Annotated in this window: 72 protein-coding genes and 2 pseudogenes; 34 read left to right on the top strand and 40 right to left on the bottom strand. The window is 61.1% G+C overall.

The genetic code is table 11. The features are described from left to right. From FCU66_RS19100 to FCU66_RS19045, 12 genes and pseudogenes are all read right to left on the bottom strand, one after another. Positions 1-1,091 (bottom strand): annotated as a pseudogene (locus tag FCU66_RS19100) (hypothetical protein); the annotation flags it as partial. A 199-nt stretch (positions 1,092-1,290) separates the two neighbouring features. Next, positions 1,291-3,834, bottom strand: coding sequence for a hypothetical protein (locus FCU66_RS19095; RefSeq protein ID WP_181956563.1), 2,544 nt, complete (start codon positions 3,832-3,834; stop codon positions 1,291-1,293). Positions 3,835-4,283: 449 nt separating this feature from the next. Further along, on the bottom strand, positions 4,284-5,789 hold the full coding sequence (locus FCU66_RS19090; protein ID WP_246093952.1) for a lipopolysaccharide biosynthesis protein: 1,506 nt from the start codon (positions 5,787-5,789) through the stop codon (positions 4,284-4,286). A gap of 230 nt (positions 5,790-6,019) precedes the next feature. Then, entirely contained in the window at positions 6,020-6,895 is an 876-nt protein-coding gene (locus tag FCU66_RS19085; protein ID WP_136621170.1) for a sulfotransferase family protein, read from the bottom strand. Between the two features lie 66 nt (positions 6,896-6,961). After that, positions 6,962-8,281 (bottom strand): HlyD family type I secretion periplasmic adaptor subunit, encoded by a 1,320-nt coding sequence (locus FCU66_RS19080; protein ID WP_136621169.1) that lies wholly within the window; start codon positions 8,279-8,281, stop codon positions 6,962-6,964. A 13-nt stretch (positions 8,282-8,294) separates the two neighbouring features. Beyond that, positions 8,295-10,487, bottom strand: coding sequence for a type I secretion system permease/ATPase (locus tag FCU66_RS19075; RefSeq protein WP_246093951.1), 2,193 nt, complete (start codon positions 10,485-10,487; stop codon positions 8,295-8,297). Between the two features lie 83 nt (positions 10,488-10,570). Next, on the bottom strand, positions 10,571-11,938 hold the full coding sequence (locus FCU66_RS19070; RefSeq protein WP_246093950.1) for a polysaccharide biosynthesis/export family protein: 1,368 nt from the start codon (positions 11,936-11,938) through the stop codon (positions 10,571-10,573). Positions 11,939-12,074: 136 nt separating this feature from the next. Next, positions 12,075-13,295 (bottom strand): glycosyltransferase, encoded by a 1,221-nt coding sequence (locus FCU66_RS19065; protein ID WP_136621168.1) that lies wholly within the window; start codon positions 13,293-13,295, stop codon positions 12,075-12,077. A 69-nt stretch (positions 13,296-13,364) separates the two neighbouring features. Then, positions 13,365-13,808 carry a GFA family protein gene (locus FCU66_RS19060; RefSeq protein WP_136621167.1) on the bottom strand — a complete coding sequence of 148 codons (444 nt, stop codon included), beginning with the start codon at positions 13,806-13,808 and terminating at the stop codon, positions 13,365-13,367. Between the two features lie 261 nt (positions 13,809-14,069). Then, positions 14,070-15,701, bottom strand: coding sequence for a nucleoside/nucleotide kinase family protein (locus FCU66_RS19055; protein ID WP_136621166.1), 1,632 nt, complete (start codon positions 15,699-15,701; stop codon positions 14,070-14,072). A gap of 373 nt (positions 15,702-16,074) precedes the next feature. Further along, positions 16,075-16,638: a transcription termination/antitermination protein NusG gene (gene nusG, locus FCU66_RS19050; RefSeq protein WP_136621165.1), complete on the bottom strand. Its 564-nt coding sequence runs from the start codon at positions 16,636-16,638 to the stop codon at positions 16,075-16,077. Positions 16,639-16,653: 15 nt separating this feature from the next. Then, positions 16,654-18,750: a GumC family protein gene (locus FCU66_RS19045; RefSeq protein ID WP_136621164.1), complete on the bottom strand. Its 2,097-nt coding sequence runs from the start codon at positions 18,748-18,750 to the stop codon at positions 16,654-16,656. 431 nt (positions 18,751-19,181) lie between these two features. On the opposite strand from FCU66_RS19045, the gene FCU66_RS19040 reads away from it, so the two are divergent. Together FCU66_RS19040 and FCU66_RS19035 are read left to right on the top strand one after the other, a co-directional pair. Beyond that, positions 19,182-19,760 carry a hypothetical protein gene (locus FCU66_RS19040; RefSeq protein WP_136621163.1) on the top strand — a complete coding sequence of 193 codons (579 nt, stop codon included), beginning with the start codon at positions 19,182-19,184 and terminating at the stop codon, positions 19,758-19,760. Between the two features lie 429 nt (positions 19,761-20,189). Then, a complete protein-coding gene (locus FCU66_RS19035; protein ID WP_136621162.1) occupies positions 20,190-20,897 on the top strand; it encodes a Crp/Fnr family transcriptional regulator in 708 nt (235 codons plus the stop codon). 519 nt (positions 20,898-21,416) lie between these two features. Here FCU66_RS19035 and FCU66_RS41970 read toward each other — a convergent pair. Next, positions 21,417-21,547 (bottom strand): annotated as a pseudogene (locus FCU66_RS41970) (CsbD family protein); the annotation flags it as partial. Positions 21,548-22,759: 1,212 nt separating this feature from the next. Between FCU66_RS41970 and FCU66_RS19025 the strand changes: the two are divergent. Together FCU66_RS19025 and FCU66_RS19020 are read left to right on the top strand one after the other, a co-directional pair. After that, complete coding sequence (locus FCU66_RS19025) at positions 22,760-24,517, top strand: type I secretion system permease/ATPase (RefSeq protein WP_168992107.1); 1,758 nt, start codon at positions 22,760-22,762, stop codon at positions 24,515-24,517. After that, on the top strand, positions 24,514-25,860 hold the full coding sequence (locus tag FCU66_RS19020) for an HlyD family type I secretion periplasmic adaptor subunit (protein ID WP_136621160.1): 1,347 nt from the start codon (positions 24,514-24,516) through the stop codon (positions 25,858-25,860). The genes FCU66_RS19025 and FCU66_RS19020 overlap by 4 nt, the downstream gene beginning before the upstream one ends. Positions 25,861-25,931: 71 nt before the next feature. Here the strand turns inward: FCU66_RS19020 and FCU66_RS19015 are convergent, their stop codons facing one another. Next, positions 25,932-26,843: an MFS transporter gene (locus FCU66_RS19015; RefSeq protein ID WP_168992106.1), complete on the bottom strand. Its 912-nt coding sequence runs from the start codon at positions 26,841-26,843 to the stop codon at positions 25,932-25,934. 94 nt (positions 26,844-26,937) lie between these two features. Beyond that, on the bottom strand, positions 26,938-27,189 hold the full coding sequence (locus FCU66_RS19010) for an SDR family oxidoreductase (protein ID WP_246093948.1): 252 nt from the start codon (positions 27,187-27,189) through the stop codon (positions 26,938-26,940). A 56-nt stretch (positions 27,190-27,245) separates the two neighbouring features. Here FCU66_RS19010 and FCU66_RS42815 point away from each other — a divergent pair, with 56 nt between their 5' ends. Continuing rightward, entirely contained in the window at positions 27,246-27,989 is a 744-nt protein-coding gene (locus tag FCU66_RS42815) for a peptidase dimerization domain-containing protein (protein ID WP_136621158.1), read from the top strand. On the opposite strand, the gene FCU66_RS19000 is transcribed toward FCU66_RS42815, so the two are convergent. Next, positions 27,915-28,352, bottom strand: a complete 438-nt coding sequence (locus FCU66_RS19000; protein ID WP_109670139.1) for an Lrp/AsnC family transcriptional regulator — start codon at positions 28,350-28,352, stop codon at positions 27,915-27,917. The two genes, FCU66_RS42815 and FCU66_RS19000, sit on opposite strands and share 75 nt — an antisense overlap. Positions 28,353-28,484: 132 nt before the next feature. Here FCU66_RS19000 and rocF point away from each other — a divergent pair, with 132 nt between their 5' ends. Together rocF and FCU66_RS18990 are read left to right on the top strand one after the other, a co-directional pair. Then, positions 28,485-29,405 carry an arginase gene (gene rocF, locus FCU66_RS18995; protein ID WP_136621157.1) on the top strand — a complete coding sequence of 307 codons (921 nt, stop codon included), beginning with the start codon at positions 28,485-28,487 and terminating at the stop codon, positions 29,403-29,405. A gap of 3 nt (positions 29,406-29,408) precedes the next feature. After that, the gene (locus FCU66_RS18990; protein WP_136621156.1) at positions 29,409-30,455 is read left to right on the top strand and encodes an ornithine cyclodeaminase; all 1,047 of its coding nucleotides are present in this window, start codon (positions 29,409-29,411) and stop codon (positions 30,453-30,455) included. A 243-nt stretch (positions 30,456-30,698) separates the two neighbouring features. Here FCU66_RS18990 and FCU66_RS18980 read toward each other — a convergent pair whose 3' ends face one another. Next, the gene (locus FCU66_RS18980) at positions 30,699-32,096 is read right to left on the bottom strand and encodes an aminotransferase-like domain-containing protein (protein WP_136621155.1); all 1,398 of its coding nucleotides are present in this window, start codon (positions 32,094-32,096) and stop codon (positions 30,699-30,701) included. A 118-nt stretch (positions 32,097-32,214) separates the two neighbouring features. Here FCU66_RS18980 and FCU66_RS18975 point away from each other — a divergent pair, with 118 nt between their 5' ends. From FCU66_RS18975 to FCU66_RS18930, 10 genes are all read left to right on the top strand, one after another. Next, positions 32,215-33,534, top strand: a complete 1,320-nt coding sequence (locus tag FCU66_RS18975) for a hydroxymethylglutaryl-CoA reductase, degradative (protein WP_136621154.1) — start codon at positions 32,215-32,217, stop codon at positions 33,532-33,534. 17 nt (positions 33,535-33,551) lie between these two features. Then, positions 33,552-34,901, top strand: coding sequence for a CaiB/BaiF CoA transferase family protein (locus tag FCU66_RS18970; RefSeq protein WP_136621153.1), 1,350 nt, complete (start codon positions 33,552-33,554; stop codon positions 34,899-34,901). Then, the gene (locus FCU66_RS18965; protein ID WP_136621152.1) at positions 34,902-35,654 is read left to right on the top strand and encodes an enoyl-CoA hydratase/isomerase family protein; all 753 of its coding nucleotides are present in this window, start codon (positions 34,902-34,904) and stop codon (positions 35,652-35,654) included. Further along, positions 35,651-36,679: an ABC transporter permease gene (locus FCU66_RS18960; protein WP_136621151.1), complete on the top strand. Its 1,029-nt coding sequence runs from the start codon at positions 35,651-35,653 to the stop codon at positions 36,677-36,679. Before FCU66_RS18965 ends, FCU66_RS18960 begins: the two co-directional genes overlap by 4 nt. Before the next feature lie 32 nt (positions 36,680-36,711). Then, positions 36,712-37,716, top strand: coding sequence for a sugar ABC transporter substrate-binding protein (locus tag FCU66_RS18955; protein WP_136621150.1), 1,005 nt, complete (start codon positions 36,712-36,714; stop codon positions 37,714-37,716). 68 nt (positions 37,717-37,784) lie between these two features. Further along, positions 37,785-39,899: an ABC transporter permease gene (locus FCU66_RS18950; RefSeq protein WP_136621149.1), complete on the top strand. Its 2,115-nt coding sequence runs from the start codon at positions 37,785-37,787 to the stop codon at positions 39,897-39,899. Next, positions 39,896-41,038, top strand: a complete 1,143-nt coding sequence (locus tag FCU66_RS18945; RefSeq protein WP_136621148.1) for an NHL repeat-containing protein — start codon at positions 39,896-39,898, stop codon at positions 41,036-41,038. The genes FCU66_RS18950 and FCU66_RS18945 overlap by 4 nt, the downstream gene beginning before the upstream one ends. Beyond that, entirely contained in the window at positions 41,035-42,537 is a 1,503-nt protein-coding gene (locus FCU66_RS18940; protein ID WP_136621147.1) for a sugar ABC transporter ATP-binding protein, read from the top strand. Before FCU66_RS18945 ends, FCU66_RS18940 begins: the two co-directional genes overlap by 4 nt. Further along, positions 42,537-43,430: a hydroxymethylglutaryl-CoA lyase gene (locus FCU66_RS18935; protein ID WP_136621146.1), complete on the top strand. Its 894-nt coding sequence runs from the start codon at positions 42,537-42,539 to the stop codon at positions 43,428-43,430. The genes FCU66_RS18940 and FCU66_RS18935 overlap by 1 nt, the downstream gene beginning before the upstream one ends. After that, complete coding sequence (locus tag FCU66_RS18930; RefSeq protein ID WP_136621145.1) at positions 43,420-43,575, top strand: IS3 family transposase; 156 nt, start codon at positions 43,420-43,422, stop codon at positions 43,573-43,575. Before FCU66_RS18935 ends, FCU66_RS18930 begins: the two co-directional genes overlap by 11 nt. Before the next feature lie 57 nt (positions 43,576-43,632). On the opposite strand, the gene FCU66_RS18925 is transcribed toward FCU66_RS18930, so the two are convergent. After that, on the bottom strand, positions 43,633-44,325 hold the full coding sequence (locus FCU66_RS18925; protein ID WP_136621144.1) for an alpha/beta hydrolase: 693 nt from the start codon (positions 44,323-44,325) through the stop codon (positions 43,633-43,635). Between the two features lie 570 nt (positions 44,326-44,895). On the opposite strand from FCU66_RS18925, the gene FCU66_RS18920 reads away from it, so the two are divergent. The 8 genes from FCU66_RS18920 to FCU66_RS18885 all read left to right on the top strand — a co-directional run bounded on the left by FCU66_RS18920 (position 44,896) and on the right by FCU66_RS18885 (position 53,950). Then, the gene (locus tag FCU66_RS18920) at positions 44,896-46,086 is read left to right on the top strand and encodes an aminotransferase class V-fold PLP-dependent enzyme (protein WP_136621143.1); all 1,191 of its coding nucleotides are present in this window, start codon (positions 44,896-44,898) and stop codon (positions 46,084-46,086) included. A 19-nt stretch (positions 46,087-46,105) separates the two neighbouring features. Then, positions 46,106-47,056 carry an HpcH/HpaI aldolase/citrate lyase family protein gene (locus FCU66_RS18915; protein ID WP_136621142.1) on the top strand — a complete coding sequence of 317 codons (951 nt, stop codon included), beginning with the start codon at positions 46,106-46,108 and terminating at the stop codon, positions 47,054-47,056. A gap of 8 nt (positions 47,057-47,064) precedes the next feature. After that, positions 47,065-48,249 (top strand): malate--CoA ligase subunit beta, encoded by a 1,185-nt coding sequence (locus FCU66_RS18910; protein WP_136621141.1) that lies wholly within the window; start codon positions 47,065-47,067, stop codon positions 48,247-48,249. 11 nt (positions 48,250-48,260) lie between these two features. Then, positions 48,261-49,160, top strand: a complete 900-nt coding sequence (sucD, locus tag FCU66_RS18905; protein WP_136621140.1) for a succinate--CoA ligase subunit alpha — start codon at positions 48,261-48,263, stop codon at positions 49,158-49,160. A 39-nt stretch (positions 49,161-49,199) separates the two neighbouring features. Then, entirely contained in the window at positions 49,200-50,171 is a 972-nt protein-coding gene (locus FCU66_RS18900; protein WP_136621139.1) for a 2-hydroxyacid dehydrogenase, read from the top strand. Next, a complete protein-coding gene (locus FCU66_RS41190; protein ID WP_168992105.1) occupies positions 50,168-50,305 on the top strand; it encodes a hypothetical protein in 138 nt (45 codons plus the stop codon). Before FCU66_RS18900 ends, FCU66_RS41190 begins: the two co-directional genes overlap by 4 nt. After that, positions 50,302-53,013 carry a phosphoenolpyruvate carboxylase gene (locus FCU66_RS18895; protein ID WP_246093946.1) on the top strand — a complete coding sequence of 904 codons (2,712 nt, stop codon included), beginning with the start codon at positions 50,302-50,304 and terminating at the stop codon, positions 53,011-53,013. Before FCU66_RS41190 ends, FCU66_RS18895 begins: the two co-directional genes overlap by 4 nt. A gap of 292 nt (positions 53,014-53,305) precedes the next feature. Continuing rightward, positions 53,306-53,950: a response regulator transcription factor gene (locus FCU66_RS18885; protein ID WP_136621138.1), complete on the top strand. Its 645-nt coding sequence runs from the start codon at positions 53,306-53,308 to the stop codon at positions 53,948-53,950. 55 nt (positions 53,951-54,005) lie between these two features. Here the strand turns inward: FCU66_RS18885 and panD are convergent, their stop codons facing one another. The 10 genes from panD to FCU66_RS18835 all read right to left on the bottom strand — a co-directional run bounded on the left by panD (position 54,006) and on the right by FCU66_RS18835 (position 64,026). After that, positions 54,006-54,458 (bottom strand): aspartate 1-decarboxylase, encoded by a 453-nt coding sequence (gene panD / locus FCU66_RS18880; RefSeq protein ID WP_136621137.1) that lies wholly within the window; start codon positions 54,456-54,458, stop codon positions 54,006-54,008. A 58-nt stretch (positions 54,459-54,516) separates the two neighbouring features. Then, positions 54,517-55,500: a beta-ketoacyl-ACP synthase III gene (locus tag FCU66_RS18875; protein WP_136621136.1), complete on the bottom strand. Its 984-nt coding sequence runs from the start codon at positions 55,498-55,500 to the stop codon at positions 54,517-54,519. Beyond that, on the bottom strand, positions 55,497-56,762 hold the full coding sequence (locus FCU66_RS18870) for an adenosylmethionine--8-amino-7-oxononanoate transaminase (RefSeq protein ID WP_136621174.1): 1,266 nt from the start codon (positions 56,760-56,762) through the stop codon (positions 55,497-55,499). The genes FCU66_RS18875 and FCU66_RS18870 overlap by 4 nt, the downstream gene beginning before the upstream one ends. After that, positions 56,759-57,397 carry a dethiobiotin synthase gene (gene bioD, locus FCU66_RS18865; protein ID WP_136621135.1) on the bottom strand — a complete coding sequence of 213 codons (639 nt, stop codon included), beginning with the start codon at positions 57,395-57,397 and terminating at the stop codon, positions 56,759-56,761. The genes FCU66_RS18870 and bioD overlap by 4 nt, the downstream gene beginning before the upstream one ends. Continuing rightward, positions 57,394-58,533 carry an 8-amino-7-oxononanoate synthase gene (locus FCU66_RS18860; RefSeq protein ID WP_136621134.1) on the bottom strand — a complete coding sequence of 380 codons (1,140 nt, stop codon included), beginning with the start codon at positions 58,531-58,533 and terminating at the stop codon, positions 57,394-57,396. Before FCU66_RS18860 ends, bioD begins: the two co-directional genes overlap by 4 nt. Continuing rightward, positions 58,530-59,531, bottom strand: coding sequence for a biotin synthase BioB (gene bioB / locus FCU66_RS18855; protein WP_136621133.1), 1,002 nt, complete (start codon positions 59,529-59,531; stop codon positions 58,530-58,532). The genes FCU66_RS18860 and bioB overlap by 4 nt, the downstream gene beginning before the upstream one ends. 97 nt (positions 59,532-59,628) lie before the next feature. Beyond that, entirely contained in the window at positions 59,629-60,483 is an 855-nt protein-coding gene (gene nadC, locus FCU66_RS18850; RefSeq protein ID WP_136621132.1) for a carboxylating nicotinate-nucleotide diphosphorylase, read from the bottom strand. Then, complete coding sequence (locus FCU66_RS18845) at positions 60,483-62,024, bottom strand: L-aspartate oxidase (protein WP_136621131.1); 1,542 nt, start codon at positions 62,022-62,024, stop codon at positions 60,483-60,485. The genes nadC and FCU66_RS18845 overlap by 1 nt, the downstream gene beginning before the upstream one ends. Continuing rightward, positions 62,021-62,995: a quinolinate synthase NadA gene (gene nadA, locus FCU66_RS18840; protein WP_136621130.1), complete on the bottom strand. Its 975-nt coding sequence runs from the start codon at positions 62,993-62,995 to the stop codon at positions 62,021-62,023. The genes FCU66_RS18845 and nadA overlap by 4 nt, the downstream gene beginning before the upstream one ends. A 65-nt stretch (positions 62,996-63,060) precedes the next feature. Then, positions 63,061-64,026 carry an NUDIX hydrolase gene (locus tag FCU66_RS18835; RefSeq protein ID WP_136621129.1) on the bottom strand — a complete coding sequence of 322 codons (966 nt, stop codon included), beginning with the start codon at positions 64,024-64,026 and terminating at the stop codon, positions 63,061-63,063. A 622-nt stretch (positions 64,027-64,648) separates the two neighbouring features. On the opposite strand from FCU66_RS18835, the gene FCU66_RS18830 reads away from it, so the two are divergent. Further along, positions 64,649-65,227, top strand: a complete 579-nt coding sequence (locus FCU66_RS18830; RefSeq protein WP_136621128.1) for an NADPH-dependent FMN reductase — start codon at positions 64,649-64,651, stop codon at positions 65,225-65,227. 38 nt (positions 65,228-65,265) lie between these two features. Then, positions 65,266-65,460: a hypothetical protein gene (locus FCU66_RS18825; protein WP_136621127.1), complete on the top strand. Its 195-nt coding sequence runs from the start codon at positions 65,266-65,268 to the stop codon at positions 65,458-65,460. A 35-nt stretch (positions 65,461-65,495) separates the two neighbouring features. Here the strand turns inward: FCU66_RS18825 and FCU66_RS41960 are convergent, their stop codons facing one another. From FCU66_RS41960 to FCU66_RS18800, 6 genes are all read right to left on the bottom strand, one after another. Beyond that, complete coding sequence (locus FCU66_RS41960) at positions 65,496-65,753, bottom strand: hypothetical protein (RefSeq protein ID WP_246093945.1); 258 nt, start codon at positions 65,751-65,753, stop codon at positions 65,496-65,498. Between the two features lie 41 nt (positions 65,754-65,794). Further along, complete coding sequence (locus FCU66_RS41955) at positions 65,795-66,133, bottom strand: hypothetical protein (protein ID WP_246093944.1); 339 nt, start codon at positions 66,131-66,133, stop codon at positions 65,795-65,797. Between the two features lie 47 nt (positions 66,134-66,180). Further along, complete coding sequence (gene cls / locus FCU66_RS18815; protein ID WP_246093943.1) at positions 66,181-67,659, bottom strand: cardiolipin synthase; 1,479 nt, start codon at positions 67,657-67,659, stop codon at positions 66,181-66,183. A 105-nt stretch (positions 67,660-67,764) separates the two neighbouring features. Continuing rightward, entirely contained in the window at positions 67,765-69,048 is a 1,284-nt protein-coding gene (locus tag FCU66_RS18810) for an NAD(P)/FAD-dependent oxidoreductase (RefSeq protein WP_136621126.1), read from the bottom strand. A 51-nt stretch (positions 69,049-69,099) separates the two neighbouring features. Next, positions 69,100-69,906 carry a family 1 encapsulin nanocompartment shell protein gene (locus FCU66_RS18805; RefSeq protein WP_136621125.1) on the bottom strand — a complete coding sequence of 269 codons (807 nt, stop codon included), beginning with the start codon at positions 69,904-69,906 and terminating at the stop codon, positions 69,100-69,102. Further along, entirely contained in the window at positions 69,899-70,954 is a 1,056-nt protein-coding gene (locus FCU66_RS18800; RefSeq protein WP_136621172.1) for a Dyp-type peroxidase, read from the bottom strand. The genes FCU66_RS18805 and FCU66_RS18800 overlap by 8 nt, the downstream gene beginning before the upstream one ends. A gap of 508 nt (positions 70,955-71,462) precedes the next feature. Here FCU66_RS18800 and FCU66_RS18790 point away from each other — a divergent pair. Beyond that, the gene (locus FCU66_RS18790; RefSeq protein ID WP_136621123.1) at positions 71,463-72,809 is read left to right on the top strand and encodes an NAD(P)/FAD-dependent oxidoreductase; all 1,347 of its coding nucleotides are present in this window, start codon (positions 71,463-71,465) and stop codon (positions 72,807-72,809) included. A 52-nt stretch (positions 72,810-72,861) separates the two neighbouring features. On the opposite strand, the gene FCU66_RS18785 is transcribed toward FCU66_RS18790, so the two are convergent. The 6 genes from FCU66_RS18785 to FCU66_RS18760 form a co-directional block, all read right to left on the bottom strand. Next, positions 72,862-74,133, bottom strand: coding sequence for a D-tagatose-bisphosphate aldolase, class II, non-catalytic subunit (locus FCU66_RS18785; protein ID WP_136621171.1), 1,272 nt, complete (start codon positions 74,131-74,133; stop codon positions 72,862-72,864). After that, positions 74,133-75,119, bottom strand: a complete 987-nt coding sequence (locus tag FCU66_RS18780) for a tagatose kinase (RefSeq protein WP_136621122.1) — start codon at positions 75,117-75,119, stop codon at positions 74,133-74,135. Before FCU66_RS18780 ends, FCU66_RS18785 begins: the two co-directional genes overlap by 1 nt. 155 nt (positions 75,120-75,274) lie before the next feature. Continuing rightward, positions 75,275-75,904, bottom strand: a complete 630-nt coding sequence (locus tag FCU66_RS18775; RefSeq protein WP_136621121.1) for an HAD family hydrolase — start codon at positions 75,902-75,904, stop codon at positions 75,275-75,277. Next, positions 75,904-77,424, bottom strand: a complete 1,521-nt coding sequence (locus FCU66_RS18770; RefSeq protein ID WP_136625431.1) for an FGGY-family carbohydrate kinase — start codon at positions 77,422-77,424, stop codon at positions 75,904-75,906. Before FCU66_RS18770 ends, FCU66_RS18775 begins: the two co-directional genes overlap by 1 nt. Positions 77,425-77,585: 161 nt before the next feature. Continuing rightward, complete coding sequence (locus FCU66_RS18765) at positions 77,586-78,386, bottom strand: BtpA/SgcQ family protein (protein ID WP_136622781.1); 801 nt, start codon at positions 78,384-78,386, stop codon at positions 77,586-77,588. Between the two features lie 38 nt (positions 78,387-78,424). Continuing rightward, on the bottom strand, positions 78,425-79,285 hold the full coding sequence (locus FCU66_RS18760; RefSeq protein ID WP_136622780.1) for a DeoR/GlpR family DNA-binding transcription regulator: 861 nt from the start codon (positions 79,283-79,285) through the stop codon (positions 78,425-78,427). Positions 79,286-79,451: 166 nt separating this feature from the next. Here FCU66_RS18760 and FCU66_RS18755 point away from each other — a divergent pair, with 166 nt between their 5' ends. From FCU66_RS18755 to FCU66_RS18730, 6 genes are all read left to right on the top strand, one after another. After that, positions 79,452-80,252, top strand: a complete 801-nt coding sequence (locus FCU66_RS18755) for an SDR family NAD(P)-dependent oxidoreductase (protein WP_136622779.1) — start codon at positions 79,452-79,454, stop codon at positions 80,250-80,252. Between the two features lie 172 nt (positions 80,253-80,424). Further along, positions 80,425-81,600, top strand: a complete 1,176-nt coding sequence (locus FCU66_RS18750) for an ABC transporter ATP-binding protein (protein ID WP_136622778.1) — start codon at positions 80,425-80,427, stop codon at positions 81,598-81,600. Then, positions 81,597-82,427 carry a carbohydrate ABC transporter permease gene (locus tag FCU66_RS18745; RefSeq protein WP_136622777.1) on the top strand — a complete coding sequence of 277 codons (831 nt, stop codon included), beginning with the start codon at positions 81,597-81,599 and terminating at the stop codon, positions 82,425-82,427. The genes FCU66_RS18750 and FCU66_RS18745 overlap by 4 nt, the downstream gene beginning before the upstream one ends. A gap of 95 nt (positions 82,428-82,522) precedes the next feature. Further along, positions 82,523-83,818 carry an extracellular solute-binding protein gene (locus FCU66_RS18740; RefSeq protein ID WP_136622776.1) on the top strand — a complete coding sequence of 432 codons (1,296 nt, stop codon included), beginning with the start codon at positions 82,523-82,525 and terminating at the stop codon, positions 83,816-83,818. 32 nt (positions 83,819-83,850) lie between these two features. Next, a complete protein-coding gene (locus tag FCU66_RS18735) occupies positions 83,851-84,828 on the top strand; it encodes a carbohydrate ABC transporter permease (protein ID WP_246093942.1) in 978 nt (325 codons plus the stop codon). A gap of 105 nt (positions 84,829-84,933) precedes the next feature. After that, on the top strand, positions 84,934-85,467 hold the full coding sequence (locus tag FCU66_RS18730) for a hypothetical protein (protein WP_136622775.1): 534 nt from the start codon (positions 84,934-84,936) through the stop codon (positions 85,465-85,467). Positions 85,468-85,531: the final 64 nt, after the last annotated feature.

The raw sequence follows: 85,531 nt of genomic DNA, 5'->3' as shown, positions 1-85,531 counted from the left end.
TGGTTGGCGGTGGAGTCGGCGTCGGGCGGTGCGTTGAAGGCTACTGGATTGCCGGGTCCTGGCAGCAGATATTCGATATGCAGCAGTGGCGCGGTGGCCGGGTTGAACTCGTACGAGTCGGCCGTGCGCGTGCCGGTGCCGGTGACCAGGAACGCCATATCGTTGAGCGCGGCCCAGCCCGAGCGGTTGACGATCTCCTGCACGACCGCCGAGAGGTCCGGCGTGCGCTGGGCCAGGCCATGCTCGCCCACAATGGCCCACGGGTCAGGCGTCCAGGCCGTGGAGGCTGTCGTCCTCGGAAGCGCGGACACGTTGAAGCTGACGGCCGTAAAAGGGCTGGCGTCGTCAACATTATCGCCTTGAATGAGCAGCGACGCCGCGCCGGTCTTCACCTCATTGGCCTGGAACTGGATATAGGCGTTGGTGATGATGGCGCCCTTCGGAAGGTCGATGCTGGTGAAGCGGATGCCGACCGTCTGGCGGGTGCTGCCGTCATAGCCCAGTTCCAGATCGCTGATGTTGGTTCCGATCGTACCGGAGCCTTTCTCCTCGACATCGTCGCCGGCGGACGCCACCCTCGTTTCGAAGATCGGGTCGATTGCATTCAGGGCGGCGAGGCTGCTGGTGGTGATAGCGCCCGTCGAGACCGTGCCGGTGTCAGCGATGGGGGTAGAGGCGGTGAAGGTGACGCCGCTGCCGGCATGGCCCGTTCCCGCAAACTGCCCGAGGCCGGTGTCTCTCGTCGCCACGGTGTCGAGAAAGGTGCTATCCGGATGGATGCCAAGCCCGGCTGCCGCGTCCGCCAGCCCGATCAGCTCGCCACCGGTTGCCGTGATCGGGACGGCGCTTTGACTGTCACTGTGTTTGCCGGTTTCGACGGCGAGGCTGACGCCATCCGATGCCCCGGAAGCCTGCGGCACGCCGTCATCGCCATGCAGGTGCTCCGCAATCTTCGGACCGCCGGTTGCGAACGCCGTGACCGAGCCGTCATCGAGCGGTTGAAGGCCTTTGAGGAGGGGCGTCGAACCGAGCTCCGTCGCGAGCAGTCCGATTGCATTGCCGCTGTCTGGAAGCCGATGTGGTTTGGACATGGCAGAACTCCTTTGCCGTAGTTTTCCGCACCTGGGCCTCGCTAGGCCCTGATATGGGCGGCAGGGCCAGGTCCGGTCCGCGGCGATCGAGGACGCCAGCGGTTAGAGGCGTATGGGGAGGCGATGTGCTTGCTGGGCATCCGGCAGGCTGCAGTGAACTGGACCACGGCAGGACCTTGAAGCAACGCGCCCTGCCGGATCAGGCGAGCAGCCAACCATTCAAATGGAATTCATAGATCTTGCCGTCGTTCTCGGTCGGATTCGGGTCGTTGTCCACGCCGCGATCGACGATGTAGAGGCTCATCTGGTGGCTTGGATCGTCGCTGCTCGGCGCCAGCGCCAATCCCGCCGGCTTTTGCGCATTCGCTGCGGAGATATCGAGCGTGCCCAGCAACCCACCTGTCGGTGTCACCATTGCCACTGAGTTGCGCGATTGAAGGATGTAAAGGAGGTCGTGGACCGCGTCGTAGGCAATGCTCTCGTCCGAAGGGATTCCGAGCGCCTGCGCGGAAAAACTCGTCACGATATCATCGCCACCCGTGCTCGGGACGCCGTCAAATCTGCCGTTGGGACCCGGTGCGACGGTGTAAATCGTCTGGGTTGAGCCATCCGCGACATACAAGACTCGATGGTTCGGGTCATAGGCGACGCTCTCCGGATCCGAACTGCCGAACGCGGATGTCTTGAATGAGGTCACTTTGTCGTCGGATGTGTTGTAAAGCCCGTCTCGCCCGGGGTTGAGCTCGTACACGCTCTTCGGGGCAGTGTCGTCCGCGAAGAAGAGATGGTGGTTAGCAGGATTATAAGCCACCCCGGCCGGCTCATCGGAGAACTTGACGGTCGTGAGCGTGCCCGCAAGGGTGCCGTTCAAATTCATCTGGTAGAGATTCTTGCCAGTAAAAAGCGCAGGTATCTCCTCGACTTCGCTGTCGGCAACCAGCAACGTGCCGAGGTGAGAGATATAGACGATATCAGTCGGGTCGGGACTCGGCGGCGACCACTGCGAAGTCAGGATGGTGTGTGACAAGGTCACCGATGTGGGCAGCAGCTGGCTACCATCGGTGACAGCAACGCTGAAGGCATGAGTATCGATGCTGCCGTCTGACGACTTCGCGGTCACGGTGAAGGCGACCGACGTCTCGGTCTGGGCATTGAGCGTGCCGGTGCCCGAGCGTGTGATGACGCCGGTGCTGGCGTTGATGGCAAAGCGCGGGTCGTCGATGCTGTAGGTGATCGTCGATCCGGCATCGGGATCCCTGGCCGAGGCGGTGATCCCGATCGCCGTGCCGGCGGCGGCGTTCTGTGTAATCTGGTTGACCGCGGTGTTGGCATCCGGCGGGGTGTTGAACGCAACGGGCTCCGGGCTGTTGAGCACGGCGAGGGTGAAGGCGTGGTTGACGGTGCTGCCGTCGGAGGAGGTTGCCGTCACCGTCAAATTGATCGATGTCTGGGTCTCGAAGTCGAGCGTGCCGGTGGCCGAGCGCGTGATGACGCCGGTGCTGGCGTTGATGGCAAAGCGCGGGTCGTCGATTCTGTAGGTGATCGTCGATCCGGCATCGGGATCCCTGGCCGAGGCTGTGATCCCGGTGGCTGCCCCCGCCGCCGCAAGCTCGGCGATCTGGTTGACGGCGGTGTTGGCATCCGGCGGGGTGTTGAACGCGACCGGCTCAGGACTGTTGAGCACGGCGAGGGTGAAGGCCCGGTTGGCGGTGCTGCCGTCGGAGGAGGTTGCCGTCACCGTCAGGTTGATCGATGTCTGGGTCTCGAAGTCGAGCGTCCCGGTGGCCGAGCGCGTGATGACGCCGCTGCTGGCGTTGATGGCGAAGCGCGTGTCGTTGAGGCTGTAGGTGACGGTCGAGCCGGCGTCGGGATCGGTGGCCGAGGCGGTGATGCCGACGGCCGTGCCAGCCGCCGCAAGCTCGGCGATCTGGTTGGCGGTGGAGTCGGCGTCGGGCGGTGCGTTGAAGGCTACTGGATTGCCGGGTCCTGGCAGCAGATATTCGATATGCAGCAGTGGCGCGGTGGCCGGGTTAAACTCGTACGAGTCGGCCGTGCGCGTGCCAGTGCCGGTGACCAGGAACGCCATATCGTTGAGCGCGGCCCAGCCCGAGCGGTTGACGATCTCCTGCACGACCGCCGAGAGGTCCGGCGTGCGCTGGGCCAGGCCATGCTCGCCCACCGTGGTCCACGGGTCCGGCGTCCAGGCCGTGGAGGCTGTCGTCCTCGGAAGCGCGGACACGTTGAAGCTGACGGCCGTAAAAGGGCTGGCGTCGTCAACATTATCGCCTTGAATGAGCAGCGACGCCGCGCCGGTCTTCACCTCATTGGCCTGGAACTGGATATAGGCGTTGGTGATGATGGCGCCCTTCGGAAGGTCGATGCTGGTGAAGCGGATGCCGACCGTCTGGCGGGTGCTGCCGTCATAGCCCAGTTCCAGATCGTCGACATTGCCCGATATCGTACCGGAGCCCTTCTCCTCGACATCGTCGCCGGCGGACGCCACCCTCGTTTCGAAGATGGGGTCGATCGCACTTAAGCTGGCGGCGAGGAAGCTGCTGGTGGTTTCGGTAGCGCCCGTCGAGACTGTGCTGGTGTCAGCGATGAGGGTAGGAGCGGCGAAGGTGACGCTTCTGTCCGCATGATGCCCGAAGCCGGAGGCATTTGCCGTCACGCTGTCGAGAAAACTGCTGTCCAGATGAATGCCAAGCCCGGCTGCCGTCTCGGCGAGGCCGGTGAGTTTCAATCCGCCATCGCTTCCCCATGTCGGGGCGATGCCGTGCGCGGAGATGAGATCGAGCTTGCTCGCGGCCGGATCCAGGCCGGGAGTGTGGCTGCCCTTGCCGGTTTCGGCAGCGAGACCGTCGCTAAGATCGGAGGGCTCGCGAGCTGTCTCGTTGCCGCTCGCCCCTACGATTGGCGCGGTCCCATTGTCGATGTTCAGCCAGTCGCCCTTGATGCCGGGGTCGATGCCGAACTCCGTCATCAAGAGTTTCGCGTCACTCCAGCGAAGCTCAGTTAGTTTAGCCACGTCGAATCTCCTTTAGGCATTTCCCTCGACCAAGACCGGAATCTCGGCGTGCCCGACAGGGCGTCAGTTTCCGACCCCAGATCGAACACGGCGCCGCGCGTGAAAGCCGTGACACGAAGGCCATGGCCCGCCGGTCGGGCACAAGGGTCGACTTCTATCGCTGATCAGTCTGTTGCCTTCTTCAGTCTGGGCCAGGCGGGCGCTACGGCCGCGAGCAGACGCAGCAGTGATAGGCCGTCCCGTCCAAGGAACAGCGACGGCAGGATCCAGCACAGCAGCAAGCCCCCGGCGGATGCCAGCAATGCTGTTTCGATGAGCAGGAGAAGAGGAGATAGCTGGAACTCGCGCAGCCATTCCACGAGTGCCCAGACGCCGGTCCCGACAACGCCGGCGAGCGCGAGGCCAGGCAGGTGCGCCACGAAGAAGTCCGCCCACGTCATCCCGGTCACCCGGAGGCTCAACTGTGCCATGAGGAAGAAGTTGATCCCGAAGGCCGCGCCGACGCCGAACGCCACGCCTTCTATGCCCCAGCGTTGCCCTATGAGGGATCCGGCGAAGACGCCGATGGTGAAAACGGCCTGGCGCCAGGCGCGAGCGTAGACCGTGCCGGTAGCGCGCGAGACGGAATCGCTAAGCTTGTAGCTCGTGCGGAACAGCATGCTGAACGCCAGGATCTGCAGCGGGACGACAACGCCTACCCACCCCCGTCCCAGAATGACCACAACCAACTCGGGCGCGACGATCGCCACGACCACACTGGCTGGCAGAACGAGCAGAGCGCAACCCGCGACCGCGCTGCGATAGGCACGGGCAAGCCGCGCGGGCTGCTCCTGGACCAGTGCCATGGTCGGGAACAGCACGCGATCGAGAACCTGACCGACGATGACCGCGGGCGTCGTCATGAGCTGTGACGACAGGCCGTACAGGCCGAGCGCATCGGCGCCGAGCCAGCGGCCCACGACAAGCCTGTCCGCCTGGGTGGCGAGATAATTGCACACCCGCGCAATGGTGAAGCCACTCCCGAAATAGAGCAGTTCGACGATGGCGCGCCGCTCCAGCAATGGCCGCATCGGATGCCGCTGGCCCGCGAGCAGCACGATCATGCGGATGAATTGCTGGATCAGGAGCGCGCCGACAAGCGCCCAAATGCCGAAGCCGAGCCAAGCCAGAACCGGACCGGCAACGACGTAGCCGGTAGCGAAGGCGCAGGCATCGACGAGCGCCAGCCAGCGGAATCGCAGCGCGCGCTGGGCCGCGGCCAATGCCACCATGGACGCCCCTTGGAAAAGGAACACGAAGCAGATGGCACGAACGACGGGAGCCAGATCGGCGAGCCGAAGGAGGCCGGCAATTGCCGGTGCCATCGCCCAGACCAACGCGGACACAAACAGGCCGAGGAGGCACGACAAGGTGAACCCGACCCGAATATGCCGCTCTTCCAGCACAGGTCGTTGGACGATCGCGGGGGTAATGCCAAGTCCCTGGAAGATCGCCGAAAACTTGATGACGATCAGCGCTGCGGAGTAAAGACCGAACTCATTGGGCGATAGCAGCCGGGCCAGGATGAGAAGAGCGACAAGCTCCGCGACCGCGAGGGCACCCATGGACAGAGCCGTCCAGAACATGCCCACGACACTTTGTTTTGCCAACCCGCGCCCGTTGTTGCTCACGCCTCTCTCCACTCCTCGGCCGACCCAAACAGGCGGCCATTGCGTTTTCCTGGATCCGCCGAGCTACACAACGGACTTGGGGATTTGATTGCCCTCGGGCCCGATTCGCACAGGGACGAACGATCCATGATGCTGGGCGAAGCACCCGCGCCTGCCCGCCGTCACGATCGCACCGGTCATGAAGGAGGCGTCGGCTGCGGTGCCGCCCGCCCGCGCCCAGCGCGCCTTGGCTACTGAAGGGGCGAAGGGATTTCGTAGCGATAGAACTCCATCTCATCCCGGATCTCCGGTATGATCGCCGTCAGATCCTTCCTTTCGAGGCGGAGCCACTTCTGCTGGCGGCCGGGGTCGATCATCTCCTTGGCCGTGCGAGCGATATCGTCGGTGCAGTTCAGTCCGCAATGTTCATAGATGCGCCGCAAGACAAACTCGGGATCCTGTATCAAATCTTCATAGCGAAAAGACAGCACGCGGCCGTTGCCCAGCCTGGCGAGATCTTCTCGAGCCTTTCGATTGCCACGCGCCCACTGGCGCGCGATCACCGTCAACTTTTCTTGCTCCTTCAAATCCCGATCTATGCCCTTGTAACGCGGCCCATAGATCGATGTATATTTTTTCCCCAATAGCCTTTTTGTGACTATCTGTCTTATGAGGTCGTTTGCGTAATAAGGAATCTGCGTGACGGGAGTGAGTTTCAAGAGCCGTATCAGGCCCTTCATAGACTTTGCCCGCTGCCATTTAAGCTCCATCGAGCTTATGTACGAGAATGGATTCCTCGTAATATACAGAAATATGGCCTCCGGAAAAATTTCGTGGACAAACGGAACGCGCAAGACATTGGCAGGCGTGTTTTCCATGATTTGTCGGTCGCCGTGCCGCGACTGGTATTCAAGGAACCGGCCACGAATGTAACGAGCGACCTTTTCGGTGGCATCGGTTTCGCCAAATTCGTCATGACGCCGCGCCGGATCGGCGTATAACCACAATGTTTTCGGTTCGTACCAGGTAACGATGTCGGGGTGCAGCCCGATCAATTTTTGCGCAATTGTTGTGCCCGACCGATAGTTGCCGATCAGAAAAATCGGAGGTTTCAGCCCTGTTGCCATCTGACGAGTCTCCGTTGCCAAGGTGAGAAGATTGCGCCGAGCCGCACGACAAGCTGCGCCGCGCGGCTATTGGTCCCTGAACGCGCGCATCATCTGGTCCGTCAAAGGCTTCATCAGGTAGGAGAGCACCTTGCGGTCGCCAGTGCGTATGAATGCTTCCACCGGCATGCCGGGAAGGAGCGAGACAGGGCCGAGTTTCTTCGAATCCTTCGGGTCGGGTGTGATGCGGACCACGTAGTAGACTTCGTTGGTGTGCTGATCGCGCGTTACGTCGGCCGCGATCATGGACACCACACCTTCTGTTTCGGGCGTCGTGCGGACGTTGAAGGCGGTGAAGCGAAGAAGCGCGCGCTGGCCGATCAAGAGCTGATCGATGTCCTGCGGAGCGGCCTTCACCTCGACCGTGAGAGTGTCGGTGTCGGGCACGATCAGCATGATCGGCTCCCCCGCGCTGATCACGCCGCCCACGGTATGGACTGAAGATTGATGGACCGTGCCGCTGGCGGGAGCGCGAATATCGATGCGTGACAGCTGGTCCTCGGCGGTGACGTTTCGCTCCTCGAACTCGGCAATCTTGGCCTCAACCTCGCGCAGTTCGCTTCCGGTCTCGCTGGAGAACTCCTTGTCCAGCTGCAGGATCTGCAGCTCGACTTCGGCGATTGCTCCCTTTGCCTGCGCCATGCTCGACACAAGTTGCGCCCGCTCGCCCTCGATGCGTGCTGCCTCGCGTTCATATTCGGTCAGCTTCGACTTGAGGGTGAGCTTCATCTTGACAAGGCTGCGGATGTCGACGAGTTCGTCTTGGATCAGCTCGATCTCCTTCGTCTTTGCCGATTCCTGGGCCGCATAGCCTTCGATCTGTTTCCCGAGCTGTTCGATGCGTTCGCGCAAGCGTGCCTTGTTGCCAGACACCTCGGTTCGACGAAGCTCGAAGAGCCGTTGTTCGCTGGCCACCGTGGCGGCAATCTCAGGGTCGTTCATTCGCGCCACGAGCATTGGGGCAAGCGTCATTCGCTCAACGCCGTCACGCTCGGCTTCGAGCCGGGACTTTCGCGCATAGAGCTCATCCAGGTTCTTTGTCACGTAAGCCAAACTGGCACGCGGAATGGTGTCGCTGAGCTGGACCAAGATATCTCCGGCCCGCACACGGTCGCCATCGCGCACGAAGATCTTGCCGACCACGCCGCCGGTCGGGTGTTGCACTTTCTTTTCGCTGGTCTCGACGACCACCGCGCCATGCGAAATCACTGCTCCCGAAATGTCCACCGTCCCGGCCCAGACTCCCATTCCGCCGACGAGCAATGCGACGACGGTCGTCCCGCCCAGCAGGTTACGGCGAATGGATCGCCGGTTGGAAAGCGATCGGCTCAAAATCGCAGCCGTCATGTGTCCGTTTCCATCAATTCGGCAGTTGGGGTGAACTTGAAACAGGCTGGAGGCTCTCGGGCATGACCTGTGGCATCGGAAAGAGCTTGGACAGAACGCACTGTCTCGTGCCGAACATGTGCATCTGCCCACCTTTCATCATCAGCAGGAAATCCACAGTGGTGAGAATGTTCGGGCGGTGGGCCACGATCGCCACAATGCCGCCGCGCGCCTTGATTGCGAGGATGGCCTCGGCAAGCGCCATTTCGCCTTCGATGTCGAGATTGGAGTTGGGCTCGTCGAGGACGACCAGGAACGGGTCGCGATAGAGCGCGCGTGCCAGCGCAACCCGCTGACGCTGCCCGGCTGAAAGCGCGGTTCCACCCTCGCCGATCTGCGTCTCGTAGCCATTGGGAAGACCGATGATCAGCTCATGGACACCGGCAGCGCGGGCGGCGGCAACGATGGCATGCGGGTCCGATCCAGGTTCGAAGCGGGCGATGTTGGCTGCAACCGTTCCTGCGAACAGTTCGACGTCCTGCGGAAGGTAACCTATGAAGCGGCCAAGGCGCTCCGACGACCACTGATCGAGCGCGGCGCCATCCAGCTTGATGCGGCCAGCCATCGGTCGCCATGCGCCGACCAGCCCCCGAACGAGGCTCGATTTGCCGGAACCGCTTGATCCGATGATGCCGAGCACCGAGCCGGCGTCCAGGCTGAAGTCCACGCCTTGCACGATGATCCGTTGCACGCCAGGAGCGCCGATCGCGATGCACTCCACCGTCAGATTCGAACTGGGCACCGGAAGTGCCATCGGCTGAGCGTCCTGCGGCAATCGGGCGAGCACCTTGCTCAGCCTGCTCCAGCTTTGGCGCGCGGCCACGAAGTTGCGCCAATGGGCGATGGCAAGATCAACAGGTGCAAGCGCACGGCCCGCAAGGATGGAGCCGGCGATAATGACCCCGGACGTCGCCTCGCCCTGGATCACCAGCCAGGCGCCCATACCCAGCATTGCCGACTGGAGCATCAGTCGAAAGGCGCGGGCGAAGCTGCCGAAGCCTCCGACTAGATCGCTGACACGCTGCTGTTGCGTAAGATATTCGCGGCTCGCTTCCCGCCAATGGTCGTGCAGGCGCTTGCCCATGCCCATTGCCGCAAGGACCTCAGCGTTGCGGCGACTGGCCTCGGCGAAGCTGTTGCGCCGCAAACCTGTCAGAACCGCGGCGCCCATCGGTTTGCGCGTAAAGACCTCGGTCGCGGCCGTCAGCGTCACCAACACGATCGCGCCGCAAATGGCGGTGATCCCGAGGGTCGGATGAAGGCTCCAGATGATCGCCAGATAAAAGGGCAGCCACGGAAAGTCGAAGAGCGTGCTGGGCCCGGGGCTCGAGAGAAATGTGCGGATGTTGTCGAGATCGCGCTGCGGCTGCAGCCCGTCGCCCTGCTGGCCGATGTACAAGGGCAGCCTTGACACGGCGGTGAACACGCGTCCCCCGACCGTTTCGTCCAGTTCAGCGCCGATCCGGGTCATGATGCGGCCGCGCACGAGATCGATGACCGCCTGCCCGACAAACAGAACGCCGGCCAATATCGCCATGGCCACCAGAGTCGGAACGCTGCGGCTTGGCAGTACGCGATCATAAACCTGCAACATGAACATCGCGCCGGTCAGCATGAGGATGTTGCTCACGCCGCTAAAAGCCGCGACGCCCGCAAATGCTGCCTTGCAGGAGCGCAACGCATAGGCCAGTTCCGAACCCGGCGGTGGCTGGATGTCCCTTACCGAGGGTTTGGCGCGGGCGTTCGCGAACGCGCTTGGCAAGCCGCCCCTTCGCCTTGCCTTGCGGGCGGCTAGTATGAGCAACAAGCCCAGGGTTGCGATCCCCAGCCAAACCGGAAGAGCGTCCGGGCCGGCCAGCAAGACCAGCGGATCGGAAAAATAGCGCCAGTCGGCCACGAGATCGGTCCACGGCCGCGTCGGCCAGTTCTGCCCCAGATCAACGAGGCGCGACAGAAATGCAACTCCCGCAAGCACAAGAGCGAGGAGGAGCAGGATTGCACCTGGAATGCGCGATCGGACGATGGCACGGCGGCGCGGGGCGCGAAGTAACGTCTTGCGGCGCGCCGTTGCACTGAGCAGGGTTTGCCGTCTCTGCTCCGTCTCGACATGGGAATTCGCCCGGCGGAGGCGGCCCCCCACGACTGTCAATGCTGCCCTAAGGATCATAGTCAAGGTTCCGAAGATGAAAGCGTTGCGAGACCGCGGGCCTGAAGCAAAACCGTGCTCGAGTAAGCGGGCATGTGTTCGTGCTATTGGCCGAGAATACTCGGCTGGAGGGCCGAGCCTTCCGCCTTTGGGGCCGCCATTGTTCCGGAAGTGTCGGGTGCGTAGAACCCTTTGTTGGCCACAATCGAAACCTCGATGACATCGCCAGCCCTGACTTCCGTATTTTCATCGGCGACGATGTCGTGGGCGACTTTCTGGTCACGCCTGAAAATCGAAATCTTCACAGAGCCTTGCAAGTCGTCGAAGGTCCTCTGCTCGCCATATGTGAAGATAAAGAGAAGCTTGTCGGCAACGTACCTTATCTGACTTTGAATTTTCCCCAGTTCGACCTGCGTATCCTGGGTCTGCGAGATCAAGTCCATCTCATAACCCTGCTTCTTTTTTCTCAGCTCACTCTCCGAATTCAGCATCGCCTGCTGCGCTTGTTCCTGCTGCAGCTCGGTCTGAGCAAGTTCGGCGCGATAGCTGGTATGGGCTCTCTCCGCCGTCATGACAGTCGAGTTGGTTATCAGACCTTTTTCCCGCAGTGATCGGGCAGATTGCAGTTCCTCGAGTTGAATGTTCGCGGTCTTTTCCCGTTCTTTTCGCGCGGCGGCGACCATATCTGCTTCCTTCCGGGCCTGATCCAATGAGACATCGAGGTAGGAAATGTCGTCCCGATACGCGGCAAGCCGGGCGTCCAACTGCGCTTGTTCGGACGCGACGATCTCGGCAATCAAGTGTCCGCCAAACTCGACTGGCGGATCCGGCGGAGCAACGAAGGACTTATCCTGTCGGCTTTCGGCCTGGAGCCGGGCGAGCCGGACCTTCAAACGATATTCTTCGATCGCCAGACCTGCGCGCGCGCTGCGGAGATCAGCTATTTGCAGGGCCGGCTCCGTGTTTCCCGCGGCGGTAGCCCGGAAGCCGCCTGCTATGGCGAGTGCATGGCGAACAGTAATTCCGGGTTGAAACGGGTACGATCCGGGATGAGCCACCGTTCCGGAAATAAAGAATGGCCGGTACTGGCCGATCTCCACTTTCACGAAGGGCTCGAGGATGAGCTTCTGCTGCTGAAATGCACGCTGAATGGCCTGCGAAAGGGCAACGCTGGTGAGGCCGCGCGCTTGGATATCACCCAACATGGGAAGTGATATCGAGCCTCGATCATCGACCACGACTTCCAGCGGATAGGATACCTCGCCAATCACGGATACCCGCAGGGTGTCACCGGTGTCGAATGTATATCCATCCGCGCGGGATGCATCCGCGGTGAGCAGAACAAAGGCAATGGCAAGGCCACCGATCAATGCGAGCACGCGGCCAGCCGCGGGTTCGTATCCGAGAAATAGTCGTCGGCCCCAATTCTTCATTCGCAAAGGCTTGGAAAGAAATTGCTGATCGGCACGCATACACATCGTCGGTACTCCGGTTGTCTTGCCTGCCGTCAGCTCCAATCGCCATTTGTCGGAGCGTGACAGCAGGGTATTCGTTCAGTTCGAGAAGTAAGCCTTGGAAATTCGTGCTCCTTCGAAGCAGCAAAAGGGATCAAAATCCGTGCAGCCCTGAGGTTTGCTTTACGAGGCGGTCGCGAATTCGTGCGTCGTTTGGCCTTGCGGCCGAAAGGGCTGACTCCAGGACGGATTGATAAATCAGCTCGACCCTGTCGCACATGGAATCCAGTCCCCAGGATGAAAGGTCGGTGAGTTTCGCACTGTCAGCCAGTCGAGCGCGGCAGTGCTCATTTTGGAGAAGATCGGCGACCGCCGCCGCTGCGGCGCCCACGTCGTCCGCTGGCGTTACAATTCCATTCACGCCATGCTTCACAACCTCTTCCACTCCCGGCAAGTGCGAGACCACACTGGCTCGACCACCCGCCAGATACTGCATCATGACCCGAGGCAATCCTTCTCGCATCGACGTCAGCACACATACATCCGCCAGGCTGATCAGTCGTTCAGGCTCGCAATGGTAGCCGATCATACGAACGTTGTTTGCGAACGGGGATCGTTCAATGGCCGATTCAACGGCGGATCGCGCTGGCCCTTCACCGGCCAGCAGCAGTCGCACGTTCGGAATTCGGTCGACGACTTGCCCGAATGATTCAATGAACTCGACATGGCGTTTTCTCGGTTCCAGTGCAGCCAGCATCAGGACCACCGGTGGCTTTGGCTCTCCGACAGCCGTCCCCAGGAGCAGATGCGGTTCTTGCGGCCATTGCGCGTTCGCGAAGCGTGCCAGATCGAAGCCGGAGTGAACGACATGGTGCTGATCGGGACTGCCCAGATGATTGGCGATGCAAATGTCGCGCATAGCCTGGCTGACATCGATGAAAGCGCGTGTGAACTTCGCGGCCAGGCGTTCGGCACCCAGAAATATCAGCCTCCGCGCGTTGCCCACATGGACGAAAGGCAAAATGTGCACGCCATGTATGATGCAAGGGATATTGGCTTCCTTGGCGGCAAGGCGGCCGACGATGCCGGCTTTGCTTTGATGTGTGTGCACGATGTCAGGCCGCCAATCGCGCATAAGGCGAGTGAGTTGCCCGAACGCAGAAATGTCACGGGATGGTGAAATCGAATTGATGAGTTTTTCCAGGGTCACTACCCGAACGGCTTGGGCAACGGACGCCCGCAAACTCGGGTCGTACTCCTCGCCGTGAACCAAAAGCACGTCGTGGCCGTGCCGCGCCTGAGCTAGACAGCAGGCCAATGTGTTCTCTTCGGAACCTGCCCGAAGCAGTCTGGTGAGCACATGAACGATCTTCATTTGCTTATACCTCAGGGGACATGAAATCCGGGGCGCATCCGGGTGAAAGGGCGAGCGCAAAATCAAATTTCACGCGACCGCATCGACGTCCGACAGCGACCTCGGCGCCGGCACTTCTGCGCTGTTCGCCGCTGGCCGGTCGCGCTCGAACTGTTCGGTGCCGGGCAAGGCATGCAGCCAGGTTTCGCGTCTTGAGGTCCACAATTCATATTCGGGTACGAGGTCGGTCGGCGCGACGTCGAGGCTGCCGATCATCACCTCAGCCTCGTTGTCGTCGACCCAGGCGACGCGGCCGCCGCAGGTCCGGCAGAAGCTGCGCGTGCCATAGGAGCTGACGAGGCCCGTCTTCTCGAAGGCCTCGCGCGGCCAGATGGCAAAGGCCGAATAGGCCGAGCCGCCGGCCTTGCGGCAATCCTTACAATGGCAAAGACCAATGCGGAGCGGCGGACCGCGGACCGAGAACTGCACGCCGCCGCACAGGCAACTGCCGGTCCTGCGTATGGTGTCGGACATGGCAACCTCCCTCAATGCTTGGCGCTGCGGGCCGGGTGGAACAGGTGCTCTTCCGAGACTGAGCCATATTGGCTCGTTCGAGTCGGAGCCCCATGCCGATGCCGGGATGAGACAGCCTCTAGCGGCGAGCCGCCATCGAGCGCGAGCGTTCGGCGGCCTTTCCCCCTGGCAGGGAACACCTGTCGATTCGCGATGGCGGAAGGCCGTGCGTCAGGGTCTGTTGGGGATGGATCCCTGGCCGATGAGCCGCCCGCTCTGCCTCTACAAATTCAGCCAGATATGCCTAAAAAGTTCCCGCCCGACCGCCTCTATGCCGGCGCTCGCGTCAATGGTTTGGATGTTCTTGTCCTTGGCTCGCAGTTCCGCCATCAGCGATAGCCGCGCATCGAACGCTTCCTTCTTGATTTCTCCCGGCTTTCGCTGCTCGGAGACGGCAAAATCTGAAACCAGGTGCAAAGTGAGGTGTGGCCGGCATTCTGCCATCTTCTGATAGAGGCTCTGCTCCAGCCGGGCGAGAGCTGACAAGCCTGGGATGCTGAACAGGTGTGGTGGGATGGTTGGCCCGTCCAGATATCCCCTGCCGAGCGCTTGCGGCCACCTGTCGCAAATGACGATCAGGCCGCGCGTCGCCCATCGATGTGCACGTTTCACGACAGCGTATCGCTCAAACGCGATCAAAACTGCCCACAATGCCAACGCCGCAGCAGCAACTCCTCCCTTCGACCAATTTCGGCTAGTGGAATTGTTGCCACCTTGCTGGGCCAAGGACATCAGGCGGCGTCTATAGGGAAAAACCAGACTCTGTAACGCCTTGCGAAGCCACCACCCATTGCCGTCGCCGGTTCCGACATATGCTTGCGCACACCCAAATTTCCATCGAAATATCTGTGTCAGCCGATCAGCCTGAGTGCTCTTCCCCATGCCATCAGGACCTACGAGCGCCACCACAAATCCACCAGCCGAAGGCCGTCTCTTTGGTGGAAACCCGCCGGGCATCCAGCGGTGAAGGCACCTCAAGGCGAGATAGGAGGTCTTGCGGACCAGATGGACGACGGCATCGGCTACTCCGTAACGTCCCGTGTAACCACACATTTCCCGGATCGAACGCCGCAGCCTGGAAAGATCTCCACGGTGGGCAACCAACCTGTCGGTGCTTTGCAGGAACCTGCAGGTCGCGATTCTCCCGCCGCCAAGCGTGTATTCCACGACGTGCAAGCCTTGCTCGCCTGACGGAAATGGCAGGCGTGCAAATTGGTCCTTCCAACCGTCCCCGATACTGATCCATTGTCTCCAAGGCAGTGCCCAGGCCCGAAAGGCGAAGCGAGCAATTGCTATCCGAATCTCGTCTTCGGGAGAGACGACCGGGATCGATACGCCGTCCACGCAAATCGACTCCCATCGTGTAATCGCCGCATGATCGAATACCGGATAGCGCTTGCGAAACTCCCAGCCGACCCGGACCCCGATATGCATGTCGAGATGGAGATAGCGGCCATGCGAAAAGTCGGGCAGGAACCAGTCCTCTCGGCCGGCGCAGACATTGTCGTAGCAAGACAGGCTCACGCTGCGACAGCCGTGCAGCTTGCTCACGATCGAGCAGAAGGCTGGGTAGTCGTGTTTGTCCAGAAGGACATCCAGATCGTCTCGGCCCGCAAGTCCATATTGCAGGGATGCGAGATCCTGAATTATTCCGTACTTCAGACCGCTCTCATTGAATGCTCGAAACAATTCTGTGGCGATCGGCAGGGACGGCACCGTCTCGAGGGGCAGGAAGGGGGCGCTTCCGTCGGTTTGTGTAAGACCTGCATCTGCTTTGCTGCCCGACGGGCTTGTGCCAACCACCCTGGCTGGCGCTGGAACACTCGCCCCCGGCGTCAACGTTTCGGTCAGCATGCTTGCCTTGGCCTCTGGAGCCCAGCGACGATACTGTTGCGGCTGCAGGCCATCCCGAGACGCTCCAAGGTCCGCGGGACGGTGGCTTCCGGGTTTGGATTTCCGTGAAGGTTGCAAGGGGTTTCCCCAGTTGATCGCGTCGAGAGTCAATCGCTCATCGTCGCCGGAAAGTCGTCGAATTGGCGCCATATCCATCCATTGGCGGCTGACTGGTGGGACGTGCATCCAATGTCAATGCCGGCCTGAAGGCTGGGATGTCGGCTTTTGCAAGCTGCCGCATCGAGGGTGAATTGGGTGCCAATTCGTCCCTCCTTGCCCGATGGTCTCGGCATCTTCCGCGCAAAATTGTTAGGTGAAAACTAACGTATAGACTTCAAGAAATTGCTGAAAGTTTATCCCGGTCGATCGTAATTGGAATCGACCGGTTCATAATATCGAGGAGAATTCTGACTGCTCCAGCACTTCCGACATGATCAAGAACGCCAAGCTGGTCCAAGAACGGTCCGTCTATGATCCTAACTCTTTGGCCTGGCCTCAATAGAATGTCGGGGTGCAAAATACCGTCGTCATCGGTTGCTGAGATTAAAGACTCAATCACACCATATGGCGCCGGTGTCGGCATTCCTTTGCTCATGACGAGTTTCCGGACGCCGACGGTCGAGTTGATGGGGTACCAGCTCTGCTGATGAACAGCCAGCGAGACGAACAGATAGCAGTCGAAATACGCACTGGAGACGGTTCTGACAATGCGAGCGTGGCGAACGGTTCGTCTTCGCTTGGGCAGATAGGTTTGGAAGTTTTGCGACAACAGGTGCCTCTCCGCCAAGCTCTCGGAATGTTGGTGCGTCTGGACCACGCACCAACGCGCGGAATCCCCGTCGTGAATTTTTCCTACCGGCTCTTGAGAGCGACTATGAGATAAGTCAGCGTGCAGCATGGCGAAATATTTTCTCTAGTTGAGATAGTAACTGTCAGAAACACTACTTTCCAAGGACGTGTAGCGGCCATATTTTGGCAGCTTTGGTTCGTCCACCATTGTCAGGGCGATGCCGGCAATCTTGGACCGGCCGCCAAGATGGCGAATTCCTTCGGCAACGGCCTCGCGCGAGGTTTCACGCCACTTCACGACAAAGAGAACTTTGTCGACATACCTCGCTAGGATCGAGGCATCGGCCGCAGGTCCAACAGGTGGTGCGTCAATGATCACCGTGTCGAATCTCCCGCGAAGCTCGTCGAGGACCGAGCGCATTCGCGCGGAAGCAAGAAGGGCAGGCGGGTTCCGGGTCCTTGCGCCGGCAGGGAGGAGGGAAATCCCCGAGCGTTCGTCCCGATGAATTGCGTTTGCAGCCCTCATCGGTAAAGTCAGAACGTCGACCAACCCGACCTTATCCGCCATGCCGAAGAAAGCCGTGGCAGCAGAAAGCCGCAAGTCCGCATCGACGACCAGAACCCGTTCGCCGTCGGCCGCGGCGGAGCAAGCCAGGCTCAATACCAGGGTTGTCTTTCCTTCGCCGGGCATCGCCGATGTCACCAGTATGAGGCGCGGCGAACGGATCAGGTCCGGTGTTGCCTCGATACCCAGGCGGAGCCGCCGCACGGCTTCGCTATACCTGGAGAGTGGTCTGCGTTCGAGATAGGCCACAGGTTGGGCTTGGGACTGGGCGTCTCTCGACCAGCCCGGCATTCTTGGCATGGACGCAAGAACCGGAACGGCCAGCTCGTCCTCTATCTGCTTCTTTGCCATGAAGCCGGAAGCGAAAAGTTCACGAAGAACGGCGCCGGCGCCCCCGACGAAGATGCCGAGGACAAGTCCCAGGGCAGCAAAAAGAGGCCTGTTCGGGAAGCTTGGCGAGACCGGAACACTGGCATTGGTGATCACCCGTACGCCGCTGTTGAGGAGGGTGGACTTCTCCTCGGTGAGCTTCGCGCGTGACAGGAAGGTCTCGAAGAGTTCCTTGTTCGCGGCGGCGATCCTCTCCAGGTCGCGCAACTGGACGCCAACCTGACCTTCGATTTCGGACCGGTTGGATACCGAGTCCATGGCCCGAGCGAGAGAGGCTTCCCTGGCTTCGGCGGCGTCCACTTCATTCTTCAGATTGCCGGTGAGACGCTGGACTTCAGCGGCGATCTGTCCCTCGATGTCGCGGCGCTCGGCCTGAGCCGTCATGACATCCGGATGCCGTTCGCCATACTTCAATTTAAGATCGGCTTCCCGCCGACTGACCAGAGACAACTGAGCCCGAAGGGCGCTGACCACAACGGATTGCAACGCGCCAGGCATCGACTGGATGTCGCCTCCACTAGCCTGCAACTTGTCAACTTGTTGGTATTGTGCCCGTTTCTCCGACAATTCGGCGCGCGCGTTGATTAACGCGATATTCAATTCGGACAGCTGCTGGTCAGTCAAGCTGCCCGCGGCCGTCGCCAACAAGTTGTGATCGATACGAAACTTCTGGACAACTTGTTCAGAACGACTGAGTTCTGCCCGCAGATACGCGGCGCGATCGCTGAGCCATGTGGAGGCCTTCTGGACTCCTTCGTAACGGGATTTGACTCGATCAGCGAGATACGCTTGGGCAATCGCATTTGCCAGCGATGCTGCTTTCGCAGGGTCGTACATGCTTGTATCGATTTGAATGACGTTCCCAAGCCCGACGCGCGAAACTCCCAGCGAGCCCTGGAGCCATGCCAACGCTGCCGGCCCGATCTCAGGGTCTTCCGTCAGCTTTTCGCTGTCAACCACCTGCTGAAGAAGTGAAGCGGATCTCAGGACTGCGATCTGGCTTTCGATAAATGTTGGATTGTCGGCAAAGTCAGAATTGGAATAATCTTGCGGAGTCATATAGTCGATCGGGGCATCCAGCAATATTTGTGCAACGCCCGTGTACGATGGAGGAATTACATAGGCGGCACTAACAAATAAACAGAAGGTAATCGCTGCAATGCTGAACACCAACTTCCATCGACGGAGGAAGAAATCAAGGATCTCCCTGACGTCGAGCGGTAGAAACTCTCGGTTTATGAGCGGATTGTCAGTTGGACTTGCCATTTCCGAATCCTTGCGATCAGCAGCACAACTCACCCCCTCCAGCGTTGGCTGGTTGGCTGAATGGCTTCAAAATAGTTCGGCCAGTTAGCTGTCAAGCGCGCTCAACCGCATGAAATGTAAGGGTTCGCCCCCTGCCATCCGGCAAGTCCCAATCGCTTTGTTCCGCCCAACCGACCGATCCCGTCACCGGTCAGCCGGAAACATAACAGCTTCGCGGACATCGTCGCCATTACCATTATTGAGTAGTAAATCGGCTAAAGGTCGATCTGGTCTACCCGACAAGCCTTTCAGACCTTAGGACATTCGCCGGGAAATCTGTCGCTCTTCCGGGAGGTCTAGAACGCCACCACCGACCACGATCAGGCGCGCAGGGAGAACCTACGCTCCCAGGCGCCGAGCAAGCGGCCGGCCTCGTCCAGCCTGAGGTTGATATGGATACTTATAGTGACGTTGTTCCGGGGCTTGTAGCTTGGGCGGTCAGCAGACCGTTGTCCATTCTGATGCTGTCTGCAACCTGGCCGTTGATGCTTCTTCTGAATAAGGGCCGGTTGCTGGTCTACGGGACCCTTGCCTTTTTTATTGGAGCCGGGGCCTTGATTGTATTCGGCATCGAAAGTCCCGCAGGAGCAGCCGTTGTCGTTTTGGCCTACAGTTTGCTGGTTTCAGTTGCCTTGCTTTCCGCCTGGAAGCGACTTGCCCAAATCGAAAACCGCCTTGCATCGGTCATATCGGCACTCGACGACCTGGAGGTGGCCGAAGAAAGATGGCAGACTTACAACGCCAAACGTGCCCTGCGACGCCGGAAGTCGGCAGCCAAGCCAATGGAGCAAATCGTTTCGACCGGCGCAACGCAGGGTCTCGAAAGAGATACCCAGGTGATCGCCGGCCCGCCTTGGCAAGAATTGCAGGCTCCCGATCCGCGAGTGGGATTGGCTATTCCGGCTTCAGCTCGACCCGCGGTACCCGACGGACTTCCAGAAAAGCGTCAAGCAGGGCTGCTATCAAGTTGAGCGGTTCTGTTTCGCGAGGGCTTTAATCGGCTGAAGCGACCGCAAAGTAGCGGTGACGTTCGCTGGGCGCGGCCTAGAAAAGATGTTCGAAGGCGAGCGATCGGTGGCTGCCGGAAGTCCCAGGGCAAGTAGCTGAGGCCATTCCGGTAGCTAGAGCCGGCTTCGATCGAGATGACCAGCGCTGGTCGACTTTCATCCCAATGGTTCACACACTCGCTGCGAGCGGGACGAAAGTGCGCGATCCCCCTGGAAGTCGTTTTGTGCCAGGGCGCCACGACGGATCCACCCAAAAGTGGTAAGGCTGACCCAACAGTGGTAGGCTGCAACGCCATTTGGCTGAAAGGACAGCTGGAACTTTTTGTCCAGTTGATGGTTTGCAGCTTCAGGTTGATCGAAGGGGCGATCATGGGTGGGGCTTTTTAGGACAAAATGGACTTATCAAAACAGGCTTTTGGGCTAGCGAGGGGACCTACGCTTGCTGACGCGAGTTGGGAAAAGGGATTCTCTGTACTGCCCGGGGCTGTGCGCCGCCTTTATCCAGCGAACACGACGATTGCACGCGAGCATCAGGCCAGATCCCTTATCCTGGTAGTGACTGCGGGATGGGCCGCATTCGCCAAGACATTGCCGAACGGCTCGCGTGTCATCGTCGATTTTGCGCTTCCTCGCGAAATTGCCTTGATTGAGTTCAGCGGAGAAGGGGGCGAGACGGTAACGGCTCTTTCCGATGTGACTGCGATCGAGTTGATCGGTCCTGTCCATACTTGTTTATCGCGCTATCCGCAGGCCATTTGCGAGACTATCCTGCTGGCTGAGGCAAGGCGGTACTCCAGGGTTGCGGAACATCTGGCAGGAGTCAGTAGAAGGGATCCTGTGGAACGCACGGCTCATTTTCTTCTTGAACTGGCCTGCCGCGCACATCGATCAGCAACGACCTATCCGGACCGCTTTGAATGTCCGCTGACGCAGGCTGAGCTGGCCGACGCGTTGGGGCTTTCAGCTGTGCATGTAAGTCGCGTGTTGAAGGATTTGCGAGAAAGCGGGTTGGCTTCATTCCGCAATGGTGTGGTCGAGTTGCATGACCATGCGGGACTTATCAAAACAGCCGGATTTGATCCGTCTTACATTTCGAATTGATCTCAAGCGTAGTGCTGGTCTCCGCCCCGCAACTGGATCGATCCTCTGGGTGGTCAACGCCACCCTCTCGCGCTTTTTCCGGTCGGTAACGCACCGAGCCGTAAGCGCTACCCAGAGCGTAAGGGAAATGGCCGGTGCGGGTGGGTAACCCTCCGGGGGACGTGAGGACCGCACCGGCCACTACGGCGGGCTTGGGGTTACGCACCCGCATTTGTCAATTTACTGGCACATTAGCAACCGCGCAATTAAGCCTATCGGTGGTGCCCGGTATAGGGGAGTGCTGATATCGGGATAGTTCGGCCGCCATCCGCCTTGACGAGCTTTCTTTTCGAGAACAATTTTGTCATGTCCAATCCGGTGAGATGGTCCGCGCCGATCGGCAGGCGCGAGCGACCGACCAATCCACGCTTCCCGATCAGCGGCAGCAACTGCTGCCCTTTACTGCGGGCACCTGGGAAGTCCGGACCAGAACCGGACTTTCAAACGCAATTGGTCCGAACGCACGGTCGGAATACTGTCCTACCAGCCTTGCCGACCATACCAGTCGTCAACGTCCTTCCGCACCTTCTCGATACCTTAGGGGCCTGGATTTTGCCTTCGAGCTGATCGCGCTTGCCGGCGATGCGGTCGAGGTCATCATCAGTAAGCTTGCACGGGGGAAAACGACCCGCTTCGCCGGCTCCTTCTTGACTTAACCAGCCTTGCTGCCAGACCACTTTGCCTTTGCCAGCGCCGGTTCGTGGCGGCTTTTGCGAGCCGGAGCTTTTCGGAACCAGATCGTCTGGTGCTGCTCGCCGCCTAGTTCTTTTGCGTTGTGAGCTCATCCAAGTAGTGGAATGGACTGAACGCCATATGAGCTTGTAGCGTTCTCTTTTGGGCGCGCAGGCTGGGGAGCCGTATGATACCCCTACAAATCAAAGAGTTGTTGGAAATTGACGCGTACCGGCGAACCATCAGGACGCTCGACCACGCCTATGACGTCGACCTGGCAAATGCTTGCACGCCCGCGGAGCGGGAAAAGGCTGAGTACCGACATTATTGGGAAACGTTCCTATACTATGAACAGATTGCGGAGATAAAAACGCGGCGACTGCTCCGGAAGGCGGATCGTCTCAATATCCGGATTAGCAACGAGGGCGACAACAGCCCAATGTGGCGAAGATCGTCCCAGCTTAACAGCTGGATCCTGACGCCACTTGGTTATTCTGAAGTCCAAAATATGATCCGCCAAGAATGTAAAAACCGCCGAGAGCACGCCACCACCTGGGCTAGCGTGATCGTCGGCCCACTCACCCGGCTAGTGTCTGTTTGGCTGGTTGCACGCGGGCAGTAAGCTGCACAGCGCACGGCTCTTAAGCCAACTTGCGCATCCAGCGTGAAGGCGCATGTCGCTGCCCGGTACGTGGCGCGCCTGTGGCCGAACCAAGCTCGCCCAGACATCGTCAACGATAAGGAGTTTGGGATGGTACAGGGTGGGCTGAAATTCGAATATCCGAACGCCGGCTTGGAGCAATGCGCCCTAGAAGTAGCGCGAGCTCAGTCAGCCCGGCAAGGAGGCAAAGGCGTCGCGGGCGAGTGCGGGAGCAGCTCCAGGGAGGACGGTTGGGATCCTCAAGACCCTAGCGTCATTGTCTCCGTGGCACCGACGTGATCGCAGCTCCTCTACGGGTGCTATCGCGACGTGATGCTCATGCTTTGTGATCTTCAGCAGAGTCGCAAGGGCTTCACCATGATGTGAGGCCTCAGCTGCGCTGGCTGTCTTCACCATGGCTATCAAAAGATGCGCAACCGATAGCATGACAACTCCGCATGATATATAAAACTTGTCTAATATGATCGCTTGTCCGAGGGGCAAGTTCGGGATGCCCAGTTATTCGAACAGAACGGTGCTATCGAGAAGCGTGGTCGAAATGGGCCTCTTCTCCGCGGTGATGAACACCCTGGTGTTAATTCTGCCCCTCTACATGCTGCAGGTATATGATCGGGTTTTGCCTGCAGCCAATCTGGACACTCTCACCTACCTGACCTTACTTGCGCTTTCGTCGCTCTTGCTCTTCGGAGTGCTCGAAGTCGTTCGGGGGATATATGCGAGCCGGCTCGCCGCGCGGCTCGATGTTGCGTTGGGTGGATCGTCTTTTCTCGCCGCAATGAGCGGCCCCCGCGCTGGGCTCGGCGATGTCCAGGCCTTGCGCGACTTGGCCACCCTGCGGGGGTTCATCGCTTCGCGAACCATTTTCTTTCTCTTCGACCTTCCTTTCGGGCCGATCTTCGTGGGCCTCCTCTATTTCATCCACCCATTGCTCTTCCTTGTAACGGTCGTCGGAGCGGTTCTCATGGTGTCCATCGCCGTGCTGAATCAGGTCGCGAGTTCGAGGCCCGGCAAGGAGGCGGCGGAGAATCTCAATGCCTCAATGAATTCGGCGCAGGCCTTCGCGCGAAACTTCGAAACGGTCCGTGCACTCGGCATGGTGTCCAACGCGATAGAGTTCTGGGGTGCCCGTTTTTCCGCCTCGCTGCACGCCTCGGATGGGCTCGCTCGCATCAACGCATTCTATGGCGGTGTGTCTCGCACCACGCGATCGGTACTGCAAATCGCGATACTAGGCGTCGGCGCTTATCTGGTTCTGCACAACGAGATGACCGCCGGGATGATATTTGCGTCCTCGATGATTTCCGCGCGCGCTTTGCAACCTCTTGATCAAATCGTTGGAAGTTGGCGGCAGATCACCGACGCCAATCTTGCATGGAAGAGGCTTTCGGCTTCCCGATCCGGATCGGGCGAGCAGGAAAACATAGCATTGCCGGCCCCTGAGGGAGCGTTGAGCGCGGATCAGATAGTTTATCATCTTCCTGGATCGGCCGACGGCGCGCTGCCGCTCATAAAGCGGGTGACCTTCGAGGTCCCCGCTGGAGAAACCGTCGCCATCGTCGGCCCAAGCCAGGCCGGAAAATCGACGCTGGCGCGGCTTATCGTCGGTGCCATTCAACCCCATTCTGGCGCGATCCGCATCGATGGCGGCGATATTCGAAACTGGAATCCCGAGCAGCTCGGCCATCATATTGGCTACCTTCCGCAGGATGTCGAACTCTTCCCAGGAACAATCGCCCAGAACATTTCGCGCTTTGAGCCCGATGCAGCCGACGAAAAGTTAGTCCGGGCGGCCCAGCAGGCGCAGGTGCATGAGCTCATCCTGGGGCAGAGGAACGGATACTCGACTGTGATCGGCCCCGCTGGCGTTCGTCTCTCAGGCGGGGAGCGTCAACGCATTGGCCTTGCGCGCGCCTTTTACGGCGATCCCAAGATCCTGGTGCTCGACGAGCCCAATGCAAATCTTGACACCTATGGCGAAGCCGCGCTCGAGCGTGCGATCATCCAGGCACGTTTACGAAAAACAACCGTGCTTGTCATCACCCACCGACCTTCCCTCGCAGCCAAATGCGATCGCATCCTCATGCTGCGAAATGGTCAAGTCGAGATCTACGGTTCGACCAAGGACGTGCTCAACAAACTTGCCGAGCGACAGGGCCAAGCCACATCGCCCGCAACCTCCCAGTCACGTGACAACGTAGGAGTGGTGCCTTTCCCGTCACCGACACGCGTGGAGATAGGTCGCCAATGACGGCTCCTAGCCAAACCATCCAGACGGGCGCCAAGACGTATCGCTGGCAACGCGACGTCGATACACGCACCGATCGGATCACGCTGGCGGGGTATGGAAGCGTGGCCGTTTTCTTGCTCGGCTTCGGATTCTGGGCAGCCACTGCACCGATTGCAGGAGCAACGATCGCGCCAGGGGTGGTAGCAGCAGCAGGGCAAAATGTCATGATCCAGCACCTCGAAGGAGGCGTGGTCAACAGCATCAAGGTCCGGGAGGGCGACAGGGTCTCAAGAGGCCAGGCCCTGATCGTGCTCGATCCGACGGTGGCGCAGTCCCAGCTCAACCGCGTTCTCAAGCAATGGGTTGCCCAAAAAGCTGACATTGCGCGGCTTGAGGCAGAGCGGGACGGCCTTGAGAAAATTGTCTTGTCCGGCGATCTCGGAGCCTATTCAGACGCTTCTGAATACAGCGATGTCTTCGGAGAGCAAAATAAGGAATTTCAGGCTCGGCTGGCGCGCTATGCCGCAGAACAGGGGATTCTGAAGCAAAGGGTAACGGCCCTCCAGGACGCGATTGTCGGGCTAAGGGCTCAAAAGAAGGCAGCGGAAAATCAAATCGCGATCGTCAGCGGGGAGACGGAGCGAAAAAAAGACCTGCTGGAAAAAGGACTCACAAATCGTTCAGAATACACCGATCTTCTGCGCAGCACCGCCGAGTTGGTAGGCCAGGCAGGGTCTCTGGAAGCGCAGATCGCTAGCTCGGCGACGCAGACTGTGGAAGCGCGTCAGCAGATTGAACGACTTACAACCAGCCGGGTCGAGGATGCCGTTACGGAATTGAACAAAGCACAGGCGCAGGTCGCGGATCTCGAGGAACAAATCAACGCTGGTCGATCGGTTCTGGACCGGACGACCATCCGGGCGCCGGTGGACGGCATCATCGTTAGATCGCTCTACAATTCCCAAGGCAGCGTCATCCGTGCTGGGGAGGTGGTAATGGAGCTTCTGCCGACCACGAACGAGTTCATTGTCGAGGCCAGGATAAAGCCCGAAGATATCGACTCAATCCGGGTGGGGCAGGACGCAAATATGATGTTCACGGCGCTCAACGCGCGTACGACGCCGAAAGTGCCCGGAAAGGTGTTCTACATTTCGGCGGACCGGCTGATCACACCCAGCACGGGACTGCCTTACTTCACCGTACGGCTTAAAATGGCCGACAAGTTACCGCCGCAGATCAAGCCCGAGCAGATCTATCCAGGCATGCCGGTCGAAACATTCATCTCAACCGGCGAGCGAACGTTTCTGGCTTATCTGACCAAGCCCCTGGTGGATTCGTTCCAGCGCGCCTTCCGGGAGAGGTAGGCCGGGCTGCTTCTCCTGGATATCGCAAGTTTCAGATGTGAAGCGGACGCCGGGCCAATCCGGCGCACGCTTCACGTTGGAGCTCTGTTGCCTTCTCCGTCAGACGAAGTGGAAGTCATCCGCTGGATTATATGCAACCACGGTCCGGCCAGTGCCGTCGTCGGTGAAGCTGTCGGCATCGTAAGCGCCGAGCAGGTTCCGAGGACGCCGAACGTGATTGCGAAAAGCGAGAGCGCAGTGCCGTTGACCAGGGCGTTGGGCGAACCGACAAGGTCGCGGGCGACCTGCCCGCCGAGCGACAGGATCAGCACGCCATGTGCGTAGGCCGTCGTCACCGCGATCGACGCAAGTGCGAACGCCGGCCGCAAACCGGATGGCAGCGACGGAAGCTGCGGACGCCAGCGGCTAGCGGCGTGACCGCTAACGTGACGAGGCAGGAACCAGGTCGCGGTAAACAGCAGGGCGATGAGAGCGAACAGGACCCAGAAGCTGAGATGGGTGGGCCACGGCGCGTATTGCGTCAACCCGCCGCCCAGCAACAGAGCCGCGGCCAAGCCAAAGGCCTGGGCGGCGGCTGTGATGGATGCTGCCCGCTTCGCCTGTCCCTCGGCACTAAATTCCAGTACCGCTGCCGTCGAAGGTCCGGCGGTCAGACCGACGCCAACGCCCATGAAGGCACGACCAGCGAAGAGCCAAAGCACGCTGGGCGCGACCGCGAACAAGAACACACCGGCGAGCGAAGCACCAAGTCCCAGCAGCATCGTCGTCCGGCGGCCGATATGGTCGGAGATGTCCCCGAAGAGGATAAGGATAGTGACGACGACAACGGGATAGATGGCGAATATGCCCGTCGTCACCGTATGGGTGAGGCGCCATTCCTCGGCATAGAGTTGATAGGCCATGGCCGGTGCGGCGCTGGTCCAAAGCGTATGGGCGACCACGCCCGCCGACACCCAGAAGCTCGCCTGTCGCCCAAGCGTCAAACGTCCGGACCGCCTTACGGGACGATTTGGTGACCTATCTCTTTGGACGACTGACCTCGACATCGGGTTCGCTCCTGGCGCTGGCCGAGAGACCTCAGAGCTTCGAGCCGCCATCGACCCGGACGGTATCGCCGGTGATCCAGCGCGCGTCGTCGGAGGCGAGGAAGGCAACGACACCGCCGATATCGTCCGGCTGGGCAAGACGCTTCAGCGACTGGATACCGAGCGCGTATGCCTGCCCTGCGTCCGTCTTGGCAAAGTTCGACATGTCGGTTGCAACGATGCCCGGCGCCACGGCGTTGACGCGGATGCCGCGCTCACCGAGCGCAGCGGCGAAGTACTTCACCAGTGTGGTCGATCACGCCCTTGGTTGCCGCATAGGCTGAAAGCGTCCCGACGGCGGTGTGGGCTCCCAGCAAGGGCGGCTTCGGCTATCGTTTCGACATTACCGGCAAGGCGGCGCATTCCGGTGTCAATTTCACTGAAGGCGCCAGCGCCATTGCCGAGCTGGCCCACAAGATCAACGCGCTGCATGCACTCACCAATGTCGAGGACGGCATGACGCTCAATGTCGGCCTTGTCGGCGGCGGCGTATCGGTCAACACGGTTGCGCCAATGGCCAGCGGCGAAGTGGATGTGCGGTTCGTCACCAACGCCCAGCGTGACGCTTTGATAGAGGCGATCGATGCCATCATGGCAACTTCGTCCGTATCGGGGACCAGCACGAAAGCCGTTCGCGACAGCGACTTCTTCCCACTCGTTCCGACACCGCAAAGCGAGGAATTGACCAGCCGTTATCGCAAGGACTATCGGCCTCGATATTGCTGGCGAGTTCACCGGTGGCTGTGCCGATTCCGGCTTTGCCGCAAGTGCCGGCGCGCCGACGATTTGCGGCGTCGGCCCGGTCGGCGGCAAGCCACATACGGAGGAAGAGTATATCGAAATCGCCACCCTTGCGCAGCGGGCACGGGTAGCGGCGCTTACCATTTGCGCCATGGCGCAATAGCGAAGGCCGCTTCCATCGACGCAGCGCCGAGGCAGACCCGCCGACCTCAATCCACGCAGCCGTGCCTAAAGACGAGCTTTTGTGCTGCGCGGCGTGGCCAGCAGCAGGCTCGTCTCGCTGCCCGTGATGCCGGGCACTAGGCGAATCCGGCGCAACACCGCATCGAACTCGGTGAGGGTTGCCGTGTTGAGCTCGACCACCAGATCCCAGCGGCCATTGGTCGTATGAATCGTAGCGACTTCCGCAAAGCCACCAAGGGCGCGGATCACCCGATCGGCGGCATGGCCTTCGATCTCGATCATCATGATGCCCCTGACAGCCGAGCTGATCGCTTCGGCGCGCAAGATGACCGTATAGCCGATGATCTCGCCGGACTGTTCAAGCCGCTCCATTCGCGAGCGTGCCGTGGCGCGCGACACGCCAAGATCCGCCGCCAGGTCGGAGATGCTCCGCCGCGCGCTGTGGCGCAGGAGCGTGATGAGTTTCTGGTCGAGAGAATCCACAATTGTCCAATATGGCAGCCTGATATCTCAAAACGATAACTCTTACTGCTGGTTTTGCCAATCAGCTCTATTCATTCTGCCGGCAGCATACGGTTCAACACCTCCTAGGCCTCATAGAAGGAGAGTGCTTGCATGAACTGCAACATATTGGGTGCGCCGGTGCAGGACGGCGCTGGCCGAATGGGCTGCGAAATGGGACCGAGCGCTTTGCGGACGGCGGGGCTGGTCGGCGCCCTCAGGGACCTTGGCCATGCGGTTGCTGATCTTGGCACCGTCGCGCCGACGCCGGTGCGCCCGATCGCCCATGGCAATTTGGCGCTGAAGGCGCTGCCGGAGATTTCAGCGTGGACAGCGGGCATCGCGGATGCAGCCTATGCCGCCAGCGCGGACGCCATGTCGATCTTTCTCGGCGGAGATCACTCCATCTCCGCTGGAACCCTGTCGGGACTGGCCCGTCGCGCGGCGCAGACCGGCAGGCCGCTATTCGTGCTGTGGCTCGACGCGCATCCCGATTTTCACACGCTCGACACCACCGCCAGCGGCAATTTGCATGGCGTGCCGCTTGCCTATGCCAGCGGCCAGCCGGGCTTCCACGGCTATTTTCCGGATTTGCCGGAGCGGATAGACCCGACCCGCATCTGCACATTGGGTATTCGCAGCGTCGATCCGGCCGAGCGGCAGGCGCTGCGCGCCGCGGGCGTCACCGTGCACGATATGCGCGCCATCGACGAACATGGCATCGCGCCGCTTCTGGGTGCCTTTCTGGACCGGGTGACGGTCGAGAATGGCCTGCTGCATGTCAGTCTCGATGTCGACTTCCTCGATCCGTCGATCGCTCCCGCGGTTGGCACGACCGTTCCGGGTGGAGCAACGTTTCGCGAAGCGCATCTGGTCATGGAGATGCTTTCGGACAGCGGCCTGGTCAGCAGTCTCGATCTGGTCGAACTCAACCCCTTTCTCGACGAGCGCGGCCGCACCGCCACACTCATGGTCGACCTGACGGCAAGCCTGATGGGCCGCCGTATCATGGACCGGCCGACCAGGAGCTTTTGATCGATGAACGCCAAGCTGAATATCGTTCCCTTCGTCAGCGTCGACCACATGATGAAGCTGGTGCTTGCCATCGGCGTCGATCGCTTCCTCACCGATCTCGCAGCCTATATCGAGGACGACTTCCGTCGCTGGGCACTGTTCGACAAGACCCCGCGCGTTGCCTCGCACAGCATTGACGGCGTGATCGAACTGATGCCGACGAGCGATGGTCGCCTCTATGGCTTCAAATACGTCAACGGTCATCCCAAGAACACGCGCGACGGCCGCCAGACCGTGACCGCCTTCGGCGTCCTGGCTGATGTCGGCAACGGCTATCCGATGCTGCTTTCCGAAATGACCATCCTGACCGCCCTACGCACGGCTGCCACTTCGGCGGTGGCCGCGAAATACCTTGCGCCGAAGTGTGCGGACAGCATGGCCATCATTGGCAATGGCGCCCAGTCGGAATTCCAGGCCCTCGCCTTCAAGGCGCTGCTCGGCGTCAATCGGCTGCGCCTCTACGACATCGATCCGGCGGCCACGCGCAAATGCGCGGATAATCTGGCGGGACTGGGGTTCGACATCACGTCCTGTGCTTCCGCGCATGCCGCCGTAGAGGGAGTGCATATCATCACCACGGTTACCGCCGACAAACAGTATGCGACGATCCTCACCGACAACATGGTGGGCAGCGGCGTCCACATCAACGCGGTCGGCGGCGACTGCCCGGGCAAGACGGAACTCCATCGTGACATCCTGCTGCGTTCGCAGATATTTGTCGAATACACTCCGCAGACACGCATCGAGGGTGAAATCCAGCAGCTCGATCCGGATCATCCCGTCGTCGAATTGTGGGAGGTGATGGCTGGAACGGCGGAGGGGCGCAGCGACAACCAGGCAGTGACGCTGTTCGATTCCGTTGGCTTCGCCACGGAGGATTTCTCCGCTCTGCGCTACGTGCGCGACCAACTCGCCAATACCGGCCTTTACGAGGAACTGGACCTCCTTGCCGATCCCGATGAGCCGCGTGACCTCTTTGGGATGCTTTTGCGCTCGGCAAAGCAACACTGAAACTGCTGTGCGGGCTGCCGCGCGTCGGCCACGCGATTTCTTTCGGCACTTCCAACAACAAGCTGAAGATGGTCGACTACAGCGGCGCGAACCGTCTGGGATTTTATCCGCAGGACTGCGCGGAGCCCTTCCGCGCGGCGGTCGAGGCGAGAACGTTCCGGATCCCAAGGCGCCATCGGTTCATTCGTAGCGGCACCAGTGTCATGTGGGCGCGCCGGGTACCTGTGGTGCTGGTGCCCGCAACTAGGAGAGTTTTCGCAGCAGAAAGTCGAAAAACCTTTCGTCATCCGCCCGTGACACATTTATGCGGATCCCGGCGGCCATTGGACTCTGTTTGTCGATGCAAAAGACGCTTCCAGGCGCTATGAAAATGCTCTCCTTGGCGCCCAGTCGGGCGAGTTCTATGTCGTCGATACCTTTGGGCAACATGAGATAGAGGTAGTAGCCGCCGCCGTTGCCGGCGAAGATCGAATGGCCATTTCGGCTGAGGGCCGAATGCACGCGAGTTGCTGCTGTCTCGATGCGTTGCGCGAGGCGCTTGAGGTGGCGATCATAGTGGCCTTCGGACGTCAGGCGGTGAAGGAGCCGTTCGACGTGACCGGAACTGTTCACTGTTGTCAGCATCTTCAGTTCCGCAAGCGCGGCGACTTTGTCAGCGCGGCCTGCGATATGGCCTGACCTCAGGCTGGCGGACAGGGTCTTCGAAAATGTGCCGATCGAAATCACGTGGTTGAGTTGGTCGAGCGTCGCAAGCCGATTGGGTGGAACCAGCGAGAGATCCGCAAAAGGGTCGTCCTCGATGATGGTGACGTTGTGCTTCGCCGCAACGGTGAGAATAGAGTGCGCGACAGACAGACTGATGGAACCGCCGGTTGGATTATGGCCAATTGACTGCGTGAAGAACAGTTTTGGCCGCTCCGCCGAAACCTTCTCCGCAAAGTCTTCGATATCTGGTCCGTCAGGCAGGCGCCGGACGCCAATAACCCGGACCTGCGCCAGTTTGAGCTTGGCGAAGAGAGGGTAATATCCGGGCTCATCAACGAGTACGACGTCGCCAGGTGCGAGGAACGCCCGAACGACAAGATCGAGCGCATGATTGGCACCGAACGTGAGCAGGATTTCCTTTTCAGTCGCTTGAATGTGTTGGTTTACCAGGCGTCGCGCAATCTGCTGCCGCAGAGGCGGAAAGCCCCAGGCGGACCCGTAAGCGTCCGCTCCCGGGGAAGGGCCACGACCGAACAACCCAAGATGACGCCTTATCTCGGACTCCTCGGTCCATGCCGGGGGCGGGCGGCCGTCACCAACTCGAATCTCGAAACTCTCCTCCAACTGAGCATTGAGAAGCGAAGCGATGTCGACGGCTTCCGATACGTGCTTTGGCCTCGTTCCGTTCGTTTGTGCAGTCTTGCTGACCGTGAATCCGGACCGTGCCTTCGGCGTCACATGACCGGATGCCGCCAATCTGTCGTAAGCTTCGACAATGGTGTTCTTCGACACGCCGTATTCGCGGGCTGCGTTCCTGATCGAAGGGAGCTTGCTTCCCGGCGCCCGGTTGCCCGCTGCAATATCCTGGACCAGCCGCGCTGCGACATTCTCCGCAAGAGTTTCACCGGATTTGCCGCTTGGATTTGTCGCCCTCAACGTCGCCTCCTATGGGTACAGATTCAGACAAATTCTTTGATCTGTACCTTTCGTGAGATGGTAACAATGATCATTCTTGTTTCAAGAAGAAAAATTACACATCGCGTGGGAGGCGCCTGTGACCGACACAGAAAACGGCGGAACGCGTCCCGCCATAAATTCGCGTATCGAGAACCTGCGTAATCTTTCACCAGCTGAGAGACTTGGCCGGGTGGGCGATGTCGTGTCGCTGACCGATGCAGAGCGCAAGGCCTTCGCTCCTGGCGGTCTGCCCATTATGCTTGCCGATGGCATGATAGAGAACGTGATCGGCACGTTCGAACTTCCGATCGGCGTGGCCACCAATTTTACGATCAACGGCCGAGACTACCTGATCCCGATGGCCGTCGAAGAGCCATCTGTTGTGGCAGCGGCGTCGTACATGGCCAGGCTTGCCCGCAAGAGTGGTGGCTTCTTCACCTCGAGCACCGGACCGATCATGCGGGCACAGGTGCAAGTTCTTGAAGTGCGCGACCCGCACGGCGCGCGGGCCCGCATCCTGAGGGAACGAGAGGCGATCATTGCTGCTGCAAATGTCAAGGACAAGGTCCTGATATCGCTTGGCGGAGGGTGCCGCGATGTCGAAGTCCACGTCTTTGATCAGACGGCTGCCGGCCCCATGGTTGTCGTTCACCTGATCGTCGATGTGCGTGACGCCATGGGCGCAAACACGGTCAATACAATGGCCGAAGCCGTAGCGCCGATGATCGAAGCGATAACCGGCGGCGTCGTGCGACTTCGCATTCTGTCCAACTTTGCCGATCTGCGCATCGCCCGCGCGATGGTTACAGTCGCCCCCGAGACGCTGCAGACCGAAGAGTACAAGGGTGATCGTATCGCCCGCGGCATTGTCGAAGCATGTGCCCTTGCCATCGTCGACCCCTACCGCGCCGCCACCCACAACAAGGGCATCATGAACGGTATCGATCCGATCGTGGTGGCCACTGGCAACGATTGGCGGGCCATAGAAGCGGGCGCGCATGTGTGGGCTTCGCGCTCAGGCCGCTACACTTCGTTGTCGACATGGGAAATCGATGCCAGGGGCCATCTTGTCGGTACTCTGGAAATGCCCATGGCTCTGGGCCTTGTGGGTGGTGCGACAAAGACCCATCCGGCAGCCCGTGCCGCCCTCAAGATCCTCGGCGTTGAGAGTGCCCAGGAACTTGCCGAGGTGGCGGTGGCAGTTGGGCTTTCGCAGAACATGGGGGCATTGCGTGCATTGGCCACCGAGGGCATCCAGCGAGGCCATATGGCGCTGCACGCGCGCAACATCGCAATTGTGGCCGGCGCAACCGGTGACGAGATCGACAGGGTAGCGTCGACGCTGTCTGCGAACCATGACGTGCGCGTCGATCGCGCCAAGGATGTACTTGAGCTGATCAGGGCGGAAAAGGTCTGAGATCATGCGGTACCGTGATGCTGAAAAATTACTTGCTGTCGGTCGGCGATGCGGCGGCCGGCAATGTTCATTGCGCGATCCAAAAATCCGGGCAGATATCTCCCAGGCTTGTTTTCCGGGAGAATGACGTGACCGAAACACTTCAAAATGACGCGATTCCAACACGGACGGGCCCCCTGAGCGGGTTGACTGTCCTCGACATCACACGTGTCGTCGCCGGCCCGTTCTGCTCGATGTTGCTGGCTGACCTTGGTGCGACCGTGATCAAGGTGGAGCATCCGGACGAACCGGACTACGCGCGTAGCTTCCCGCCTTTCGTCGGCGAAGAGGGAGAGGAACTCAGCGCATTTTTCTCGCAGTTCAACCGCAACAAGCTCGGAATTACGATCAATCTCAAATCCGCTGAAGGCAAGGTGCTTCTGAAAAAGCTCGTACGCCGGGCCGATGTGCTGGTCGAGAATTTTCGACCGGGAACCATGGACAAGCTGGGTCTCGGCTACGAAGTCCTCAAAGCCGAAAACCCCAAGCTGATCTATACCGCGATCAGCGGCTATGGTCGCAGCGGCCCAAACGCATCAAAGCCTGCCTATGACAACACCGGGCAGGCTTCAGGTGGGTTGTGGTCGATGAACGGCTATGCGGACAGGCCACCGGTTCGCGTGGGCACCATCATCGGCGACCTCGCGGCGTCCTTGTATGCTGCTATCGGCACTCTCGCCGCCCTGCGCGAGGCGGAAAAAAGCGGCCTCGGACAGGTGGTTGACGTCTCACAGCAGGACTCTGTGCTTACGCTGACGGAAAATGCCGTTGTTCGCTACACGGCAAAGAACGAGATCGCGTCACCACTCGGTAATGAACATCCCTTCGTGCGACCCTACGGCCAGTTTCCCTGCAAGGACGGCTACGTGTTCTTCGGAGGCTACACGGACAAGTTCTGGGCAATTACCTGCACTCTCTTCGGCGAGCCCGACAAGGCGTCCGACCCTACGATCGACACGATGGAGAAGCGCTTCGATCCGATAGTGGCGGAGACAAAGGTCAATCCGCTGCTTAACCGCTGGTTCAGCCGCTACACCAAGGCCGAACTGGAGGAAATTGCGGGCGACAAGATCCCGCTGAGCGCTATCAAGACCATTGCGGAAGTCGTCGAGGATCCGCACATCGCCGCGCGGAACATGATCGTCAAAGTTCCGATTGCCGGCAAACTTATCGGCATGTTTGGGCTGCCGATAAAGCTTTCGGGAGCGGTTGAGGCCGCTCCCCAATCGGCGCCCGCGCCAGGAGAGCACAATGAACTGATCCTTGGGAAATTGGCAGGCCTTTCTCCAGAGGAGCTGCATGCGCTCAAGGCCGGGGGAGCGATCTAGATGGGGATTGATCTTACCCAAGACGGTTACGTTGCCACTGTCCGGATCAATCGACCCGAGAAGCTCAATGCGCTGACCTTGGCCATGTATGAGGATCTGGGCCGCGCCTTCAAGGCCGCCAAGGATGATGATGCCATTCGGGCAGTCGTCCTGGCGGGCAGCGGCGAGCGCGCCTTTTGCGTCGGGGCCGACCTGAAGGAATCCATTCCGGCGCTTGCCGCGGATACTTTCGACATTTCCGCCTGGGACCCGGCCCATATCAAGTTCCCCGGGTTCTTCAAGCCGATCATAAGCGCGATCCGGGGCATGTGCTTTGGCGGTGGCTTCGAGATCATGCTCGCGACCGATATCCGGATTGTGTCGCATGACGCCATTTTCCAGCTGCCCGAAGCGACGCTCGGTTTTGTGCCTGCCGGCGGGACGCTGGTGCGTCTGGTCAGGCAGATCGGTTACGCCCATGCGATGGAGATCATGTTGACCGCGCGGCGTTTTACGGCGGCCGAGATGCTCGCCAAAGGCGTGGTCAATCAGGCGGTGGATAGCCAGGACGTCGAGCGTGTCGCTCTTGAAACAGCGCACCAGATTGCAAGCCTGAGCCCAACCGCCGTCCAGACGATCAAGGAAGCAGCACTCACATTGCAGGATCTGCCGCTGACAGAGGCGTTCCGCCAAGAAGCGATACTGGGACAGCGGACTTTCAGGAGCGACGATGCCAAGCGTGGCCTTGCTGCTTTCGCCGGAAAGGGGAAATGACCGTGTCAAGCACCCCTCAAAACCTGGCATCGAATGCCGCGCGCAAAGGCGTCCACCATCGCATCGGCGTGACGCAGGAGCTGATCGTGTTCCTCGTCTCGATCGCTCTCTTCGCCTATTTCTCGATCACGCTCGACAACTTTCTCAGCCGGGACAACATCCTAAATCTGATCCGAAATGTCGCCATGCTCGGGATGCTGAGCCTCGGCATGGCTGTCGTCGTGATCGGCCGCGGTGTGGATCTTTCGCTGGTCGCGGTGATGGCCGTGTCGTTGACGTTCTCGATTGTTCTCGCCAACCAGGGCTACGCCTTTTCAACGGCTTTGGTGCTCGGCCTTGCCTTCGTCATCGTCGTCGCGATCGTCATGGGCTTTCTGATTGCCTATGTCGAAATCCCCGCGATCTTCGCAACGCTTGCTGTTTCGGCGATCGTTTACGGACTGGGGCGCGGCGTGATCGCCACGCTCGATGTCAACAATGTGCCAGACAATCTGAACTGGTTCCTGTTTCTGGGGCGCGGTAGCTTTCTAGGCATCCCGATCCCGATCTGGCTTTTCGCAATGTGCGCCACCGCTCTCTATTTCTTTCTTCGCAGGACAGGATTCGGACGGTTCATCTACGCTATCGGCGACAACATCTCGACCGCACGGATCACGGGTATTCCCGTCAGGCCGGTCATCATTCTTCAATACGTGCTCTCGGGCGTGATGGCCTTCCTGGCCGGTTGCGTGACGGCGGCCTCCGTCGCCAGCATGAACATGAGGATGGTCAATTCGACACTCATCTACGACGTTCTGCTGGTGGTCATTCTGGGTGGCATCGGTCTCACTGGTGGACGAGGGGGTGTCCGCAACGTGCTGGTCGGCACGATTCTGATAGGCCTCCTGCTCAACGGTATGACGATCCTCGACATCTCTTACACCGTCCAGAACTTGGTCAAAAGCACGGTGCTGCTTGGCGCCTTGATCGTGGACGCACTCCTCAACCCTCGCGATGAACAGACGTCGCAGCAGGGAGATATCTGACGCTCAATATCATCCAACGGGAGGAAACCAACATGATGATAGCGAAGTATGCCGCGGCAGCGGTAGTGGCCGGCATTCTCTCATTTGGAGCTGCCCATGCGCAGGACGGCATGGTCGACGAATTGAGACAGCCGACGCTTGATTCACTCGCCGGCAAGAAGGTCGTCTTCGTGCCGATGTCCATGAGTTTCGATCTGCCGGAGGGGTGGGCGGCGATCATGCAAAAGGAGGCGAAGCGGCTGGGCTACACCCTCGATATCCGCGACGCCAACTGGAGCACGGATACCGGCACGCGTGCCTTGACCCAGGCGATCACCGAAAAGCCCGACGTCATCGTGGTGCAGAATTTCGACGTCGCGTCCTACGCACGCACGCTGAAGAAGGCCGAGGACTCGGGGATCAAGGTAATCCAGGTCAACATGAAGTCGAGTTACCAGACGGACGCCTTTGTAGGGGCGGACTGGTATGGCATCGGTCAGTATGCTGCCAATCGCATGATCGAGAAGTGCGGCAAGGCGAGCGGCAAAAGCGGCAAGATCGCGATCATCCAGGGGCCGGCGACAGCTGCGGCCAGCGTCTATCAGCTCAATGCGATCTCCGAGACGCTGAAGGGTCATGACGACATCAAGATCGTTTCCAGCCAGACCGGCGACTGGGATCAGTCGAAGGCGCGCGGTATCGCACAGACGGTGATCCAGCAGAATCCCGACCTGTGCGGCATCATCGGCTTTTGGGATGTGATGGACGCCGGAACGGGCGCCGCGATCCAGGAGTCCGGAAAGGATATCTATCTGATCACATCCGGTGGCGGCAACAAGACGGCATGCCAAGGGGTAGAAAACGGAACCTTCAAGGAGGTCATCTCCTACGACGTCGAAGGCCAGGGCCGCGATCTGAACAACGCGATCAAGGTGTTGCTGCAATCGAAAGAAGCAGCAGGCGCCGTGAAGTTCGCCCTGTATACGCCAAACAAGCTCATCAGCAAGGAAACGATGTCCACGAACAGCTGTTGGGATCTGGATCAGCTCAAAAAGTGATGTCCCATCAGGTCACCGCGTGCGAACCCGGTGACCTTTCCATCAATGTCTGCAGTTAGGGTCTTAAGATGGAAGTGATCGAGCGCCTCTATTTTCGCTATTTTCCGGAAAAGGTGCTTGGCGAAGTGCTGACCAAGCGCTGGAGCGATAACGCTGTTCCAGTGCTTGCAACGATCTTGACGATCGGCTTTTTTCTTCTTCAGAATCCGCATTTCTTCACGCTGTCGAGCCTCACCGAGACGTCGCGCCAGCTGTCGGAGTTTTCACTGGTCGTCGTCGCCATGGGCATTGTGCTGCTGGCGGGAGGCCTGGATCTCTCGGTCGGCAGCGTGTTTGCTCTGGCCAACATCACGGCCCTTATTTGCATCACCTTGCTGGAATGGCCGGTCTGGGCCACCGTGATAGCCACCTTGGCTGTCGGCGCTCTGTGCGGTGCGGTCAATGGCTTCCTGATTGGCTATTTGCGGATCCGCGCATTCCTGACAACGCTGGTCACGCTCATCATCATTCGATCGATCGTCGACATCCTTCTCCTGCGTTATGCGGTTCAGATATCGGCGGTTTTCCCCGAGTCCGACCTCTGGTTCTTTATCGGAGAAGGCCAGGTCCTTGGCATTCCCTTCTCGTTTCTTGTCGCCGTCGTCGTCATAGGGCTCTGGCATGTCATCCTGACCAGGGCACGGGCCGGATGGCATATCACCGCGGTCGGCGGCAGCCGTCGTTCCGCCTACAATGCCGGGCTAAGGGTCAAGTTCACGATCTTCACCACCTATGTCTGGTCGAGCGTGCTTGCGTCGTTGGCTGGCGTGTTCTTCGCGGCACGCCTCGGCAGCGCGGGATCAGATACCGGAGTCGGCCTCGAAATCGCGGCGCTGACCGCCGCCGTTCTTGGAGGCAACAGTCTCGGGGGCGGCCGTGGGTCGGTGGTGAAATCCGTACTCGGCGCGGTTGTTGTGCTCATTCTAACCGACAGCATGGTTCGCGTCGGGATCAGTGGCGGCATCAGCTCTATGATCCTCGGTATTGTTCTGCTCGTCGTGGTGGCCATCGACGTCCGTTGGCTGAAGAACCGGCACAAGCTTCTGAACAAGGTGTATGTGTCACCCGGTTATTTCCGTCTCCCGGCACTTCCAGAGACCGACGCGGGATCTGACAGTCCCTACGCGCTCAACGATCGGCTGAAGGATGTTTCGCTCATCGGCAAGGGCGAGATCGAAGGTCCGGAGGACGTCATTTTCGATCGCAACGACAATCTCTATTGTCCAAATCGGCACGGCGACATCGTTCGCTTCTTCGCGCCGGACTACACCAAGTGGGAGATATTCGTACATATTGGCGGCCACCCGCTCGGCCTGGCCTTTGACGCCAACGAGAACCTGAATGTCTGTATTGGCGGGATGGGTCTCTATCAGGTTTCGCCGGATCGACAGATCACAAAGCTGACCGACGAGACCAAGCGGACGGTCCTTTCGGTGATCGACGATTCCCGTTTGAAGCTTGCCGACGACCTCGACATCGCGCCGGATGGCCGCATCTTTTTTTCTGAGGCAACCATCCGTTATGACATGCACGACTGGGCGACAGATGCGCTGGAGAGCAGGGGCAACGGTCGCCTGATCTGCTTTGACCCACGCGATCGTTCGACCAAAACGATCCTTAGAAATTTGCAATTCCCAAATGGGGTCTGCATGGCCGGCGACGGACAATCGTTCTTCTTCGCCGAGACCTGGGGCTGCCGTGTAAATCGATACTGGTTCGACGGTCCCAGGAAGGGCACGTGCGAAACGACGATCCCAAATCTTCCGGGGTATCCCGACAACATCAATCGAGCCTCGGACGGAAGCTTCTGGGTGGCTCTTGTCGGCATGCGATCGCCGGCTCTCGACCTGGCGATGAGAATGCCGTCGCTGCGCAAACGCATGGCCAAGCGTGTCGCCCGCGACGAATGGCTGTTCCCGAACATCAACACGGGGTGCGTGCTCAAATTCAAGCCGAACGGCGAAATCGTGGAATCCTATTGGGACCTTGGAGGCAAGAACCACCCGATGGTGACGTCGATGCGCGAGCACAAGGGATATCTGTATCTCGGCGGGCTCTACAACGATCGGATAGGTCGTCTCAAGCTGCCCGATGCTGATCCAACCTGGACGTCACAAGCGTCCTATTGGGGAGCAAACGCATGAGCATGTCTGGCCGCATCGGCAGTATCTTCGACAAGTTCATGGGTGGGCGCGGCGAACATTCCATCACGGTTCCGGTGATGGACGGCGCGCTCAAGCCCAACAATTACCTGGAGCGCATCTCCAGCGTCTCGATGATAGATGGGGCGGACAATCTGACGATTGCGAGGGGGCAAATGCTGCTCACCGCTGGCAACCGGCTGGTTGAACTTCACGACGACGGAAGCACCTCTGTTCGAAGCACTTGCGATACCGAGATCACCTTTCTATCCGCGTCACCGCAAGGGGCCCTTGCCCTGGGCTTGGACAAGCTTGGTATCGCGATCGTCGGTGGTCGGCATGACGGCAAGCGACTTGCCGCGAACCTGTCCGGCCAGCAGCTCAACTGTCCAACGGCCGCCGTTTTCCTGGATGAAGACACGCTGGTCGTTTGCAATGGTTCGAGCGCCCATTCGGCCCTCGAATGGAGTCGGGATCTCTTGAATCTTGGCCGCAGCGGAAGCGTCGTGAGAATTGATCTGGGAGCCGGAAATGCGAGCCTCATCAAAGGAGGACTAGGATTTCCCTCGGGCGTCACCGTAGCGAGGGACGGCAAGCTGGTCATTTCTGAAGCCTGGAAACATCGCCTTTTGGCGCTGGACGTTGTCGACGGCAGCATCGCAACGGTGCTTGCGGATTTGCCCGCATATCCCGGACGGATTCAGCCAGCCAGCCAGAATGGATACTGGCTAACGATGTTTGCGGTCCGCTCCCAGCTGCAGGAATTTGTGCTGCGCGAAAACCGCTACAGGCGCGAAATGATGGAAACCATTGCGCCGGAATATTGGATCGCACCTACGCTTTCGAGCGGACGCAGCTTCAAGGAACCGCTGCAAGCGGGCAGCGTCATCCGACTGGGCATCCACAAACCCTGGGCACCGAGCCGTTCCTATGGTCTCCTGCTTCGTCTCGATGACAGCTTTCAGCCCATTTGGAGCGCCCACAGCAGGGCTGATGGCCGCCGGCACGGCATCACGTCCTGTGTTGAAATCCGCGACAGGCTGTTCATCGCCTCCAAAGGTCGCGGCGAAATCCTCGCGCTCGATCATCTTTCTCCGACCGAGCCGGACGACCTCTCGGTTCTCATGGGGTCGGCGGCATGACACCGATTGTCGAACTCAAGGCCGCTACAAAGGATTTTCGCGGCAATCCCGCTTTCTCGGATGTCGACTTTCAGCTGCTGCCCGGTGAGATTCATGCGTTGCTCGGCGAGAATGGCGCCGGAAAGTCGACACTGACGAAGATCATCGCCGGCGTCTATCCGCTCAGCAGCGGCAAGATGCTCATCAACGGCCGTGAGGAGAAGCTCGCAACCCCGGCTGAGGGGCTGGCGAAGGGGATAGCGATGGTCTACCAGGAAAACAGCCTGGTTCCGTCGATGTCGGTCGCTCAGAATATTTATCTGGGAAAAGAGAAGCCTCTGAACCGGCTTCGCGGCATCTACATTTCCGCTCAGCAATTCCTCCAGTCCCTGAACTTCCACGTCGATCCTTCAGCCATCGTGGGCTCTTTAGGCGCCGCACAGAAGCAGATGGTCGAGATCGCGCGAGCGGTGCATCACAAGGCAAAGGTAATCATCTTCGATGAGCCGACGGCGACCCTCACGCCGGAGGAAAAGAGCTACTTCTTCAAGCTGATCAGGAAGCTGAAGGACGAGGGGGTCTCCATCATATTCATTTCGCATGCGCTTGAAGAGGCGCTCATGGTTGCGGATCGGATTACCATCCTGAGAGATGGCAGGCTGGTGGCCTCGGACAAGGCCGCCGCGTTCGATCGTCAGAAGATCATTCAGGCCATGGTCGGTCGAACGCTGACAGATGAGATCTACAGCGGAGCCTCGCGCGTGCGCGCTCCAAGGCCGCGTGGCGCAAAAGTGCTCTCCGTCGAAAATCTCTCGATGGGCAACATGGTGCGCAACACATCGTTTTCGCTGTATGCGGGGCAGGTGACCGGGATTTTCGGTCTGGTCGGCTCCGGCCGGACCGAGACGCTGAAAGTGGTATGCGGGGTTCTGAAACGCGATTTCTTTCATGGGGGAGAAGTCAAGATCGATGGCCAATCCAAGCGCTATCTGGTGCCCGCGCCGGCTGTGCGTGACGGCGTTGTCTATGTGACCGAAGAGCGAAAGGCGGAAGGCTTCTTCGAGACGATGAGCATTGCCGAAAACATCTATATGGGCCAACTCGGCGGACAATCCTTTGGCGGCTTCAACATCGTGTCGATGAAGCAAGCACGGTCCGTTGCCGAGGAATGGCGTAAACGTCTCAACGTGAGGGCCATCGACCCGGACGCGAAAGTCATCGAACTGTCCGGCGGCAATCAGCAGAAGGTCGTGATTGCCAAGGCGCTCGTCCAGAAGCCAAGACTTGTGGTCTTCGATGAGCCGACGCGCGGCGTCGATGTCGGCGCCATCGCCGAAATCCATACCTTCATAAACCAGCTTGCTGACCAGGGGATCGCAGTCGCGGTAATCTCGTCTTACCTGCCGGAGATACTAAGCCTTTCCGACCGCATCCTCATTGCCCGCCAGGGCAAGATCGTCGAGGAGATGGACCGCCGGATTGCCACGGAAGAAACGATCATGTACGCGGCCGTCCACTAATGAGCGGCGATCGCAAGGTCACGATTGTCGAGGTGGGCCCTCGTGACGGCCTGCAAAATGAGAAAAAAATCGTATCCACCGAAAATAAGCTGAAGCTCATCCGTCTGCTGGCTGATGCCGGTCTCTCTCGTATCGAAGTCACCGCGTTCGTCTCGCCAAGATGGGTGCCCCAGATGGCCGATCATGACGCGGTGATGCGACGGACGCCGGCGCGGGAAGGCTTGATACGCTCCGTGCTGGTGCCCAACGACAAGGGTGCCATCGCCGCGATTGCCGCGGGTGCTGACGAACTGGCCGTCTTTACCAGCGCCTCAGAAACTTTCGCGTCCAGAAACATCAACTGCACCATAGCCGAAAGCCTGGAGCGGTTCGTGCCGGTGATCAGCCTCGCGCGGTCGCATGGCATTCCAGTTCGCGGCTACGTGTCTTGCGCCGTCGATTGTCCTTACGAGGGCGAAATCGCACCCGACGCGGTCGCAATGGTTTCTTCGCAACTGATGAACCTGGGGTGCCATGAGATCTCTGTGGCAGATACGATCGGCCGGGGATTGCCGGAGCGCGTAAGTCTCATGCTGGAACGCGTACTCGACCGGGTTCCAGCACCGATGGTGGCCTGCCACTTCCATGACACTTCCGGGCGAGCTCGTGCGAATGTGGACGCCGCGTTGGACTGGGGCATCGCTACGTTCGATAGTTCCGCGGGCGGTCTAGGGGGCTGTCCTTATGCTCCAGGTGCTGCAGGCAACATTGGCACCGGAGTTATCAACTCCCATCTAATACAAAGAGGTTACGCGACGGGGGTTGATCTCGACAGACTTCGATTTGCTGAAGAATTTGCTCTTAGCTTGAGGTGTGGCCCTGAAGCTCGAGGCGGTCTATCCGATGGCGCTTGAAACCTTCGAGGACGTTGCCGAGCAACTTCCCCACTTCATCGACGAGGTCTACAACAAACGCAGGCTCCATTCGGCGCTGGGATATCTCAGTCCGCAACAGTTCGAGGATCAACACATCCGGCAGACGGGCAAAACCGCAGCCTGATCAGTGTCCACCCCTAGGGGCGCACTCCAAACCGGGGCCACTTTTGAGCGACATGCACTAGGCGGTCGCTTTCGCCGCCTCCTCAATCAATGCCACGATCTCATCGGGGCGCGAGGCCAGAGATGCATGGCTTGCAGCAAGCGAGATTGTCTTTTGCGGCTTCATGCGGTCGACGAACCAGCGCTCGGTCTCGGGTGGGATCATGCGATCGTTCTCCGAAACCTGATACCAGCTCGGCTTGTCTTTCCACGCCGACTTGCCGGTCTTGTCGGCAAAGCAGCGTGCGGCAATCGGTTTTTGCGTCAAAGCCATGACAAGAGCAGCCGTTTCATCGAGGTCTTGGCAGAAATTCTCGTGGAATTTCTCTGGATCGACCCACAAAAATCCATCGTTGTCTGGCTTGATATGCGCCGCTCCCGGAGGCGGCTCACGCAGGCCAAATATGCCTCCTGGCGATTCTCCTTCATCGGGGGCGAAGGCAGCGATGTAGACCAGCCCTACCACATTCGGCGTATGACCGGCGCCGGTGATCACCACGCCGCCATAAGAATGGCCCACTAGCAGCGTTGGCCCATCCATAGCGGCAGCCATCTTACTGGTGCGGTCGATATCATCGGGAAGGGATGTCAACGGATTCTGTACTGCCCGTATGGTATATCCTTTGGAATGCAATGGCGGGATGACACGGCTCCAATGAGAACCATCGCCCCACGCACCATGGACCAGAACAATATTCGGTCGTTTAGCCATTTCACTCTCCTGTCTATCCCCCTCCGTCAGCCGTTTCTCGTCGCGATTGCCCTGACGCAAGCTGCTTTTCGACGATCTCGTGGCCGCTCCTTTTTCTAATCGATCATTCCGCCCGATAAGTGTGACACTTGGCCGAAGCCGAGTTGCGTTTCAGCCGCTGTCAGACCGAGTGCAAGTGCGGACTTCCGATTCACGAATTCCGTGGCTTCCTCCCTGGTCAAATCATTCGCTAAAGTAGGCGAGCCAAAAGTAACTGGCGCGCTGCGGCCAAGAGTCAATTGGCAATTCCGATTTGGTCTGTCTCGCTCGCGCGCGGAGGCGCATTCCGGCAGGCGGCTTCGAGGTGGCCCTCCGGACTTTCCTCCTGACCGGCCGGCGGCGACGGAGAGGGTAGGATTTGCCTATCCGTTAGGCATCGTTTGCCTACTTGGCGGGCAGGTTTTGCGCAACACTCACCCACCTCGGTTTCTATCCGGACGGGTGTTGTGGCGATGGCCTGCGCACCCGAAAATCCTGACCATCGCGACGAATGATGATTGCGTCTTTCGCCGGACAAACCAGGAGAATTCGATGGCCGGCTTTACGCACCTTTTCATTCCGGGCCCCACGAACGTTCCCGAAAAAGTTCGGCAGGCGATGAACCTGCCGATGGAGGATATGCGCTCGCCAGGCTTTCCGCAGTTCACACTTCCGCTGTTTGAGGACATCAAGAAAGTGTTCAAGAACGAGACTGGCCGCGTCTTCGTCTTCCCATCGTCGGGCACCGGTGCCTGGGAATCGGCGATGACCAACGCGCTCAGTCCCGGCGACCGCGTTCTGATGTCCCGCTTCGGTCAGTTTTCGCATCTCTGGGTCGATATGGCCGAACGCCTCGGCTTCCAGGTCGAGGTCATAGATTGTGAGTGGGGTACCGGCGTTCCGCTGGACATCTACGCCGAAAAGCTTCACGCCGACAAAGACCACAGCATCAAGGCCATCTTCTGCACCCAGAACGAGACCGCGACTGGTGTGACCAGCGATGTGGCCGGCTGCCGCGCGGCGCTTGATGCGGCAAACCACCCCGCCTTGCTGTTCGTCGACGGCGTATCGTCGATCGGCTCGATCGATTTCCGCCAGGAAGAATGGGGCGTCGACTGCGCTGTCAGCGGCTCGCAGAAGGGCTTCATGCTCCCTGCCGGTCTCGGCTTCCTGTCCGTCAGCAGAAAGGCGCTCGCAGCGTCAAGGACGGCCACCAGCCGGCGCTGCTTCTTCTCTTTCGAGGACATGATCAAGGCCAACGACACCGGCTATTTCCCCTATACCCCGGCGACCACGCTGCTGCGCGGGTTGCGCGCCTCGCTCGATCTGATGGCCGAGGAGGGCCTCGAAAACATATTCGCCCGGCATACACGGCTGGCCGAGGGCGTGCGCAAGGCTGTCGATGCCTGGGGCCTGAAACTCTGCGCCAAGGAACCGAAATGGCATTCGGACACCGTCAGCGCGATCCTGGTGCCGGAGGGCATCGACAGCGGCGTCGTCGTCAAGCACGCCTACCAAACCTACCACACCTCGCTGGGCGGTGGGCTCAGCAAGGTCGCCGGCAGGGTCTTCCGTATCGGACATCTTGGCTGGTTGAACGAGGTGATGGTCTGCGCATCGCTTTCCGCCGCGGAACTGACGTTGCTGGACTGCGGGGTTGCACTGGCGCCGGGTTCGGGCGTGGGTGCCGCGATCAGTCATTTCCGCCTGACGGACAAGCCCGCCGTCGCGAAGGCTGCTTGAGCAAGTCAGGAGAAGCGACGTGAGCCATACGATCAACCATTTACGAAAATTGCGTCTCCAGCGCAGCGAGCTCGCCGTTCCCGGTTCGAGCCCGGAGATGATCGACAAGGCGGCCAACAGCGCAGCCGACTTCGTGTTCCTCGATATCGAGGACGCCGTGGCTCCACCCGACAAGGAGCGCGCTCGCAAGAACATCATCCAGGCGCTGAACGACATCGACTGGCACGCCAAGGGCAAGACCGTATCGGTCCGCATCAACGGCCTCGACACGCACTACATGTATCGCGACGTAGTCGATGTGATGGAGCAGGCCGGCGATCGTCTCGATACCATCCTGGTGCCGAAGGTTGGCGTCCAAGCCGATCTGTACATGGTCGAGGCCTTGGTCAACCAGATCGAGATGGCCAGGGGATACAAGACCCGCGTCGGCCTCGAGGCGTTGATCGAGACGGCGCTCGGCATGGCCAATGTCGAGGCGATCGCCGCTTTCCCGGGGCGGCTGGAGGCAATGCATTTCGGCGTTGCCGACTATGCCGCAAGCTGCAAGGCGCGCACGGTAAACATTGGCGGCCTCAACCCCGACTATCCCGGCGACCAATGGCACGCAGCCTTGTCTCGGATGACGGTTGCCTGTCGGGCGTATGGCCTTCGGGCGGTCGACGGGCCGTTCGGAGACTTCTCCGATCCGGACGGTTTCACCGCCGCTGCTCGCCGCGCGGCAGCTCTCGGTATCGAAGGCAAATGGGCCATCCATCCTTCCCAGATACCGCTTGCCAACGAGGTGTTCTCTCCACCGGAAAAGGAGGTCGCCCGCGCCCGGCGCATCATCGAAATGCTCAAGGAAGCGGAGGAGCAAGGCAAGGGAGCCGCGGCGCTGGACGGCAAGATGATCGACGCCGCTTCAGAGCGGATGGCTCGCAATGTGCTGGTCGTGCACGAGGCGATCATCCAGGCCGCCGGCGGCAGATAGGATTTCAAATGGACATCCATGAATACCAGGCCAAGGAACTTCTTTCCCGATACTCGGTCCATGTGCCGCGCGGCCGTCTGGCCTACAGCCCCGAACAGGCGGCATATCGTGCCAGCGAGATCGGCGGCGACAAGTGGGTCGTCAAGGCGCAGATCCATTCCGGCGCCAGAGGCAAGGCCGGCGGCATAAAGCTCTGTGGAAGTGACGACGAGATTTCCGCCGCGGCCGAGGCAATGCTCGGGCGCAAGCTGGTCACGCATCAGACCGGACCGCGCGGCAAGCTGGTGTCGAGGCTCTATGTCGAGGAGGCGGTCGATATCCTGCAGGAGATTTATCTGGCTTTTGTCCTCGACCGTAAATCCGAACGGGTGATGATTGTCGCCTCCGCTTCGGGTGGTATGGAAATAGAGGAAATCGCCGAGAGCGAACCCGACTCGATCATCCGCGCCACCGTCGATCCCGGCGCCGGCATGCAGGATTTCCAGGCCCGCGAGATCGCCTTCGGGCTTGGTCTCGAAAACGCGATGATCGGCAAGGCAACGGAAACGCTGCTTGGCTGCTACCGCGTGTTCCGCGACTACGACGCTTCGATGCTCGAAATCAATCCACTGGTCGTGACCCGTGACGGCAACCTGGTCGCGCTTGACGCGAAGATGTCGTTTGACGAAAACGCGCTGTTCCGTCGCCCCGAAATCTCGGAGCTGCGCGACAAGTCGCAGGAAGATCCCCGCGAGACTTTCGCCAGCGACCGCGGCCTGTCCTATGTCGGCCTCGACGGCAATATAGGCTGCATCATCAATGGCGCCGGGCTGGCGATGGCGACGATGGACATGATCAAGATCGCCGGCGGTGAACCGGCGAACTTCCTCGACATCGGCGGTGGGGCGTCGCCCGAACGCGTCGCCAAGTCGTTCCGCGCCGTTCTCGGCGACAAGAAGGTCGAAGCGATCCTGGTCAACATCTTTGCCGGTATCAATCGCTGCGACTGGGTGGCGGAAGGTGTGATCAAGGCAATCCGCGAAGTCGGCGTTCCTGTACCGCTGGTCGTGCGCCTGGCCGGCACCAATGTCGATGAAGGCAAGCGCATCCTGGCCGAGTCGGGCGAAGCGATTGTCGTTGCCGACACGCTGGCCGAGGCCGCCGAAAAAACGGTCGCAGCGTGGCGCTCCGTGACAATGAACAAGCCTGGCTGAGGAAACCGAAGATGGCCATTCTGCTCAATCGCGATACTCGTGTCATCGTACAGGGATTTACCGGCAAGATCGGCAGTTTCCATGCCGAGGACATGAAGCGCTACGGGACCAATGTGGTCGGCGGAGTCACTCCCGGCAAGGGCGGCCAGACACATCTGGGCCTGCCTGTGTTCAATACGGTCAAGGGCGCGGTACGCGAGACCGCCGCCGATGCCAGCATCATCTTCGTGCCGCCGCCTTTCGCCGCGGATTCGATCATGGAGGCCGCGGATGCCGGAATAAAGTTCTGCGTCTGCATTACCGATGGCATCCCATCACAAGACATGATCCGGGTGAAGCGCTACATGCGTCGCTATCGCTATCAGGATCGGCTGCGGCTGATCGGGCCCAATTGCGCCGGCATCATATCGCCCGGCCAGGCGTTGATGGGTATCATGCCGGGGTCCATCTATTTGCCAGGGCGCGTCGGCATCGTCGGGCGTTCTGGAACGCTCGGCTACGAGGCGGCCTCGCAGATGAAGGCCGTGGGCATTGGCGTGTCGACCAGCGTCGGCATCGGTGGCGATCCAATCAACGGCTCCTCTTTCCGGGACATTCTTGAGCTCTTCGAAAAAGATGATGATACCGACGCCGTGGTGATGATCGGTGAGATCGGCGGCCCGCAGGAAGCCGAGGCGGCACTGTGGGCGCGCGACAACATGAAGAAGCCGTTGATCGCCTATATCGCCGGCCTTTCAGCGCCGAAAGGCAAGCGCATGGGACATGCCGGCGCGATCATATCCGCATTCGGCGAGTCGGCGCAGGAGAAGGTCGAAATCCTGCGTGACGCCGGTGTGGCCATCGTGCCGACCCCATCCGCCTTCGGTCAGGTGGTTGCCGCTGTGATGGCCGAGCGGGCGAAGGCGGCGTAGCCGGAAAAAGATGCGCCGACGACCCCGCGAACAGGACAAATGATGAAACCACGCGTGATAGTGACACGGCGCTGGCCGGCCGCTGTTGAACATGTCCTTGCCGAACGGTTTGACGCCACGTTCAACAAGGGCGACACGCCGTTTGGCGAACACCAGCTCAAGGCGGCTCTCCTGGATTTCGATGCCGTCCTGCCAACGGTCAGCGACCGGCTTCCGCGCGCGATCTTTCCGAGGGCGAACGGTCGCGCCAGACTGATCGCCAATTTCGGCGTTGGGTTCAGTCATATCGACATCGAGGCTGCGCGTGAGCAGGGAATTTCGGTGACCAACACACCCGGCGTCCTGACCGACTGCACCGCCGACCTTGCCATGAGCCTGCTTCTTTCAGTCGCCCGGCGGACCGGCGAGGGCGAAAGGGAATTGCGCGCCAGCGAATGGCAAGGATGGCGGCCGACCCACATGATAGGAACGAAAGTCTCGGGGAAAACGCTCGGGATCGTCGGGATGGGCCGTATCGGCAAGGCCATGGCGCGCCGTGCGCATTTTGGCTTCGGGATGAAAATCGTCTTCCACAACCGGTCACGCGCCGACGACGCCGACATCCGGGCCATGAATGCCGAGCAGCTTCCAACGATCGAAGATGTGCTTGCGGCATCCGATTTTGTTTCGCTGCACTGTCCGGGCGGGACCGAAAATCGTCATCTCATGAATGCGCGGCGTCTGGACGCGATGAAGCCGGGTGCTTTCCTGGTCAATACCGCCCGCGGTGACGTGGTCGACCAGGAGGCTCTGATCGCCGTCCTTCAAGCAGGTCGGATCGCAGGCGCCGGCCTCGATGTCTTCGCTGACGAGCCTAACGTTCCGGAAGCTTTGACGCGCCTGGAGAATGTCGTGCTCTTGCCTCATCTCGGCAGCGCAACCGAAGAAACCCGGGGAGCCATGGGCATGAAAGTCGTCGAAAATCTGGTCGCCTTCTTTGAGGGCAGACCAGTCCCGGATCGGGTGGCGTGATGCCCCTTGCCCGGCCCATCGACTGTCCGGAAGTCAACGATTCATACGGTGTGCACGCGCGCTTCGCGGTTCTGCCGATCACCAGCCTGATCGTCGCGAATGTCGCCGGCATCAAGTTCGTGCTCGTGCAATGAACAAATCGCTCGAGGCAGGCGTCGCTTTGGAGATAGGCAGACCGATCGGTTTTCGCGAGGAAGAGCGCGCCCTGCTATTCCGGCTGTTGTTGTCCGTGGTGAGCGAGCGCGAGCCTGATATCGCCGATGTCCTCAACGGGCGGGCAGCACTGGAGGACCTTTCCAGAGAACAGCGAATTGCGGCGCTGCAGGCGACGGGAATCTGGTTCCAGCTTCTGGCGATCGCCAATGAATTGCTTGCCATGCGCTCACGCCGCGAGCTCGAGCGGGGAGGCGACCCTGACGATGCCGTTGGTGCCTTTGGCAATGTGGTGCGTGAAATCGCGGCCGGCGGCTATTCGGCGGAGGCGGCCAGCGAGGTTCTGAATGGTCTCTGCGTTGGGCCGACCATAACGGCCCATCCCACGGAAGCCAAACGCGTGACGGTCCTGGAAATTCATCGTCGCATCTACCGGAAGCTGACGGAACTGGAACAGCCGAGATGGGCGCCACGCGAGCGCGAGCTGCTGATTGGAGATCTGAGGAGTGAAATCGAACTTCTGTGGATGACCGGCGAATTGCGGCTTGAACGGCCGACCGTCGAAAGCGAGATCGCCTGGGGATTGCATTTCTTCCGGGAAGTAATTTTCGAGGCGACGCCGCGGCTCTATGAAACGGTCGACGGCGCTTTCAAGCGGTACTTCCCCAGGGCAGCGATCAAAGTGCCATCCTTCATGCGCTACTCTTCATGGATTGGCGGTGACCGGGACGGCAATCCCAATGTAACCGCGGGCACTACGGCCTATGCCTTGTCTGAATATCGCAACATGGCAATTGACTGGTACCTGGATCGGGTCAGCCGACTCGGGACCGTTCTCAGCATCAGTTCGAATGTTGTCGATATTCCGGCCGATTTCACCCGGGCGCTCGCTGCCGCTCTCGAAAAAAGCGGCGCCGGGTCTGACATAATCGCACGCAACCCTGACGAGCCGCTCCGTCAGTTTGTCGGTGCCATTCTATGCCGGCTCAACGCATTGCGTGGACAGGGAAAGGCGGATCCCTATACCTCGGCGGAGGCTTTCCGGGCCGATCTTGTCCGGCTTGCCACGGTCCTTGATCGCATCGGCGGAAGCATGGTGGCCAAGCGTTTCGTCCAGCCACTGTTAAGGCAGGTCGAAACCTTCGCCTTTCGCACGGTGTCGATGGACATCCGTCAGAATTCGACGGTCGTCAATCGGGTGCTGGCCGAGCTTTTCGCGACCGTGCCGAACGCGCCACCCTTGCATGCGGCTTCGCCGGAGTGGTCCGCCCGCATTCGCGCGTCGCTTCGCGCTGGCGAGCAACTTGACCTGCGGCGAGACCTTCTGTCCGAGGAGGCGGGCGATTTGCTCGACCTCTTCGAGGTCATAGGCAAAGCGAGCGGCGGCGCGATTGGTGTCTTCATCTTGAGCATGACCCGCTCTGCGGACGATATCCTGGCGGTGTACCTGATCGCCCAATATTGCGGTCTCATCACCGCCCAGGATGGTAGTGGCGCCATCAATTTGAGGATAGTTCCGCTTTTCGAGACAATCGCTGATTTGCGTGTCGCACCGGACATTCTCGGACAACTGCTCGGCGTTTCGACGGTTCGTCGCACCATGCAAGAGTTCGGCAACCATCAGGAAATCATGCTCGGCTACTCGGACTCCAACAAGGATGGCGGCTTTCTGGCGTCCAATTGGGAACTCAGCAAAGCTCAAAAAAGCCTGACCAGTCTCGGCGTGAAAAACAAGATCAAGATCAGCTTCTTTCACGGACGCGGTGGCTCGGTCAGCCGCGGTGGAGCACCGACCGGCAGAGCGATCGCCGCCCAGCCCGCGGGAACCGTCGGCTCCGTCATGCGCGTCACCGAACAGGGCGAGGTGGTTTCGTCCAAATTCGCCAACCGCGGCACCGGTCTCTATCAACTCGAGATGCTCGCGGCGAGCGTCTTCGCCCACAGCATCAAGTCGCCTGGCGAGGCTGAACTGAGGGATGTCCCTGAATTCGAAGAGGCACTTGAGGCGCTGACCGGCATGTCACAGGCGTCTTACGCCAGCCTCATGAACGAGCCCGGTTTCATCGACTATTTCAATCAGGCAAGCCCTGTCGAGGAACTTGGCCTGCTGAACCTCGGATCGCGCCCGGCGCGCCGTTTCGGTGCTCGGTCCATCGCGGATCTTCGCGCCATTCCGTGGGTCTTCGCCTGGAGCCAAAATCGTCATCTGCTCACCGGATGGTATGGGATCGGCAGTGCCCTGAACTCCTTCGTCACGGTCAGGGGCAACAGCGGACTCGATCTGTTGAGAAGGATGTTCGAGCGCTCGCGCTTCTTTCGCCTGATCATCGACGAAGTCGAGAAGACACTCTACCAGGCCGACATGGATGTGGCCCGACTCTACGCCGGATTGGTGTGCAGCCCCGAAACAGGTGAGCGCATTCACCAAAAGATCGCTGCCGAATATGAGCTGACACGGCTGATGATCGGCCAGATTACGGGCGGGGTCGCCCTGTCAGTCCGCTTCCCTTTGTTCAAACGTCATTTCGATCGGATTCGTCCGCAAATGGATAACATCCATCGCCTACAGGTTAAGTTGCTGCAGGAAGTTCGCAATCAGGACACCGCCACATCAAGCCGGAAGCCGTCGGTCAACGCACTGCTTCTTTCAATCAATTGCATTTCCGCCGGCCTCGGATGGACCGGCTAGTGCATGTCGCCCAAAAGTGACCTCGGTTTTGGGAGAACGACATGCATAAGAACAAAAACCTAAAGCGCGTCGCCTGAATCCGTTCAAACGCGACGCGCTTTAGGACGTGAGCCGGCGGCACTTGGTGAAAACGGAAATTCAGCAGCCGAAGCGAGAGTCCGAGCGGAAGTCTCTGCACGGATGCGTCGATTCCAAATCTACGACCAATTTGAGTCGCGGGGACGCAGTTTGGAAGCCAACGATTGTGGTAGCGAATGATCTATGTAGAGGCGCCAACGTCGGTACCACGCCCATGAGAGGCGAAAACAAAATCAGAGTACTGATCGCGGAGCGGAATCCGCTGGTGATCGCCGCATTTCTTGACATGATCGCCCGGGACGCCCGATTTGATGTCGCCCAAAGCGTTCGAAGCGGCGAAGCCTTCATAGAGGCAGCGTCCGTTGCCGATTCAACGTTCGATATCGCTGTTCTTGGCTGGAAACTATCCGATATGGACGGCGGAGAGCTTCTGGTTGAGCTGGAGCGGCGGCAACTGCGTCCCCGCATTGTAATGTTTTCCAACGACCATGATATCGCGATTCTGAAGCAATGCGTTCGGCTCGGCGTCCATGGCTTTTGCTATCAGTTCGACGATCCCTGCATATTGTTCGATACGTTGCTTGCCGTCGCTCATGGCCGCATCTGCATTCCCTATATCGATGTTTCCAAGATAAACGAGACGCCGCTTTCCAAACTTACCACGCGCGAGCGCGAGCTTCTGGCGGTGCTGGCGGACGGTTGGACCAATCTCCAGATCGCCACCCGCACAGGGATTTCCGAGAATACCGTCAAATTTCACCTCAAGAATCTCTATGACAAGCTCAACGTCCGAAACCGCGCGATGGCGGTGGCGCTTTATGCCAGGGAAAAGAGGCCAGGGGCTCAGCCGAACCTGTGACAGGAGTGCGCCCCTAGGGGTGGACAGAAAACCGCGCGCATAAGTCGAGGGCAAGTTACGATCCTGACACCAGGACAGGAATAGCCAACGCCGCGTTCGCCTCGTCAAGGATCGAGAAACTGTATCGCCCACCGGCGTCGACATCGACCGAGTAGCTCAGGCGGTCGCGGATGTGGTTCTCCTTGTCGAACGTGACGATCCGCGGCTTCAGGGAAGTGATTTGCGCTTCGTCCAGATAGATGGAGTTGCAGACGATGATCTGGTCGCCGGGCTGGCAGGTGCGAGCGGCCGCTCCGTTGAGGATGCAGCATCGCGAGCCACGCTCGCCAAGAATGACATAGGTCGAAATCCGCGCCCCGGAATTCTTGTTCCATATCTCCACGAATTCCATCGGCAGGATGCCGGCTGCCTCGCAGTGGTCAGGGTCGAGCGTTATCGAACCATGGTAGTTGAGGTTCGCTTCGGTGACGTGGATGCCGTGCAGCTTGCCGGCGACCATTTTTCGCATTGGTCTGTTGTCCTATCCATCATTGCATGACCAGTCCTGCTCGCAGCTGGTTGCCCGGCTAAATTCCAACGACGAGCGCACCGCCGCTGAGACCCGCGCCTGCCGCCGCCAGCAGGATTTTCTCGCCCTGCCGAAACGACTCCGATTGATTGGCAAGCGACAGGGAGAGCGGGATCGTCGCTGCGGAAGAGTTGCCGTAGTCGGCGATCGTCTTGACGATTGCTTGATCCGCTATGCCGAGGTTCCTCCCGACCACATCGAAAATGCGGGCATTGGCCTGATGCGGCACGAACCAATCGATGTCTTGCGGCTGCATTTTGGCTGCGGCGAGTGCGTCCTGCGAGCAGGCGGTCATCATGTCCACGGCCTTGGCGAACACTTCGCGTCCGTCGGTCATAGTCATTCGGGTTTCCCCGAGGTCCAGGCTGCCATGGAATGGCTTGTTGCTTCCGCCCGCGGGTATCTGGATCAGCCCGTAGCGCGAGCCGTCCGAATCCACCGAGGCGCCGAGAATGCCCCGATCCGGGTCCTCGCACGGACCAATCACCAGGGCGCCGGCGGCATCGGCAAACAGCACGGCACTGGCGCGTTCGGCCGGATTGATACGGCGGCTGAGGATATTGGCGGCAATGACGAGGACCGCCTTGCCGTGCAGGCGGGTAAATCCGTCCGCGAACATCAGCGCATAGATGAAGCCGGCGCAGGCGCCGGTCAGATCGACCGCACCGGCGCGGCTCAGTCCCAGCTGATGCGCGACCAGCGGCGCGGTGGGCGGCAGAAGGTGGTCGGGCGTCGAGGTGGCGAGCAGCAGCAAACCGATGTCGCTGCGGTCAATACCGGCGTTCGCCAATGCCATGTCGCCGGCCTGCGTGGCAAGACCAGACAGCGTGTCTTCGTCAGTAGCCCAGAAGCGCGAACGGATTCCGGTGCGCCGTTCGATCCAGCCCGGCTCGAGCCCGAGATTGCTCTCGATCTCGGCATTCGCCACCTTGCGCCCAGGCGCGTGATGGCCAAACCCGAGAATGCGCGTCGACCTGCTCATGGCCTCGAGCCGAAACGTGCGCCGGCCTCCTCGATGGCGTCATAGAGCCCGTCCAATTCGCCGCCAGTGATGCAATAGGGCGGCAGAAGATAGAGGACATTGCCGAGCGGGCGCACAAGCAGCCCCCGGTCGAGGAAGAACGCGCGCAGCTTCGGACCAATCTCGGCGAGATAACCTGCGGAATCGGCTCGAAGGTCGAGCGCTGCGATCGTTCCCGTCGCCCGGCAGTCGGTGAAGTGGGGATTGTCGCGAAAGCGTTGCAGTCCGGCGACCTGCATCCCACTCAAGGTCGCGATCCGCTCGGCCACCGGCTCGTCCTGCCAGATCTCGACATTGGCGAGGGCTGCCGCGCAGGCAATCGGATTGGCGGTGTAGGAACTCGAGTGGAAAAAGGTCTTCTTCCGGTCCGTCGAAGAGTGAGCCTGGAAGATGGCATCGGTGGCAAGCGTGGCCGCTAGCGGGATGGCACCACCGGTCAAGCCCTTCGAGGTGCACAAGATGTCCGGCGAGACGGACGCCTGCTCGCAGGCGAACATGGTTCCGGTGCGCCCCCAGCCGGTCATCACTTCGTCGGCGATCAAGAGCGTGCCGGAGGCTTCGGCGATCTTTTTCAATTCGGTCAGAACTGACGCCGGATACATCAGCATGCCGCCGGCGCCAAGCACCAGCGGTTCGACGATCAGGGCGGCGGTGCGCCGGTCGCGGGAGACTGCCTCGAAACGATCCAGCGTCTCCTGCTCGCGCCCTGCTGCCGGGAAGGGAATGGTGTCGACCTCGAACAGCAAGGGTTCGTAGGCGGCGTTGAACACGCCGCGGGCGCCGACGCTCATCGTGCCGATGGTATCGCCATGGTAGCTGTGCTCCATGACGGCGATGCGCGAACGCGGCGCGCCGATGTTGCGGAAATAGCCGAGCGCCATCTTCAGCGCGACTTCGACTGAGGTCGAGCCGCTGTCTGAATAGAACACCCAGTCGAGTCCGGACGGAGCGAGGCCGACAAGCGCCCTGGCCAGGCGTTCGGCCGGCTCGTGCGTGAAGCCTGCGAAGATGATCTGGTCGAGGCTCGACGCGGTCGCCTCGATAGCCTTCATGATGCGGGGATGGCGGTGGCCATGCGTAACGACCCACCAGGAGGAAATGGCGTCCAGGATGCGCGTGCCGTCGGCCTTGTGGAGATAGGCGCCTTCCGTCAGCACGATTTCAGGGATCGCCGGCTCGAGCGCGTGCTGGGTGAAGGGGTGCCAGACATGCGAGCCCATCAGCGGCATCCTTCGGCTATCATCGTGAGGTCAAAACTCACGCTCATGGCATGGCTGAGCGTCTCGGGCGTCAGTGGATCGAGGTGAGGCAGCCTTCCCAACACCGCAACATCGCCGAATTCAGCGATCGTCCTTTGGGTGTCGGCCGCTTCGTCGCCGATGAAGGCAACTCCGAGTAGCGGAATGGATCGCGTTCGCAGTGCCTCGATCGACAACAGCGTATGATTGATCGTGCCGAGCGCGGTGCGGGCGCACAGAATGACCGGCAGCTGCCACTGCTCGAATATGTCGATGAACCTTGTGCGCCGATTGAGCGGCACCATCAGACCGCCTGCACCCTCGATGACGAGCGGACCCGGCACGACCGGAAGAGAGAGAGCTGCCGCTTCGATCGCGACGCCGTCGATTTCGGCCGAACGATGCGGCGACAGCGGACTCTCCAAGCGGTAGACTTCCGGCAGCACGCGCCCCGGCGGCAGGTCGGCAAGCCGCGCAACGACCTCGCTGTCGGTTTCGTCGTCGAGGCCCGATTGCACCGGCTTCCAGTAGAATCCGTCCAGCAGCCCGGCTAGTCCGGCTGAAAACACGGTCTTGCCAATTCCGGTGTCGGTTCCGGTGATGACGACGCGTTTGGTCATGCCACGCCCAGCACCTCGGCGAGTGCCTCGACCATCGCCGAAATGTCGGCTTCGCCGACATTGAGCGTCAATGAAATGCGCAGACGCGACGTGCCCTCGGGCACAGTCGGCGGACGAATGCCGCGTATGTCGAAGCCGCGCGCCTGCAGTGCCGCCGCCACCGCCATGGTGCGCCTGACGTCGCCGATCACAACTGGCTGGATCTGCGAGCCGCTCGGTAGAACGCCGCAGCGCTCGGCCAATTGACGGCCCGCGAAGGCGATGAGCTGATGCAGCTGAACACGGCGCATGGGCTCGTCAGACAGCATGGCGAGCGCTTCGCGTGCCGCGACCGCCATCAGCGGCGATGGCGCGGTGGCGTATATGAATGGCCGGCAACGGTTGACGAGATAATCGCACAGCGTTCCCGGTCCGGTGACCAGTGCGCCGGACGCGCCGAGCGCCTTGCCGCAGGTATGGAGCGCAATGATGTTGTCGCGGCCCTCGAACGCGGCGGCCAGCCCCCGGCCGTCCGGTCCCCAGACACCGGTGGCATGCGCCTCGTCGACGACGAGGAACGCCTCGTGCCGGGCGGCAAGCGCAATGAGGCTCTCCATCGGCGCGCGGTCGCCATCCATGCTGTAGAGGCTTTCGACCGCGATCCAGACGCGTCCCGTGCCGCCGCCGGCACGCCAGCTTGTGATCGCATCCTCGACGGCATTGATGTCGTTGTGCGCGGCCAGCACGAACTGGGCGCGGCCGGCCTGGGCGCCCTCATGCATGCTGGCATGAGCAAGCTCGTCGAGGACCAGCAGGTCGCCCTTCTGCGGCAAGGCGGTTAGGAGTGCGAAGTTGGCGATGTAGCCGCTGCCGAAGAACAGCGCGCGCTCGGTCCCGAAGAATGCCGCTGCGTCTGCCTCCAATTCCTCATGCTCCGGCGCGTTGCCACGCAACAGCCGCGACCCGGTGGCGCCAACCGGCGTGCCCCGCGCGATCGCCGCCGCAACCGCATCGCCAAGTCTCCTGGAGGCGGCAAGCCCGAGATAGTCGTTCGACGAGAAGTCGAGCCCGGCGCGCGGCGACAGCGTCCGCAGCCGGTCCTTGCGCGCCAGCCCCTGCAAGGTCGCATCATAGCGGGCAAGCGGTGCCCCGTTCATTGCGCCTCGAGTTCCATCGGCTCAATGCCGAGGCGCCGGAACAGTAGGGTATCCTTGTCCTCGCCGGGATTGTCCGCCGTCAGCAGCGTGTCGCCGACGAAGATCGAGTTGGCGCCCGCGAAGAAGCACAGCGCCTGCATCTCGTCGGTCATAGCGGTGCGGCCGGCGGAAAGACGGACATGCGATTTCGGCATCATGATGCGTGCCAGGGCGATCACGCGCACGAATTCGATCGGCTCGATGGGCTTGGCTTCGGCAAGCGGGGTGCCGGCGATCGGGATCAGCATGTTGATCGGAACGCTTTCGGGATGTTCCGGCAGATTGGCCAGCGTGACCAGCATGTCGATCCGGTCCACCGCCTCTTCGCCCATGCCGACAATACCGCCGCAGCAGACCTTGATGCCGGCTTGGCGAACCTGCTCGAGCGTATCGAGCCGGTCGGCAAAGCTGCGTGTGCTGATGATCTCGCTGTAGTAGCGTTCCGACGTATCGATGTTGTGGTTGTAATAGTCGAGGCCCGCCTGCTTCAAACGAGCGGTCTGCTCACTATCGAGCATGCCGAGCGTCATGCAGGTCTCCATGCCGAGCGCCTTGACGCCTTCGACCATCGCCACCACCGCATCCATGTCGCGCGCCTTGGGGTTGCGCCAGGCAGCGCCCATGCAATAGCGGGTGGCGCCGGCGTCACGCGCCTTGGTCGCCTCGGCCATGACGCGCTTGACCTCCATCAGTTTCGACGCCTTCAACCCGGTCTCGTGATGCGACGACTGGCTGCAATACCCGCAATCCTCCGGGCAGCCGCCTGTCTTGATGCTAAGAAGCCGGCTGAGCTGGACCTTGTTGGGATCGAAATTCTCGCGGTGCACGGTCTGCGCTTGAAACAGCAGGTCGTTGAAGGGCGCATCATGGAGCGCCTGAGCCTCTCCCAGGGTCCACGTCCGGCCGCCGTCGAAGGACTGAGCTTCAGGCAGGGTCTTTTCCGAAATCGCTGTGTGCATTTCCATCCTGTTCCTTGCGTTGTGCGACATAGGCGCCTTTGAAATGGCGGACACGGTCGAAAGAAAGCTGGGTAGGTTAGATGGTAGGCCTCGATGGTCAAGGCTCACGGTAGTCGAGGCCGATATCGAGGATCGGCGCGCTGTGAGTCAACCAGCCGATGGAAATCAGATCGATACCGGTTGCGGCAACGGCTTGCGCAATCGCGGCGGTGATCCTGCCAGAAGCCTCTGTGATCGCCCGGCCGGCAACCATGGCCACCGCCTGGCGCAACTCGTCGACCGACATGTTGTCGAGCAGGACAGCGTCGGGGGTGTGGGCCAAGGCTTCTTCCAGTTGGGCTAGTGTGTCGACCTCGACTTCGATCTTGACCAGATGGCCGACGCTGCTTCGCGCGCGCTCGATTGCAGGGTGAATTCCGCCGGCGATGGCGATGTGGTTGTCCTTGATCAAGATCGCGTCGTCGAGGCCGAAGCGGTGGTTGGAGCCGCCACCGGCGCGCACCGCATATTTTTCGACCGCCCGCAATCCGGGTGTCGTCTTGCGCGTGCAGACGATTTTTGCGCCGTGGCCGCGGACCGCCGCGACGATCGATGCCGTTGCGGTGGCGATACCGCTCAGATGGCACAGAAAATTGAGTGCCGTCCGTTCGGCGGTGAGAATGGCCCGGGCCGGGCCAGACACCGATGCAATGACCTCTCCATCCGCGACATGACTGCCGTCTGCCCGCTCTACCGAGATTTCGACCTTATGATCGATCAGTCGGAACGCAAGCATCGCCAGATCGAGCCCGGCGACAGTTCCGGCCTGGCGCGCAGTCAGCAGTGTTGTCGCACGATGGTCCTTCGGTATGACCGCATCCGAGGTCAGGTCGCCGGCCCTGCCGAGATCTTCGAGAAGAGCTGCCCGTACCAGAGGCTCGAGCATGATTGCTGGAAGCGGTGGGAGGTTCATCACGGGATGCTTTCCAGCGCAGGGGAGGATGCGAGTTCCCGCGCTGCGGCGATGGCTGCGTCGAGCGTGAGGTGGGAACGGCGGGCGACGGTTGCATGGTAGGGGAAGTCCGTCCGGAAATGAGCGCCGCGGCTTTCCCGGCGCAGCAAGGCGGCAATCACGATCATCAGCCCAACGGCGGCGGGATCGGACGCCGCGTCGCGCCGCTGCAACAGCGGCAGCAAGGCCCGCGCAGTCTCCTTCAACCCTTCACCTTTCCGCGTGACGCCGAGGGCATGGGACAGGAGAGGGCGCACAGGCGCTGGATCTGGCGCCGGCAGGTCAGAGGCCATTGCTGGCTTTCCGCCACTGTCAGATGACCCTGCGATGCTTTCGGCAACCCAGCGTGCGCAGACGACAGCTTCGGTCAGCGAGTTGCTGGCAAGCCGGTTGGCACCGTGCAGCCCGGTCGACGCGACTTCTCCGCAAGCCCAAAGTCCTGGAACCGAGGTGCGCCCGGCCAGATCCACGGCGACACCGCCCATGTGGTAGTGCTGCGCCGGCCGGATGGGAATGAGATCCCGCGCCGGATCGATACCGGCCTTGCCGCAGGCTGACGCGATCGTTGGAAATTGCCGCGTGAATATCGCGCCTGGTTTGTCGCGGACGTCGAGGAAGACGCGATGGCCGGCGGCAAGATGTCGCCAGACAGCGCGCGCCACGATGTCGCGTGGTGCGAGCTCCGCACCTCGCACGCCGTCGAGGAAACGCCGGCCTGTCTCGTCGACGATTGTGGCGCCTTCGCCGCGGACCGCCTCGCTGATGAGCGTCATGGGGCGGTTCGACCCATCAAGCGCGGTCGGGTGGAACTGGATGAATTCGAGGTCGGCCAAAATTGCACCGGCGCGTGCGGCGAGTGCCAGGCCCTGGCCGCAACTGCCGAGCGGGTTTGTCGTGTCGTGGAACAGGCCGCCGATCCCGCCTGTGGCGAGAACGACCCGTCCCGTGGCGAGGAACAGCGCACCTGTCGAACCGTTCGCCAGCACCCCGGTGATCCTGCCGTCCTCCACAGCCAGCCCGCGCGCTTCCACGCCTTCCGCGACCACAATCGACGCAGTGGAACGCACGGCGGAGACCAGGGCGCGCATGATCTCGCGCCCGCTTCCGTCACCTCCGGCATGAACGATGCGCCGGCGACCGTGCGCAGCTTCCAGCCCGAGACGCAGAGCGCCTGCGGGCGTTCGATCGAAGCAGACCCCAAGGCGCGCCAGATCCTCGATCGCGGCCGGCGCCGCGGACACGATGCGCCTTGCTGCTTGTGCGTCGCAAAGGCCGTCGCCTGCGGCAAGCGTGTCGGCAAGATGGAGCGCGGGTTCGTCGTCGTCGCCCAGGCTGGCGGCAAGTCCGCCCTGCGCCCACGCACTCGACGCATCCGCGCCGAGCGGCGATCTCGACAGCAGAAGCACCGGCTCAGGCGCCAGGTGCAGCGCAGTCATCAATCCGGCTATGCCGCCGCCGATGATGACCGGCCGCCCGGCGAGATCGCGGACGTCCATGCTCATACCGCCAGCATCCGCTCGACGGCCAGCCGCGCGCGCCCGGCAATCTCGGGTGCGATGGTCACCTCATGGCGGTTCTGCTCCAGCGCCGTGCGGATGTTGGCGAGCGTTATCCGCTTCATGTGCGGGCACAAATTGCAGGGCCGGATGAACTCGACCTCGGGGTGTTCGACCGCGACATTGTCGCTCATCGAGCATTCCGTCATCAGCACGACGCGGGGTGGCTTTTGCCGCCCGACATAGTCGGACATCGCAGCGGTCGAGCCGGAAAAATCGGCCTCGGCCACCACGTCGGGCGGGCATTCGGGATGGGCCAGCACGATCACGCCGGGATGGTCCTCGCGCAATTGGCGAATGTCGGCGGGCGTGAAGCGCTCATGCACCTCGCAATGCCCTTTCCAGGCGATGATCTCTACATCGGTCCGGGCGGCGATGTTCTGGGCCAGATATTCATCCGGCAGCATGATCACCCGAGGAACGCCAAGCGACTCGACGACAGCCTTCGCGTTGCCTGAGGTACAGCAGATATCGGACTCGGCTTTCACCTCGGCTGACGTGTTGACATAGGTGACAACAGGTACGCCCGGATAGCGTTGCCGCAGCAGCCGCACGTCCGCTGCGGTAATCGAGTCCGCCAGCGAACAGCCTGCCCGCAGATCGGGAATGAGCACCGTCTTTTGCGGATTGAGCAGCTTCGCCGTCTCGGCCATGAAATGCACGCCGGCGAGCACGATGACATCGGCTTCGACCGACATCGCCTTGCGGGCAAGCGCCAGGCTGTCGCCAACGATGTCGGCGACACAGTGGAAGATCTCCGGCGTCTGGTAGTTGTGCGCCAGGATGACCGCGTTTCGCTGCAGCTTCAAATCGAGAATGGCCTCGATATCGTCAGTGAATGCCGGCCATTCGACCGGCGGGATGACCCGCCGTACCCGATCGTAGAGCGCGGCCGTACGTGCGGAGTTGATTAGCATAGCGTCCCTATTATGCTCTATTTGAGTATAACTGAGGCATATGCTTATCTTGAGCATAAGGATTGTCAAGCACGTGAAAGTGGCAATTTCGTCCCTGCGACAGTTCGTTCCGCCAGAACCGTCTGGCGGAAGCGGAAACGCTTCGCCGGGCGCCCGCCTGTGTCCGACATTGTCTCGCCGGTCTCCTCGACCAGGTCCTGCTGTTCGATAAGACGCCGGAAATTCTGCTTGTGCACGAGCCTGCCGGCGAGCGCTTCAACGGTGCGCTGCAACTGCAGCAGCGTGAATGCCGGCGGCATCAGTTCGAACACGACGGGGCGATATTTGATCTTGGTCCGAAGTCTGGCGATTCCCGTCGCCAGAATACGGCGGTGGTCGGCGATCATCGGTCGACCGGGGACAGATAGCGGGCTGCCATTGTCCCGGCCGCGCGCGGCCTCCGCCACCAGCGCGGCTTCATAGAGCAGTTCGTATCGCTGCAGGACGAGCTCCTCGTTCCAGTCGCGATCATCCAGACCAAAGGCATACGCCACGCGCTGTCGGCGATTGTGGCGCAGGTTCATGTCTTCGGCTTCGTCAGCCCAGGCCAAGAGCCGTGGCATGAGGATAGCAGGCAGGATGGGCGGCACGCCCGCACGGTGATCTTCCCACGGAAAATAGTCGTACCAGCCCCGCCAGCCATGCGTCGGCGATCTCTCTGTCTGCTCTTCCCGCGTCAGGCCGAGATAGCTGATCGAGATCTGCACGCGCTCGTCGCCGGTTCGGTCACGGTCGGCGAAGGTATAAAGCTGCTCGATATAGCCCAACGGGTGACCGGTCTGGCGCTCCACCCATGCCCTCAGACCCGACTGCAAGGAGCGATGGCCGAGCTCAAAAGGGCCGGACGGCAAAGCGTCAGCGTGTCCGATGGTCAGGACGCGTGGCTCACCATTGGTCACGGCGATCACAACGGCGATCAGGTCCGCACTGACGGCCCGGCTCCGGTTGTTCCTTGCTGCTTGCCTTGTCGCCTGAGTTGTCTTGTCTTGCATGGGGGTCGACGGGATTCCGGATATGAAGCCGACCGAATGGGGCAAGCCGAGCGAAAAGTGAACCGCCGCACACTGCCCGTCAACATTCAGAGCGAAACGAACGGTGAATGAAACAAGGCAGAACTTTCGAACTCGGTTCGGAGTTTCAGGAGGGCACAGTTTGAGCCACCCTCGGCAGTCAATTCGCGATGCCAAACCGGCCTGAAGACATCGACGCTCGGCGACGGTTGTTTCCGCCGCTCCGTGGAACCGACAGCAGGCGAAACGATCGGGAACACGGGTATCCCTCGCTTAGCAGAGGATACGCGCCCGGAGAAGGCTTCAAGTTTGACGGGGAGCTACTTCTGTGCCACATTGTTGAAATCTATAGACAATTTGTCTTTCGGCTTGGCCAAAATGTCCCAAAATCAAGCGAAGGACAACTTAAGCTATTGATCTTGCGTGATGCAGGGAACTGGCACGAACGATGCTCTATGTCCTGCTGCCAAGCCGCGCAATGACGCCCGAACCTCGCGCGCGCCTTGCCGCATGTCGTGACCGGGCGGCGTTTCACCACGGCGGAACGGCGATCGGCATGGATGCGGGATCGTCAGAACCTTCGGGCCGAACGTAGGAGGTACAAATGACCAAGCACAAAGTTGGCTATCTCATCGGCAGCCTCGCGCGCGAATCCATCAACCGCAAACTCGCGAAGGCACTGGTGCAACTTGCCCCGCCGCAACTTGAGATGTCGGAGATCTCCTTCAAGGACTTGCCGCTCTACAGCTACGACTACGACGCGGACTTCCCGCCGGTCGCTCGCGCCTTCAAGGACGCTATCGCCGTTGTCGACGCCGTGCTTTTCGTCACGCCGGAATACAACCGCTCCATCCCCGGCGGTCTGAAGAACGCCATCGACTGGGCAAGTCGCCCCTATGGCAAGAATTCCTTCGCCCGCAAGCCGTCCGCAGTCATTGGCACATCGCCCGGCACCATCGGAACCGCGGTCGCCCAGCAGGGCCTGCGCAGTGTGCTGAGCTTCTGCAACTCACCGCAGATGAACGCACCTGAGGCCTACATCCAGTTTACGCCTGGCTTGATCACGGATGCCGGTGAGGTCACGGTTGAATCCACCCAGGAATTCCTGCGCAACTACATGGCCGAATTCAGCATGTTCATCACCAGGGTGCTCCAGGTGCTTCCGAGACAGGCCTCGGCATGAATCGAGAAGACCGGATAGTTCAAAGGGAGTTTGCCACTATGTCACGACACAACGAGATGCCACCCGTGCCGCCCGCCAGTCGCAGCCCGAAAGGGGTAGGAGGAAGTCCGAAAAACAAGAAGGAGACGATATCCGAAAAGAAGATCGACAACCCGTCGGAGCAGGGCGAAACCGGCAACATCCGACTGAATACGACGAATGCTGGGTTCTTTCATGGTCGCCGAGTGAAGTGAAGCCGCATGCCCGGCGCGCCAAGGAGACCGGAGGGTCAGGCCGCCTGAATCTGGGCGAGTAGATTGTTGTAGCTGCCGTAGAGCGCATTGGAGCCGATGAGATGCGGCATTCCGTTGCGGATCAAGGCGAGTGCCGGTGTGCCGTTGGCGTGCAATTGCTGGAACAGCGTACGGCCACGGCCGACCAGGTCCCGATGAGCCAGCAGGAATTCTTCCGATGGCGCCGACACAAGCCTTGCTGCGTCCGCCATGCCGGCGTCTTTCAGAACCTCGGCCACACCGCCCGTCGTCACGATGTCGCGGCCATCGACATAGCGGGCGTGCTGGATGGCCTTCAGCGCCGGCAGCCGGCGGCGCGGATCCTTGAAACCGGCACGCTGATGCCGAGCGTGGCGGCGCCGGAGTCAAGCAGCGTGCCGGGCACGTTCAGAACATTGTCCAGATAGGCCTGGCTGAAAGGCTGACCGCTCAGCTGCTCGATGCGCTGGTCACTGTCCCAGGCATGGGCAGCGAAACCCGCGTCCAGTGGTCGGGCGCCGGCACCCGAGAAGAGACCTGTTGGCAGCGCGTCGATCGCGACGCCGTCGGCCGCAAGTCTGTCCAACATCGGCGTGGCGCCGTAGCACCAGCCGCAAAGAGGGTCGAAAAGATAGGTTATGGCGGCGCTGATCATGGCTGTCTGCTCCGGGTGGGTAGTACCGCAAATTGGAGGCGACCTGTCTAGAGTATCGGCGCCATCATGCCCACCGCGTTCTGCACCAGGCGCCTATGAAACGGCCAGGCCTTGACCGTGTCGAGCGTGACCGGCCGCGACACGGCGAGGTAGCCCTGCTGGCGAGCGCGGACCGCGACGGCGGCGTCTTCGTCCGCTATCAGCAGGTTGTTTTCGAAGTTGAGCTGCATGCTGCGCCGGTCCATGTTGGCTGATCCGACCAGCGCGATCTTCCCGTCGATGGTCATCGATTTGGTATGCAGCAGCCCCAGCGGATACTCGTGGACGCCCACGCCATTGGAGAGCAAGTCCGCATAGCAACTGCGGCTGGTGTTTTCCACCAACCATGAATCGTTGCGTTCGGGGAAGACAATTGTCGTCCCGACGCCCCGGCGCGGGGCGGCACACAAGGCGCGCAGGACCGCCTCGTCCGGTACGAAGTAGGGCGTCGTGATGATGAGTTCCTTGCGCGCGGAATAGATCGCGCCAACGAAGGACTCGGACATGGCATTGCCGAGCGTCGTCGGTCCGGTTCCGTACATCTGCGCCACGCTTCCCGGCTGGAAATGCTCCGGCCCAGGCTGGGCTGCGGCAAGCCCTTCCAGGGGCTCGCCGGTTTCGGCGATCCATGTGCATAGAAACAGATACTGTGCCTGGCGCACCACTGGTCCTTCGCAACGCAGGAAAATGTCCACCCAGGGCGCATACTTCGCCTTCACCCGGAATGCCGGATCTGCACAGTTCTGGCTGCCGCAATAGGCGATGCGATTGTCGATAATGACGATCTTGCGATGATTGCGCAGGTCAGCGCGGCCCACGGCCAGATGCCCCAGGCGCGGAATGTCATTCAACGTGGCAACCAACAACACACCCGCTTCGCGCAACTGCCGCCAGCGTGGACCGCGGATAAGGGAGCGTGAGCCCAGAGCGTCCACCATCACGCGGCAACGCACGCCGCGTTGCGCGGCATCAGCGACGGCGTCGGCGACCTTGCCGCCATTTTCGTCGTCGAGCCAGATATAGAAGCCGATGTGCACATGCTCCTTTGCCTGTTCGATATCCCTTGCCAGCGAGTCGATCGCGATATCGGAGTCGAATGTCGGTTGGTCGCTGGACGCCTCGGGATCACCCAGAAGCAGGATGCGATTGCCCGCCACCGGCCGCAGCCCATTGATCGACCGGCAAAGGTCGAATTGGGCGGCTGCTTCCGGCGCAATGGTTTCCGGCGCATAGGCCGCGTCATCGGGCCGGGCGGTTCGGTCTTCCGCCGCCTTGAGCCGTTGCGCGCGCTTGCGCCCGATGCTGGTCTCGCCAAGGAGTAAATAGGCAATGACACCAAGCAGCGGCAGGAACATGATGACAACCACCCAGGCTACACGGGCGGCAGGTGTGCGGTTGGCGCGGGTAATCGCGCGCACCACTGCAATCAGGTGCACGACGAACAGCGGCAGGCCAAACAGAGCTTGCATGCCCAACAACGACGCCATCGCGTGTCCTCCGTTGCCGCTATTTTGTCGGTAAGCTAGCGCGTCGCGATCACGGCCGACAATCAAGGCTCGCCCCTCAGCAGCATATTCTCCGCCGACCGGTCGCTAAAGCTTGATCCCGCCCTTCTTCGCCTCGCCTTGCGTGATCAGGCGGGCACTGCGCTCGCCGCTGGTATGGATCCACAGCCAATTCAAGGCAACGGCGAGGCGATTTCGCAGGCCGATCAAGAAGAAAATGTGCGCAATGCCCCATATCCACCAGGCCATTCGACCCTTCAGGCTGATCCAGCCGAAATCCACGATGGCGGCGCGCTTTCCGATCGTCGCGAGATTGCCGGCGTTCTTGTATGTGAAGGGCCGCGGGACGTCCTTGCCCCGCGGCCGTGCCTTGATCACTTCGGCGACATAGCGCCCCTCCTGCTTGGCGGCTGGCGCAACACCTGGGACTGGTTTTCCATCCGCGGTTTCGACATGGGCGGTGTCACCGATCGCAAAGATGTTTGGATGTCCCGGGACTGTCAGATCCGCTTCCACGAGCACCCGTCCCGCGCGATCGGCCGGCGCATTCAGCCAGTCCGCCGCGGGCGAGGCGGCGACCCCCGCTGCCCAGATAATTGTTTTCGCGGCGAGAAACACTCCGTCAAGCTCGACCCCTGCATCTCCACATTTGGAAACAGCGTGCCCAAGCTTGATTTCGACTCCGAGCCGCGTCAGTGCCCGTCGAGCGTAGGCGGACAGCCGTTCACTGAAGCCGGAGAGGATGCGGGGACCGGCCTCGATGAGCACGACACGCGCGCTGCGCGTATCGAAATTGCGGAAATCGTTGCGCAAAGTGTCGTGGGCGAGTTCGGCGATCGTGCCGGCCAGCTCAACGCCAGTCGGACCTGCGCCGATGATCACAAAAGTCAGGAATTTGGCGCGCTCGGCGTCGTCCGTTTCCCACTCGGCCTGTTCGAACGCCGCGAGAATCCGCCTTCTGATCTTGGTGGCATCCTCCAGGGTCTTCAGACCCGGCGCAAAGGGTTCCCATTCATCATGACCGAAATAGGCATGGCGAGCACCGGTCGCTAAAACCAGCGTGTCGAAAAAGATCGGCTCCTCCCCGTCCAGAAGCACCTTTCGCTCCTGAACCTCCACGCCGACGACGCTGCCTTGCAGCGTCGTGACGTTCTTGTGCTTGCGAAGAAGATAGCGGATGGGCCAGGCGATTTCCGACGTCGCGAGCGCGGCTGTGGCGACCTGATAGAGCAGTGGCTGGAACAGATGATGGTTACGGCGATCGACAAGTGTGATGCGGAACGGCGCACTCGCAAGATCGCGCGCGGCCGCAAGACCACCGAATCCGGCTCCGATGATGACGACATGCTGCACAGGGGGATCAACAGCCATACGCTCGGACACCTCAGATATTTGCCAATTCGCTCGGCACTGCCTTCGCCATCACTTTTTCGGCGGCGCGAGCACCACTGAAGCTTCGGCGGTCAACAGCTGGAAGGTGAATGTCTCCTGCAGGTAGAGTTCGACTTCTGTGCCGGAGTGGCTGAGGTAGCCGATGGAAAGGTCCTGGCCGATATCCAGCTCGAAATCGCCGCCACGCGTGGTGAGCACGAACCCACCCTCGATGGCCGGAGCCCAGATGATCCCGCCGTCCACCACACGCTCGAGATGATGGAAGACCGGGTAGCCTTCGTCGCTGCCACCGCTCGCGGCCGTATACGCCGCCGCACCCAGCACGAGCGCATAGGGCCCATTGACCCCGGCCAGCCGCAACTGGCTGACCGCCTGTCCTACAGCTTCCGGATAGCCCATTACATTGGCGGGGAGCGCGACAGTGGCATTGCTTGTGCCTTCGCGAATGCCTTGGATGCCGGCGGCGGCATAGCCATCGAAGACGGAGCGATCCTCGGCGAAGGCGATCTTGCGCGCCGCTTCCTTCACCGGCGACCAGTCCGAATCCGCAGCACCCCGGTCCACATCGTCAATCGCCTGGCGTGTGAGCACGAACGGAACCCGCAATTCGACCAGCGCTTTCACCACGCGCTGTGCGGACTGGACCCCTTCGCCAGGTGTGGGAATCTGCTTGAGATGACCGGTACCGACAGCCGAAAGGTCGAAACCTTTCGGGCCGACAACGTCCACCACGCGCCGCGCCGCCAGATGGCGCTTGAGCGTCCGGGACGCTTCCTGTTCGATCTGCTCCCATGCCTCTTCAGAGATGGGCGCGAGGTGCCGATGGAGATTATTCATGTCCTGCCTCTTTCTTAAGGGATCCGATCCCGAGTGAACCATCGTTGGCGTTCGGCTGGGGCGCCTCGGGGGCTTGCAGCTCTTTCGCGCCGCTGTCGTCAGCCGCCTCGGGGCTGACGTCGTCCAGGAACGTCGCCGTCGGCACGAAGAACAGCGCTCCCGTCACCGCGCGGCTGAAATCCAGCAGATGGTCGTAAGTGCCCGGCGGGCTGCCTATGAACATGTTCTCGAGCATCGTCTCGATGCGCTGTGGGGAACGGGCGTAGCCGATGAAATAGGTGCCGAACTCGCCCTTGCCGACTTCGCCGAACGGCATGTTGTCGCGCACGATCTGAAGCTGTTCGCCGTTCTCTTCGATCGACGTCAGGACATTGTGCGCGTAGGGCTTCTTCACGGAATCGAGCTGTTCGATGTCGGACAGCTTGTGCCGGCCGATGATATTCTCCTGTTCCTCGACAGGCACCTTGTTCCACCGCTCCACGTCGTGCAGGTATTTTTGCACGATCACGTAGCTGCCGCCGGCAAAGTCGGAGTCTTCATCGCCGACAAGGGTGGCCGCTTCGGCGGCCTGGCCCACCGGGTTTTCGGTTCCGTCGACAAAGCCGATCAGATCGCGGTCGTCGAAAAATTTGAAGCCGTGCACCTCGTCCACGGTCGTGACCGCGCCGGCGAGCCGCGACATGATGTGGGTCGCCAGTTCGAAGCATAGGTCCATGCTTGCCGCCCGGATGTGAAACAGGATGTCGCCGGGTGTCGAGACGGCGGTATGCACGCCGCGTATCTCACGGAATGGATGCAGGTTCTTCGGCCTAGGCGCTCCAAACAACCTGTCCCAGGCCTTGGAGCCAAATCCCATGACGCATGACAACTGCCCATTGAGATTGCGGAATCCCACGCCGCGCAACAGGCTGGAGAGGTCGGCGCACACGCCGCGGACCGTCTCTTCGGCCGCCGTTCCGGGATTGATCGTCACCACCAGGAAGATCGCCGCCCGCGTAAGCCTGGCGGCGACCGATTGGGAGACGGGAGGCGGTAAGCTTGAAACCATATTCGATCCGTTCGTTTGGCGTGCAGTGTCAGCGTCAGCACCGCGCGCGCGGCATGTCAGACCAATTTGTAGGCCCCGGTTTCCGTGCCGTCGAGCACCCGACCTATAGAACACTTGTCAGCAACGTGAGATCAACGAGATCAATTCGCCACTTTCGGCTCATCGCACGCGTGGACGGTGTCAAGCATGCCGGCCTTGCCTATCGACGACCCTAGTCCATATCGCGAAACGCATGCCCGTCGGCCGCGACACCTTCCACAACGCTCGGGGGCAGCAAGTCCTGCGCCGCAGTACCGTCAAAGACCCACTCTTTCGGATCGGCGAAATCGGGGAGAGTAGCGCCGGTACGAACATAGAGGCCTATGCCCGGCTTCTTCACGTTGATGTAGAGATCGTATTCTGGCATCGATACAACTTTCCTGGACTGACAGTTGGCGCCGTTCCTTCCTTCTTTCTTTGGTTCCGTCTGCGGAGCAACAGGCGTGCCATACCAATAAGGACGTGCTCTTTGACAATCTTCCCCTTCACCGAATCCACTCCGATCCAGTTTCAAGAGCCGCTGCCGAAGACTTCGGAAGTCGTGATCATCGGCGGCGGCGTCATTGGCGTGACCACGGCACTGTTCCTGGCGCGACGCAACATCTCGGTGACGCTGCTGGAAAAAGGACGCATCGCCGCCGAGCAATCCTCGCGCAATTGGGGCTGGATCCGGCAGCAGGGCCGCGATGCCGACGAACTGCCGATCGTGATCGAAGCGCAGCGCCTCTGGCGGCAACTGGCCGAGGAGTGCGGCGAGGACATAGGGCTGACGCAGACAGGCGTTACCTATCTTGCGCGGACGGACAAGGAGATGGCCGGTTTCGCGAAATTCCTGAAGATCGCCCAGGCTCATGGCGTCGACACACGTCTCCTCGACCAAGGTGAGGTGGCAAGCCTGATCCCTGCCATGTCGCAACCGTTCAAAGGCGCGATGACCACCCCATCGGACATGCGCGCCGAGCCTTGGGTTGCCGTGCCCGCGATCGCTCGCCTGGCAGCCCGGCAAGGCGTCACGATCATCGAGAATTGTGCGGCACGTATGCTCGACATCTCGGCGGGCCGGATCAGCGGCGTCTGGACCGAGCGGGGCCACATCGCCACCTCGAGCGTCCTCGTCGCCAGCGGCGCCTGGACGTCGCTCTTCCTGCGCGCGCACGGCATCTCGATTCCGCAACTCAGCGTCAGAGCGACCGTCGCCGCGACAGCGCCGATGGCGGAAATCCACGCCGGTGCGGCCACGGACGAACACATCGCTTTCCGGCGCAGGCAGGATGGCGGGTACACGCTCGCATCGGGAGGCAGCAACCAACTCTACATAGGGCCGGACGCATTTCGCCATGCGGGCAAATATGTCAGCGCCCTGATGGCCAATCCCTTTGGCACACGCTACCTGCCGGCCGCGCCGCGCGGATATCCGGACGCCTGGTCAACCCCGCGAAGATGGGACGCTGACAAGGAAACCCCGTTCGAACGGATGCGCGTCCTCAATCCCGCTCCCGAGGCCTCGGCGCTCCGCGCCATGGACAGCGGGTTCAGAGGACTTTTCCCGCAGTTCAAGACAGTGCCGATCAAGGCGAGCTGGGCGGGCACGATCGATGCGATGCCGGATGTCGTGCCTATCGTCGATCGCGCCGCTGCGATCCCAGGCCTCGTTGTCGCGACCGGAATGAGTGGCCACGGCTTCGGCATAGGGCCCGGAATGGGCCGCATCCTGTCCGATTTGATCCAGGGCAACGAGACCGGGCACAATCTCCACAGGTTCCGTCAATCCCGTTTCAGCGACGGCAGCCCGATCCGATTGGGACCATCGCTGTAAGCGTTCCAGCCGCCCGCCGGCCCATCGGCTCTGGCCTTGAAGGGCCGAGGGTTCAGGTGCCGCATGCCCGGGCGTAGACCTCGATGCTTCGCTGGACGTGATCGATCGCGATCTCCTCGCCGTCGCAGGCGCGGTCAGCCCAAGCGACAGCCGAAGGCAGGTGCTGGAGAAACAGCGTCACCGGCACCCTCCGGCCCTTCAACGCATCGAAGAGCCGGTCGCAGGCGGCCCGGGCTTGCGGGGTCGCCCAATAGTATCGGATGCGATCGGAATAGGAGTAGTGGCGCAGCGTCCGCTTATCGGCATCGCTGCCGTGATAGTGGCTTGCCCAATTCCTGGGGGCATCGAGCATCAACTCTTCCATGGCGTGGTAAAGCGGCCGCTCGCCATAGAAGGGCACCATATCCGAAGCGATCAGGTCGAGCGCGTACAACGCCTCGCGCAGTTTGAAGGTCAGCTCTGGGCCGACCTTGAGGATGGCGAAACCGTCCTCGACGAGTTCACGCAACGGCCTCTCGCCCTGATAATCCGTCGAATGGGCTTCGAAAACGAGCGACGGCAATCCGTTCAAAGTCGCCGCCAGATCGCGGGCCTTCGCCCGATCGTAGAAAATCACATTCTGGTTGCCGAACTCCACGCCCGGCTGCACCACAAGGCCGATGACGCGGGAAAACGCGCTATCGAGCCCGGCGGCCTGGAATGCTTTGGCGTGAATGGCATGTGTTTGGCGAGCGGCCTCCGGACTGGTCGGGGTGATCGCATCCAATGCGTGATCGGCGCCGCCCGGCGGCGGCACTTCCGTGCCGATGATGTAGACAGGGCTTGCCCCGCTGCTGCTCTGCGCTGCCGCCCGTTCCGCGACGCCCGCCAGCCTGGCCGCGCGCCCGGCCACCGTGTGGTCGTCGAGCGCCGCCGGCTCACCCGCGCAGCCCATCGAGGCATCGAGGTGGATCTTGCGGAAGCCGGCGCGAACATAAGCATCGACCATTGTCCCGGCCTGCGCCATCGCCTCCTCGGCGGGCCGGTCTTTCCAGGGATTAGGGCCGAGATGATCCCCGCCAAGCACGATCAACTCTTTCGGGCATTGCTCGGCTGCCGCGAGCGCATCCACCATCGCCGCGAAATCGGCCGGCGTCATGCCCGTGTAACCGCCCAGATGGTTGACCTGGTTGCACGTCGCCTCGATCAGGACGGTGGTGCCGGTTTCCCGGCCGTGGCGCAGTGCAGCTTTCAGCACCAACGGGTGTGCCGAACACACCGAGGTCACCCCGATTTTCTTCCCTTCCCTGTGCAGGGCCGGCAAACCTTCGATCGCGACACGCATCAGCTTCTTCTCGCTGTTCTTGCCATGAAATCTTCCAGTTCGGCACGCGTGCCGGCTCCCTCCATGGGGCCAAGGCGTGTGACGTTGCGCGCGCCTGCAGCGTTGGCGAATTCGAGCGCCGTCTGCAGCTGCATGCCCAGCCGCCGGCATGCGACATAGGCTCCCCCGAAACAGTCGCCGGCGCCGGTAGGGTCCGTTTCCTCGACGATGAGGCCGGGGCAATCGGCGCGGGCGCCGGTGCGTTGGCGGGCCGACGCGCCATGTTCGCCGCGCTTGACGGCGATCTCCTTGACCCCTCGTTTGAACAGCGCCTCGATCGCGCGGTCCTCGCCGTCCATGCCGGCGGCCAGGAACAATTCGTTGCCCGACGGCAGCAGCAGGTCCGCATTGTCCACCAGACTTGCGAATTTCTCCTCGGTCTGGCCGTGGGCCAGCAATTCCTTGCGCAGGTTCGGATCGAGCGACATGGTGCCGCCGCGTGCTTTGATCAGCGGGATCGCGCGTTCGGTGATCGCCCAGGCGGCGGGGCTTGCGAACACCGTTCCCATGACGTGGATATGCCCGCACCGCGCGATCAGCGCCTCGACCTGCGGGGTCCATTCCAGCCGGGCGGCAGCGGACTTGGCGATGTTGTAGACGAAATCGCGGCTTCCGTCCTCGCGGTAGCGAACAAAGGCGCTGCCCGTCGGATGATCCGGGGAAACAGCGATGGCGGAAATGTCAACGCCGTCTCGCTTCAGGCGCTCGATGTTGACGAAGCCGAAATCGTCGTCGCCGACCACGCCCACCATCGCCGCCGCTCCGCCCATACGCGCACATTGATCGATGAAGATGGCGGGCGCGCCGCTCGGAAAGGGACCAATGAGGTCGATAGGTTTCCGGAAGCCGGCGCCTGTCTCCCTCGCGACGATCTCTACCAATATTTCTCCAATGGTCACGGTTGGCCCAAGCGAGTCCTGTGCCAGCGTTTTGGGGGTATCGTTCATCAAGCGTCCAATCCTGGGGTGTGGAGTCGTTTGCGGTTCATGAGGCGCAAGGGGATTCTTACCGGATCGATGTGAATCGACCAGATGCCATCACGCCCCGATCCTCTACCGGCATGGCCAGGCGCACAGCTGGGAGGTGGCGTCGCGCCAAACCCTCAGCCAGGAAACAGATCCAGGATCGACGACAGACGGTTGGTACTGAGATCGACGTCGCCGAACAGGCCGCCGCTGGGGAGATAGCCAACCACGAACAGACCTGCGGCTCGTGCGGCGTCAGCGCCGGTGCGACTGTCTTCTACAGCCACCACCGACCCTGGGGCTACGGCCAGCTGCCGGCAAGCCTCGCGATAGGGCGTTGGATCCGGCTTGCCGACCGATACGTCATCAAGGCTGATCGTGAAACGCATGAGGTCGAGCACGCCGAGCGCATCGAGATTGGCATTGACGACTTGCCGGCCGGAATTTGACACGCAGACCTGCGGAATGCCGCGATCGGCCAGTGCCCGGATCGTCTCGACCGCCTCGGGGATTGCGGTGGCGTCCGCCCGGTTGGCGACGTAGTGGGCATTGATGGCGGCGAGCCACTCCGCCTGATCGAGCCCGGCTGGAAGACGCGGACGCAGCATTGTCCAGACATCGCCCATATGGATGCCGCGAAAGGCCTGATCGGGCAGGTCGTCGAGATCGACATTCCAGTTGCGGCAGCCGGCGAGCAGAGATCGATGATGCAATGGCTCACTGTCGATCAGCGTTCCATCGATGTCCCAGGCGATGGCGCGATGCATTACGATGACGATCCCGCTCCGGTTGCGGCAGGAGCCGACAGGCGCGCATAGAGATCGCGATAGCGGCGATAACCATCGCGGTAGATGTCGGCCTTGCGCGGATCGGGATCAAGGCGGTCGGCGAAGCTGACGAAACCGGAAACGCCAGACCAGTCGTCGGTCAGGCCCACGCCGATCGCTGCCGTCCACGCGGCGCCGATGCAGGAGCCGGGATGCCCGGTCAGGCGTTGTACCGGCTTTTGCAAGACATCCGCGACGATCTGCATCCAGATCCGGCTGTTCGAGCCGCCGTCGGAGACGAGATAGCGCTCGGTCTGGTGGCCCATGTCGTTGAGCACCTCGACATGATGCGCGATGGCATAGGCGTAGGCCTCGAGCAGAGCGCGCCAGACATGGCCGATATCGTGCGACAGCGTCAGGCCGTCGATCACGCCGCGAGCCGCCGGATCATGGATCGGCGTCTTCTCGCCGAGGAAATAGGGCAAGATGGTGAGGCCATCGGCGCCGGCGGGACGCGCCGCCGCCAGTTGGTCGAGCCGCTGATGCACCGAAATGCCTTCGGCCTCCGCCGCTTCTGTCTCGCCACCCGCGAAATTGCGTACGAACCAGTTGAGGCCCGAGCCGCCGGTCGACATGCAGCCATTGGGCATGAACAGGCCCGGCACCAGATGGTAATCGAGATACATGCGCGGATCGGGCTTGATCTGATCGGTGGCGATCAGGATATCGATCGAACCACCGAATTTCAGGAGGACGTCGCCGGGCTTGGCGACGCCGGCGCCGAGCGCGGAGGCGATCATGTCGGCCGCACCGCCGACAACCGGTGTTCCCGCTATCAGGCCGGTCTCATCGGCGGCCTTCGCCGAGACGGAACCAAGGATTTCATGCGAGGCGATCTTTCGTGGCACGGCCGAGCGCGGTATGTGCGCGAGCGCCACCAGATCGTCATCGATCCGGTGCGTCGAAACGTCGACGAAGCCGGCCTCCAGTGCCCAGTTCTGCTCGACCGCGCGTTCGCCGGTGAGGCGCCAGTTGATATAGTCATAGGAGCCGAAAACGGTGGCGATGCCGCTGAACACCTCCGGCTCGTGACGTTCTATCCAGCGCAGCTTTGCGGTGACGAGCTGTTGGTTGATGCCGTTGCCGGCCTTGGCGATGAAAGCCGTCTCATCGCATTCGGTCCGCAGTTCGGCCACTTCGGCGCCACAGCGGCCGTCGCTCTGCTGGATGCTCGGTCGCAGCACCTCGCCCTGATCGTCCAGAAGAACGACCGCCGGCAGCATGCCGGTGGTGCCGATCGCCACGATCTCCTCGGCTTTGATGCCGCTGGTCCGGAGCAGCTCCTGCATGATGTCGCGGACATTCGCCCACCATTGCGCGGGATCTTCCTCGGCCCAGCCCGCATGCTCGGAATGCAGCGTGACGGGGCGGGAGGCGAGGCCCAGCACCTGATCGGGAAGCCGGATCAGGATGCCGATCGTCGAGGTGGTGCCGATGTCGAGGCCTAGAACGCACGCCATGTCGAATCCACTGAAATGCGAGGAAATCAGGCGGGCGAAACCTGTCGGCCTCGTTGTGCCCGCCGGTCGATACCGTCGATCATTCCGGGCGTCGGCCCGGAATGATTGATAGGATGTCGGCGGGCCGGCGCAATGGTCGGTGTCGCCGAGGGAACCATCTCTCAACGCAGAGTGGCGACCACATCCATGAAGCGCTTGACCCGATCGCCGTCGACGGCGTTCCAGGTATTGCCATCGATCTTGAAATGGGTCCCGATCACGACGCCGCTCGCCAGCGAAAGGACATCGCGGACATTGTCGATGTTCACGCCGGTGTTGGCGAAGACCGGCACGTCCTTGATCGTCTCGCAGACGCTGCGCAGATGGGACTGGTCGGCCGGCTGGCCGGTGATCGGGCCGGAAACAAGGATCGCGTCGGCCATCGACGAGAACACCGCGCTCTTGGCGCGCAATTCAATCGGGCGCTGGTCGAGCGAGTGGGCGAACTCGGCATTGATGTTGAAGAGAAGCTTCATGTCGTCGCGGCCGAGATTGTGCCGCAGACGCGAGGCGGCGGCGCAATCGGGCTCCCACAGGCCCATGTCGGAAGCGAACAGGCCGGTGAAGATCTCACGCACGAAGCGGGCTCCGGTGGCCGCGCCGATCGCGACGCTGGCAGTAGGGTCCCAGAGATAGTTGACGCCAAACGGCACTTTGAGCTCAGGCTTCACCGCCTGGACAACCGCGGTCATGGCGGCAATGCCTTCGGGCGGCGCCTTGAAGACATAGGGGCGGTCGTTCTCGTTGCCGAACATGATGGCATCGACGCCGCCGCTCTGCAGCTTGCGGATGTCGGCGAGTACGCCATCGATCAATTTGTCGAGGCCGCCATCGGCATCATAGAGGGGCGTCCCCGGCAAGGCACCGATATGTGCCATCGAGATGACAGCCTTCTTCTTGTCGCCGAAAAAATCAAATACCATCGAGTCTTCTCCTTGGGATAAAATGGAAAAATTGCGTCTCAATCGCGCGTGAGCGGCGGCGCGATGCGCAGGTCGACCTTGGCCGCGGCGAGCGCCGCGGCGATCTTGGCCGGCGGCTCGGCATCGGTGATGAGGATGTCGATGTCCGACAGTGGTGCTATCCGCACCAGCGACATGCGCAGGAATTTGGCGGAGTCGCAGAGCACGATCTTGGTGCCTGATCGTCTGAGATAGGCGCGCTTCATGTCGGTATCGTCGAAAGAATAGTCGAAGAGGCCGTCCACCGTGATACCGGAGACGCCGATCACGGCGACGTCGAACCACAGCGCCTCGAACTGGGCGATGGCCGTAGGCCCGCCGGTCGACATCTCGTCGGCCCGTACGCGGCCGCCGGCGACATAGACCTCGGGCACGCCGCCGTTCAGCAACGCTGCGATCCTGAGGCTGTTGGTGAACACCTTGGCGTGCGGAAGGTCCTTGAGGTGCTCGGCCATCAGATAGGTGGTGGTGCCGACATCCATCGCGATCGTGCGGTATCCCGAGACCAGCGCGGCGGCGGCGGCAGCAATCGCCGCCTTCGGGTCGCGGCGCTGGCGCAAGCGCGAATCGAAACTCGGCTCCTCACTGTCCATGGCGACCAGCGGCGGGTTGTCCGCCTCGATCGCGCCGCCGTGGATTCGCACAAGCCTGCCCTCGCGTTCCAATTCGACGAGATCACGGCGGATCGTCATGTCGGAAACGGCGAGTTCGGCCGCTGCCGCGGCGACGGTGAGCGACCCCGTCCGCCGCAGCAAAGCCAGGATATGTGCGTGCCGATCGTGCGCAAGAAGGCGCTGACGGTCGGCATCGCGCGGTGCGCCGTGCGTGGATGTCTCAGGAAGGGCGGTGTCGTCTGCCATCGATGTATCCGGTGGGTAAGCCGCCGACGAAGCGGTCTGCTGATTTTCACTTTATCGCATGATCAAACATTTTCAAACAAAAATATGTTTGCAGTGTTCGATTTTATTGGTATGCATCTCGATATCAACAGAATGCGTTCTGCCATCAAGTAGAGAGAATACGACCATGCCGGCTGTCTCCGTCACGCCTCCCGTGCTTGCCGAACTCGCGGGCAAGCGTGCCTTCGTGACGGGCGGTGGCGCGGGGATCGGCCGCGCGATCGCGGCTGCCCTGACGCGGCAGGGTGTGGTGGTGGCGATCGGCGATCTGGACCCCGAGGCGGCGCGCCAAGCGGCCGAGGAGATTGGCGGCGGTGCCGCTGCCGTCGCGGTCGATGTTCGCCGTCGCGATTCCGTCGAGGCGGCCTTCGCCACCGCGCTGGAAGCGCTTGGCGGCTGCGACATCCTGATCGCAAATGCCGGCGTGTCCACCATGCAGCACGCGCTGGAACTGACCGACGAGGAGTGGGACTTCAACTTCTCCGTCAATGCACGCGGTGTATTCCTCGCAAACCAGATCGCTGGACGGCATTTTGTCAAGCAAGGCACGGGTTGCATCGTCAACACCGCCTCGCTTGCCGCGAAGGTCGGGGCGCCGCTCCTGGCGCATTATTCGGCGTCCAAGTTCGCCGTTCTCGGCTGGACACAGGCCTTTGCCCGCGAACTCGCGCCCAAGGGGATCCGCGTCAATGCCGTCTGCCCGGGGTTCGTCAAGACGGGCATGCAATCGCGCGAAGTCGAGTGGGAGGCGCATCTGCGGCAGGTCACGCCCGAACGGGTGGTTGCCGACTATATCGCGCAAACGCCGCTCGGGCGGCTCGAACTGCCCGAGGATGTTGCCGACGTCGTCGTCTTCCTCTGCTCGGATCAGGCCCGCTTCATGACCGGCCAGGGCGTCAACGTGACCGGCGGCGTCTACATGACCTGATGGTTCCTCGCGGCCGTGGCCGAATCCTGGTGCCGGTACATGTCGCCCCAAAAAGTGAACACATACGATCAGGAAACAGGTTTACAATGTTCTATTTTGTTCTCTAAAGTAGCCATTCGCCGACTTCGACTGCGGCGTTCGGCCGGGTCAGACGGGTTCATAAGGAAAGACTATGGCGTCTATCGAGCTCGATCGCGTTTCCAAGCTCTACGGCAATGGCAATTACGGGGTGCATGAGGTCGATCTCACCATTCCCGATGGTGAATTCGTGATCTTTCTCGGCCCGTCGGGGTGCGGCAAATCGACAACGCTGCGGATGATTGCCGGCCTGGAGAGCATTTCCTCCGGCGATCTTCGCATCGGTGGCAAGAGCGTGGCCAATGTCGCGCCGCGCGACCGCAACGTCGCAGTGGTGTTCCAGAGCTATGCGCTCTATCCGCATATGTCGGTGCGGCAGAACATGGCCTTCGGGCTGAAGATGCGTGGCACCGACGCCGCAGTGATCGATGCCAAGATTGCCGACGCCGCGAACCTGCTCGGCCTTCAGAATCTTCTCGGCCGCAAGCCGGCCGCACTTTCCGGCGGCCAGCGGCAGCGTGTCGCGCTCGGCCGGGCGATCGTTCGCGAACCGGCGGCCTTCCTGCTTGACGAACCGCTGTCGAACCTCGATGCGCAGCTGCGTGCCGAAATGCGGCTCGAACTCGTCAAGCTGCACCGGCGCCTTGGCCGCACCATTGTCCATGTCACGCACGACCAGGTCGAGGCCATGACCATGGGCGATCGGATATGCATCATGCGCGACGGCCGTCTCGTCCAGGCGGGTCGGCCGCTTGAAGTCTATGCCGATCCGGTCAACACCTTCGTCGCGCGGTTCTTGGCAACGCCGCCGATGAACCTCATTCCGGCGACGCTTCAGGCCGCACCTGGCGAAGGGCTCTCCGTCCTGACCGACAGCGGCGCGGTGCTTGCCGTCCCCGCCCGCCACCGCTCTGCCTATGGCGGGCGTGTCGGGCGCCGCGTCATTCTGGGCGTGCGGGCCGAGGATTTCCATGAAAGCCCTGACAAGCCTGACTGGCAGAAGGTTGCCGTACGGGTCGTGGCCGTCGAGGCTCTCGGCGCCGAGAACGTCCTGATCGGCCAGATTGCGGGCCAGCCCACCGGCAAGGATGACACGCGCCCGGCCGGCGACGACAAGCCGTTGGAGATCGCCGCCCGCCTCAGCCGTTATTTCACGGCGCCAGTCGGCTCGATCGTCGACCTCTACATCGACCCGCTGCCGATGCACCTGTTTGATCCCGAGACCGAATTGGTGATTGCGCGGCCGAGCCTCATGGGAGCCGTTCAATGACCAGCATGGACAGAAACGAACGGTCGGCCTTTCGTCGTCGCTTCGGCCTGCATTTCGGGCTGATCGTCGTTTCCGCTATCGTGCTGCTGCCGCCGCTCTGGGTGCTCCGGACAAGCTTCGTGCCCGAGCACCTGTCCTACAGCAACGAGTTGATGCCGGCCTTTACGACGGACAATTATTCGGCGCTGCTGTCGAGCCGCTTCGGTCAGTCCTACCTCAACAGCCTGATCGTCGCGCTCGGCTCGGTTCTGCTCGCGCTGCCCTTTGCCGCGACCACCGGCTATGCCTTCGCCCGCTTCCGTACGGGCGGGCGTTGGGCGCGTTTTGCCGTGCTGGCGACGCAAATGCTGCCGCCCGTGGCGCTGGTGCTGCCGACCTTCACGCTGTTCCGAAGCCTGGAACTCAGCAATTCGCTGACCGGGCTGATCATCGTCTATGCCGCGCTCAACCTGCCCTTCCTGACCTGGATACTGATGGGCTTCTTCGAAGGCATTCCGGTCGATCTGGAGTGGGCGGCGATGACCGACGGGGCGACCGCCTGGGGCGCCTTCTGGCGCATCGTGCTGCCGGTGTCGCTGCCCGGTATCGCGGCAGCCGGCGTCCTCGGCTTCATCCTGGCGTGGAACGAGTTTTTGTTTGCCCTGGTTTTGAGCGGGCCGGCGACGGCGACCATACCGGTTGCGCTCGCCGCGTTGCAGACCTCCAACGGCGTCCAGATCGCCAAGGTCTCGGCCGGCGTCGTCCTTGCCATCCTGCCGCTGGTCGTGGCTTCCCGCTTCATCCAGCGCTTCATCGTCCAGGGCTTGACGTTCGGCAGCGTGAAATAGGCCGGCCGCTCCGAGAGCCGACAAGGCTCGCTAGCCGGTTACGAAATCGTGGCGGGATCACCGCTGCGTCCAGAGGGAAAGAGGAGTAGAGAGTTATGACTTGGAACAAGCAGACCTTGATCAAAATGCTGATGACGGCCGTGAGCGGCGCAGCTGTTCTCAGCGCATCGCTTCCGGCCAGGGCGGCCGAGCCCATCACCTTGCACGCCTTGATGGAGGACGTGCCGGAAACCAAGATCATTGAAGCGCTGTTGCCCGAATTCGAGAAGCAGACCGGCATCAAGGTCGAGTTCGAGAAGATCGGCTATCCTGACATGCACGACAAGCTGGTGTCCCAGCTGACCGCGTCACAGAGCTACTACAATGTGCTCGAGGTCGACTTCCTGTGGGCCGGTGAGTTTCCGGCGGCCGGCTGGCTCGCCGATCTGAAACCCTTCGTCGAGAAATCCAAATACGATCTGACCCCCTTCATTCCTTCGACGCTTGACCTGCTCGGCCGAACCAAGGACCAGCTGTTCCTGGTGCCCATGTACAACTACTCGATGGGTCTCCTCTACCGGACGGACCTGATCGGCGACGAGAAGCTCAAGGCCGCCTACAAGACGGCAACCGGCAAGGAGCTTGCCCTGCCGACGACGCTTGAAGACTATGTGGCGATTTCCAAATTCATGAAAGCCAATGCCGGCGTCGCCGGAGCCGCAATGCAGGGCCAGCGCGGCGATCCCAACAGCATGGAATTCTCCAACTACCTGTTCTCCGCCGGTGGCAGCTATCTCAATGCCGACGGCAAGGCGAGCCTCGACACGGCCGAGGCGAAGAAGGCGCTTGATCTCTATGTCGACAACATTCAACACGGCGCCCAGCAGGGTGCTGTGTCGGCGACGCTCGATGACACCATGCGCCTGATGTGCAGCGGTTCCGCCTTCAGCATGGTCACCTATTGGTGGATGCTGCCGCAGATGGACGATGCCGCGAAGTGTCCGACTGTCGCCGGCAAGGTCGGCCTGTCGGTGATGCCGGGTGGCCATGGCGAAAGCGGCGGTTGGGGCTGGGGCATTCCCAAGAACACCTCGCCCGAAGAGCAGGACGCCGCCTGGACCTTCATCCAGTGGGTGCAAAGCAAGGATGTTTCGGTCAAGCGCGCGCTCGAGGGCCACGCGCCTGTGCGCAGCGATGTCTATGACGATGCCGCCGTGCTGGCGAAGTATCCGTTCTACAAGACCGCAGGCGACGTCGTGTCGACCGGCAAGTCGTTCCCGATCTTCACCTATTCGGCGCAATACGAAGATTTGCTCGGTACCCAGCTCTCGCTGGCGGCTGGCGGCCAGGCGACATCGGAGGCGGCGCTGAAGGCGGCTTCCGACGGCTTGCAGGGGCTCCTCGATAAATAGAGTCCGGCTCTGCCAGGAGATCCGGCGCGGCGGTGTCAGCCGCGCCGGATCTTGACCAGACCAGGAACGCCACCCCGACCAAGGCTGCGGTTACGATGCACAATGCGATCAAAAAAGGATTGGCTGCCCGTGGCCGCGAGTGGCGGACTGGCTGGGCCTTTGCCTTGCCGGGCCTCCTGCTGCTGGCGATCGTGATGGGCTTTCCGCTGGCCTATGCCTGCATCCTCTCGATTTCCTCGATGACCTTGATCAAGCCGCAGCTTCTGCCGCTTGTCGGGTTCAAGAATTTCGCGTCGATGATCGGCGATTCGCTGTTCTGGAACGCGCTCTGGCTCACCGTGCGCTATTCGGCGGTGACGGTGGTCGGCGAATTCGTGATCGGGCTCGGCATCGCCCTGATGCTCAACCGAACGGTCCGGATGAAGCCGGTCTATTTCGCGGTTCTGACCATTCCCATGGCGATGTCGCCGATCAGCGTCGCCTTGATCTGGCGCATGCTGCTCCAGCCCAATCTCGGCATCGCCAATCATCTGATGGAAACGTTCGGCCTGCCGCGCCTCGACTGGCTCGGGACGCCAGGCATGGCGCTCTGGACGATGGCTGCGATCGACATCTGGCAGCAAATGTCCTTCGTCGTGCTGATCCTCGCCGCAGGGCTCGCCGCTTTGCCGCGCGATCCCTATGAGGCGGCTGAAGTGGATGGAGCACGCGGCTGGCAGCAATTCGTCTACATCACGCTGCCGATGCTGCGGCCGGTCGCGGCGATCACCATCATCATCCAGCTGATCAACGAGTTCCGGACCTACGATCTACCCTATGTCCTGACCAAGGGCGGGCCTGGCAACGCGACAGAAGTGCTGAGCTTCTTTGCCTATCGCCGCGCCTTTCTCGGCCTCTCGCTCAACGAAGGCGCGGCAGCCGCGTTCGTGCTGCTCCTGATCGTCCTTCTCCTCACCGTGATCTTCTTCGCCGTTCTCGAGCGCTCGCAATCGGGGGAGGGCCGGAAGTAGTCCACTCAGCCATGATCCGACATTGTGCCATCAGGATATCCTAAGAGCCGTTAAGCCTTGCGCAATCTATGCAGTCTATCCTGGCTTGCAGATTGTCGAGGGAACATGAAACGCCAGCCGCTTCTGCTTTTCGCCTTTCCGTTTCTCATTCTTGCGATCCTGGCAGGGGAACGCATGGCGACCTTCTTGCTGGGAACCTATCCAGCCAGCCCCACCGCATGGTGGATTTGGCTCGAACTGCGCCCTTTGTCAGCGATGCTTTGGCAGCAGGTCGATGTCTGGCTGGGGAGCTCGATGGCTGTCGACGCCGCGATCCTTGCCGCGGCATCGATCGTCTGCTGGGTGGCGTGCCACACCAAAAGGTCGGCATTCTCGTTCCTCGCCAACCACGTCGCCCTGATTTTCGCCGGGCTGATGATCGCCGTCGGCAGCCACTCTGAAACGGCGAGCACGATCGCTGCGTTCACGTCGCCCAGGGGTCTTCCGTACTCGCTGGCTGTCGATTTCACCTTGAAGAACAGCCTGGTGCTGCTTCTGGGCACCGTGGCCTGTGCATACTGCCACATCGCTTTCCTGGCTGAAGCGCGGGATCGGTCCGTGCGGGCCATCCGCATCCTGGCCCTGCAGCGCGATCTCTAAACCGTTCGGCACCTGCAGCCTACCCAGATCCAGGCCTGTCAGGTCTAGAGCGGGATGAATCTAG

The organism is Mesorhizobium norvegicum (genome assembly GCF_004919685.1).
Classification (GTDB): Bacteria; Pseudomonadota; Alphaproteobacteria; order Rhizobiales; family Rhizobiaceae; genus Mesorhizobium; species Mesorhizobium norvegicum.
The sequence above is the reverse complement of the archived record's forward strand: the minus strand, read 5'-3'. Positions and strand labels throughout refer to the sequence as shown.

Excerpts from the sequence above, each read along its gene's own strand:
- FCU66_RS19085 (WP_136621170.1), bottom strand. The coding sequence starts at position 6,895 with ATGGCAACAGGGCTGAAACCTCCGATTTTTCTGATCGGCAACTATCGG.
- FCU66_RS19080 (WP_136621169.1), bottom strand. The coding sequence starts at position 8,281 with ATGACGGCTGCGATTTTGAGCCGATCGCTTTCCAACCGGCGATCCATT.
- FCU66_RS19075 (WP_246093951.1), bottom strand. The coding sequence starts at position 10,487 with ATGATCCTTAGGGCAGCATTGACAGTCGTGGGGGGCCGCCTCCGCCGG.
- FCU66_RS19070 (WP_246093950.1), bottom strand. The coding sequence starts at position 11,938 with ATGCGTGCCGATCAGCAATTTCTTTCCAAGCCTTTGCGAATGAAGAAT.
- FCU66_RS19065 (WP_136621168.1), bottom strand. The coding sequence starts at position 13,295 with ATGAAGATCGTTCATGTGCTCACCAGACTGCTTCGGGCAGGTTCCGAA.
- FCU66_RS19060 (WP_136621167.1), bottom strand. The coding sequence starts at position 13,808 with ATGTCCGACACCATACGCAGGACCGGCAGTTGCCTGTGCGGCGGCGTG.
- FCU66_RS19055 (WP_136621166.1), bottom strand. The coding sequence starts at position 15,701 with ATGCTGACCGAAACGTTGACGCCGGGGGCGAGTGTTCCAGCGCCAGCC.
- nusG (WP_136621165.1), bottom strand. The coding sequence starts at position 16,638 with ATGCTGCACGCTGACTTATCTCATAGTCGCTCTCAAGAGCCGGTAGGA.
- FCU66_RS19045 (WP_136621164.1), bottom strand. The coding sequence starts at position 18,750 with ATGGCAAGTCCAACTGACAATCCGCTCATAAACCGAGAGTTTCTACCG.
- FCU66_RS19040 (WP_136621163.1), top strand. The coding sequence starts at position 19,182 with ATGGATACTTATAGTGACGTTGTTCCGGGGCTTGTAGCTTGGGCGGTC.
- FCU66_RS19035 (WP_136621162.1), top strand. The coding sequence starts at position 20,190 with ATGGACTTATCAAAACAGGCTTTTGGGCTAGCGAGGGGACCTACGCTT.
- FCU66_RS19025 (WP_168992107.1), top strand. The coding sequence starts at position 22,760 with ATGCCCAGTTATTCGAACAGAACGGTGCTATCGAGAAGCGTGGTCGAA.
- FCU66_RS19020 (WP_136621160.1), top strand. The coding sequence starts at position 24,514 with ATGACGGCTCCTAGCCAAACCATCCAGACGGGCGCCAAGACGTATCGC.
- rocF (WP_136621157.1), top strand. The coding sequence starts at position 28,485 with ATGAACTGCAACATATTGGGTGCGCCGGTGCAGGACGGCGCTGGCCGA.
- FCU66_RS18990 (WP_136621156.1), top strand. The coding sequence starts at position 29,409 with ATGAACGCCAAGCTGAATATCGTTCCCTTCGTCAGCGTCGACCACATG.
- FCU66_RS18970 (WP_136621153.1), top strand. The coding sequence starts at position 33,552 with ATGCTGAAAAATTACTTGCTGTCGGTCGGCGATGCGGCGGCCGGCAAT.
- FCU66_RS18965 (WP_136621152.1), top strand. The coding sequence starts at position 34,902 with ATGGGGATTGATCTTACCCAAGACGGTTACGTTGCCACTGTCCGGATC.
- FCU66_RS18960 (WP_136621151.1), top strand. The coding sequence starts at position 35,651 with ATGACCGTGTCAAGCACCCCTCAAAACCTGGCATCGAATGCCGCGCGC.
- FCU66_RS18955 (WP_136621150.1), top strand. The coding sequence starts at position 36,712 with ATGATGATAGCGAAGTATGCCGCGGCAGCGGTAGTGGCCGGCATTCTC.
- FCU66_RS18950 (WP_136621149.1), top strand. The coding sequence starts at position 37,785 with ATGGAAGTGATCGAGCGCCTCTATTTTCGCTATTTTCCGGAAAAGGTG.
- FCU66_RS18945 (WP_136621148.1), top strand. The coding sequence starts at position 39,896 with ATGAGCATGTCTGGCCGCATCGGCAGTATCTTCGACAAGTTCATGGGT.
- FCU66_RS18940 (WP_136621147.1), top strand. The coding sequence starts at position 41,035 with ATGACACCGATTGTCGAACTCAAGGCCGCTACAAAGGATTTTCGCGGC.
- FCU66_RS18935 (WP_136621146.1), top strand. The coding sequence starts at position 42,537 with ATGAGCGGCGATCGCAAGGTCACGATTGTCGAGGTGGGCCCTCGTGAC.
- FCU66_RS18930 (WP_136621145.1), top strand. The coding sequence starts at position 43,420 with ATGGCGCTTGAAACCTTCGAGGACGTTGCCGAGCAACTTCCCCACTTC.
- FCU66_RS18925 (WP_136621144.1), bottom strand. The coding sequence starts at position 44,325 with ATGGCTAAACGACCGAATATTGTTCTGGTCCATGGTGCGTGGGGCGAT.
- FCU66_RS18920 (WP_136621143.1), top strand. The coding sequence starts at position 44,896 with ATGGCCGGCTTTACGCACCTTTTCATTCCGGGCCCCACGAACGTTCCC.
- FCU66_RS18910 (WP_136621141.1), top strand. The coding sequence starts at position 47,065 with ATGGACATCCATGAATACCAGGCCAAGGAACTTCTTTCCCGATACTCG.
- sucD (WP_136621140.1), top strand. The coding sequence starts at position 48,261 with ATGGCCATTCTGCTCAATCGCGATACTCGTGTCATCGTACAGGGATTT.
- FCU66_RS18900 (WP_136621139.1), top strand. The coding sequence starts at position 49,200 with ATGATGAAACCACGCGTGATAGTGACACGGCGCTGGCCGGCCGCTGTT.
- FCU66_RS18895 (WP_246093946.1), top strand. The coding sequence starts at position 50,302 with ATGAACAAATCGCTCGAGGCAGGCGTCGCTTTGGAGATAGGCAGACCG.
- FCU66_RS18885 (WP_136621138.1), top strand. The coding sequence starts at position 53,306 with ATGAGAGGCGAAAACAAAATCAGAGTACTGATCGCGGAGCGGAATCCG.
- panD (WP_136621137.1), bottom strand. The coding sequence starts at position 54,458 with ATGCGAAAAATGGTCGCCGGCAAGCTGCACGGCATCCACGTCACCGAA.
- FCU66_RS18875 (WP_136621136.1), bottom strand. The coding sequence starts at position 55,500 with ATGAGCAGGTCGACGCGCATTCTCGGGTTTGGCCATCACGCGCCTGGG.
- bioD (WP_136621135.1), bottom strand. The coding sequence starts at position 57,397 with ATGACCAAACGCGTCGTCATCACCGGAACCGACACCGGAATTGGCAAG.
- FCU66_RS18860 (WP_136621134.1), bottom strand. The coding sequence starts at position 58,533 with ATGAACGGGGCACCGCTTGCCCGCTATGATGCGACCTTGCAGGGGCTG.
- bioB (WP_136621133.1), bottom strand. The coding sequence starts at position 59,531 with ATGCACACAGCGATTTCGGAAAAGACCCTGCCTGAAGCTCAGTCCTTC.
- nadC (WP_136621132.1), bottom strand. The coding sequence starts at position 60,483 with ATGAACCTCCCACCGCTTCCAGCAATCATGCTCGAGCCTCTGGTACGG.
- FCU66_RS18845 (WP_136621131.1), bottom strand. The coding sequence starts at position 62,024 with ATGAGCATGGACGTCCGCGATCTCGCCGGGCGGCCGGTCATCATCGGC.
- nadA (WP_136621130.1), bottom strand. The coding sequence starts at position 62,995 with ATGCTAATCAACTCCGCACGTACGGCCGCGCTCTACGATCGGGTACGG.
- FCU66_RS18835 (WP_136621129.1), bottom strand. The coding sequence starts at position 64,026 with ATGCAAGACAAGACAACTCAGGCGACAAGGCAAGCAGCAAGGAACAAC.
- FCU66_RS18830 (WP_136621128.1), top strand. The coding sequence starts at position 64,649 with ATGACCAAGCACAAAGTTGGCTATCTCATCGGCAGCCTCGCGCGCGAA.
- FCU66_RS18825 (WP_136621127.1), top strand. The coding sequence starts at position 65,266 with ATGTCACGACACAACGAGATGCCACCCGTGCCGCCCGCCAGTCGCAGC.
- FCU66_RS41955 (WP_246093944.1), bottom strand. The coding sequence starts at position 66,133 with ATGATCAGCGCCGCCATAACCTATCTTTTCGACCCTCTTTGCGGCTGG.
- cls (WP_246093943.1), bottom strand. The coding sequence starts at position 67,659 with ATGGCGTCGTTGTTGGGCATGCAAGCTCTGTTTGGCCTGCCGCTGTTC.
- FCU66_RS18810 (WP_136621126.1), bottom strand. The coding sequence starts at position 69,048 with ATGGCTGTTGATCCCCCTGTGCAGCATGTCGTCATCATCGGAGCCGGA.
- FCU66_RS18805 (WP_136621125.1), bottom strand. The coding sequence starts at position 69,906 with ATGAATAATCTCCATCGGCACCTCGCGCCCATCTCTGAAGAGGCATGG.
- FCU66_RS18800 (WP_136621172.1), bottom strand. The coding sequence starts at position 70,954 with ATGGTTTCAAGCTTACCGCCTCCCGTCTCCCAATCGGTCGCCGCCAGG.
- FCU66_RS18785 (WP_136621171.1), bottom strand. The coding sequence starts at position 74,133 with ATGCGTGTCGCGATCGAAGGTTTGCCGGCCCTGCACAGGGAAGGGAAG.
- FCU66_RS18780 (WP_136621122.1), bottom strand. The coding sequence starts at position 75,119 with ATGAACGATACCCCCAAAACGCTGGCACAGGACTCGCTTGGGCCAACC.
- FCU66_RS18775 (WP_136621121.1), bottom strand. The coding sequence starts at position 75,904 with ATGCATCGCGCCATCGCCTGGGACATCGATGGAACGCTGATCGACAGT.
- FCU66_RS18770 (WP_136625431.1), bottom strand. The coding sequence starts at position 77,424 with ATGGCGTGCGTTCTAGGCCTCGACATCGGCACCACCTCGACGATCGGC.
- FCU66_RS18765 (WP_136622781.1), bottom strand. The coding sequence starts at position 78,386 with ATGGTATTTGATTTTTTCGGCGACAAGAAGAAGGCTGTCATCTCGATG.
- FCU66_RS18760 (WP_136622780.1), bottom strand. The coding sequence starts at position 79,285 with ATGGCAGACGACACCGCCCTTCCTGAGACATCCACGCACGGCGCACCG.
- FCU66_RS18755 (WP_136622779.1), top strand. The coding sequence starts at position 79,452 with ATGCCGGCTGTCTCCGTCACGCCTCCCGTGCTTGCCGAACTCGCGGGC.
- FCU66_RS18750 (WP_136622778.1), top strand. The coding sequence starts at position 80,425 with ATGGCGTCTATCGAGCTCGATCGCGTTTCCAAGCTCTACGGCAATGGC.
- FCU66_RS18745 (WP_136622777.1), top strand. The coding sequence starts at position 81,597 with ATGACCAGCATGGACAGAAACGAACGGTCGGCCTTTCGTCGTCGCTTC.
- FCU66_RS18740 (WP_136622776.1), top strand. The coding sequence starts at position 82,523 with ATGACTTGGAACAAGCAGACCTTGATCAAAATGCTGATGACGGCCGTG.
- FCU66_RS18730 (WP_136622775.1), top strand. The coding sequence starts at position 84,934 with ATGAAACGCCAGCCGCTTCTGCTTTTCGCCTTTCCGTTTCTCATTCTT.